101 protein-coding genes and 1 pseudogene (1 of these 102 running past the window's edge) are annotated in these 112,190 nt (G+C 71.1%); 46 read left to right on the top strand and 56 right to left on the bottom strand.

Features of this window, described 5'->3' with window-relative positions:
* On the top strand, positions 1–488 hold the 3' portion of the coding sequence (locus LZ198_RS28255; RefSeq protein WP_253975193.1) for a hypothetical protein. 1 nt of this gene lie to the left of the window's left edge; the window shows 488 of its 489 coding nt (coding positions 2–489); the start codon is cut by the window's left edge — 2 of its three bases fall inside, at positions 1–2; its stop codon occupies positions 486–488.
* Positions 489–563: 75 nt separating this feature from the next.
* On the opposite strand, the gene LZ198_RS28250 is transcribed toward LZ198_RS28255, so the two are convergent.
* Both LZ198_RS28250 and LZ198_RS28245 read right to left on the bottom strand, forming a co-directional pair.
* Positions 564–1,286 (bottom strand): YebC/PmpR family DNA-binding transcriptional regulator, encoded by a 723-nt coding sequence (locus LZ198_RS28250; protein WP_253975192.1) that lies wholly within the window; start codon positions 1,284–1,286, stop codon positions 564–566.
* Positions 1,287–1,501: 215 nt separating this feature from the next.
* The gene (locus LZ198_RS28245; RefSeq protein WP_253975191.1) at positions 1,502–1,909 is read right to left on the bottom strand and encodes a DUF962 domain-containing protein; all 408 of its coding nucleotides are present in this window, start codon (positions 1,907–1,909) and stop codon (positions 1,502–1,504) included.
* A gap of 210 nt (positions 1,910–2,119) precedes the next feature.
* Here LZ198_RS28245 and LZ198_RS28240 point away from each other — a divergent pair, with 210 nt between their 5' ends.
* A complete protein-coding gene (locus tag LZ198_RS28240) occupies positions 2,120–3,226 on the top strand; it encodes a hypothetical protein (protein WP_253975190.1) in 1,107 nt (368 codons plus the stop codon).
* 11 nt (positions 3,227–3,237) lie between these two features.
* Here the strand turns inward: LZ198_RS28240 and LZ198_RS28235 are convergent, their stop codons facing one another.
* Both LZ198_RS28235 and LZ198_RS28230 read right to left on the bottom strand, forming a co-directional pair.
* Positions 3,238–4,008, bottom strand: coding sequence for a class I SAM-dependent methyltransferase (locus tag LZ198_RS28235; RefSeq protein ID WP_253975189.1), 771 nt, complete (start codon positions 4,006–4,008; stop codon positions 3,238–3,240).
* Between the two features lie 31 nt (positions 4,009–4,039).
* Positions 4,040–4,501 carry an acyl-CoA thioesterase gene (locus LZ198_RS28230; protein ID WP_253975188.1) on the bottom strand — a complete coding sequence of 154 codons (462 nt, stop codon included), beginning with the start codon at positions 4,499–4,501 and terminating at the stop codon, positions 4,040–4,042.
* A 509-nt stretch (positions 4,502–5,010) separates the two neighbouring features.
* On the opposite strand from LZ198_RS28230, the gene LZ198_RS43480 reads away from it, so the two are divergent.
* Together LZ198_RS43480 and LZ198_RS28220 are read left to right on the top strand one after the other, a co-directional pair.
* On the top strand, positions 5,011–5,403 hold the full coding sequence (locus LZ198_RS43480) for a cupin domain-containing protein (RefSeq protein ID WP_253975187.1): 393 nt from the start codon (positions 5,011–5,013) through the stop codon (positions 5,401–5,403).
* Between the two features lie 103 nt (positions 5,404–5,506).
* Positions 5,507–7,246, top strand: a complete 1,740-nt coding sequence (locus LZ198_RS28220) for a metallophosphoesterase family protein (RefSeq protein ID WP_253975208.1) — start codon at positions 5,507–5,509, stop codon at positions 7,244–7,246.
* A gap of 35 nt (positions 7,247–7,281) precedes the next feature.
* On the opposite strand, the gene LZ198_RS28215 is transcribed toward LZ198_RS28220, so the two are convergent.
* Positions 7,282–7,662 carry a winged helix-turn-helix transcriptional regulator gene (locus tag LZ198_RS28215; RefSeq protein WP_253975186.1) on the bottom strand — a complete coding sequence of 127 codons (381 nt, stop codon included), beginning with the start codon at positions 7,660–7,662 and terminating at the stop codon, positions 7,282–7,284.
* A 96-nt stretch (positions 7,663–7,758) separates the two neighbouring features.
* Here LZ198_RS28215 and LZ198_RS28210 point away from each other — a divergent pair, with 96 nt between their 5' ends.
* The 3 genes from LZ198_RS28210 (at position 7,759) to LZ198_RS28200 (ending at position 12,232) form a co-directional block, all read left to right on the top strand.
* Complete coding sequence (locus tag LZ198_RS28210; RefSeq protein ID WP_253975185.1) at positions 7,759–8,601, top strand: enoyl-CoA hydratase/isomerase family protein; 843 nt, start codon at positions 7,759–7,761, stop codon at positions 8,599–8,601.
* 190 nt (positions 8,602–8,791) lie between these two features.
* On the top strand, positions 8,792–9,643 hold the full coding sequence (locus LZ198_RS28205) for a hypothetical protein (RefSeq protein WP_253975184.1): 852 nt from the start codon (positions 8,792–8,794) through the stop codon (positions 9,641–9,643).
* A 156-nt stretch (positions 9,644–9,799) separates the two neighbouring features.
* Complete coding sequence (locus LZ198_RS28200; RefSeq protein WP_253975183.1) at positions 9,800–12,232, top strand: ABC transporter permease; 2,433 nt, start codon at positions 9,800–9,802, stop codon at positions 12,230–12,232.
* Positions 12,233–12,287: 55 nt separating this feature from the next.
* On the opposite strand, the gene LZ198_RS28195 is transcribed toward LZ198_RS28200, so the two are convergent.
* A complete protein-coding gene (locus LZ198_RS28195; protein WP_253975182.1) occupies positions 12,288–13,007 on the bottom strand; it encodes a carboxymuconolactone decarboxylase family protein in 720 nt (239 codons plus the stop codon).
* Positions 13,008–13,159: 152 nt separating this feature from the next.
* Complete coding sequence (locus LZ198_RS28190; RefSeq protein ID WP_253975181.1) at positions 13,160–13,855, bottom strand: DUF6445 family protein; 696 nt, start codon at positions 13,853–13,855, stop codon at positions 13,160–13,162.
* Between the two features lie 302 nt (positions 13,856–14,157).
* On the opposite strand from LZ198_RS28190, the gene LZ198_RS28185 reads away from it, so the two are divergent.
* The 3 genes from LZ198_RS28185 to LZ198_RS28175 are packed head-to-tail and all read left to right on the top strand — an operon-like array spanning position 14,158 to position 17,649.
* The gene (locus LZ198_RS28185; protein ID WP_253975180.1) at positions 14,158–14,778 is read left to right on the top strand and encodes a TetR/AcrR family transcriptional regulator; all 621 of its coding nucleotides are present in this window, start codon (positions 14,158–14,160) and stop codon (positions 14,776–14,778) included.
* A 6-nt stretch (positions 14,779–14,784) separates the two neighbouring features.
* Entirely contained in the window at positions 14,785–16,419 is a 1,635-nt protein-coding gene (locus LZ198_RS28180) for a DHA2 family efflux MFS transporter permease subunit (RefSeq protein ID WP_253975179.1), read from the top strand.
* A gap of 3 nt (positions 16,420–16,422) precedes the next feature.
* Positions 16,423–17,649, top strand: a complete 1,227-nt coding sequence (locus tag LZ198_RS28175; protein WP_253975178.1) for an HlyD family secretion protein — start codon at positions 16,423–16,425, stop codon at positions 17,647–17,649.
* A 1-nt stretch (position 17,650) separates the two neighbouring features.
* Here the strand turns inward: LZ198_RS28175 and LZ198_RS28170 are convergent, their stop codons facing one another.
* Positions 17,651–19,087 (bottom strand): aminotransferase-like domain-containing protein, encoded by a 1,437-nt coding sequence (locus LZ198_RS28170; RefSeq protein WP_253975177.1) that lies wholly within the window; start codon positions 19,085–19,087, stop codon positions 17,651–17,653.
* Positions 19,088–19,282: 195 nt separating this feature from the next.
* Here LZ198_RS28170 and LZ198_RS28165 point away from each other — a divergent pair, with 195 nt between their 5' ends.
* A complete protein-coding gene (locus LZ198_RS28165) occupies positions 19,283–19,612 on the top strand; it encodes a DUF2917 domain-containing protein (RefSeq protein WP_253975176.1) in 330 nt (109 codons plus the stop codon).
* Between the two features lie 55 nt (positions 19,613–19,667).
* On the opposite strand, the gene LZ198_RS28160 is transcribed toward LZ198_RS28165, so the two are convergent.
* Genes LZ198_RS28160 through LZ198_RS28150 form a run of 3 tightly spaced genes read right to left on the bottom strand, consistent with a single transcriptional unit; the run spans position 19,668 to position 21,287 of the window.
* Positions 19,668–20,618, bottom strand: a complete 951-nt coding sequence (locus tag LZ198_RS28160; protein ID WP_253975175.1) for a prolipoprotein diacylglyceryl transferase family protein — start codon at positions 20,616–20,618, stop codon at positions 19,668–19,670.
* Between the two features lie 22 nt (positions 20,619–20,640).
* The gene (locus tag LZ198_RS28155; protein WP_253975174.1) at positions 20,641–21,015 is read right to left on the bottom strand and encodes a hypothetical protein; all 375 of its coding nucleotides are present in this window, start codon (positions 21,013–21,015) and stop codon (positions 20,641–20,643) included.
* Between the two features lie 32 nt (positions 21,016–21,047).
* Positions 21,048–21,287, bottom strand: a complete 240-nt coding sequence (locus tag LZ198_RS28150) for a hypothetical protein (protein ID WP_253975173.1) — start codon at positions 21,285–21,287, stop codon at positions 21,048–21,050.
* Between the two features lie 683 nt (positions 21,288–21,970).
* Here LZ198_RS28150 and LZ198_RS28145 point away from each other — a divergent pair.
* Positions 21,971–23,005 carry a zinc-dependent alcohol dehydrogenase family protein gene (locus tag LZ198_RS28145; RefSeq protein WP_253975172.1) on the top strand — a complete coding sequence of 345 codons (1,035 nt, stop codon included), beginning with the start codon at positions 21,971–21,973 and terminating at the stop codon, positions 23,003–23,005.
* On the opposite strand, the gene LZ198_RS28140 is transcribed toward LZ198_RS28145, so the two are convergent.
* Complete coding sequence (locus tag LZ198_RS28140) at positions 23,002–23,262, bottom strand: hypothetical protein (RefSeq protein WP_253975171.1); 261 nt, start codon at positions 23,260–23,262, stop codon at positions 23,002–23,004. The genes LZ198_RS28145 and LZ198_RS28140 overlap by 4 nt on opposite strands.
* A gap of 242 nt (positions 23,263–23,504) precedes the next feature.
* On the opposite strand from LZ198_RS28140, the gene LZ198_RS28135 reads away from it, so the two are divergent.
* Positions 23,505–24,302, top strand: a complete 798-nt coding sequence (locus tag LZ198_RS28135; protein ID WP_253975170.1) for a hypothetical protein — start codon at positions 23,505–23,507, stop codon at positions 24,300–24,302.
* Positions 24,303–24,320: 18 nt separating this feature from the next.
* Here LZ198_RS28135 and LZ198_RS28130 read toward each other — a convergent pair whose 3' ends face one another.
* Positions 24,321–25,589 carry a TIGR02996 domain-containing protein gene (locus LZ198_RS28130; protein ID WP_253975169.1) on the bottom strand — a complete coding sequence of 423 codons (1,269 nt, stop codon included), beginning with the start codon at positions 25,587–25,589 and terminating at the stop codon, positions 24,321–24,323.
* A 207-nt stretch (positions 25,590–25,796) separates the two neighbouring features.
* Here LZ198_RS28130 and LZ198_RS28125 point away from each other — a divergent pair, with 207 nt between their 5' ends.
* The 3 genes from LZ198_RS28125 (at position 25,797) to LZ198_RS28115 (ending at position 29,242) form a co-directional block, all read left to right on the top strand.
* On the top strand, positions 25,797–27,395 hold the full coding sequence (locus LZ198_RS28125; protein ID WP_253975168.1) for a hypothetical protein: 1,599 nt from the start codon (positions 25,797–25,799) through the stop codon (positions 27,393–27,395).
* A 357-nt stretch (positions 27,396–27,752) separates the two neighbouring features.
* Positions 27,753–28,574, top strand: a complete 822-nt coding sequence (locus LZ198_RS28120) for an endonuclease/exonuclease/phosphatase family protein (RefSeq protein ID WP_253975167.1) — start codon at positions 27,753–27,755, stop codon at positions 28,572–28,574.
* Positions 28,571–29,242: a TonB-dependent receptor gene (locus LZ198_RS28115; RefSeq protein WP_253975166.1), complete on the top strand. Its 672-nt coding sequence runs from the start codon at positions 28,571–28,573 to the stop codon at positions 29,240–29,242. Before LZ198_RS28120 ends, LZ198_RS28115 begins: the two co-directional genes overlap by 4 nt.
* A 139-nt stretch (positions 29,243–29,381) precedes the next feature.
* On the opposite strand, the gene map is transcribed toward LZ198_RS28115, so the two are convergent.
* Together map and LZ198_RS28105 are read right to left on the bottom strand one after the other, a co-directional pair.
* Positions 29,382–30,377, bottom strand: a complete 996-nt coding sequence (gene map / locus LZ198_RS28110) for a type I methionyl aminopeptidase (RefSeq protein WP_253975165.1) — start codon at positions 30,375–30,377, stop codon at positions 29,382–29,384.
* Positions 30,374–30,595, bottom strand: a complete 222-nt coding sequence (locus LZ198_RS28105) for a hypothetical protein (protein ID WP_253975164.1) — start codon at positions 30,593–30,595, stop codon at positions 30,374–30,376. Before LZ198_RS28105 ends, map begins: the two co-directional genes overlap by 4 nt.
* A 364-nt stretch (positions 30,596–30,959) precedes the next feature.
* On the opposite strand from LZ198_RS28105, the gene LZ198_RS28100 reads away from it, so the two are divergent.
* Positions 30,960–32,150: a hypothetical protein gene (locus LZ198_RS28100; RefSeq protein ID WP_253975163.1), complete on the top strand. Its 1,191-nt coding sequence runs from the start codon at positions 30,960–30,962 to the stop codon at positions 32,148–32,150.
* Positions 32,151–32,327: 177 nt separating this feature from the next.
* Here LZ198_RS28100 and LZ198_RS28095 read toward each other — a convergent pair whose 3' ends face one another.
* The 5 genes from LZ198_RS28095 to LZ198_RS28075 form a co-directional block, all read right to left on the bottom strand.
* Positions 32,328–33,170, bottom strand: a complete 843-nt coding sequence (locus tag LZ198_RS28095; protein ID WP_253975162.1) for a hypothetical protein — start codon at positions 33,168–33,170, stop codon at positions 32,328–32,330.
* Positions 33,171–33,240: 70 nt separating this feature from the next.
* The gene (locus LZ198_RS28090) at positions 33,241–33,519 is read right to left on the bottom strand and encodes a TraR/DksA family transcriptional regulator (protein WP_253975161.1); all 279 of its coding nucleotides are present in this window, start codon (positions 33,517–33,519) and stop codon (positions 33,241–33,243) included.
* A gap of 210 nt (positions 33,520–33,729) precedes the next feature.
* Positions 33,730–35,142 (bottom strand): aminotransferase class V-fold PLP-dependent enzyme, encoded by a 1,413-nt coding sequence (locus LZ198_RS28085; RefSeq protein ID WP_253975160.1) that lies wholly within the window; start codon positions 35,140–35,142, stop codon positions 33,730–33,732.
* A gap of 115 nt (positions 35,143–35,257) precedes the next feature.
* Positions 35,258–35,500, bottom strand: coding sequence for a hypothetical protein (locus LZ198_RS28080; RefSeq protein ID WP_253975159.1), 243 nt, complete (start codon positions 35,498–35,500; stop codon positions 35,258–35,260).
* 39 nt (positions 35,501–35,539) lie between these two features.
* Positions 35,540–36,172, bottom strand: a complete 633-nt coding sequence (locus tag LZ198_RS28075; protein WP_253975158.1) for a hypothetical protein — start codon at positions 36,170–36,172, stop codon at positions 35,540–35,542.
* A gap of 206 nt (positions 36,173–36,378) precedes the next feature.
* On the opposite strand from LZ198_RS28075, the gene LZ198_RS28070 reads away from it, so the two are divergent.
* Positions 36,379–37,881: an HAD-IG family 5'-nucleotidase gene (locus LZ198_RS28070; RefSeq protein ID WP_253975157.1), complete on the top strand. Its 1,503-nt coding sequence runs from the start codon at positions 36,379–36,381 to the stop codon at positions 37,879–37,881.
* Positions 37,882–38,055: 174 nt separating this feature from the next.
* On the opposite strand, the gene LZ198_RS28065 is transcribed toward LZ198_RS28070, so the two are convergent.
* Complete coding sequence (locus LZ198_RS28065; protein WP_253975156.1) at positions 38,056–38,496, bottom strand: DUF2267 domain-containing protein; 441 nt, start codon at positions 38,494–38,496, stop codon at positions 38,056–38,058.
* Between the two features lie 182 nt (positions 38,497–38,678).
* Here LZ198_RS28065 and LZ198_RS28060 point away from each other — a divergent pair, with 182 nt between their 5' ends.
* Both LZ198_RS28060 and LZ198_RS28055 read left to right on the top strand, forming a co-directional pair.
* Positions 38,679–39,173: a hypothetical protein gene (locus LZ198_RS28060; RefSeq protein ID WP_253975155.1), complete on the top strand. Its 495-nt coding sequence runs from the start codon at positions 38,679–38,681 to the stop codon at positions 39,171–39,173.
* Between the two features lie 198 nt (positions 39,174–39,371).
* Positions 39,372–39,671, top strand: coding sequence for a hypothetical protein (locus LZ198_RS28055; RefSeq protein WP_253975154.1), 300 nt, complete (start codon positions 39,372–39,374; stop codon positions 39,669–39,671).
* A gap of 98 nt (positions 39,672–39,769) precedes the next feature.
* On the opposite strand, the gene LZ198_RS28050 is transcribed toward LZ198_RS28055, so the two are convergent.
* Positions 39,770–40,042 carry an SMI1/KNR4 family protein gene (locus LZ198_RS28050; protein WP_253975153.1) on the bottom strand — a complete coding sequence of 91 codons (273 nt, stop codon included), beginning with the start codon at positions 40,040–40,042 and terminating at the stop codon, positions 39,770–39,772.
* Between the two features lie 106 nt (positions 40,043–40,148).
* Between LZ198_RS28050 and LZ198_RS28045 the strand changes: the two genes are divergently transcribed.
* Complete coding sequence (locus LZ198_RS28045) at positions 40,149–40,829, top strand: hypothetical protein (RefSeq protein WP_253975152.1); 681 nt, start codon at positions 40,149–40,151, stop codon at positions 40,827–40,829.
* 361 nt (positions 40,830–41,190) lie between these two features.
* On the opposite strand, the gene LZ198_RS28040 is transcribed toward LZ198_RS28045, so the two are convergent.
* From LZ198_RS28040 to LZ198_RS27995, 10 genes are all read right to left on the bottom strand, one after another.
* Positions 41,191–42,183: a hypothetical protein gene (locus LZ198_RS28040; RefSeq protein ID WP_253975151.1), complete on the bottom strand. Its 993-nt coding sequence runs from the start codon at positions 42,181–42,183 to the stop codon at positions 41,191–41,193.
* Positions 42,184–42,339: 156 nt separating this feature from the next.
* Positions 42,340–43,935: a caspase family protein gene (locus LZ198_RS28035; protein ID WP_253975150.1), complete on the bottom strand. Its 1,596-nt coding sequence runs from the start codon at positions 43,933–43,935 to the stop codon at positions 42,340–42,342.
* Complete coding sequence (locus LZ198_RS28030; protein WP_253975149.1) at positions 43,932–44,702, bottom strand: hypothetical protein; 771 nt, start codon at positions 44,700–44,702, stop codon at positions 43,932–43,934. The genes LZ198_RS28035 and LZ198_RS28030 overlap by 4 nt, the downstream gene beginning before the upstream one ends.
* Positions 44,699–45,256 (bottom strand): RNA polymerase sigma factor, encoded by a 558-nt coding sequence (locus LZ198_RS28025; RefSeq protein WP_253975148.1) that lies wholly within the window; start codon positions 45,254–45,256, stop codon positions 44,699–44,701. The genes LZ198_RS28030 and LZ198_RS28025 overlap by 4 nt, the downstream gene beginning before the upstream one ends.
* A gap of 476 nt (positions 45,257–45,732) precedes the next feature.
* A complete protein-coding gene (locus LZ198_RS28020) occupies positions 45,733–46,437 on the bottom strand; it encodes a DUF1361 domain-containing protein (protein ID WP_253975147.1) in 705 nt (234 codons plus the stop codon).
* 722 nt (positions 46,438–47,159) lie between these two features.
* Positions 47,160–48,380 (bottom strand): S1 family peptidase, encoded by a 1,221-nt coding sequence (locus LZ198_RS28015; protein WP_253975146.1) that lies wholly within the window; start codon positions 48,378–48,380, stop codon positions 47,160–47,162.
* Entirely contained in the window at positions 48,377–48,934 is a 558-nt protein-coding gene (locus tag LZ198_RS28010; protein WP_253975145.1) for a hypothetical protein, read from the bottom strand. Before LZ198_RS28010 ends, LZ198_RS28015 begins: the two co-directional genes overlap by 4 nt.
* A 55-nt stretch (positions 48,935–48,989) precedes the next feature.
* Complete coding sequence (locus tag LZ198_RS28005) at positions 48,990–49,361, bottom strand: hypothetical protein (RefSeq protein ID WP_253975144.1); 372 nt, start codon at positions 49,359–49,361, stop codon at positions 48,990–48,992.
* Positions 49,362–49,363: 2 nt separating this feature from the next.
* Positions 49,364–50,245, bottom strand: a complete 882-nt coding sequence (locus LZ198_RS28000) for a hypothetical protein (protein WP_253975143.1) — start codon at positions 50,243–50,245, stop codon at positions 49,364–49,366.
* A gap of 164 nt (positions 50,246–50,409) precedes the next feature.
* Positions 50,410–51,222: a CheR family methyltransferase gene (locus LZ198_RS27995; RefSeq protein ID WP_253975142.1), complete on the bottom strand. Its 813-nt coding sequence runs from the start codon at positions 51,220–51,222 to the stop codon at positions 50,410–50,412.
* Positions 51,223–51,372: 150 nt separating this feature from the next.
* On the opposite strand from LZ198_RS27995, the gene LZ198_RS27990 reads away from it, so the two are divergent.
* Positions 51,373–53,451, top strand: a complete 2,079-nt coding sequence (locus LZ198_RS27990; protein ID WP_253975141.1) for a M3 family metallopeptidase — start codon at positions 51,373–51,375, stop codon at positions 53,449–53,451.
* 51 nt (positions 53,452–53,502) lie between these two features.
* On the opposite strand, the gene LZ198_RS27985 is transcribed toward LZ198_RS27990, so the two are convergent.
* On the bottom strand, positions 53,503–55,845 hold the full coding sequence (locus LZ198_RS27985; protein ID WP_253975140.1) for a R3H domain-containing nucleic acid-binding protein: 2,343 nt from the start codon (positions 55,843–55,845) through the stop codon (positions 53,503–53,505).
* Between the two features lie 265 nt (positions 55,846–56,110).
* On the opposite strand from LZ198_RS27985, the gene LZ198_RS27980 reads away from it, so the two are divergent.
* The 5 genes from LZ198_RS27980 (at position 56,111) to LZ198_RS27960 (ending at position 61,320) form a co-directional block, all read left to right on the top strand.
* Entirely contained in the window at positions 56,111–57,799 is a 1,689-nt protein-coding gene (locus LZ198_RS27980; protein ID WP_253975139.1) for a DUF1592 domain-containing protein, read from the top strand.
* A complete protein-coding gene (locus LZ198_RS27975) occupies positions 57,796–59,142 on the top strand; it encodes a DUF1552 domain-containing protein (RefSeq protein ID WP_253975138.1) in 1,347 nt (448 codons plus the stop codon). Before LZ198_RS27980 ends, LZ198_RS27975 begins: the two co-directional genes overlap by 4 nt.
* A 12-nt stretch (positions 59,143–59,154) precedes the next feature.
* Positions 59,155–59,850 (top strand): CAP domain-containing protein, encoded by a 696-nt coding sequence (locus LZ198_RS27970; RefSeq protein ID WP_407667474.1) that lies wholly within the window; start codon positions 59,155–59,157, stop codon positions 59,848–59,850.
* A gap of 86 nt (positions 59,851–59,936) precedes the next feature.
* On the top strand, positions 59,937–60,722 hold the full coding sequence (locus LZ198_RS27965) for a CAP domain-containing protein (protein ID WP_253975136.1): 786 nt from the start codon (positions 59,937–59,939) through the stop codon (positions 60,720–60,722).
* 37 nt (positions 60,723–60,759) lie between these two features.
* Positions 60,760–61,320, top strand: a complete 561-nt coding sequence (locus LZ198_RS27960) for a CAP domain-containing protein (protein ID WP_407667475.1) — start codon at positions 60,760–60,762, stop codon at positions 61,318–61,320.
* Here the strand turns inward: LZ198_RS27960 and LZ198_RS27955 are convergent, their stop codons facing one another.
* From LZ198_RS27955 to LZ198_RS27940, 4 genes are all read right to left on the bottom strand, one after another.
* Positions 61,321–62,658: an alpha/beta fold hydrolase gene (locus LZ198_RS27955; RefSeq protein WP_253975134.1), complete on the bottom strand. Its 1,338-nt coding sequence runs from the start codon at positions 62,656–62,658 to the stop codon at positions 61,321–61,323.
* A gap of 139 nt (positions 62,659–62,797) precedes the next feature.
* Positions 62,798–63,628, bottom strand: a complete 831-nt coding sequence (locus LZ198_RS27950) for a dienelactone hydrolase family protein (RefSeq protein ID WP_253975133.1) — start codon at positions 63,626–63,628, stop codon at positions 62,798–62,800.
* A gap of 103 nt (positions 63,629–63,731) precedes the next feature.
* On the bottom strand, positions 63,732–64,508 hold the full coding sequence (locus tag LZ198_RS27945; protein ID WP_253975132.1) for an FKBP-type peptidyl-prolyl cis-trans isomerase: 777 nt from the start codon (positions 64,506–64,508) through the stop codon (positions 63,732–63,734).
* A gap of 161 nt (positions 64,509–64,669) precedes the next feature.
* On the bottom strand, positions 64,670–65,590 hold the full coding sequence (locus LZ198_RS27940) for a heme-dependent oxidative N-demethylase family protein (RefSeq protein WP_253975131.1): 921 nt from the start codon (positions 65,588–65,590) through the stop codon (positions 64,670–64,672).
* A 215-nt stretch (positions 65,591–65,805) separates the two neighbouring features.
* Between LZ198_RS27940 and LZ198_RS27935 the strand changes: the two genes are divergently transcribed.
* Together LZ198_RS27935 and LZ198_RS27930 are read left to right on the top strand one after the other, a co-directional pair.
* Positions 65,806–67,362, top strand: coding sequence for a parallel beta-helix domain-containing protein (locus LZ198_RS27935; protein ID WP_253975130.1), 1,557 nt, complete (start codon positions 65,806–65,808; stop codon positions 67,360–67,362).
* Between the two features lie 12 nt (positions 67,363–67,374).
* Positions 67,375–68,670 carry an SO2930 family diheme c-type cytochrome gene (locus tag LZ198_RS27930; protein WP_253975129.1) on the top strand — a complete coding sequence of 432 codons (1,296 nt, stop codon included), beginning with the start codon at positions 67,375–67,377 and terminating at the stop codon, positions 68,668–68,670.
* An 82-nt stretch (positions 68,671–68,752) separates the two neighbouring features.
* On the opposite strand, the gene LZ198_RS27925 is transcribed toward LZ198_RS27930, so the two are convergent.
* Positions 68,753–69,247, bottom strand: coding sequence for a MarR family winged helix-turn-helix transcriptional regulator (locus tag LZ198_RS27925; RefSeq protein WP_253975128.1), 495 nt, complete (start codon positions 69,245–69,247; stop codon positions 68,753–68,755).
* Between the two features lie 68 nt (positions 69,248–69,315).
* Here LZ198_RS27925 and LZ198_RS27920 point away from each other — a divergent pair, with 68 nt between their 5' ends.
* From LZ198_RS27920 to LZ198_RS27900, 5 genes are all read left to right on the top strand, one after another.
* Positions 69,316–69,714, top strand: a complete 399-nt coding sequence (locus tag LZ198_RS27920) for a nuclear transport factor 2 family protein (RefSeq protein WP_253975127.1) — start codon at positions 69,316–69,318, stop codon at positions 69,712–69,714.
* Between the two features lie 60 nt (positions 69,715–69,774).
* Positions 69,775–70,821 carry an ABC transporter substrate-binding protein gene (locus LZ198_RS27915; RefSeq protein WP_253975126.1) on the top strand — a complete coding sequence of 349 codons (1,047 nt, stop codon included), beginning with the start codon at positions 69,775–69,777 and terminating at the stop codon, positions 70,819–70,821.
* On the top strand, positions 70,818–72,482 hold the full coding sequence (locus tag LZ198_RS27910) for an ABC transporter permease (protein ID WP_253975125.1): 1,665 nt from the start codon (positions 70,818–70,820) through the stop codon (positions 72,480–72,482). Before LZ198_RS27915 ends, LZ198_RS27910 begins: the two co-directional genes overlap by 4 nt.
* Positions 72,482–73,513 (top strand): ABC transporter ATP-binding protein, encoded by a 1,032-nt coding sequence (locus LZ198_RS27905; RefSeq protein ID WP_253975124.1) that lies wholly within the window; start codon positions 72,482–72,484, stop codon positions 73,511–73,513. The genes LZ198_RS27910 and LZ198_RS27905 overlap by 1 nt, the downstream gene beginning before the upstream one ends.
* Positions 73,514–73,621: 108 nt before the next feature.
* Entirely contained in the window at positions 73,622–74,035 is a 414-nt protein-coding gene (locus tag LZ198_RS27900; RefSeq protein WP_253975123.1) for a hypothetical protein, read from the top strand.
* Positions 74,036–74,051: 16 nt separating this feature from the next.
* Here the strand turns inward: LZ198_RS27900 and LZ198_RS27895 are convergent, their stop codons facing one another.
* Positions 74,052–74,498, bottom strand: a complete 447-nt coding sequence (locus tag LZ198_RS27895; protein WP_253975122.1) for a hypothetical protein — start codon at positions 74,496–74,498, stop codon at positions 74,052–74,054.
* A gap of 317 nt (positions 74,499–74,815) precedes the next feature.
* Here LZ198_RS27895 and LZ198_RS27890 point away from each other — a divergent pair, with 317 nt between their 5' ends.
* Positions 74,816–75,106: a hypothetical protein gene (locus LZ198_RS27890; RefSeq protein ID WP_253975121.1), complete on the top strand. Its 291-nt coding sequence runs from the start codon at positions 74,816–74,818 to the stop codon at positions 75,104–75,106.
* Positions 75,107–75,118: 12 nt separating this feature from the next.
* Here LZ198_RS27890 and LZ198_RS27885 read toward each other — a convergent pair whose 3' ends face one another.
* The 3 genes from LZ198_RS27885 to LZ198_RS27875 all read right to left on the bottom strand — a co-directional run bounded on the left by LZ198_RS27885 (position 75,119) and on the right by LZ198_RS27875 (position 78,689).
* A complete protein-coding gene (locus LZ198_RS27885) occupies positions 75,119–76,438 on the bottom strand; it encodes a metal-dependent hydrolase family protein (protein ID WP_253975120.1) in 1,320 nt (439 codons plus the stop codon).
* A gap of 95 nt (positions 76,439–76,533) precedes the next feature.
* Entirely contained in the window at positions 76,534–77,127 is a 594-nt protein-coding gene (locus tag LZ198_RS27880) for a hypothetical protein (RefSeq protein ID WP_253975119.1), read from the bottom strand.
* 119 nt (positions 77,128–77,246) lie between these two features.
* Positions 77,247–78,689, bottom strand: coding sequence for an MATE family efflux transporter (locus LZ198_RS27875; RefSeq protein ID WP_253975118.1), 1,443 nt, complete (start codon positions 78,687–78,689; stop codon positions 77,247–77,249).
* A 319-nt stretch (positions 78,690–79,008) separates the two neighbouring features.
* Between LZ198_RS27875 and LZ198_RS27870 the strand changes: the two genes are divergently transcribed.
* The gene (locus tag LZ198_RS27870; RefSeq protein WP_253975117.1) at positions 79,009–80,046 is read left to right on the top strand and encodes a UDP-3-O-(3-hydroxymyristoyl) glucosamine N-acyltransferase; all 1,038 of its coding nucleotides are present in this window, start codon (positions 79,009–79,011) and stop codon (positions 80,044–80,046) included.
* Between the two features lie 116 nt (positions 80,047–80,162).
* Here the strand turns inward: LZ198_RS27870 and LZ198_RS27865 are convergent, their stop codons facing one another.
* The 4 genes from LZ198_RS27865 to LZ198_RS27850 form a co-directional block, all read right to left on the bottom strand.
* Entirely contained in the window at positions 80,163–82,394 is a 2,232-nt protein-coding gene (locus tag LZ198_RS27865) for a M4 family metallopeptidase (protein WP_253975116.1), read from the bottom strand.
* Between the two features lie 312 nt (positions 82,395–82,706).
* The gene (locus tag LZ198_RS27860; RefSeq protein ID WP_253975115.1) at positions 82,707–83,111 is read right to left on the bottom strand and encodes an STAS/SEC14 domain-containing protein; all 405 of its coding nucleotides are present in this window, start codon (positions 83,109–83,111) and stop codon (positions 82,707–82,709) included.
* Positions 83,112–83,193: 82 nt separating this feature from the next.
* Positions 83,194–83,682 carry a CinA family protein gene (locus tag LZ198_RS27855; RefSeq protein ID WP_253975114.1) on the bottom strand — a complete coding sequence of 163 codons (489 nt, stop codon included), beginning with the start codon at positions 83,680–83,682 and terminating at the stop codon, positions 83,194–83,196.
* Positions 83,679–84,794 (bottom strand): GRAS family protein, encoded by a 1,116-nt coding sequence (locus tag LZ198_RS27850; protein ID WP_253975113.1) that lies wholly within the window; start codon positions 84,792–84,794, stop codon positions 83,679–83,681. Before LZ198_RS27850 ends, LZ198_RS27855 begins: the two co-directional genes overlap by 4 nt.
* Before the next feature lie 320 nt (positions 84,795–85,114).
* On the opposite strand from LZ198_RS27850, the gene LZ198_RS27845 reads away from it, so the two are divergent.
* The 3 genes from LZ198_RS27845 to LZ198_RS27835 all read left to right on the top strand — a co-directional run bounded on the left by LZ198_RS27845 (position 85,115) and on the right by LZ198_RS27835 (position 89,872).
* The gene (locus LZ198_RS27845) at positions 85,115–87,880 is read left to right on the top strand and encodes a TonB-dependent receptor domain-containing protein (RefSeq protein ID WP_253975112.1); all 2,766 of its coding nucleotides are present in this window, start codon (positions 85,115–85,117) and stop codon (positions 87,878–87,880) included.
* A 1-nt stretch (position 87,881) separates the two neighbouring features.
* A complete protein-coding gene (locus LZ198_RS27840; RefSeq protein WP_253975111.1) occupies positions 87,882–89,180 on the top strand; it encodes a hypothetical protein in 1,299 nt (432 codons plus the stop codon).
* Positions 89,181–89,257: 77 nt separating this feature from the next.
* The gene (locus LZ198_RS27835) at positions 89,258–89,872 is read left to right on the top strand and encodes a hypothetical protein (RefSeq protein WP_253975110.1); all 615 of its coding nucleotides are present in this window, start codon (positions 89,258–89,260) and stop codon (positions 89,870–89,872) included.
* A 107-nt stretch (positions 89,873–89,979) separates the two neighbouring features.
* Here LZ198_RS27835 and LZ198_RS27830 read toward each other — a convergent pair whose 3' ends face one another.
* A complete protein-coding gene (locus tag LZ198_RS27830; protein ID WP_253975109.1) occupies positions 89,980–90,972 on the bottom strand; it encodes a LysR substrate-binding domain-containing protein in 993 nt (330 codons plus the stop codon).
* Positions 90,973–91,026: 54 nt separating this feature from the next.
* On the opposite strand from LZ198_RS27830, the gene LZ198_RS27825 reads away from it, so the two are divergent.
* The gene (locus LZ198_RS27825) at positions 91,027–91,725 is read left to right on the top strand and encodes an NAD(P)-dependent oxidoreductase (RefSeq protein WP_253975108.1); all 699 of its coding nucleotides are present in this window, start codon (positions 91,027–91,029) and stop codon (positions 91,723–91,725) included.
* 20 nt (positions 91,726–91,745) lie between these two features.
* On the opposite strand, the gene LZ198_RS27820 is transcribed toward LZ198_RS27825, so the two are convergent.
* Both LZ198_RS27820 and LZ198_RS27815 read right to left on the bottom strand, forming a co-directional pair.
* The gene (locus tag LZ198_RS27820) at positions 91,746–94,337 is read right to left on the bottom strand and encodes a glycoside hydrolase family 15 protein (protein WP_253975107.1); all 2,592 of its coding nucleotides are present in this window, start codon (positions 94,335–94,337) and stop codon (positions 91,746–91,748) included.
* A 210-nt stretch (positions 94,338–94,547) separates the two neighbouring features.
* Positions 94,548–95,057: a hypothetical protein gene (locus tag LZ198_RS27815; protein ID WP_253975106.1), complete on the bottom strand. Its 510-nt coding sequence runs from the start codon at positions 95,055–95,057 to the stop codon at positions 94,548–94,550.
* 148 nt (positions 95,058–95,205) lie between these two features.
* On the opposite strand from LZ198_RS27815, the gene LZ198_RS27810 reads away from it, so the two are divergent.
* The 6 genes from LZ198_RS27810 to LZ198_RS27785 all read left to right on the top strand — a co-directional run bounded on the left by LZ198_RS27810 (position 95,206) and on the right by LZ198_RS27785 (position 101,073).
* Positions 95,206–95,670 carry a hypothetical protein gene (locus LZ198_RS27810; RefSeq protein ID WP_253975105.1) on the top strand — a complete coding sequence of 155 codons (465 nt, stop codon included), beginning with the start codon at positions 95,206–95,208 and terminating at the stop codon, positions 95,668–95,670.
* Positions 95,671–95,777: 107 nt separating this feature from the next.
* Entirely contained in the window at positions 95,778–98,522 is a 2,745-nt protein-coding gene (locus LZ198_RS27805; RefSeq protein ID WP_253975104.1) for a YncE family protein, read from the top strand.
* Between the two features lie 379 nt (positions 98,523–98,901).
* Positions 98,902–99,435 carry a hypothetical protein gene (locus tag LZ198_RS27800; RefSeq protein WP_253975103.1) on the top strand — a complete coding sequence of 178 codons (534 nt, stop codon included), beginning with the start codon at positions 98,902–98,904 and terminating at the stop codon, positions 99,433–99,435.
* A 216-nt stretch (positions 99,436–99,651) separates the two neighbouring features.
* Positions 99,652–100,164: a hypothetical protein gene (locus LZ198_RS27795; protein ID WP_253975102.1), complete on the top strand. Its 513-nt coding sequence runs from the start codon at positions 99,652–99,654 to the stop codon at positions 100,162–100,164.
* 3 nt (positions 100,165–100,167) lie between these two features.
* The gene (locus tag LZ198_RS27790; RefSeq protein WP_253975101.1) at positions 100,168–100,647 is read left to right on the top strand and encodes an SMI1/KNR4 family protein; all 480 of its coding nucleotides are present in this window, start codon (positions 100,168–100,170) and stop codon (positions 100,645–100,647) included.
* 150 nt (positions 100,648–100,797) lie between these two features.
* Positions 100,798–101,073, top strand: a complete 276-nt coding sequence (locus tag LZ198_RS27785) for a hypothetical protein (RefSeq protein WP_253975100.1) — start codon at positions 100,798–100,800, stop codon at positions 101,071–101,073.
* A 33-nt stretch (positions 101,074–101,106) separates the two neighbouring features.
* Here the strand turns inward: LZ198_RS27785 and LZ198_RS27780 are convergent, their stop codons facing one another.
* From LZ198_RS27780 to LZ198_RS27750, 7 genes and pseudogenes are all read right to left on the bottom strand, one after another.
* Positions 101,107–102,480 carry a sensor histidine kinase gene (locus tag LZ198_RS27780; RefSeq protein WP_253975099.1) on the bottom strand — a complete coding sequence of 458 codons (1,374 nt, stop codon included), beginning with the start codon at positions 102,478–102,480 and terminating at the stop codon, positions 101,107–101,109.
* Entirely contained in the window at positions 102,477–103,925 is a 1,449-nt protein-coding gene (locus tag LZ198_RS27775) for a sigma-54-dependent transcriptional regulator (RefSeq protein WP_253975098.1), read from the bottom strand. Before LZ198_RS27775 ends, LZ198_RS27780 begins: the two co-directional genes overlap by 4 nt.
* A 32-nt stretch (positions 103,926–103,957) precedes the next feature.
* A complete protein-coding gene (locus tag LZ198_RS27770) occupies positions 103,958–106,363 on the bottom strand; it encodes an ABC transporter permease (RefSeq protein WP_253975097.1) in 2,406 nt (801 codons plus the stop codon).
* 21 nt (positions 106,364–106,384) lie between these two features.
* Complete coding sequence (locus tag LZ198_RS27765) at positions 106,385–107,062, bottom strand: ABC transporter ATP-binding protein (RefSeq protein ID WP_253975096.1); 678 nt, start codon at positions 107,060–107,062, stop codon at positions 106,385–106,387.
* 50 nt (positions 107,063–107,112) lie between these two features.
* Positions 107,113–109,521, bottom strand: coding sequence for an ABC transporter permease (locus tag LZ198_RS27760; protein WP_253975095.1), 2,409 nt, complete (start codon positions 109,519–109,521; stop codon positions 107,113–107,115).
* Between the two features lie 11 nt (positions 109,522–109,532).
* Positions 109,533–111,950 (bottom strand): ABC transporter permease, encoded by a 2,418-nt coding sequence (locus tag LZ198_RS27755; RefSeq protein ID WP_253975094.1) that lies wholly within the window; start codon positions 111,948–111,950, stop codon positions 109,533–109,535.
* Between the two features lie 89 nt (positions 111,951–112,039).
* Positions 112,040–112,190: pseudogene (locus LZ198_RS27750) on the bottom strand (ABC transporter ATP-binding protein); the annotation flags it as partial.

The raw sequence follows: 112,190 nt of genomic DNA, 5'->3' as shown, positions 1-112,190 counted from the left end.
TGACGAGTTGCTCGGTCCGCAAGCAGGTCTGGCTGTGGAGCAGTGCCCTCCTCCTGGCGAGCGCGCCCGTCGTCTCGCGCGCAAGCCCCCCGGAGCCCCGCCAGGGGCGCCCCGCGCCGCTGCCCGGCGACCTCATCCCCGACGACCTCGACGTCCAGGCGACGGGCGAGCACACCTACCAGGTACGCCCGAAGGCCAACGCCTACCATCGGCGCCCCTGCACGCCGACGCAGGATGCGCGCATCGTCCCCGCCTTCAAGGAAGGCAAGCCCGTGGGCTTCAAGCTCTTCTCCGTGCGCCCCGACTCCGTCTTCACCAAGCTGGGATTGCAGGAGCGCGACATCATCCAGGCCATCAATGGCATCACGCTCGACTCGCCCGGCAAGGTCATGGAGGTCTACGAGCAGCTCGACACCGCCACCCGCGTGGAGGTGGACCTCGACCGCGGCGGAACCCCCATCCGCAAGACCTACGCCGTGGCGCGGTGAGGAAGACGGACATGGCCCGGAGACGGGGACGCTCGCGACGAGCACCCGCGCCGTCCCCGGGCGCGCACCCGGGCCTCAGCCCAGGTTGTGGAAGACGCGCTGCACGTCGTCGTCCTGCTCCAGCGAGTCCACCAGCTCGAGGACCTCGTTGGCCTTGTCCTCGGGCAGCTCGATGAGGTTCTCCGCGATGTACTCGGAGTCGGCGGAGATGGGCGTCAGGCCCTTGGCCTCGATGGCGGTCTGGAGCTTGCCGAAGTCGGCGAAGTCGCAGCGGATGATGAGCTGCTTCTCACCCTTCTCGCCCGTGCCCTCGCCCATCTCCTGGAGGCCGTGGTCGATGAGCTCCAGCTCCAGCGCCTCCTGGTCGAGGCCCTCCGGGTTGAGCCGGAAGACGCCCATGCGCTTGAACATGAAGGCCACGCTGCCGGTGGTGCCCATGTTCCCGGAGTACTTGTTGAAGTGCATGCGCACGTTGGCCACGGTGCGCACGACGTTGTCCGTCGCCGTCTCCACCAGCAACGCGATGCCGTGGGGGGCATAGCCCTCGTAGAGGACGATGTCGTAGCTGGTGGCGGACTGGCCGCTGGCGCGCTTGATGGCGGCCTCGACCTTGTCCTTCGGCATGTTCGCCGCGCGCGCGTTCTGGAGCACGCGGCGGAGCGTGGAGTTCGAGTCCGGGTTGGGCCCGCCGGCCTTCACCGCGATGGCGATGTCCTTGCTGATGCGCGTGAAGACCTTCGCCATCTTGTTCCAGCGGGCCATCATCGTGGCCTTGCGTGTCTCGAAAATGCGTCCCATGGCTCGGTGCGACTCGGATGTGAGGGGAGGAGCGCCGGAGGCGCCCGGAATGAAGAGGGGTTGCCTGCTCGAAAGGGCTGGGGCCAATGTAGCGCAACTCGGGTGGGGCGCCCGCGCTTGATGTGCGGGGCGTCAGCGCTTCCCGAGGACGGCCCCTGGGGACACGGCGGGAGGAGGCCGCGAGGCCCGCGCGCCTGCCGGTCGCCGCGGGTGGACTAGCGGGCCTGGGCCTGGGGCGCCTGCTGGGCCTGCTGCTCCGCGGGCGACAGGCTGTTGGCGCCGGTGCCCTGCGCGCCGTTGGCGAAGGCGCGCTCCATGTGCGCGTCGAGCTGCCCCACCGCCATCAGCCCCGCCATCCGGAAGTCGGAGATGAACGACCAGAGCGGGTACTTGAAGCTGGCGGGCTTGTTCTTCTCGATGAAGAAGTGGCTGAACCACGCGAAGCCGTAGGCCGCCACCAGGGCCGCGGGGACCAGCGCCGCCCGGCCCGTCACGATGGCGGCGACGCCCGTCGCCAGGCCCAGGCTCGTGCCCACGAAGTGGAACCGGCGCGTGATGGGCAACGAGTGCTCGCGCAGGTAGAACGGCCAGAACTCGGCATAGGTCTGGATGGGCTTGGGCATGGATGGAAGTTGTGTCCAGGCGGGCACTCGGCGTCAACCGGATCCAGGTCGGAGTGTGTAGGTCCAGGCAGGACGCCGTCCCGGGAGACGAGCGGGCGGACGGGCCCTGTCATCCCTCATCCAGCGCCACTCACAATTTCCGACGGCCGGTCGGATCCACACTGCGCGCGACTCCGCGCGGCCCGAGGGTCGTGGGAGACTCGGCGCTGAATGACGGACTGGATTCCGAAGCCCAATCCCCAGGTGAACCTCCGTTCCCTGGTGCTGAGCCCGGAGGAGGGCTTCGTGCTCTCCCGGTTGGATGGCGCCACCGCCGCTCGGAACCTGCCCGCCCTCACCGGGCTCCCCCCCGAGCGGCTCCAGGGCATCCTCACCCGGCTGGTCGCCGAGGGCGCCCTGCTCCCCGCGACCGGCGCCGAGCCGCCGCCACCGAGGCCCCCCGTCCACCCCGGCGACGAGCCCACCGCCCAGACAGGGCACGTGGCCCGGGAGACGCCACCTCCGGAGGAGCCGCTGCCCCCGCTGGAGCTGGAGGGCGACACCGCCAACGCCGAGCCCTCCGACGCGACAGCGGACGACGCGGAGCCCGAGCCCGAGGAGGACGTGCCCGAGGTCGCGCTGGGCAACTTCCGGCAGTTGTTCGAGACGCGGCTGCACCCCCAACCCGAGGACCAGCGCGTGGCGCAGGCGCGCGGCGTGGAGGACCCGGAGCTGTCCGCGTTCTGCTTCGACCCGGTCCCCGCGGTCATCAAGGCGGTGCTGGAGAATCCGCGCACGGGGTTGGCGCACGCGCGGCTCATCGCGCGCAACCACCGCAACCCGGTGGGCCTGGAGGCGCTCTGCGCCCGCGCGGCCTTCGCGGCGGACACGGGGGTGCGGCGCTGGCTGGTGCGCAATCCGCAGCTCCCCGCCGGGCTGTTCCGTCGCCTGTGGAGCGCGCGGCGGCTCATGGAGCTGCACAAGGTGACGAACGACCGCGACGTGCCCGAGTCCACGCGGCGCTCGGCGCGCGAGGTGCTGCGCCAGCGCTTCACCACCGGCCCCTCCGAGGAGAAGGTCGAGCTCATCCTCAACACCGAGGGCCGCGCGCTCAACGCGCTGCTCGGGCTGTCCGTGGACGGGAAGACGACGTCCCTCCTGTGCGGGCGCACGTACCGCTCGCCCCTGCTCATCCAGAACATCGCGAGGTGGAGCGCGGCGCCGCCGGCGCTCATCACGCACCTGTTGAAGCAGGAGGCGGTGCGCCGCCAGCCGCAGCTGCGCATGATGCTCGCGCGCCACCCCAACGCCCCCGCGGACGTGAAGCGCGGCGGCTGAGCGGAAGTCGCTCAGGGCCGGCGCGCGGTGAGCACCGGCTGGAAGAAGCCCGTCTCCTCGGGCGAGTACCACCGCGTGTCCACCAGGCCCGCGCGCGTGAGGGCGCGCTCCACCTCCACGCGCTGGAGGGCGCGATAGACGCCGGTGTGCTCGGTGGTCTTCCAGCCGCCCGCCTCGGGACGGAGGATGAACTGGTGCACCGTGTACGTGCGCGCGTCGGCGGCCCAGTCCCAGAGCTGGAAGAGGATGCGGCGGCCCTCGGGCGTGTCGAGCACGCGCTCCGACGTGAAGCGCGGCTGCTGCGCCATCAACGTGTCGTAGTCGCGCACGCTCAGGGCGAGCAGTCCCCCCGGCACCAGCCGCGAGGCCATGGCGCGCGCGGCGGCGTCCAGGTCCTCGTCGGTGAGCAGGTGCGGCACCGCGTTGTCGAAGGCGAGCACGACGTGGAAGCCGCCCGCCACCTGCTCGTCCAGCGTGCGCATGTCGGCGACGCCGGTGGTGAGGGTGACGCCCAGGACGCGGGCCTCGCGCTCGGCGCGGGCGACGGCCGCGGGGCTCAGGTCGGTGGCGTGCACCACGTAGCCCCGCCCCGCGAGCCCCAGCGCCTGCGTGCCGATGCCACACGCGCAGTCGAGCACGCGCCGGGGTGGCGGCATCTCGCAGCGGCGCAGCAGGGCATCCAGCGCGGCGCCCTGCCGCTCCACCGTCTGCGGCCAGTTGGCGAAGAGCAGGTGGTACTCCTCGGCCAGGCCCTCGTAGAAGTCCAGCACGGCGCCGCTCATGCGCGCGGGCCTCCGGCTCGGCGCCCCGGCCTCATGGAGAGAACGACCGGCCCTCGAGCGCCTCGATGGCGGCGCGGACCTGGGCGGGCACGGGCACCTTCTCGCCCGTGGCGTAGCGCAGGGACACGATGACGGCGTTGCCGCGCGTGTAGAGCACCCCGTCGGCTTCACCCGCCACCGCGTGCTCCAGGGTGATGGACGACGAGCCGATGCGGGTGACCCGGGCGCCCGCGACGAGCCGGGCCGGGAAGACGACGGGCTTGAGGTAGTCCGCCTCCGTGTGGGCGAGGATGGGGCCGACACCGCCCGGCGTCCGGTCCTCCCCCGCCCCCGACGGCCCGGTGAGGCCGATGCGCGCGAGGTAGGCGATGCGGGCGGACTCGAACCAGGTGAAGGTCCGGGCGTTGTTGGCGTGACCGAAGGCGTCCATTTCACTCCAATGCAGGGTGAAGGGGACGACGACGGGAAAGTCCGAGAGCACGGAGTCCGACATGGCTCGCAGGGTGCCCCAGGCCGCGCCTCCTGGGAACGAAGAACACCGCCTGCCTGCCCTCCAGTCAGGGGCCGCCGTCGTGGTAATCCAACAACCCCATGAGTCCACGACTCCTGAAATGCGCGCTCGCGGCGGGCGGGCTCGGCCTGGCCGCACCCGCGCTGGCGCGTGAGGTCGCGTCCTCCGCCGTGCCCCAGGAGTCCGCGGAGGCTCGACCCGAGGGCTCGTCGAAGAGAGCGAGCGAGCCCCTCCGCGCGAGGGCGGCGTCCCCCGCTGGGACGAGCGCCCCGCCCCGCCCCTCTCGCCCGGGTTCGGGCGAGGCAACCGCGTCACGTGCCTCCACCGTCGGACCGGGTGCGACATCGAGCACCTCCGGCGCCACGACCTCGACGCCAGGTTCCGGCGAGGCCGCCGCGCCGGGGCCCTCCCGTGTCGGGCAAGGCGCATCATCGGGGACGTCCCCCTCCGAGCAGGGAGCGCGGGCAACCGCGACCCGTGAGGCATCCCCCGTGCGTCACCGCGTCTCCACTACGGAGTCCCCCAGGCACATCATCGCGGGAGGCAAGGGCCGCGCGACGCTGCTGCTGAATCCCTCGACGGGAGCGACCGCCGCGTCGATGACGCTGCTGGAACTGCAACCCGGCGGCGAGGTGCCCGAGCACACGCACGACACGAGCGCGGAGCTGCTCTACATCGAGGACGGCGCGGCGGACATGGTGGTCGCGGGACAAGCGCTGCGCGTGGGCAAGGGCGACGCGGTCTACATCCCCGCGGGGGCGAAGCACTCGGCGAAGGTGGTGACGCCGGGCGCGACGTTCAAGGCGGTGCAGGTCTACGCGGGCCCCGGGCCCGAGCAACGCTTCACGCAGGGACCGAGGGAGAACACGCCTCATGGCAGGTGAGCGGGACGGGGTCGCGCAGAAGCAGGACACGGACCAGGACACGCGCCCCCAGGGCGAGACGCCCCCGACCGGGCGCGCCTGGGTGGTGGGTTCACGCAACGAGATGGCGCCCATCTCCGACAGCGGCACGGCGACCCATCCCCAGAAGCCCGTGGGCATGGTGCGCTGGCTGCACCCCGCGCAGCTCTTGCGCACGGGGCTCGACGCGCTGGTCGCGGCGGTGTTCGGCGCGCGCGCGGACCACCGGCTCATCGAGGCGGTGGTGCGTCCGCAGGAGCCGTACTTCGACTACTCGAACGAGACGCTGCCCGAGGGCGACTTCTGGCTGGACTACGTGGCGGACACGGGGGACGGCTGGGATTCGACGTACACGGTGGCGCGGCTGCTGGCCCTGCCGGAGCTCCAGTTGCCCGTGCGTGGCCAGCCCCGGGTGGGCACGCACGACACGAAGCGCGGGCGCGTGCTCGTGTTCGGCGGTGACGGCGTGTATCCCGGCGCCAGCCGCGAGGCCTACGAGGAGCGGCTGGTGCAGCCGTACGAGGCCGCGATGCGCCGCTCGAACGCGCCCAGCCCGGACCTGTTCATGATTCCGGGCAACCACGACTGGTACGACGGCCTGTCGGCCTTCATGCGGCTGTTCTGCGCGAACCGGTGGATCGCCGGCAGGCGCACGCGACAGAGCCGCAGCTACTTCGCGCTGAAGCTGCCCAGGCAGTGGTGGCTGGTCGGCACGGACGTGCAGCTCAACAGCGACATCGACGTGCCGCAGGTGGAGTACTTCCGCCAGGTGGCCGAGCACATGGGGCCGGACGACCGGGTCATCCTGTGCAACGCGGAGCCCGCGTGGATTTTCGCGGCCACGCAGCGGCGCAAGGGCAGCTACCTGGAGAACAACCTCGAGTACCTCCAGGAGAAGGTGCTCGGCCGGCGCATCAGCATCTTCCTCGCGGGGGACCTGCACCACTACCGGCGTCACGAGGACGCGGCGGGCCGGCAGAAAATCACGGCGGGCGGCGGCGGCGCGTTCCTGCACCCCACGCACGCGCCCGAGGCGCACGTGCTGCGCGACGGCTACAAGCTGGAGAAGAGCTTCCCGGACGAGCGCACGTCGCGGGCGCTCGCGCGCAAGAACCTGTGGCTCATCCGCTACAGCCCGCTGTTCGGGTTGATGACGGGCGCGCTGTACCTGCTGCTCGCGCTGGCCGCCTACGCGGAGGTGGGCGCGCTGGGCGTGTCGCGCCTGAGCGAGGTGGTGATGGCGGTGGCCAACAGCATGGTGAGCCGCCCGTGGACGATGGTGCTGGGCATGGCCACCATCGGCGGCCTCATCGGGCTGGCGGACTCGGCGTTCGGCAAGTGGCGGTGGCTGGCCGGCACGCTGCACGGGGTGGCGCACATCCTCGCCGCGTTCTTCGTCGCGTGGGGAGGCACCTATCTCGCGGTGAGCGGCATGAACATCTGCCCCGAGCTGACACCGGACGGCCTGGGCTGCACCGGAGGCTGGGCGCACCTGGCCGGGAAGTTCCTGATGTCGTCCGCGCTCACCTTCCTGGGCGGCTTCCTCGTGGGGCCGTTCGTGATGGGCCTCTACCTGTGGCTGAGCGTCAACGTGTTCGGCGCCCACTCCAACGAGGCGTTCATCTCGCTGGCCCTGCCGGACTGGAAGAACTTCCTGCGCCTGCACATCGACGGAGAGGGCCGGCTCACCGTGTATCCGGTGGGCATCGAGCGCGTGCCCCGGAAGTGGAAGCGCGTCCACGCCGGCCCCTACGCGCCCGCCTACGAGCCGGACGACCCGAAGGCCACGCCTCCCTCGCTCATCGAGCCCCCCATCCGCCTCTGACGCGCCTCACCGCTCCGAGCCGAGCGCGCGCGGCGTCACCGTCGTGAACGGGCGGACGCGGCGTCGTATCGTTCCTGCGCGACCTGGATGTCGTCCATGTTCTCGACCGTCCACGCATAGAGCGCGCTGAACGGCCGCTGGAGCGAGAGGCCGAGCGGCGTGAGCGAGTACTCGACGCCCAGCGGAGGCCCGGGCAGGACGCGGCGCGCGACCATGCCGTTGCGCTCCAGGCGGCGCAGGGTCTGGGTCAGCACCCGCTGCGTGACACCATCCAAGCGCCGCTTGATTGCGTTGAAGCGCCGGGGCTCGGCGAGCACGGCGAGCACCAGCACCGACCACTTGTCCGCAATCTGGTCGAGGATGACCCGACTCGGACAGTCGGCGCGGTACACGGGGTCGGAGTCATCAGCGGCCATCGGTATCCTCGAGCATCCTTGGGATGCTTCAGGTGCGTCATTGACACCAAGTATTCATTGCATACCTTGGGGCGCGCAACCCGACCGAGGCCCCCCATGACCCAAGCTCGCTACTCCAAGATTCACGTCTCCATCGACTCCGGCGTCGCCCGCGTCACCCTCGACAACCCTCCGGTCAACGTGCTCGACGTCGCGCTGATGAAGGAGCTCCGCGACTTCCTCGCCGACGTCCGCGACCTCCCCTCGGTGAGGGTCATCGTCTTCGACAGCGCGAACCCCGACTTCTTCATCGCGCACGTCGACATGGCGTTGATCGACTCGCCGCACGCCTTCGACGAGCTGGCCAAGGACACACCCGCCGGCCTCAACGTGTTCCAGGACTTCGCGGAGACCTTGCGTCGGCAGCCCCAGCTCACGCTCGTCCAGTTGGCGGGCATCGCACGGGGCGGCGGTGCTGAGTTCGTGGCGGCGGCCGACCTGTGCTTCGCCGCGCTCGGTCGGGGTCGACTCGCCCAGTGCGAGGCGCTCATGGGAATCGTCCCCGGCGGGGGTGGAACCCAATTGCTCGCGCACCGCCTGGGGCGCGCTCGCGCGCTCGAGGTGATTCTGGGGGCCGACCTCTTCGATGCGGAGACGGCGGAGCGCTACGGTTGGCTCAACCGCGCCCTGCCCGACGACCAGCTCGGGGGCTTCGTCGAGCGACTGGCGCGCAACGTCGCCGCGCTTCCGCCGGGTGTCGTCGCCGCCGCCAAGCAGGCCCTGCCGCCGGCGGACCTCTCCGAGGGGCTCGCGCGGGAGAACGAGGCCTGGGCGGGTTTGTTCGCGCGCCCGGCCGCCGAGCGGCTGATTCGCGGTGGACTCGCGCGCGGCGCACAGACGCGTGACGGCGAACTCCGCCTCGAGGCGCTGCTGCGCGAACTCGGAACCCTGTCGCCGTGACGGGAGAGGCCGCGCAACCTACGCGGAGGACCTCCGGCTCGCGGTCGGAGGCGACCACCCGGCGAGGCTCGTGGCTCGCGCGCTGACCGGGCTTGCGACACCCCCTCTCCGGGTGCGTTCAAGACAGTGCCGCCCCCAGCACCGGAGGCGGGCCATCGACCCCCTCGGAACTCAAGGAACCCAGGCGCCCATGACGACCCCCTCGACGAATCTCGTCTTCATCCAGGACGGCAAGGTGGAGGTCCATCGCCACGAGGACGACGACGGGAAGAAGGTGTTCGCGCTCCTGGTGGCGGGGGTCGAGCACATCGAGGCCCAGCGGAAGAAGGCCCAGGGTTGGCGGTCGGCCACGGCGCTCGATGACGTGGTCGCGGCGGTGTGCGTGGACCGGGACCGGAAGGAGCTCGTGCTCGGAGGGGACTTCGGCTTCATCGAGCGGGAGGACGACTTCCCCGTCTACTGCGACCGGAGCTTCCTCCTGCGCGAACTCAAGCCGTACTGGCCCGGCTGGACCCTGCGCCACGCGATGGCCTATCCGGTGGAGCTCCTCAGCGCCCACGCCAGGGAACATGGGTTGGCGCTCGCCTCGAACAAGGCGCTGGAGCGCGAGCTGCTCGACCCCCTCACCCGAGAGCCCGCCGAGTCGCTCGGGGAGATGGTCATGACGACCCATGGGAGCGACGACGCGGCGCCCCTGGGGCCTCCGACCCACCTCACGGAGCAGCACCGCGAGATGCTGCTCACCCGCATCGAGCAAGTGGGGCTGTCGGTTCGCGCGGAGAAGGAGTGCGAGAACGCCGGGATGGTCTTCCTGGGCGATGTCCTGGGGGCGACCGCCGCCCGACTGGACCACGCCGGGCTGGGCATGAAGACCCGCGCCCAGCTCTTCGAGGCCATCCGGGAGGTCCTTCAGCTGGCCGTGCCCACGACGCTCCCGGAGTTCCTGGACACGGCGCTCCAGGAGGCCCAGGGCTGGACGCTCCCCATCCCCCTCCCCGCCGGGTGGAACACCTGGCGCGAACAGGCGCTCGCGGGCACGTGATGCCGGAGGGGACGTGACGCGTCCCGACGTGTCGCCTCCGGACAGCCGTCGTCCCATTACCGGTCAATCCGGGGGCGCTCCCGAGGGAGCCGGGGCCGTCGTCCCAGGACGTTCGCCTCCTGGCGCGTTGGCACGCGAATGGCTTTGAGGCGCCGCATGGCTTCCTTCCTCCAGGACCTGCGATACGGCCTCCGCTCCCTCCGGCGCAGCCCGGGCTTCACGGTGGCGACCGTGCTGGCGCTGGCGTTCGGCATCGGCGCGAACACGACGCTCTTCAGCGTGGTGAGCGCGCTCCTGCTGCGCCCGCTCCCCCTGCCCGAGGCCGAGCGGCTCGTGTCCGTGTGGGGCCAGGACGCGGCCGAGCCGGACTCGAGCACGGGCCTGTCGCGCCCCGACGCCGAGGACCTGCGCCAGCACGTCAAGTCCTTCTCCGGCTTCGCCGCCTTCGACACCGGCGGCGCCACGCTGTCCGGTCCGGACATGGACCCCGAGCGGGTGGCGGTGGCCTCCGTGGGCGCGGACTTCTTCCGCGTCGCGGGCGTGCAGCCCCTGCTCGGCCGGGTGCCCACCCCGGAGGAGCACGTGCCCAACGGACCGCGCGCGACGGTGCTCTCGTACTCGACGTGGATGAACCGCTTCGGCGGGAACCGGGACGTGCTGGAGCGCACGCTGGAGCTCGACGGCGAGCGCTTCGCGGTGGTGGGGGTCATGCCCCAGGACTTCGACTTCCCCCGCGAGGGCGCGCGCGCGGGCTTCGTGTCGATGTGGGTCCCCCTCGCCACGGACGCCTTCTTCCGCGCGAACTGGGACCGCCGGGGGACGCACCTGTACTCGGCGGTGGCGCGGCTCGCGCCCGGGGCCACCGTGGACCAGGCGCGGAAGGAGGCGCAGGCGCTGATGGCCTCGCTGGCCGAGCAGCACCCGGACACCAACCTCCGCGCCAGCGTCAGCGTCGTCGGCCTGCAGGAGCGGCTGTCGGAGACCACGCGCCGACCGGCCCTGCTGCTCCTGGGCGCGGTGGTGTTGCTGCTGCTCATCGCGTGCGTGAACGTGGCGCAGCTGCTGCTGGCGCGCTCGCTGGTGCGGCAACAGGAGTTCGCGGTGCGCACGGCCCTGGGCGCCGGGAAGGGCGCCCTGGTGACGCAGCTGCTCGCGGAGGGCTCGCTGCTGGCGCTCTCGGGTGGCGCGCTGGGACTGCTGCTGGGGGTCTGGGGGACGGACGCGCTCAACGCGATGCTGCCCCAGTCCGTGCGGCAGGTGCAGGCGGTGCGGGTGGACGGGCTCGCGCTGGCATACACGTTCGGCCTGGCCGTGGCGGTGGCGCTGCTGTGTGGCCTGGCGCCGCTGGGCACGGCGATGAAGGCCAGCCTGGGTGGGCTGCTCCAGAGCACGCGCGGCACGAGCGCGAGCCGGTCGACGCTGCGCTGGCGCGCCGGGCTCGTCTCCACGCAGGTGGCGTTCGCGCTGGTGTTGCTGGTGGGCGCGGGGCTGCTGGTGCGGAGCGCGCAACGGCTGTCGGTGGTGGACCCGGGCTATCGCGCGCGGGGCATCACCGTGCTGAGCATGAGCCTGCCGGGCGCCCGCTACAAGGGCGCGGACATGGCGCCCTTCTACGACCGCCTGCTGGAGCGCGTGCGCGCGCTGCCCGGCGTCCAGGCCGCGGCCTACGTGGCGCCGGGCGTGGTGACGGGCGGTGGCCTCTCGCTGATGCTGGACATCCCGGAGCGGCCGACCCCTCCGGGAGAGAAGCGGGCGATGGGGTTCCGCGCGATGAGCGATGGGGTCTTCTCCACGCTGGGCATCCAGTTGAAGCGGGGGCGTGACTTCACGTCCCGCGACACCGCCGAGGCGCCGCCGGTGGTGGTGGTGAACGAGGCGTTCGCGAAGCGCTTCTTCCCGGGCGAGGAGGTCATCGGCAAGCACGTCATCATCGGCTACGACGCCCCGAGGACGCGCGAGGTGGTGGGCGTGGTGGGCGACATCCGGGCGCGGGCGCTGGACCGGCCCGCGGAGCCGGAGCTGTACTCGCCCATGGCGCAGACGCCCTGGGGGTCCGCCTCCGTCATGGTGCGCAGCGGCCTGCCGGCCGAGGCGGTGGCCACCGCGGTGAAGGCGGAGCTGAAGCAGCTCGACTCGCAGGTGTCGCTGGCGCCCACCGAGACGCTGGAGCAGAGCCTGGAGAAGTCCGTGGCGGACCGGAGCTTCCAGCGGGTGCTGCTGCTGTCCTTCGCGCTGGCGGCGGCGGCGCTGGCCTCGCTGGGCATCTACGGGTTGATGGCGTACAGCGTGGCGCAGCGGCAGCGCGAGCTGGGCATCCGGCTGGCGCTGGGCGCCCTGCCCGGGGACGTGGTGAAGCTGGTGATGCGGCAGGCGCTGCGGATGTGCGCGGTGGGCCTGGGCATCGGCCTGGTGCTGGCGCTGCTGCTGTCGCGGGTGCTGGAGGGCCTGCTGTACGACGTGAGCGCCACCGACCCGATGACGTTCGCGGCGGTCCCCCTGCTCCTGCTCAGCGTGGTGGCGCTGGCGAGCTGGCTGCCCGCGCGCCGCGCGTCGCGGGTGTCCCCAGGCATCGCGCTGTCGTCGGAGTAGCGCGCGACACCCGGGCCTGGGACGTCGCCCCGCGCGCGGTGCGGGGCGACGCGCGTCAGCGGGGGCGCTGCCCGAAGACCTCCTTGAACACCGGCATGGCGGAGAAGACGTTGGGCCACCCCACGTAGAACGCCAGGTGCGTGAGGACCTCGCCGGCCTGCGGCTGGGTCAGCCCGTTCTCCATCGCCCGGTTGAGGTGGTAGGGAATCTGCGCGACCTGGCCGTTGGCGACGAGCGCGCTGACCGTCACCAGGCTCCGGTCCCTCGGCGCGAGCCCGGGGCGCAGCCAGAGGTCCCGGAACAGCACGGCGCCGGTGTACATCACGACACCCGGAGCCACCGCGCCGAAGTTCTCCAGGACCCCCGTGGCGCGCCGGGCCTCGGCGGCCTCGTCCAGGGGGAGCAGCTCTCCGGTCGCGGGCGGGAGCTGCTCGGGCCCGACGCCGCGGCGGGTGAACACCTTCTTCGTGAGCGCGACGGCGGACGTCGCGTTCCCCCAGCCCGCGTAGAAGGCCAGGTGGGTGATGAGCTCGGAGACCTCGCCGGGCTTCACGCCGCTGTCGAGCGAGAGGTCCAGGTAGAAGGGCAGCTCGGCCAGTTGGTTGCGCGCAATCAAGGCGGCCATCGTCACGATGCCGCGGTCCCTCGCCGACAGGTCGGGACGATTCCACACCTCCCCCAGGAGCACGCCCTGGGTGTAGCGCGCGAGCGCCGGTGAAACGGCCCGCACGTCCTCGGGCGCGAGCGCCGCCGCGCGACCTTCATCGTTCCGCATGACATCCGTCCTTTCCGCCCCACCCACCGCCATGGCCCGTCGACGGTCGTATGTATCGAGCGTCCCGGGCCTTCTCCATCCATTCGACCGCCCTGCTCCCTGGTCGGCGCATGGAGGACGTCGTGGGCATGGACCACGGAGAACGTGGGCCCTCAGCGCACGGCCTTCCAGAAGAAGAGGGCGGTGGCGCGCTTGTTCCGCCGGTCGCCCTGGCCGAAGTAGGCCGTGGCGGAGTGGACGAAGTCGGCGCGGTAGACGACGAGCCGGTTGAAGACGTTCTCCACCTCCACGTCCTGTGACCACGCGTTCGCCGGCAGCTTCGTCACGCCGAAGGCCTGGGTGAGGTTGACGCAGCCAGGGGGGCAGACGTTGCCTCCCAGGCCGCCGCCGGGCAGGCGCAGGCGGTAGAACGACGTGCCCACGTGGGCGCGGGGCGGCTTCGGGTGCAGGTAGATGACGGCGGCGAAGTCGCACAGCGCCAGGGAGTCGACGTGGGGCTTGGCGGTGGACTCCATCTCTCCCACCACCTGGACGTGGTTGTGGGACAGCGAGCCCTGTGCGGGGGCCTCCTGCTTGAGCGCGCGCACGCCCGCCTGCTCGCAAATCCAGCGCTCCACGGGCGCCAGCTCCTCGGGGGTGAGGGCATGGGGGGCGCGGATGCCGGGCCAGATTTCGCGGCGCCACGGCGCGCCCTGCGTCCAGTCCTCGCGGGCCAGGTTGCGCTCGTAGACGCCCAGCGGGTCGGGCAGCACGTCGTCCTTCACCCAGAAGTCCCGCCCCCGCTTCGGCTTCCGATACGGAAGCACGTCGCGGACGGCAGACACCGGCTGCCGGAGCTCCATCACCATGGCCAACCGCCTTTCACCCGGACGCCAGCGTCGAGGATCCGGCGCGCGAGCGGGCGCGGAGGCACGGGTCCGGTCGCGTGGCGCGACTCATGACGACGCGGACTCTGCCGCGATGGCCCGCGAGCGGAAGGTGATGAAACACATTGAAATGCACGGGCGGCCTACCCTGAAGCCCGGTGCCAGTGTTTCCCGCACACCGTGTCATGGCGTGGGGCGTTTTGCCCCACGTCCGCCCGCTCGCCCACCTGACCAGCAGGGCAAGTTGACTCCGGCGGGGGTCGGCGTAAATGTTCCTTCAAGAAATGAATCGAGATTCAAAATCTGAGGCACCCGTCAAAAGGCTCCGCTCGCGGCTGAAGGAGGCCACCGCGGACGCCATCCTGACGGCGGCCGCCCAGGTCTTCGTCCGGGACGGCCTGCACGCCGCGAAGATGGAGGCCATCGCCGAGCAGGCGGGCGTGTCCGTGGGGACGCTCTACAACCACTTCACGGACCGGGCCGCGCTCATCGAGGCGCTGGGGGCGAAGCGGCGGCAGGTGCTGCTGGAGCGCATGGACGCCGCCATGGCGCCCACCAAGGGCCAGCCCGCGGCCGCGCAGCTGCGCGCCTTCGTCACCGTCATCTTCGCCCACGTCGCGGAGCGCGACGCGTTCGTGCGCATGCTGATGCAGCTGCCCGAGGACGAGTCGCGCCGCCAGAACAAGAGCCGCGTCATCGCCGAGCTGCGCCGCCGCCTCGACGCCATCTTCGACCAGGGCATCCGCGCCAGACACTTCCGCGCCGAGGGCCGCGACCTCTACCCCACCCTGCTCATGGGCATGGTGCGCGGCGCGCTGGACCGCATCCGCGCCGAGGACCCCACCCCGCCGCAGGCCTGGGGCGAGGAGCTCCTCCGCGTCTTCCTGAAGGGAATCGAGGTGTAGCCCGCCATGGAGTCCACCGACGCATCACCCGGGGCCCTGGTGGCCCCCGCGCCCACCAGGGCCGTGAACAACAAGTGGCTCGTCACCCTGTCGGTGACGTTCGGCACGCTGATGGGCGCCATCGACTCGTCCATCGTCAACGTCGCCCTGCCCCAGATTCGCGGCGCCGTGGGCGCCACCGTCCAGGAAATCACCTGGGCCACCACCGGCTTCGTCATCGCCACCGTCATGGTGATGCCGCTCACCGGCTTCCTCGGACGCCTCTTCGGCCAGAAGCGCGTCTACCTCGCCTGCCTCGTCCTCTTCGTCGTCGGCTCGTTCCTGTGCGGCCTCGCCTGGAACCTGCCCACCCTCATCCTCTTCCGCTTCCTCCAGGGCCTGGGCGCCGGCGCGCTCCAACCCACCGAACAGGCCATCCTGCGGCAGACCTTCACCCGCGAGGAGCAGGGCACCGCCATGGCCATCTTCGCCATGGCCGTCATGGTGGGCCCCGCCATCGGCCCCACGCTCGGCGGCTACATCGTCGACAACTGGCACTGGTCCTGGATCTTCTTCATCAACGTGCCGGTGGGCATCCTCGGCTTCTTCATGGTCGCGCGCTTCGTCCACGAGGACGAGCAGCTGCGCGCCTCCGCCCGCAAGGAGGCCGAGCTCCAGCGCCGCCACATGGACTGGTCCGGCATCGTCCTCTTGTGCATGGGCCTGGCCCTGCTCCAGTACGTCCTCGAGGAGGGCCAGGCGGATGACTGGTTCCAGTCCCCGCTCATCGTCGTCTGCTCCATCGTCGCCGGCACCTGCCTCATCGCCTTCGTCATCCGCGAGCTGACCGCGCCCGTCCCCGCCGTCAACCTGCGCCTGTTCAAGGACCCGGTGTTCGCGTCCGGCACGCTGCTCAACGCGCTCGTGTTCGCGGTGCTCATGGCGAGCATGTTCCTCCTGCCGGTGTTCATGCAGGAGCTGCTCGGCTTCACCGCCACCCAGTCCGGCATGGCGCTGATGCCGCGCACGCTGGTGATGCTGCTGTGCATGCCCTTCGTGGGCCGGCTCTACCGGCGCGTGCCCGCGCGAATCCTGGTCGCCGCGGGCATCGTGTTCGCGGGCTTCGGCGCGTTCGAGATGAGCCACTTCTCCCTGGAGACGGGCTCGCACGACATCATCCGCGCCATCATGCTGCAGGGCGTGGGCTTCAGCCTGATGTTCGTGCCGCTCAGCGCCACCGCGCTCGCCAACATCCCGCGCGAGCGCATGGCGGACGCCACGGGGCTCAACTCCCTGCTGCGCCAGATTGGCGGCTCCATGGGGCTGGCCATCTTCACCACGCTCCTGTCGCGCTACTCCATCCAGGCCAAGGCCTCCATCGCCGCGCACCTCAACCCGGAGCGGCTGGAGGTCGCCAGCCGCATGGGGCTGATGCAGAAGGGGCTGATGCAGCGCGGCCTGGACCAGGCCAGCGCGCACCTGGCCAGCCTCCAGATGATGGTGGGCTCGGTGACGCGCCAGGGGATGGTGCTCGCCTTCGACAAGCTGTTCGTGCTCGCGGCGCTGATGTTCGTGGTGGTGCTGCCGCTCATCTACTTCCTCAAGGCCGCGCCCAGCGGCGGGGGCTCCCAAGAGAAGCCCCACATCGACGTGGAGATCTGACCCATGGCAACGACGGCTCCCCAACTCGTTCCGGAATCCGCGCCCGCGCCCGCCGAGGCGGCCCAGGCGAAGCGCGGCAAGAAGGGCTTCCTCATCCTCGGCGCCGCGGTGGTCGCGCTGGTCGCGCTCATCGGCGGCTTCAAGGTCATCACCGCCGGCCAGGAGACGACCGACGACGCGCAGGTCGAGGCGGACGTGGTGCCGCTCGCCGCGCGCGTCTCCGGCCCCGTCGTCCAGGTGGGCGTGGTGGACAACGCCACCGTGCACAAGGGCGACCTGCTCCTGCAGGTGGACCCGCGCCCCTACGAGGCCCGCGTGAAGCAGGCCGAGGCGGAGCTGGAGTCCTCGCGCGCCCAGGCCGCGGCGGCGGACGCGCAGGCCACCGTGGCGGCGGCGGGCGCCAAGGGCGGGCTGACGTCCGCGAAGGCGCTCGTCTCCACCAGCGCGGCGGCCGTCAGCGGCGCCCAGGCGCAGGTGGCCAGCGCCCGCGCGGCGCTCGCCCGCGCCGAGGCCCAGGCGCGCAAGGCCACGCTGGACCTGGAGCGCACCAAGGGCCTGCGCGAGCAGAGCGTGGTGTCCCAGAGCGCGCTCGACGACGCGCAGACGGCGCACGACACCGCGCAGGCCGCGCTGGAGGGCGCCCGCGCGCAGCTCACCGTGGCGGAGGAGGCCCGGCGCACGGCGGAGAGCAAGGTGGCGGAGGCCCAGGGCCAGCTCGACGTGAGCGCCCCCATCGACGAGAAGATCGCCGCCGCCCAGGCCAGCGCGTCCCTGGCGCACGCCCGGGTGAAGGGCGCGGAGGCGGCGCTGGAGCAGGCGCGGCTCCAGTTGGAGGACACGCGCATCATCGCCCCGGCGGATGGCCAGGTGTCCAAGCTGTCCGTGCACGCGGGCCAGTTGCTCTCCCCGGGCCAGTCCGTGGCGGAGCTGGTGCCGCTCACCACCTACGTGGTGGCGAACTTCAAGGAGACGCAGGTGGGCCACATGCAGCCCGGCCAGCGCGTGCACGTGAAGCTGGACGCGTACTCCGGCGAGGAGCTGGAGGGCACGGTGGAGAGCCTGTCCGGCGGCACCGGCGCGCGCTTCTCGCTGCTGCCCCCGGACAACGCCTCCGGCAACTTCGTGAAGGTGGTGCAGCGCGTGCCCGTGCGCATCGCCTGGAATCACCCGCCCCAGGGCCTGGCCCTGCGCGTGGGCCTGTCCGCCGAGGTCACCGTCCACACGCGGTAGGTCACACCAGGTTGCGCGCGAGGCAGCCCAGCGTGCGCATCGCGGCGTCGATGCGCGGCGCCCAGGGGTGCCCGCAGCTCAGCCGGATGCAGTGGCGGTACGAGTCCGGCCGAGGCGAGAAGATGGGGCCGGGCGCGATGCTGATGCCCGCCTCCAGCGCGCGGGCGTGCAGCACCAGCGAGTCCACCTGGGACGGCAGCTCCACCCACAACAGCGAGCTGCCCGACGGGCGCGCCACGCGCGTGCCCTCCGGGAAGTGCTCCGCCACCGCCTCCGCCATGCGCTCCACCTGGGACGCCAGCGCCCGGCGCAGCGCGCGCAGGTGCCGGTCGTACCCGCCCTCCTCCAGGAACCGCGCGATGGCCAGCGGTGGCAGCGTGGGCGTGGCCACCGTGTGCGAGAACTTGAGCAGCTCCACCCGCTCGCGCCAGCGGCCCGGCGCCGTGTAGCCCACGCGGAAGCCCGGCGCGAGCGTCTTGGAGAACGAGCCGCACAGCAGCACGTTGCCCGTGGTGTCGAAGGACTTGCACGTGCGCGGGCGCTCGGGCTCGAAGTGCAGGTCGCCGTAGATGTCGTCCTCGATGAGGGGGACGCCCCGCGCGTCCAGCATCGCCACCAACTGGCGCCGGCGCGCCTCCGGCATGCAGCTGCCCACCGGGTTGCTGAAGCTGGGCACCACCAGCACCGCCGCCACGCGGCGGCGCTCCAGGGCGGCCTCCAGCGCATCCAGCTCCATGCCGTGGCGCGGGCTGCACGGAATCTCCAGCGCGCGCAGGCCCAGCGACTCGATGGCCTGGAGCGTCCCGTAGTACGCCGGGGACTCGATGGCGATGGTGTCGCCGGGTCGGGCCACCGCGAGCAGGCACAGGTGGATGGCCTCGGACGCGCCCACGGTGACGACGAAGTCGTCCGCGGACATCGCCCCGCCCCAGTCGAGCGAGCGGCGCGCCAGTTGTTGCCGCAGCTCCGCGCAGCCCGGAGGCGGGTCGTAGAGGAGGCCGGCCTCCTGGTTCTCGCGGGTGAGCGCGTTCAGCTCCCGGAACAGCCGCCGCGTGGGCATCAGCTCCGGGGACGGCCACGCGCCACCGAGCTGCACGATGCGCGGGTCGCGCATGGCCTGGTAGATGCGGGAGACCAGCGCGTTGACGGAGACGGGTGTGGACGCGGGCGCCGGCCGGCTCACCTGGGGCTCCGCGAGCCTCAAGCGCTCCCGGCGGCGCACGTAGTGGCCGGACTGGGGCCGCGTCTCGATGAGCCCCATCGACTCCAGGTGCAGGTATGCCTGGAGCACGGTGGAGATGCTCACCCGCTCACGCAGGCTCAACTGGCGCACGGACGGCAGCCTGTCCCCGGCGCGGAGCGTCCCCGCGTCGATGGCGTCCTTCAGCCGGTCGGCCACCTGCTCGTACAGCTTCAGTCGATGTGCCAGCGCGCCCATGTCGGCTCCCCGGAGAAGCTCCGCCGATGACCTGCATCGGTAATGGCCGCCCCGCGCGATTCCCAGATACACCTGCCCTCGCGCTCGACCAGTACAGTTCTCTTGGGCTCAACTGTACTGGTCACAATGGGCATTCGCTGAATCTGTTCCGTTCCGTCCTCCGGGCGCATGGTGCGCGGCAAGGAGGTCGAGGTCATGGCGAGAGCATCCGCCTTCAGGTTCCAGGAGTGGTGGGGGGCGCTGTGGGAGGGCGCCCTCTCGAGAGAGGCCGCGAGCGGGGAGACGGGCACCCTGCGGCTGGAGCGCGGTGAGCTGTGGAGCAGACACCTGCGACCGGGTGAGGCGCTGTGGCTCACCTGTCGCGAGGGCGAGCTGTGGGTGACGCACGAGGGAGACCCTCGGGACTACGTGCTCGAGGCCGGCGCGACGATGCGCCTGGACCGGGGCGGACACACCGTCGTCCAGGCCCTCCAGTCCGCGAGCCTCCGCGTGGCCCACGAGCCCCCGGTCTCGAACAGGGTTTGAGGCGCGAGACGCGGAGGGACGCCGAACCCGTGGCGGTCGGCGTCCTCCCGTGCGCCTACGCGAGCGGCTGGACGCTGGCCACCGCTCGGCGCGCGGCGGACGCGGAGAGGATGAAGGCGGCGCCCACCGCCAGCAGCAGCAGCGACAGCAGCGGGCCGCTCTCGAACTGGGCCGAGAACGGCAGGTTGGGGTCGGGCTCGCGGAACACCTGCCCCAACGCCTGGGCCGCGCCGGTCACCACGAGGAACACCCCGGTCGTCATCCCCGCCGGGCGCATCCACGCGCGTCCCCGCAGCAACATCAGCAGCACGAGCGGCGCCAGCCCCTCCAGCACCACCTCGTAGAGCAGCACGGGGTGGCGCGGCGGAAGGATGCGCTCGAGTTCATCCCCGAAGGAGGGGACCTCTCGCGCCAGCTTCGCCAGCTCATGACCGGGGGCCCCGGCCAGCTCGCCCAGGCCGAGCGCGGGCGCGGCCACCGGCTGGAAGCCCGGCGCGTTCAGTTCGGCCGGGAAGCGCATCGCCCACGGCACCTCCGAGACGCTCCCCACGGGCGCGCCCTCGGCGAACGCCGCCAGACAGCCGAGCAGCAGCCCCAGGGGCGCAACCCTCGCCACCGCGTCCGTCACCTCCAGCCAGGAGCGCTGACGTTCCCGCGCGTGATACGCCGCGTACAGCAGCACGCCCACCACCACGCCCAGCAGGGACGTCCCGCCCTGCTGGAACTGGAGGAGGATGGAGCCGTCGCGAGAGAAGTCGTCCCAGTGGTGCAGCAGCACGTCCCCCGCGCGGCCTCCCAGGATGACGCCGAAGAGGCCCGCGAAGAGGACGAAGCCGGACACCTCCTCCAGGGGAAATGGCCCCTCGCCCCGCGCGGCGCGCCGCCGGAGGAGGACGAACGCGAGCAGCAACCCCACGAGGCACGCCACACCCGTCCAGCGCAGGGTGAGCGACTCGGAGAGCTGGAACGCCTGGGGATTCAGGGAGTGGAGGAGGTGGGTTGGCACGGGGCCTCTCGAGAACCACCGGCTACTTGTAGAAGTCCTCGGCGGCGATGCTCGTCGGATTCGTGCCCGACATCTTCCGGAAGGTGAGGGTGTAGTTGTTGTTGCTGCTGGTGATCACCTGGTAGCGGAAGCCATCCAGCTTGCCGTCCGCGCGCAGCCGCTCCCAGTCCGCGCCGTTGACGCGGATGGTGGGCGCCGACCCGCAGCAGTTGTACTTCACGTCCTTGGTGATGACTCCGGAGCTGAAGGAGATGGTCACGCACGACTGCTCATAGAGTCCCAGGGCGACGGTGGCGGCGCCCTGATTCATCGTCTTGATGCAGTCCTCGGCGCCCTGCGCCGTGCCCTGCGCCAGACACAACCCGACCACACAGATTCCCGCGGCAATCTTCTTCATGGGGTTCTCTCCTCGGACAATCCCAGACAGGGCTACAGCGCGGGGGCCTTCTCCGAAGCGACGGCCTTCGTGTCCGCCTTCTTGTGCTTCGGCTGCTTCTTGGCCTCCTGGTCCTCCTTGTCCTCCTCCAGCGTCAGCGTCTTCGCCTCCTTGGACTTCGTGTCCTTGTCCGTGGAGGCCGGGGGCGCCTTGGTGGGAGTCGGCGTCTTGGAATCCGTGGCGAAGGCCGACGACGCGAGGCACAGAAGGCACAACGTCACCCAACGCTTCATGGGAACGGCTCCTTTGTAGGGATACAGGCCAGGCCCTCGCACGACGCACCTGCACGAACGCGCTGGAGGTGCCCGGAGGGGTACTGTTCCCGTCTCCTCGCAGGCCGACAATCGCCCTATCCGGCAGGCCCGTGTTGATGCGCCAACACCCGCGCGCATCCACGCACGTCCCTTGGAGCACGAACGACACACGGAACCTCCGTTCCCACGGAGGCCCCGCGCCTCACCTCGTCACCCGACTCATGGAGGCGTGGAGAAAGAAGGCCGTGAGGAAGTCCGCGCAGTGGAAGGGCAACTGCCCCTGCGTGGGCAACGGTCGCGACAGGTCGAACGTCGGCGCCCGCGGGGAACCGCAGCCGGGCTCCGCTGGCCAGCACCACCTCGAGCAGCACGGGGCCCACCTGCGCGACGGCCGACACGACTCCGGCCAGGGCCCACCACGACCGTTACCCCGGCAATGCCTCCCGCCACGTCGTTCGCCGGACGGCTACCTTGGCCACCGCCGTGAGGCTGCCTGCATCCACAGACTGAACGAAGGCCGTCATCCCCTGAAGACGAGCAGCACTACCCGATTGGAGAAGAAAAGTCGTCACACATCCGAAAAACATGCGCCACAGACTCCACTGATTCTCCAGTAGACCATGCCTGCACCCTTCCTGAAACACCACGATGGAGGCACGGGAATGGCGAACGAATCCATGAAGGCCTGGCAACTGCCGGCATTCGGGCAGGCGACCCTGGAGATGTCCGAACGGCAGGTGCCAAGACCGGGGCCAGGAGAAATCCTGGTCAAGGTCGCGGCAGTCGCACTGAACTACCGGGACAAACTCATTGTGGATGGCAAACTGCTGGCGGAGCCGCCGCCGAGACCCTTCGTACCCACGTCCGACATGGCGGGCGAGGTCGTCGAATTGGGTCCACATACCCGGCGTTTCCATTTGGGCGACCGGGTGATGGGCAACTTCTGGACGCAATGGCTCGATGGTGAGCCGCCACGCGCCATGCTCAAGCACGGACTGTCGCTGGGTGGGCCGCTACCAGGGATGCTCGCCGAGTATGTCGTCCTTCCGGAGGAGGTGGCCGTGGCGGTGCCCGCCTCCTTGTCCAACAACGAAGCCTCCACTCTGCCAGTTGCCGCGCTGACGGCTTGGTTCGCGCTGGTCGAGATGGGGAGGCTGCGAGCGGGCCAGACAGTGTTGGTTCAAGGAACGGGCGGCGTCTCTTTGTTCGGCCTGCAGTTCGCGGCAGCCCTAGGTGCACGAGTGCTCATCACCTCTCGCAGCGAGGACAAGCTGGCACGTGCCACGGCATTGGGGGCCTGGGCTGCCATCAACTCGTCCAACACCCCCACCTGGGCACAGGCCGTGCTTGATTCAACGTCGGGCGATGGCGTCGATCACATCCTGGAAGTGCTCGGAGGCGACAACTTGTGCCAATCCGCGGAGGCGCTTGCCGGTGGCGGGCGCATCTCGCAGATCGGTTTCATGAGCGACACGGAACTCCGCATACCCGTCCTACCACTGATGCTCCGGCGAGCGACCATTCAAGGCATCTCCGTCGGGCACCGCCGAGCGTTCGAGGACATGAACCAGGCGATTGAGCAGAACGGTATCAAACCCGTGATCGACAGCGTTTTCCCCTTCACGGAAGCACCCGCAGCTTTCCAGCGTCTCGAACAAGGCCCCTTTGGGAAAGTGATTATTCAAGTGCGTGACTAAGAGGACCCAACCAGGGGTTCGAGCGTCTCGCCTCCGCACGCCGGGCAGCGCCAGTCCTCGGCGGGCACCTCGTGGTGGACTTCGCGCTCCACGGCCACGGCGGCCTTGCGTGCCGCGCGCGCTCGTCGCGTCCGGAGGGCGCTCGCGGCCCGGGTCGCCTCGTCCTCCGCGCGGGTGGACGACGGCTTCAACTCCTTGGCCACCGGCCGCAGCTTCTCCGTCTTCGTGCCGAAGAGGCGCCGCTCCAGCGCCGCCATCCTCGGCTTCCTCGCGCCATGGGCAGCAGTGGTCTTGGAGCGGGTCGCGGAACCGCGAGTCGCGGCGCAAGCATCTCAGCGCCAGCATCTCGGAGAAGTGCGCTGGAGCGTTGGAGTGCCTTCAGGGCGCCCGCGACCCGTGGGGTCCGCCAGGAGGGAAACCCCGTTCCGCGTGGACTTGCCGTCCCGTCGACGCCCGCACGACAATGGCGGTCCACGACATCAGGCACCGGGAGCGAGCGATGGACGAGAGCAAGGATGATTGGTCCGACAAAGACGAGGCGGAGACACCGCTCGCCCCGTTCGTCAGCAACCCGGTGCCGAACGCGCATCCCAACGTCGTCAAGGCGCTCGATGCGCTGCGCGACTACTACACCACCACGCCCCTGGCGAACCATCCCGCGACGGCCTCGTCGACCTGGGGGAAGATCGAGCGAGGGGACTGGAACACGGCCATGCGCGGCTGGTTCGACAAGGGCACGGGCGACGCGAAGCGCCGCATCATCCTGCTCGGTGAGACCCACAACGAGATGGAGCACTTCGTCCAACACATGTTCGAGGACAAGGCCACTCGCATCTGGGAGAAGAACCTCTACGTCTACCAGGCCGTCAACAAGCGCAAGAACTTCAAGGCCTGGCACGATCGCTTCACCGACGCGCAGCGGCGCTACTTCGACACCACCCTCGCGGCCCTCCAACGCGACGAAGCGGAGGACCACATCCTGGACCCCGACTCGGATACGGCCACGCAAGCGGTCACCCAGGCGCTCAAGTCCGTCATCAGCGCGGACACCAGTGAGCTCATCGGGCGGCTCATCGCCGCCGACGCGGAGATCTACGACGTGATCTCCAACTGGATTGACTCGGCGGAGCCCACGCAACTGGAGCACCTGGCCCTCAAGCGCCGGCGCTGGCGTTACTGCTCCGTCCTGGTGGGCGCCCAGCACTACAACGGCGTGAAGCACTACATCACCACGCTCGGGGGCTTCCAGGAGGTCATCGCGGGCCCCTCGCTCATCCTGCGAGCCCTGCAGGACTGACGCGAGTCCCGCGCCACCTCAGTCGCGGTAGGCCACCGTCCACCGATGCGGGCTGTCGCGCGGCTCCACCGGCGGGCCGGCGCGCTGGCCCCCCAGGTGGACCGCCTCGCCCAGTCGGTCCAGCACGTCGACGGCGTCCGCATCCAGCAGGTTCTCCGTCACGTCCAGGCGCAGCAGGTGCGCGAAGCGGTCCGCGTGCGCCATGAGCGCGTCCGCCCCTCGCTTCGTCATCATGCCCATGGAGAGGTCCAACTGCTCCAGCCTCCCGAGGACCGGCGCGGCGGGGAGCAGCTCGCAGAGCGCGTCCGTGAACTCCGCGTTGCGCAAGCCCAGGTGCCGGAGCCGGGGCATCCGTGTGCCCTCGAGCAGCGGACGCAGGTCCTCCGGCGTGACGTCGCAGCCCAGGTCCCGGACACCGAAGCGCAGGACCAGCTTCTCCAGGTGGGGCCAGTGCGCGGCGGCGACGGCCTCCACCACCTCGCGCGTCAGCCCCGACGACTCGAGGCTCAGCTCGCGCAGCTCCGGCAGGTTCATCTCCCCGAGGACCATGTTCCCGTTGAGGCTCAGCGCGCGCAGCCTCGGGAATGCCGCGTACAGCGCGGAGGCGTCGCCGAGCTGGAACAGGGAGAGCCCCTGGGAGAACTCCATGGGGTCCATGAAGGCCAGGGACCGCAGCGTCCGGGGCGCGTGCGCGGCGACGAGGCGCAGCGTCTCGCGGTAGTCATTGGACGGCAGGCTGCTGTCGAGGGGCCCGACGGACAACGTCCGCAGGAAGCGGGCCGCCGGGTGACGGAGGAGCCGTTCGAGCACGTGATTCACGTCCAGCACGGACTCGCCGCTGAGGGAGTCTCCGCTCACCGTGATGGAGGCGATGAAGCCCAGATGCCACCTCACCAGGAGGTGGTCGTCCCCCATGCCGCGAAAGGGCCTCAACCGGGTGACGAGGGCGCCCCAGTCGCTCGCGTCGCCCATGAGCTGTCGCTCGTGCTGCTCGGCGAACGCGAGGACCCGTGGCCACAGGGCCTCCCGCTCCGCCCCCTGGGCGAGGTCGACGGCGTGATGGAGGGCCATCAACTGTCCGCGCGGGTCGCCCTGCTCCTGGAGCCAGTCGCCATAGACGAGGTACGCCGCGTCGTCCTCGGGGTCCTGGAGGATGGCGGCCTCCAGCTCCGGATTGCGCGCATCCACGGGAGCGGGCACCGGTGGAGGGGGCGCTGGCGGACGGAAGAAGTCCCCCACGCCTTGAAGGGCCTTGGCCACGAAACCCTTGAGGTCGAAGTCCGCCATGCGCTCCTGCTCACGTCACGCTACCAGGACGGTAACGGACGCGGGGGGCGCCGGTCGCACAGGGCGCGGTGTGTCACGGTTCCGCGTGGAGACCGGCGCCCGCCCCAGCGAGTCGCGAGCAGGGGACGGACGTCCCCCCTCCTTCCGTTGTCACCGCGCGGATCGCCACAATCCCCGGCATCCGCGCGACCTGGACAGGAGACCCTCATGCAGACCCACACGGCCCGGCCCTCCCTCGAGCGCTCGGAGGAGTCCTCCCACGCGAGCCCCCAGGGACACCTGGAGGGCTCCCCGCGCGTCAACCAACTGAGGGCACTCCAGGGAGGACTCGACCGGAGTCCTCGCGTCCAGGGGCTGTCGCGCCTGGGCGCGTCGCTCAATCACGGCGCGCCGTCCGCCGCCCCGCCCATCCAACGCATGGAGTGGCGCAAGCAAGGCCCGGGGGTCCTTCCGGAGGACACCGGCCATGTCGGTCCAGCGCCCGACCCGCTGCTGATTCCTCCGACCCTGGTGGAGCACGACATCTGGGATGACGCGACGAACAACGTCTACGACGGCGCCACGGGGTTCCTCAAATACAACCATCAAGAACCCCAGATGGAGGACCTCCGCGTCCCAGAGGCGCTGCGGCAGGAATTCGATGTACTGAACAAGAGTCCGAACGTCTCGAGCAAGAACGCCATCAAGAGCTATCACCTCAAGCTCAACAAGTTCTCCACACAGCTCACCGAGTGGTTCTCGACGCAGGACCCCGTGAGCAGCGCGAGCGATGGCACGGAGGTGGCGGTCAAGCGGTTGAGGGCGCGCATCGGCGCCATCAAGAGCCGCTCCGTGCTCCACGACCAGGCGCCCATCCCCAAGATAGAGAGCGACAGGGCCCTGCTCGCGCTGGGTGGGGCCTCACGCCGGCTCTATGACCCCGTCACGGCGGCGGCGCTCGGCGGCAGCGGGACGCAGGACATCGAAACCATCGACTCGAGCGTCTCCGACGCACCCACCGGGGTGACGACCGTCGACACCCACGAGATGGCCCCCGTCGGCACCGGCCTGGACTGGTGGGCATCGGCGGCCATGGGGTTGAGAGGCGTGGCGGGCAGCGCGGGACGCGGGCAGTTGCTGCATCTACCGGTCGGCACGGGGCAGGTGCCCATCGGCGTGAAGGAGCCGAGCAAGAGCGTTCCGCAGGGCGAGTTCATCGTCCTGGGGCACAACGCGCCCATCGTCCACGACGCGAACCCGAACCAACAGGGGATGCGGACCCCCAGCAGCGCCGCTCCGGAGCACAAGGTCAGCTATCCCGCCTTCCTGACGCGTCTGACGGACACCCAACGGGTCCACGGCACGGACGACGCGGTACTCGCGCAGGCCATGCTGAAGATGGTGAAGAGCCCCTCCGAGGACCCCGAGGGAGTACCGCCCGCGTTCCTCCCCTTGTTGAGGGAGCTGCTCGTCACCTGGATGGTCGCGGAGCCCGCTCGGGATCGCTCCGTCATCTTCAACAGTGTCCTGAGCCTCCAAGAGATCGCCAACGGGTCCAAGGGCTTCGGGCACATGCTCACGGACGACGGCTTGCACCCGATGACGGGCGGGGGCACCGCGAAGGCCGGACGGACGGCGGAGACGTACGAAGAGAAGCTCCTCTCCGGGAAGCCCGCGGGCAAGGCCTCGAAGGTCGAGGAGAGACAGAAGCAGCAGTTGAAGAGGCTCGCCACCGATGGCGACCTGTCCTCCCCGCTGGAGCAGGTGCTCCAGGACCACGGTATCGGGGGACAGCGCCTGCGCTACGTCCCCGACGACACGGTCTGAGCAGCCGACGCGCCAGGGACGACGTGGAGAATCACCCCCGAGGGATGGGCCTCCGCTCGCCGGGTGAGCGAGTCTCGCTCGCGCGGCTCGAACGATGGGACGCCACGAGCGAGGGATGCGGACATCACCTCGCAGGGGGCGCTCCCCCATCGGGCCAGTCACCATCCGGGGAAGCGGCGCATCCCGTGCCTCCGTGCCGCCCGGAATCTTCACCGTCCCGCGTCGTTCAGTCGCGCGATGAGTTGGTCTTTGGAACCCGATGAGCCATACCCAGCCACGCGGACGTCAGGGAGCGAGCAGGCGCCCCTGACGGGAACACGCGGCGGGCGGCACCGCTCCCTCCTGCGTCTGGACCTCGTGACGCCGTGCGCGCTCCTCGCGGTGCTCACCCTGCTGACCGGGTGCCCCATCGCGGAGAACTACTCCGACGAGACAGGCCCGCGATACACCGGGGACTATCGGGTTCCAGGCACCGGCTCCACGGCGGCCCCCTCCTCGCTCACCGTGGTGACGCTCAACCTCTCCTTCGCCGAGCACGTCACCGAGGCCATCGCCTCGCTCTCGACGGCGCCGCTCTCCGGCGCGGACGTCATCATGATGCAGGAGATGGACGCGCCCGCCGTGGAGCGCATCGCCCAGGAGCTGGGGATGACCTACGTCTACTACCCGGCCTCCGTGGCGGTGGACGGCGATGACTTCGGGAACGCGGTGCTCAGCCGGTGGCCCATCACCGCGGACCGGAAGATCCACCTCCCCCACGACGACCCGTATCACCAGCAACACCGCATCGCCGTCGTCGCGACGGTGGAGGTCGCCGGGACTCCCGTGCAGATGGTCTCCGCGCACACCGCGACGCCCATCGTCGGACTCGGCGGACGGCTCGACCAGGCCGAGACCATCATCGACGGCATCGACGCAACGGGGCCCCTCCAAATCATCGCCGGTGACTTCAACACCTCCGACCCGGGCAGCCAGGGCCAGACGGTGAAGCTGTTCTCGAAGCGGGGCTATCAATGGGCTTCGGAAGGCGTGGGCGACACCGTGGACTCGGTGATTGGCGGCCTGCCGCTCGATTACGTCTTCTCGCGGGGGGTGACTCCGCTGGAGCGCGGCGTGGACCGGCGTGACGCCGGGAGCGACCACCATCCCGTCTGGGTGCGCTTCGCGTGGCCCCCATGACGCCGAGGCAGGCCCTGCGGGCATTGTGGACGGGAGGCACCCTCCTCTTCCTCCCTGGCTGCCTGAGCGGAGCGCGGAACCTGGGCGCGGCGACGACGCCCGTCGGGACGACCGACGTGGGTGTCTCGGTGAATGCGATTGCCTTCGAACGCGGCCGGGAGCGGGCCTACCTGCCCAACCCCGAGCTCACCTTCCGCAAGGGCGCCGGCGAGAACTGGGACTGGGGTGGTCGAATCACGCTCTTCGGCCTGGAGCTCGGCACCCGGCATCGCCTCCTCGAGAGCACGCGGTGGACGTGGTCCGTCGCCCCGAGCGCCGGCGTCTGGTATGTGCCCGTCACCAACAACTCCACCGAGCCCGTGAACCTCCGGCTCGGCGCGCAGACGCTGCTCGATTTCCGGCTCGACCCGAAATGGACGCTCACCGGCGGCGCCTCGCTGATGGGCGCCTTCGCGGGCCCCCTCACCGCGTTCCAGGGCCGCTTCAATGGCTCGCACCTGCTGGCCACACCGGGCGGCTCGCTGGGCGTGGGCTACCGGCTGAAGCCGAACCTCGAGCTGCGCGCGGAAGGCGGCTTCGAGCTTCCCATCGACCTCCATGAAGGTCGACGCCAGATGGGCGGCCATGCGGGACTGACGCTCCGCTGGCGGCGCTCGGACAGCCGCTGAGGGGCGCTCCGGGTCGTGTGGGCGTCGAAGCGAATCGAGCCGCCGCGACGCCCGTCCCCGCCCGCACGGGGACAGGCCGCGCCGCCGGGCCCGGCCGCGAGGCACGAGCCCCACGGCGCGGGTCTCCAGAGCGACGACGTCAGGCCACCGTGAGGATGTCGGCGCCCTGCTCGGTGACGAGCAGCGTGTGCTCGAACTGCGCGCTGCGGCTGCCGTCCGCGGTGACGGCGGTCCAGCCATCATCCCACGTGCGGTGCCCCCAGCCGCCGAGGTTGATCATCGGCTCGACGGTGAAGATCATGCCGGGCTCCATGATGGTGTCGGCGTCCGGCTCGTAATAGTGCGGAATCTGGAGGGACGTGTGGAACGTCTCGCCGATGCCGTGGCCGCAGTACGCGCGCACCACGCTCACGCCGTTCTGGGTCGCGTGGGCCTCGATGGCGCGACCGATGTCGCTGATGGGGCGACCCGGCTTCACCGCGGCGATGCCCACGTCCAGGCACTCACGGGTGACCTTCACGAGCCGCTGGCTCTCCTCGTCCACGTTGCCGACGAAGTACGTCGCCGAGCAGTCCCCGTGTACGCCATCCAGGAAGATGGTGATGTCGAGGTTGACGATGTCGCCATCCTCCAGCGCGCGGTTGTCCGGGATGCCGTGGCAGATGACCTCGTTGACGGAGGTGCACAGCGACTTGGGGAAGCCGTGGTAGTTGAGCGTGCTCGGGTAGCCGCCCCGGCGGATGTATGCCTCGTGGGTGATGGCATCCAGCTCGTCGGTGGTGATGCCCGGACGCACGTGGCTCGCGACCTCCTGGAGCACCTCCGCGGCGGCCTTGCAGGCGCGACGCATGCGCGCGATGACGTCCGGGGAGCGGATCTCCGAATCACTGGAGCGACGCTGCGGCCGGCCGGTCAGCGCGTAGTCGGGCCGGGGGATGTTCATCGGCACGTCGCGGCGAGGGCTGATGACACCCGGCCGGATGCCCTTGCGGGCGACCTCGGGCCCCTTCTTGCGCGCCTCGACGGCGTCGGCGCCCCGGTGACACTTCTTGTACTTGGTGCCGCTGCCGCACCAGCAGGCGTCGTTGGGCCCGGGCAGCACGGCGGGAGCGGAGCGGGGGACGGCGGTGGTCATCGCTCACCTCCGACCAGGACGGCGGTGGGCTTGCGGGCGAGCAGCCAGCGCAGCACCTGGGGGCGCAGCCACAAGCGCGGCCGCCCGGTCCCCAGGTCCAGCACGGGACGGGGCATGTCCGGGTAGCGGCGCAGGTAGGTGCTGACGCTGTTCGCGTGACGGAGCTGGAGCAGCCCGGCCACGCCCTGGGCGTCGATGAGGTCTTCGGTCTTCACCATGGGACACATAGGTCGTTGTCTATACCCGTAGACATGCCCCCGTGCACGGGTTCTTTCCAGGCCGCACGCCTGGCGGACAGATGGGCCCTCGGGAGGCGGCACGTCGAACGATGCGTCACACCGCGACGCGATGACGCCCGCGCCGGGCACCGCGCTGGAAGCTGGAAACAGGAGCCCGACGCCTGGCGCAGCGCCACGGGAGCGCGGACCTGGGCGAAGGATTCGCGGCGGCGGTTCGTCCTGCCGGGACGCGCGTGCGTTCCCAGGCGACGCTTCGGGCCGAAGGCGCGGGCTGACTCCACACGGGAGCATGCCGGGCATGCCCCTTGCTCAAGCACCGCGCCACACAGAAACGAGGCCGCGCATGCGTTTCCCCACGGGGCTCCAGGTCATCGTCGATCCCTCCTCTCGCACGCCCTGGTACGGCGAGATCGTCGGACACATCGACTCGACGACCTACGACGTCCTGATGGGAGGGAGCTACTCCGCGAAGCGCCAGGTCGCGGCGAATCGCCTCGCCTTGCGACCGGACCTGGATACCTTCCTCGACAAGAAGGTGAAGGTCATCGAGGCCAAGGGCGAGAAGAACGGCTTCGTTTGGCAGGATCTGCTGGGAGTCGAGCAGGTCGCCCAGGAGGTCATCCGCAACTACGCCCCCGCGAAGCACGTCTTCCTCTGCCTGGGAAACTCCCCGTACCCGCTCTGCTACTACCTGGAGATCTTCAAGGACTGTCGCGTCATCTACATGCCCTTGAGCAACGTGGAGTGTCTGGGGGTCGAGACCACCAACGACTTCAACAAGAAGATCAACCAGCTGTCGGAGGAAGCCGCGGAGGGCAAGGGAGACCGGTTCAATCTCCGCGTCAAGACCCTCTTCGACGACCTGGTCATCGAAGCGGGAGGCGCGGAGAAACTGAAGGAGTGGGAACTCAGCGAGATGCGGTCCGAAGCGGATCTGCTGGCCAAGAAGGAGGAGGCAGCGGAGGACGAGGCGCGGATGGAGAAGGTCTTCGAGCTGCGGCGGAGCAGCTTCCAGGAGATCTTCAAGGTCGAGAAGTATCTCTCGAACTTCACGGAGTACGTCAGCCGCTACGTCCCCTTCGACGAGCTCGACGACAAGAACCTGTCCGTGGTCGTGGTGGACTTCGTCACCTCGGGCAACGCCATCCTCGGCGTCAGTGAGGGCATCAAGGCCATCTTCGCCAGACGGAGCCAGTCGCGGGCGCGCTGCAAGCTCTTCGGCCTGCGCGCGGCCCCGACCCTGTTCAAGGGAATCGACGCGGGCGTCTTCATCCAGGACGACAGTCGGAAGCTGCGCTTCACCAACGAGTTCCTGAGGAAGGTCATCAAGGAGACCTACAAGAAGCTCGAGCTGCTCCTGTGCAAGACGGGTTCAGTGAACTTCATCGACGTGCTGGAGAGTGGGAAGTATTCGCTCACGGCGCGGCGGAGCAGCGTCGTCCTCTTCAAGCTCCTGATGCGCGCCAGGCACACCCTCCTGAATCCCCCGAACAGGACCGTCGAGTTAGCGCGGAAGGACGTCTTCGGTTCCTGAAGGCGCCTCGATAGCCAGGGGCCCATCAATCCAGCACGCCCCAGAAGCTCGATGACCTGAGACCCCATCACGGGAGGGCGCCATTTCCAGGCGCATCCATGCGAAGCCCTCCGCCGCTCTTGCGCACAGAGCCCTCCAGCCCTCCCAGGGCGGAGACCGAGGCCCCCGTGAGGTCCATCAGGGCGTCGGGCACGGCGCATAGGCGCGCGGGTCTTCGGGCGCCTCGCGGCGATAGCACAGGCGATACGTGCGTTCCTTCGTCCGGGAGCCCGGCTCGTAGGCGCGGCCACCTCGAGAGGACTTCGCGAAGCGGGCGGATTCGCGGATCGACTCCCGGACCTCGAGTTCGCGAGGGAACCCCGAGCCCACGGTGGAGACCTTCGCCGTCATCTCACGCCGGTCATCTCCGCCGAAGAAGCCCCACGTGACGGAGAAGATGGAGCGCAGCGCGCCCGCCTCTCCCTCCCAATACGCCCATTCATGGACGGCGCGCCGGACCGTCACGACGCGGAGGACCTGTCGCACCGGGTCGGTGAGGTTCTCGACGATGACCCCGGTGGAGGAGTGCCCCGGCTCGACCAGCCCCGGGAGGAACGGCATCGGGACGACACAGAAGGAATCCGCGGCCCCCGTCGGATGCAGCACGACGCCATCCAGCAGCTTCTCCTCACCGCACACCGTCCCCTCGGCCAGGAGCACGAAGTCCTCCACCTCCGCCGACAGGAGGCGCGCACGGGAGACCGCGAGCCGAGCGGAGGCCACCGCCTCCCCCTGCCCACACGCCAACGCCACGCCCATCCCCACGGATTGGAGCAGCTCGCGCACCTCGCGGGTCGACTTCGCCGCCTCCACCCGCCGCGCCAGCTCCTGGGGCTTCGCCGTCACGCGCCGCGAGGATGGACACTCCCCGGTGGCACTCATCGCGGGGACACCGCCCTGGCGCGGAGACTCCGCGAGGACCTCCGGCGCGCCCCCCAGGAGGACCAGGAGCGCGATGCGACGACTGGGATGGGCATGCACGTGGCGAGGCCTCTCTCCCTGTCGAACGGGGCCTCCGTCCACCTGTCGCACGCGCGGGACGCCGCGTCGTTCAACGGTCCAGCGCCGCGCACGTGATGCAGTGCCGGGCCTCCGGCACCGCGCGCAGCCGGTGACGCCCGATGGCGCCACCACACCGCTCGCACCGTCCGAACGCGCCCCGGTCGATGCGCGCGAGCGCCGCCTCGATGTCCCGCAGCTCGCGACGGTCCGCCTCCGCCAGCTCCGGGTCCACGACCTCCAGCCCCTTCATCGCCGGGCGAGCCCCCGCTCGGAGCCGGTCGCCTCGCAGCATCAGGGCCTCACGGGCCTCACGCGCCAGACTGTCCATGTTCATCTCCCGCGACCGACCCCGGGCGCATGCGTCGCGGACATCGCGACACTCCTCTCTGGGAGTGAACCGGCGGTTTCAGGAAGCATGCCATGGGTCGACCCGGCCTCCTGGAGCGCCGGGCGCGCAAGCCTTGCGGACCCGCGTCATCGACCCGCAGTGCTTGCGGCCCCGCAGCCCCTGGACCGCTGCGTCAAACCCTGGCAGCCGTCACGCGCGCCTGCCCTCGTACCAGGCATTCATCCCGTCGACGGCGCGGTCCACATCCGCCATCGTGTTGTAGATGTGCGGGCACAGGCGGAACGTCTTGTCGTCCCCCGAGCCGGCGATGCGGTAGCGCGGGTCTTCATACAGCCAGTCGTACAGCGTCTTCTCCCGCTGCTCCTTCGGCGCCTCGACGCGCACCACGCCCCAGCTTCGCGCCGGGTCGCTCGGCGTGACGAGCTTCCACCGCCCGCCGGACGCCTGGAGTCGGGACATGAGGTGCTGGCCGAGCCGTGCGACGCGCTCGTAGGGCCCACGCGGCTGCAGGAGCGTCCACATCCGCTGGGTGAGGTCCAGCGCGATGATGTTCACGTCGTCGCGCTGCCCGATGAGCTCGAAGCGCAGCGCGTTCTCCGGCAGCTCCCGGTACGGCTGGATGACGATGCGGTAGTCGTAGCCGTAGATGCTCGGCATGAAGTTCCGGGCCTTCTCCTTGCGCATGAAGAGGATGCCCGTCTCCTTGGGCCCCAGGAACCACTTGTGCGCGCTGGACACCAGGCTGTGGCAGTACGCGTTCGCCAGGTCGAGCGGTCGCGCGCCCCACGCCATGGTCCCGTCGATGTGGACGTGGCAGTCCGGGCGGTTCGTCCGCACGTGCTCCCAGATGGCCTTCATCACCGACTCCGGCATGCGGAAGCCGTTGCTGTTGGCCGTCTCCGTGTACGTCACGAAGCGCGTGCGAGGGGTGATTCTGCGGATGAACGCCTCCGCGATGCCCGCCTCCGACGCGCTCGTCGGGAAGCTCACCTCCTCCACCGTGAAGGGCGTGGGCCGGCCGGGCCACTCCGCGCGCATCCTCCACGCCTCGCGGTTGGTGGGATGGTTCTCCGCCCACATCACCACCGTGTCGTTCCCGTCCGCGCTCCAGCCCCGGAAGCCGCAGTTGATGGCGTTGTTGGCCTCCGTGGCGTTGCGGACGATGGCGAGGTCGGTCGGGTCGGTCAGCCCCAGGCCCAGCGCCAGACTCCTGCGCGTCTGCTCCAACTGACGCACGCGCTCGCCCTGGGCGGTGCGCATCTGCTGCGACACATTGAGGTTGTATTCGAGGCGCAGCTCGTTGAGCGACTCGATGAGCGCCGCGGGCTCCGGACAGAGGTTGGCCGCGTTCATCGGGGTGACGCGCTCGGCGGGGGCGACGGTCGCGAAGCCGAACTGCTGCTGGAACTCCGTCCAATAGGCCTCATCCGTCTTCTTGGAGGGAGCGCGGACGGCCTCGAAGAACCGGTTCAGCCGGTCCGTCAGCGCGCGACCGCGCGCCGGGGAGAGCAGCCCCGCGTCGGACAGCGGCGCGAGGAGGGTGCGGCAGTCGAGGGACTCCGCGGTACTGGCGACCACGTCGGGACGAGGGGCGTTGAACATGGGGCGCTCCGGCTGCGGGTGGGTCGGCCACCGTGCACCCGAGACCGCCCCCGGGACATGCCCCCGGAGGGCACCCTCGGGTTGACGAGCCGACATCCGGCCCCGCGCCCCGCCCTCAATCCGGTGCGTCGTAGGCCCGCCCGTCGAACGACGGCCGGGCCATGACCTCCTTCGCGAGCCGGTCGGAGAAGACCTGGCCCTCGCGGGCGTAGGCCTCCGCCTCTTCCGAGGTGAGCCGCACGCGCACCGCGCTCATCGCGATGCCGCCCACGACGACCTCGAGGACCAGCGCTCCGTCCGCCTCGCGCAGCACGCGGTAGAGCAGCGGGCTGACATACAGGACCTGCTCGCCACCCATGCGACCTGCCTCCCGCGCGAGGCGGAGGGGAACCACCGACTACGGAATCTCCGCCACCGCCGCCTGGGGCACCGGCGCGTTGATGACCATGATCTCCGGCACGCCGCCGGAGGTGTAGCCGCCGAACTTGAAGCAGTCCGTGTCCTGCTCGCTCTGACACTTCCAGACGCCCGGGTCGTTGTCCACGGGCAGGCGCGCGCACGCGCCCGCGGCGCTCAGGTCCAGGGTCATCATCCGCAGCGGCCCCTCGAAGTTCTTCGCCGGCAGCCCCAGCGCCTGGCCCAGCACCGCCGGGTCGTGCGTGGCGCCCGTCGTCGCCTTCTTCACCGCGTCGTGGATGACGCCCGAGGGCGCGGCGAACAGATAGCAGGCGCTGTCGTTGCAACGGCCGAAGTTCTTCGCCCCCGCCTGCACCACGTACTGCTGGTACTGCGCCTCCTTCATCAGCCACGACACCTTCCCGTCCGGGAAGTTCTTCGTCAGGTGCTGCGCGATGCTCCACGGGGTGGCGCGCTGGTCGGCCTCCTTGGAGATGGCCTCCTGCGCCGCGTCGCACGTCAGCGCGACCGGCGTCGTCGGCTCCTGGCCGGTGGGGGTGGGAGACGCATGCCTGCAACCCACCACGAAGAGCGCGCCGACCAGCAGACCACGGACCATCCAGGACATCGTCATGTTTGGAACCTCGTTTTCCAGGTTGATGGGGTGCGCACCCTAGTCCAGAAGAGCAGGACTTCGGACAATCGGTGTCGTGGAGGTGTCACCAGGCCACAGTCGGGTGGCACCGCGGGGCCCGGGTCTGGAGACACCGCGCGCAACGGGTGACGTGCCCGCACAGGGGCATCGACTTTTGGCGCGGGACGGGGCAAGCCAGGGGCCCTATGCGTCCGCCATTCTCCGGTCCCCCGCCCGAGCGGGGCCTGTTCTGCAACCGCACCCTCAACCTGCGGGCCATCAAGGCCGTGGGTTACGACATGGACTACACGCTCATCCACTACCGCGTGGAGGCGTGGGAGCGTCGCGCGTACGAGCACATCCGTGACCGGCTGGTGGAGCAGGGCTGGCCCGTGGGAGAGCTCCAGTTCGACCCGGCGCTCGCCATCCGGGGCCTCATCATCGACACGGAGAAGGGCAACCTGCTCAAGGCCAACCGCTTCGGCTTCGTGAAGAAGGCGCTGCACGGCACGCGCCCCATGGAGTTCGAGGCGCAGCGCGACGAGTACGCCCACACCGTCATCGACCTGCACGAGCGTCGCTGGGTGTTCCTCAACACGCTCTTCTCGTTGTCGGAGGCGTGCATCTACGCGCAGTTGGTGGACCGGCTCGACGCGGGCGTGCTGCCCGGCCCCATGGGCTACGCGGACCTCTACGAGCACGTGCGCAAGAACCTGGACGCCACGCACATGCAGGGCCGGCTCAAGGCGGAGATCATCGCCGACCCGGAGCGCTACGTGCTGGACGACCCGGAGACGCCGCTGGCGCTGCTCGACCAGCGCAACGCGGGCAAGAAGCTGCTGCTCATCACCAACAGCGAGTGGGCCTACACCGAGCCCATGATGCACTTCGCCTTCGACCGGCACCTGCCGGACGGCATGACGTGGCGGCAGTTGTTCGACGTGGTCATCGTGTCCGCGCGCAAGCCGGAGTTCTTCACCTCGCGCTCGGCGCTGTTCGAGGTGGTGGAGACCAACGGCGAGGCGCTCCTGCGTCCGCACTCCGGCCCGTTCAAGGCGGGCACGCCGTACTTCGGCGGCAGCGCGGTGGAGCTGGAGCGGCACCTGGGCGTCAGCGGCGACGAGGTGCTCTACGTCGGCGACCACATGTTCGGCGACGTGCACGTGTCGAAGAGCGCGCTGCGCTGGCGCACGGCGCTCATCCTCCGCGAGCTGGAGGACGAGGTGCGCGCCATCGCCGCCTTCCGCCCCACGGAGGCCCGGCTCGCCGAGCGCATGGTGCTCAAGGAGCGCATGGAGTGGGAGAGCTGCCAACTGCGGTTGGAGTTGCAGCGGCGGCGCGCCAACTACGGGCCTCGCCTGGACACGCCTCCGGAGGCGGAGCTGGTGACCCGCCTGGCGGAGCTGCGTGAGTCATTGGAGGGGCTCGACGCGGAGCTGGGCCCCATGGCCCGCGCCGCCACGGAGCTGTCCAACCCCATCTGGGGGCTGCTCACCCGCGCCGGCAACGACAAGAGCCACCTGGCCCGACAGGTGGAGCGCTACGCGGACATCTACACGTCGCGCGTCTCCAACTTCCTGTTCGCCACGCCGTTCGTCTATCTGCGCAGCCCGCGCGGCAGCCTGCCGCACGACCCGAGCCTGCCCGGCGGCACGCCCGTCTTCCCCGCCGCGGACAGCGGGGGCGGCATGGCGGACGACGCCGAGTAGCGCCCCGCGTCCGCGCGGCGAGGGCCCGCCACGGCGCGGGGCGAGGCCCCACCGTCGCGCCGCCTGAACGCCCCGGGTGGGCGGCCTGGTGGCAAGGCGCGCCGGGCCCGACGTCGCGGTGTGGTGGCCGCCTCCGGGGTGGCGCCCGTCGCGCCAGGGCGACTGGGTGAGCCGTCAGAGCGCCTGGCGGTCCGGGGGCAGGTGGGTGGCGACGTCGTCCGCCCCTCCCTCGGAGATGAGGTCGCGCATCGCGTGGAACACCGCGCGCACGACCGGCTCCGCGCGCTCCAGCGGGAGCGACAGGCCCTCCGCCACCGCCTCGAGGAGCGCCTCGCGGCCGAAGCGCCGGGGGCGATGCGCGCGCTGCTCGGGCGGGGGCAGGAACTCCACCAGCTTGCGCGGCAACCGCGCCTCCAGGTCCTTCGCCTCGGACGGATGGATGCGCCGCGCCAGGGCGCACGGCACGGCCACCGCCGCGCACTCGGCCAACGCCGGCTCCAGCCGCCCCACCTCGCTCAGGTGGCGGATGAAGGACGCGTAGCTGGCGCCCGTGCGCGAGGCGTGTCGCTGGGCACGGTGCTCCGCCTGCTCGCGCTCGGTGATGGGACGGGACATGGGGCCTCCTCTCCAGCGGAGGACTCCATGGCTGCGCGCCCCACCTCCCCTTCAGCGGCGGCCGACCGGACGGGGGCTCGCGTGCCCACCCCGCAGGGTCCCCGCGCAGATCCGCGAAAACACTGGCTTTTCGTTCAGTACCCCTCCTCGGAGGGCGAGCGGGCCTGGTGGGGGACGCGGCCATGTCAGACCCCCTCTGTAGAAGTTGTCTCGTGAGCCGATCGACCGTGAACAGCTCTTCCTCGCGTGTACTCGAGCAGCGCAACCTGCTCGGGGGGATGGACGTCATGCCCGTGCTCGGTCGCGGAGCGCGCAAGCGCGCCCGCGCGTTCCATGTCGCCGCACCGGGCCGCATCGGGTTCGCCACCGCCCTGGCGCTGGTGGTCGAGCACGGCCGACAGAAGGCCAAGGAGATTGGCGTCACGTCGCTGAGCCGCTGCCCGCGCTGCAACCACGTGGGCCCCACGGACCAGGACTTCGGCTACCGGCAGATGACCAGTGGTCGCCGGCCGCAGTCGTGGTGCCGGAGCTGCCGGGGGCAGCACCTGGAGTCGAGCGAGTCCTCGCGGCCGGCCAGCACGACGACGGCGTCGGCGAGCGAGGAGGGCTGGCTCTTCCCGCCCGAGACGACGACGAGCACCCGGCCGCCCCGGCGGGGCAAGGGCTCCTCGACGTAGGCGGTGGATGGGCTTCCCTTCGAGGGGGGAGCGGGGCCTCGAACCCCCGGGTTGGACCCGTGGACGAGCCCTCCCCCTCGGGGGAAGACGGAGCGGGCGAGCGAGGCGCGAGCGCGACTCGAAGCCCCCGTCCTCCTCCCTGGAGGGGGTTGGAAAAGCCGTGGCGCCGTCCTTACCTCACCGAGGAAGGAGGGCATCATGGCGGTGCGGACCAGAATGGCGGGTGTGAAGAACAAGCGGCGGGTGGCGACGGCGGACGAGGCCCAGCCGAACGTGCAGGCCTCCAAGGGACGCAAGACGCTGCCCCGGGACGAGGCCGCGGCGCTGCGGCGCCGGCAGGCGTTGAAGCGGGTGACGCTCGGCCCCGCGGCGGAGTTGCACGAGCCCAAGAGCAACCGACGAGGCACCTCGCTCAACGGCCGGAAGAAGGCGCCCAGCGAGATGGCCATCAAGCACCGGGGTGGGCCGCGCAAGCGGCTGCGCATCCACGGCGGCTGAGGAGCACCTCGCGTCTCACGTGCACACCGCTTGCGTCCGGAGCGACCGCGGGCGCGGGCGGTGTCGTCGTCTCGGCGGGGCTCCGCGTGTGGCAGACGTCAGGGCTGTAGCCAGAACCAGCGCCCTTTCGAGCGCAGTGCCCCCGACAGGAACTCCGCGAAGGAAGCGGCGATCCGCGGGCAATGGTCCGGGGCGGGAAACATCTCGCGGTAGCCGTCGCGAATGGGATGGCGGCCGTTCTCCTGGTGGCTCACATCGAGCAGGATGTAGTTGCTCTCCCGGACCTCGCAGATCGCGTACCAATCCCGTGGCCCTGCCTTGTCGGTGTCGTCCGCGAGGATGAGGACGCGCCCCCGACGAATCTCCTTCAACGGACCGGGCCAGCGCGGCACTACGAACCGAAGCGCATTTCCTGCCGCTCCTCAATGCAGCCCTGGTTTAAGATGCCCACTTCTCGAGGTGAGTTGGACAGAAACCATGGTCGCACAAACGCCGGACCCGCTGCCGCCACAGACCTTTGCAGTTGAAGCCGGGCATTTTCGTGCGTTGGCGCATCGACGGATCGTGCTCGCCTTGGTCTCCTTGCCGCTTCTTCTCGGGTCCGGCGCCCTGACGGTGTCGATCGCTCCGTCACTGGCGCTGCTCACCGTGGTGAGCCTGTTCTTCGCCTTTGCATGCATCACCATTGTCTCCCGCCAGCGGCAAGTGGCAATGGAAGCCTCCCAGCAAGAACTCGTCCTCGAAGGGGATCGCGTAACCTTCGCCTCCGAGGGACCACGTCGCGTCCTCCGCGCCATCGACCGCCCTGGCTACCTTCGCCTCCTCAGCACCGAGAACTTCGCGGCTGCATTCTGGTTTGACGCACGGAGGGATCCGACCGCCTTCTTCGACGTTCCTCTTCCGAAATCGGAACGCGTTGTCCTGACCGAGGCATTGAAAGCCGCTGGCATTCCCATCCGACAGGAAGGGTCCATCGCACGGGTGCTGTCGCTGGTCGGAGTGTTGGCACTCAGTCTTGGCGCGCTCACTGTCGCGCGAGTCGCACTCAAATCAGCAGCCACAGTTCTCGCCGCGGCCCTGTCATTGGGAGGGCTCTTGGCTGCAACATTGGTGACCACGCTCATCGCGGCCATCTGGTGGGCCACGCGTGACACCTGACGACGTCACTTCGAAGCGCGGCCCCAATACGTGCGAAGTTCCTTCTCACCTCAGCGAAAGCGGTTCGTCGCAGTCTCTAGAGAAGCTGAGAACGAGTTCGCGCAGGGCGTCATTCGGGGGGGGCGCTCGGTCATGATTGCGTAGGCATCCCGGCTCTCGTGCGCGTCGAGTTCCTCGCCCTCGAGTAGACGGAGCACGGCTTCCTTCTTCCGCTTCGCCGAGAACCGACCGCGCTCCGCTGTCCTGTCCTGCTTCTTCACATCCACCTCCCGAGGGGAAGCCATCCCCAGAGAGGTGTCTCAAGAAGTCCTGGGGCGGAGGAGGGGCAGCGCATCTGACCGCCCCCCCTGCGGTCGTCACCTCAGGGCGCGGTCACTGGGCAGGGCCACCAGGAGGGCGGCGAGCCCCGGTCATCCCAAGCGCCGTCCCAGTAGTCGCGCAACGTATACGCCACCGTGTTCGCGGTAGAGCAGAAGCGCTCCGGATGGGGGTTCACATACAGCACCTCCTCGAAGCGCGACACGGAATGGATGTACATGCCGCAGTGCTGGGTGCTCCCGGGGGGAGGCGGCCCTTGGGTCGAGGCGCGCACCGTATCCATGAGGGCCGGGAAGTTGGGCTGCGCACACGCGAGCTCCCGGAGGAAGTCTCGCGACTCCAGGATGATGTTCAGGTCCACCTTGCGCGTCGTCAGGAAGCACTCCTCGGAAGTTGACGTGTAACGCACCGTCAGCACGGAGTACCCCTGGGGCACCTCCGGGCAGTTCGGGAACATCGTGTTGAAGATCGGGTGGAGCGCGCCCTCGCGATACACGATGCTGGAGTTCTCCGTCGCGTCTTCGCTGTAGCCCTCCTGAAACCCGACGACGATGTCCGTGCTGGAAGTGGCCTCGTTCGAGACCCGGTCGAACTTCCTGTTGCCGTTGCCGTCCACGTAGGCCAGCACCTGGGCGACGCCCAGCCAGGAGCCTTCCTCCCCCATCAGGGCCCCAGGCGCAGGCAGGCGACGGAGGGGCATGCTGAAGGTGTTGGGGAAGCGGCCGTTCACCTCGACCTCCACCCCGGGGTGGTGGAACGACGACTTGGGGCTCAGCCGCTGGCAGTTGGCGAGGCTTCCCGGAGGCGTTCCCTCGACGATGCAGTCCACGACGACCTTGGGCCAGGTGGTCCAGAGGAGCGCGGCTCGCAGCCGGTCGGCGTTGCCCAGCTCGGATGAAGATGCGGTGGGTTGGAGCGTGCCCTCGAGCGTGAGCATGGGCTCGTCCTCGGCTTCGTCCCCCAGGACACCTCCACAACCCGCAAGCGCCAGCGTGAGCAGTCCCCACTTCCAGAAACCGCGTCCCATCGTCGTCATGTTGGCTCTCCTCTCGGTCCACGGGAGCAATCCCATGTCACGTGACAGGCATCAGCCGGGAGACACGCGCGCCTTGCTTCGGGAGCGCGCGGGCCACCGGGTCGATGCGAGCAAGGAGACGCGCGAGCAGATTGCCGTGGGACATGACTCCGGACTTCACAGCCCCCAGGTGCAACCGAGCATCAGGAGTGGCGCGGATTGCGTCCTGAGCTTTTCGTCCTCGCGCATCAACGCGACATGGCCGCCCAGCCGGGCGAAGAGGCCCGTGCTCGCGCTCACCGGCACCTCGGCGGTGAGCGTGGCGAAGATAGCGACTCCCGCGCCCGTACGAGTCCGCCCCGCGGGCAAACCCAGCTCGCGGCGCCGCTCCGCATCCGGGCTCGTCGCGCGCTGGGCCAGCCCCAGCACGCCGACGCCCGCGTGGCCTCCCACCCAGACGCGCCCCACCGAGCCTGCCAGGCCCAGGCCACTCCACAGCCCCAACTCCACTTGCTGGAGCTTCTGCGCCGGCGTGGAGCCCCGGGAGGCCCCTAGCGTGAGGCCCCCGAGGAAGGACAACCCCAGTCCTCCGGTGCCCTCGCGCGCGAGCAGCACGCCCACCTGCGGCCCCCAGCCCCCCAGTTGCGTCGAAGAGCGCGCCGCGCCCAGCGCCGCTTGAAGGCGCCAGGTGCTGGCCTCCAGGAGCGCGCCCTTTCGCTGATGCAGGGCCAACGTGCGCACCTCCAAGGACTCGGGCTTCAAGCGCTGCGTCTCGCCCCAGGGCAGGTACACCTTGCCATAGAGCACCTGGGGGCCGCGCCGCACCTGCACGCGGTAGCGGCCCGAGGGGAGCGCGACGCTCACCGGGTCCTCGGCTCGGGGCGCCACCTCCGCCATCACCTGCAGCGTGCGCTCGTCCACGAGCACGACGCTGTCCCCCACCCCGGCGGGGAGCTCGAGCCTCGCATGGGACCGTGAGAGCGTGGTGAGGAACAAGTCCCCTTCTCCCGCGAGCTGACTGGACAGCTCCGGGTGCTGCACCGCCGCCGTGGAGGCATGCGAGCCCGCGAGCGTGCGGTGGTAGACGTAGGCATACGCTTCCGTGAGCGAGACGCGGCCATCGCCGTCCACGTCCGCCGCGCCCCGCAGGCCCGAAATCAGGTGGTGCGTGAAGAACGAGCCCCGGAGGCTGTCCGACTCCTGCGCCACCTCGTGCGCCCCGGCGGAGGCGATGAACACGCGGCCCGCCGGCCCCACCTGCCGGAGGAAGGAGATATCGAAGGCGGGCGCGGACTTGAACCCCTTGGACCGGCCGCGCACGAGCGCGCCACTGTGACAGGCGTCCAGCATGGCGACGGTGACGGTGGCCTGGACCTCGGCCAGCAGCCGCTGCAACTCCGCGAGCGGGAGCGCCTCGCCGCCCACGCGCAGCGAGGCCTCGTCTCCGTGCCCCGAGAAGTAGAAGAACAGCAACGTGCGCTCTCCGGCGCGCCGAGCCTCCTCCATGCGGCCTCGCATCCGCGCCAGCCCCAACCGGAGATTCGAAACCGACTCACCACGCAGGAGCAGGCGGCGGTCCTCGGGCACGCCGCCAAGCTGGCCGAAGACCGCGTCCATGCGCTCGGCGTCCTGCTGGGCCCAGCGCAGGGGCTCATCCGAGTCCAGGCCCAGGTCGTGTCCGACACTGATGGAGAAGCGGCTCTCCGCGCTCGCGACCGAAACGGAGAGCAGGACGAGCAGCGCGCCGAGCACGCGCGCGCCTCGGGCGCTCACGGCAGTTCCTTGGGCAGCGCTCGCAAGACATGGCGGGTGCCGGGCAGCGGCGTGAGGGTCGGTGGGAAGTCCCCCTCTCGCACCGCCTGCTCCAGCCAGCGTTGGACGTCCGCGGGCGAAGGGGCATCCCCGTTGTCGGCCGCGAGCACCACCACCAGCGCCTCCTGCTCGGGGGCATCGTCCAGTTCCAGACTCCCGGGCAACACCCACCGCCCCGGCCCCAGGGTCAGCGCCCCGCCCGTGGTCGGAAAACCCTGAAGTGGCGTGACGCGACCGCGCTCACTCAGCGCCAGCACATAGAGCGCGCCGCCCTTCGCGTCCTCCACCTCCACACGGACGCGATCACCGGAGCGCAGCACCACCCCGGGTCCCTGCTCGAAGACGACCTCGCCTCGCTTGACGAGCACCCGCGCGGTGAGGCCACCGCGCACGCGCACCCTCTCCAACTCCTCGAACGTGCCGAGGCCTGGCAGCACCACCGCGAGCACCACGCCCAGCATCAGCACGGGCAGGCTCCAACGCCAGAGCCCGCGCCAGCGGCTCGGACGAGGTGCCTCCAACCGACCCCTGATGGGCCCGAAGGGACGCACGAGGGCGAATGCGGCCTTTTCGGCCCGTCGCGCGCGAAGGTGCGCCGCAAGCGCGGGCGAAACGCGCGCCGCCTCCTCCACGTGCCGGGCCTCTTCTTTGGAGAGTTCGTCACACAGGTAGCGCTCCAGCAGGAGGTCCGGCACACCCGGGAAGCGAGGAATGGAGGAGGGACTCATGCGGGGGCCGTTCCCTTTCGCGGCGCAGGACGCGGGACGACGTCCAGGAGCCGCCGCGCGGTGTCGAAGAAGGTCTGCAACTTGCGCTGCACCGTCTTGCGCGAGACGTCGAGCAGCGCGGCGATCTGCTCCTGCTCCAGCTCATCGATGAAGCGGTGGGCCACGACACGCTGGACGTCCTCCGGACAGTGGGAGAGGACGCGCCTCACCAGGTCCGCATCCACCAGCAGCCGCTCCAGCGCGGCCTCAGGGGAAGCGCTGACCTCCGGAAGCGGCGCCAGTCGCGTCAGCGCGAGAGTGGCCTCGGTGCGCCGGCGGCGCAGCACCGAGAAGCACTGTCGGTCCGCCACGGTGAGCAGCCATGACAACGGAGAGCCCGCGGCGAGAAGCGGCTTCAGATTCGCGTGGATGCGGAGGAACACTTCCTGCGTCGAGTCCCAGGCCAGCGCCTCGTCGCCGAGCAGTCGCAGACAACGCCGATGCACGGCTTCACCGTAGCGACGGTAGTAGCCCTCGGTCTGCTCGACCTCGCTCACCGGCTTGCGCACGAACATCACCCCTGGGCCGATACCCGCCCTGCCATCAGTCTCGCCCGGTACGGGCGGCGGGGGGCTCGCCCCCCCCGAAGCGAGACGCATGACCCTCATTCCGTGGGACATTTCCCAGCCGCTTTGCTCACGGCTTGACGGGAGGCCGTCGACTCGTTCCCCGGCGGGCGGGCCCTGTCGGAGTAGCCCAACTCCGTAGACCCCCACGATGGGATGGAAAGAGCACAAGATGTCCGCGAACGAGCTGAAGCAGAAGAAGCCCAGGAGGCCGCGCCGAGAGTTCTCGACGGCGTTCAAGGAAGGGGCCGTGAGACTGGGGTCGAGTCCCGAATCGGGTGTCGTTGGTTCGGAGCGGAGCACCGGCCCCTCCGCGCAGGCGGAGAGGAGCAGCAGTGCCGCCAGGCCAACGAGGCCACGACAAGCGTGCCTACCTGAATCGAAGCGCCTGAAGACAGTCTACTGCCAGGGATGTCGAACGGGGCTCAGGTCACGACGCGGCGGCAGCGCAGGCGCGACATCAGGGCCTCGAAGGCCACGTAGGACAGCGGCAGCAGCAAGGTGAAGCAGAGGGTGAGTCCGGTCAGATAGGGGAACGCCAGCGGCTCACGCAGATGGGCGCCGATGGCGGAGAACAGCTCCCCCGGCTCCGTCAGCACATGCCAGCTGTTCCACCGCTCCACGCGGCCCAGGTAGATGCCATAGCCACACAGCAGCGAGCAGACGCCGACGAAGGCCCACGCCCGGCCACGTCCCCAACGCTCCTCGAGCCACTGCTTCCAGACCTCCAGCGACAAGAGCCCCAGCAGCCACCCGGTGGCGGCGAACAGCGCCAGCAGGCCCGCGTCGAACCACAGCGGGACACCCGGTCGCTCGTGCAGGTGGATGAAGTCCGTGACGATGTAGGGGGCATTGGGGAACAACGCGAGCCAACCCAGGGCCAGGGGCGCGAGCACCCACGCCCGGCCCCGGCCCCGCACCATCTCCAGTCGCGCCGCCAGGGCGAAGGCATAGGGCACCCACGCCAGGAACAGGTTCCACGCCAGGAACGCGAAGCTGGCCCGCTGGCTCACATCGAGTCGGTAGCACAGCAGCGCCATCGCGAGGACGCTGCAGCCGAGCACGGGCCACAGCCCGTGACGACGCGTCACGGACAACACGGAGGGACGGGAAGAAGAGGACAGGGACATGGGCGCGCGGGCTCGAGGCCACACACCGTGGCCGTCCAGCCACGATGGGAGGGGAAAGCGGGTCAATGCTGCCACGAACCTCCCACGTGGAGGCCCGTGGAAGCGGTGTTGAGCAACCCGCGGGCCAATGCCGCGGCCCCGTGCCCCACGTGGACGCGTGTGGCGCCCTGCGGCTGCATCCCTCCGAGGACCCGCGGTGGCCTCGTCCGTCCAAAATCAGCGCCGGTGTCAGCCTCGCGTGCGAGGCGGCGTCATTTCCCGCAAGAGCACGCCTGGCCGAAGGGGCCTCACAAGCGATCTCCTTCACACGGATGATCAGTGCCCTCTCAAGGCATCTGAACGCAAATCAGATTCGGCCCCTTCACTCGGGCGTCCTCGTTATCTTTCCCAAGCAGGTTCCGCGCACCCGACGGTCTCCACCGTCCCCGCGTCGAGCCCCTCCCCCATTCGAGCCCACCTGGCCGGACGAGTCCCACAAGCCCTGACGGTTCAACTCCGTCCGCCCTCTTTCGACGAGGGCGCCGCCGACGGTTCGGCACCTGACTCGTAATCAGCCCCGACTCCTCCACTCGGGTGCGCTCGTATCTCCCTACGCGGAGGCCCCACTCCATGGTGTCGCCGATATACAGCCCCGGCCGACGCCGGATGGCCTGACGCAATTCCTCACCTGTGGGATTCACCTCCAAACCATACACCAGACAACGCCCAGACTCCTCTACGAATCACCTCGAGAACGCCGACGAAATCGCCCCGCGCGCGCGGCAAGAACGAGTGCGTTCCAACAACACCTTGACGAGCGCCAGAACGCCCCAGAGGGCCATTCCCGAAGCGCTCGAGCAGCCCCCTCCGCCCTCGCCGGGCACCTCGCTCCCGGGCTCTGGCGGCGGCGGTGTGCAGGGCGTGAAACAGCGACACGCATCGGCCCCAGCGACCTCCAACCGCGCGCAGATCCCCCCCGCGCCACACGCCGCGTCGGCCGTACACGTCTCGCCGTAATGCCCCTCCCGCAGCGAGGGAAGCAGACACCGCCCCGGAGCCCCCTCCCCCGTCACGCAAACCAGCCCCGCCGGACACTGTGCGTCCCGCGTACACGACTCCTGGCACAGGGCCTCCAACGCCAACGGGGGCACGGAAGGCTCGGGAGGCCGCGCGAGGAACGGCAGGATGAAGTCCTCCATCCGCGTGTCCACGCGCAGGTTGTCGGCCCGCTCGCGGCACGCCACGTCGCCGCTCACCGTCACCCCCACCAGCACCTCGCGTCCCGCCTCGGCGCGCGCGAGCACGGGCCCTCCGCTGTCTCCCACACAGCTCATCCCCGGCGACGGCCCCGCCTGGAACGCCTCGGCCCCCACCGTGGTCACGACCATCGACCCCGAGCGCCTGCGCCCCGAGGGCGCCGAGCCCTCCTCCTCATGCGTGTCCCCGAAGCCCACCGCCCTCACCGTGGCACCTGACACCAGGGCCTCCCCCTGGAACTCCGGCAGACGCAGCGGCGCCACCTCCGTGGGCTCCGTCAATCGCAGCAGCGCCACATCGAAGTCATGGGAGCCGCGCCTGTAACCCGGGTGCGGGACGGCCTTCCGGACCCGGATGAAGCGCCCCGAGGACTCGGGCGCAGGCAGGAGCACCCCACCGAGGAACACCTCGTAGGTCCCCTCCGCGCCGAAGAGGTCCAGGCAGTGCGCGGCGGTGAGCACGACGTCCGGCGCGATGAGCGCCCCCGAACACAGCAGCAGCGGCTCCTCTCCCTGACACCGCGTCCGGCGGGAGAGCAGCGCCACCGTGGCGACATCCGCGGGAGCGTCTTCTCCGAGCACGATGGGCCGCGCGCGCGCCTCGACCGGGACCTCGCTCGACGCCACGGGGGCACACGCCCCCACCGCGAGCATCAGCAGACACGCCATCGCGCCCCGGGAACACACGTGGGTCTCGCGCCTCTTCACTGGGCAGCGGACTCCTTCGCGGCCTCCTCGGTGAGCACGCGAATCTCCTCCCGGAGCCCGACGAGCCGGCCCCGCTGTCGCTGGATGAGCGTGTCGAGCTGACGGACGCGCGCATCGTCCCCACGGGTATCCGCCGTCTCGCGCTCCCGCTCCAGCCGCTCCACGTCACGCCCCAGGAGCCCGGTGATGTGCGTGGTCTTCTCCAGCTTCCACTGCGCCGTCTGCGGCAGCTCCGGCGCGATGGGCTCGTTCTCCTGCGGCGGAGGGTTCTCCACCTCCGGCTCCGGCGGTACGTCCCCCGGCCCGAGCGCCACCACCGTGGCCCCGCGAGGCTCCTCCGAGGGACGCTCCGCCCCGGCCGCCACGTCCTTCGGCGCGACGGCAGGCCGAGCCCGAGGCGCCTCGGAGGCGGGGACCTCCGGCGCGCTCGCCTCCTCCAACGCCGCGACGTCCGCCACGCCCTCGCCCTCCGCCGGGCGCCACCACAACCCCAGCCCCACGACCAGGACGAGCGCGCCCGCCACCACCCACATCCAATGCTTGCGATTCATCATGGCTCGCCTGCTCCCACCCCGTCTTCGCGGACGGGGCGGGAGCCTACTCCGGTTCTCAGAAGCGCACGCGCCAGGTCCCCGCCCGCCGCTCCACGCGCAGCAGCCAGGGCTCCTTGCCGACCTCACCACCTCGGGCGATGCGGGCCCGCACCAACACCGCGTCCGGGTCCCGCCCGTCCAGCTTCGACTCGACGATGTCCACCAGGCTCAGCCCGTGCTCGCGCATCTCCTCCACCGACTCCTCGCAGGGGCGCATCCCCTCCCCCGTCGCCAGCAGCGGCCCGAGCACCGCGCAATCACCCGAGGGCAACGCCTCGAAGAGGCGCCGCACCGTCGCCTCGGCCGCCTCCGTCTTCGAGGACGTGGACGAGCACGCCAGCAGCAACGCGCCCCACGTCATCCACGCTCCGAGTCGACGCACGGACATCCTCAGTAGCAGTTGGGGGCGAAGAGCTCGTCGTCCATCGCGGAGACGAACTGGTCGTCGCAGTACGCGCTCGCCAGCATGTGGCCGTTGCGCACGCAGCCGTCGTGGTTCGTCGCGTCCAGCGTGTACTGGGTATCCCCACCGCAGCTACCACCGCAGCGACCGAAGCAGATGCCCATCACCTTCGGGCGGGACCAGTGGTCCGGCTCGCCACACACCCAGGTGCTGCCGCTCATGTAGAACTCGTCGCCGCTGCACGTCGTGTGGTCACCGAGCTGGGCGATCTGCTGGTTGCCCGCCCAGTCGAAGCCGCCCTTGTTGCAGTCGTGCTTCGCGTACGAGTACCAGTTGTACACGCCGCCGCAGCTCCCCGTGAACTTGCCGTTACACTTCGCGTAGCTGCACAGCATCGTATAGCCGCGACCCTGCTCACCCATCACCGTGCGCTGCAGCTCCACCGTCGAGGAGTGCTGCGCCCACAGGCCCGCCGCGCGCCGCAGGTACATGGACTCCGGCGTCGCCGCGTCACCCGTGGGCAGCTCGGTGTTCAGCGACCGGTAGAAGGCATCCATCAGGTCGCGGTCCGCGCCCGTGAGCTGCGTGTCCGCCCCGCTCGAGTCCGCGAAGCCATCCAACGTCGATACACCGCTGGCCGGGTCCAGCAGGCCCGTGAGCGCCAGGCCTCGCAGCCGGACCTCGAGCCGATACACACCGGGCTCCACCTCGAGGGAGGAGAACGACACCTCCTCGCCGCCCCGCACGAAGGTGCCGTGCGTGTCTCCCGACTCCGTGGAGATCGACATCCCATCCTGCTTCGCCTGCGGGGTCTCACCACCACACGCCCACAGCATCAACGTCGCGACAGCACAGAGCGCCTTGCGCATACCGTTGCATCCCTCCGGCCAGGGGGTTGGCCATGAAAAAGCAGCCGGTGCTATCGAGCGCGCGCGTCCCGCTCAAGTCAGGCTGCGTCACGACTCCGCGACACACACCCTGCTCGAAAACATCCAGAAACATGCGCGGGTGACATGAGACCCGGTTTCATGTTTCACCCAGGTGCGACACGGAAGATGGGCAGCGCCCCCGCGACGCGCTCCAGGGCGGGGCCCTCCACCGGGAGTGATTCCTCCGCGCCGATGACGAGGAATCCTCCCGGCGCCAGCCGCCGCACGAGCCGCCCCAACACCACGTGTTGCAGGGGCGGCGCGAAGTAGGTGAAGGCGACGTTGCGACACAGCACCAGGTCGAAGGGCCCTTCCGGCATGTCGGCCCGCAGGTCCTGCTGACGAAACACGAGCCCCTGGCGGAACGGCTCCGCCAGACATGGCTCCAGAGCCTCGTCCGGGAAGGCCTTGCGGGACCATGCCTCGGGCAGCTCGCGCAGGGAGCCACGCGGGTAGCAGCCCCGCCGGGCGCGCTCGAGCAGCGCGGCGTCGGCGTCCGTGGCCAGCAGCTCCAGCCGCGTCCACGGGAAGCGGGGCTGGAGGCCGAGCCGGAAGAGGACGCTCACCGTGTAGGGCTCCTCGCCGGAGGCGCAGCCCGCGCTCCAGACGCGCAGCACCCCGGGGCGCCCGGCGAGGAGCGCGGGGAGCAGGTCGTCCCGCAGCACGTCGAAGACGCTCGCGTCGCGGTAGAAGCGGGAGACGGTGACGCGGCAGAGGGCGTCGAGCACGGCCCATTCGCCGTCGTCGGCCACCAGCCTCGCGCGGTAGGCAGCGAGGTCCGCCAACCCCAGGGCCCGGAGGCGCCGGCCCAGCCGCTTGCACACCTGCCCCCGCACCCGCCGGAATCCCTCCGGTCGAAGGCGCAGCCGGGGAGCGGCCCACCGCAGCAGCTCCTCGCAGTCCTGGTCCGTCGGCATCAGGCGGCACTCCGAGTCACGGGGTCGGGTGAATCATGGCATCGGGACGCGCACCGCGAGTGTCGGATGCCTGGCCCGCGGGCGAGCCAAGCGGGGCGGGATGTGGCATGACGCCGAGACGTTTCCGTTGGAACCCGGAGGAATCTGCCCTTGAAGAAACTGACTGCGTTCACCCTGACGGCGGCCCTCGCGGCGACCGGCTGTACCCATGGCACCGCGGCCACCGAGACGGCGACCGCCGCCGCGCCCCAGCCGACCGCCGCGCCCGAGCAGGCGCCCACCGCGAAGCCCCTGCCGCCCCCGAATGGGTCGGCGCTCCTGTCCGGCACGGTGGAGACCTTCACCGCCGCGTGCACGGCGGACATCGAGAAGGCCCGCGCGCAGACGACGTCGCTGAAGGGGCTGGACGCGCGCAAGGACGGCGCGGCGGTGCTCGCGGCGTTCGACGAGGCCATGGGCGCCATCTACTCGGCGGCCAGCCGCGCCAGCCTGGCGCGCGAGGTCCACCCGGACGCGGCCTTCCGCGACGCGGCCCGCGAGTGCGAGCAGCGCGTGGACGCCACCAACGTGGAGATGTCGCTGGACCGCGGCATCTACGACGCGCTCGCCACGGTGGACCTGTCCCAGGCGGACGCGCCGACGCGCTACTGGATGGAGCGCACGCTGCTCGACTTCCGCCGGGCTGGCGTGGACCGCGACGACGCCACGCGCGCGAAGGTGAAGGCGCTGAACGAGCAGCTGCTCAAGCTGGGGCAGACGTTCGGCAAGAACATCGCCGAGGGCGTGCGCCAGGCCTCCTTCACGCCGAAGGAGCTGGACGGGCTGCCGGAGGACTACAAGGCGGCGCACAAGCCGGGCGCGGACGGCAAGGTGGTCATCACGACCAACTACCCGGACTACTTCCCGTTCATGACGTACGCGAAGGACACGAAGGCGCGCGAGAAGATGTGGCGCACCTACCGTCAGCGCGCGTTCCCGGCGAACCAGGAGGTGCTGTCGCAGCTCATCACCCAGCGCCACGAGCTGGCGGCGCTGCTGGGCTACCCGTCCTGGGCGGCGTACACCACCGAGAACAAGATGACGCGCACGCAGCAGGCGGCGGCGGAGTTCATCGACAAGCTGGCGGTGGCCTCCGAGTCGCGGGCGAAGCAGGAGTTCGCGGAGCTGCTGGCGCGCAAGCAGAAGGACGTGAAGGGCGCGAAGACGCTCGAGCCGTGGGACCAGGACTACTACGAGGACCGGCTGCGCGCGGAGCGCTTCGGGTTCGACTCGCAGCAGGTGCGGCCCTACTTCGAGTACGGCCGGGTGAAGGCGGGGGTGATGGACATCACCGCGCGCATCTGGGGCATCACCTACCGCCGCGCCGAGGACGCCAAGGTCTGGCATCCGGACGTCGAGGCGTACGACGTGCTCGACGGGGACACGCTGCTGGGTCGCATCTACCTGGACATGCATCCGCGTGACGACAAGTACAAGCACGCGGCGCAGTTCGACCTGACGCCGGGACAGGCCGACAAGCGGCTCCCGGAGGGCGCGCTGGTGTGCAACTTCGCGCGGCCGGGCGAGCTGATGACCCACGACGAGGTGGAGACGTTCTTCCACGAGTTCGGCCACCTGCTGCACACGGTGTTCTCCGGCAAGCAGCAGTGGAGCGGCATCAGCGGCATCCGCACGGAGTGGGACTTCGTGGAGACGCCCTCCATGCTGCTGCAGCAGTGGGCGGGGAGCCCGGAGGTGCTGAAGGAGTTCGCGAAGCACTACCAGACGGGCGCGGCGATTCCGACGGAGCTGGTGGAGAAGCTCAAGGCGTCGAAGGAGTTCGGCAAGGGCCTGTGGGTGCGGCGGCAGCTGTTCCTGGCGGCGCTGAGCCTGGACTACTACTCGCGCAAGCCGGGCTTCGACACGACGGCGGTGCTGGTGGAGCACCAGAAGAAGCTCAGCCCGTTCAAGCACGAGCACCGCGACGGCACGCACTTCGAGCTCGCGTTCACCCACCTGGATGGGTACTCGGCGGCGTACTACACGTACCTGTGGTCCTCCGTCATCGCCAAGGACCTGGAGACCGAGTTCCAGAAGCACGGGTACCTGGACCGTGAGACGGCCATGAAGTACCGCCACACGGTGCTCGAGCCCGGTGGCGCCAAGCCCGCCGCCCAGCTCGTGAAGGACTTCCTCGGCCGCGACTACAACTTCGACGCGTATCGCGCGTACGTGGACGCGGCGAAGTAGGCCGCACCCAGCCGCCAGGGGGAGCGAGGGATGGCTCCTCCTGGCGCGGTGTCAGGCATTCCCCTCCGTCTCCTCCGCGAGCGCGGCGTCCACCTCCGCGCCGATGGGATAGATGACCAGGTGTCGGTGAGGCTCCTTGCCGTGACTCACGGCCTCCAGGTGGTAGCGGCTCGCCAGCCGGTGTTGCAGCTTGCGGACGCGCGGTGAGCGCGGCGCCAGCTCCACCGACACGCTGTCACGCAGCACCGTCTCCACCGCGCGCTCCACCTCGTCCACCGCCTCGCGGACCTCGTCCTCGTCCACCCCTTCGAGGATGTTGAAGTGCGCCCTCAGCGCCCGCCGCAGCTCCGCCGAGCTGTTGCGCTTCACGGCCTCCACGCGAGCGCCCGTCTTCGCCACCACCCGCCGCATCCGAGGGTCGTTCGCCCGCGAGCGCAGCGTCACCACCAGGTCCGCGGACTCCATGCGGCTCACGATGCGCACCTCCACGGGCAGCTCCCGCAACACCCGCTGCACCACGTCCCGGCTCACCGCGTGCGCGTAGATGCGCGTCGGTCCTCGCGACTCCAGGGGCGGCGCGTCCTCCACCTCGGGCGCGTGCGTCCGCGGCGCGAACCGCGTCGAGCGCGCGGGGCGTGCCTCGACCACCGTCACCGCGATTCGCTCACGCACGGGTGGCGACACATGCCCCCCGGTCGCACCGTCGGCCTCCACGGAGGGCGCGAATCGGGACGCCCCTTCATCCGCCACTCCGCGCGCGCCCGACCACGTGCCCCGCCCTCGCACACCGGCCGAGTCCTCGGCAGCCGAAGCGCCCCTCTCCAGGCGGCCCGGCTCGACCGGAATCTCGCGGGGTACACTCGAGACAAACGCCTCCGCGTGAGCAGCCTCGTCCCGGCCCCCGTGCGCCTGACGCGCCCCACTCACACCGGATGATTCCGCGTGAGCCTCCGAACCTCGACCCACGCGCGCCTGACTCGCCCCACTCACGTCAGATGATTCCGTGCGAGCCGCCTCGTCCCGGCCCACGTGCCTCTGACTCGCCCCATCCACACCAGATGATTCCGTGCGAGCCGCCTCGTCCCGGCCCACGTGCCTCTGACTCGCCCCATCCACACCAGGTGATTCCGCGTGAGCCGCCTCGTCCCGGCCCGCGTGCCTCTGACTCGCCCCATCCACACCAGGTGATTCCGCGTGAGCCGCCTGGTCCCGGCCCGCGTGCGACTGACGCGCCCCACTCACACCGGATGATTCCGTGCGAGCCGCCCCACCCCATCCCGCGTGCGCCGGACCGACCTCACCTGCCTCCGCGCGAGCCGACGTCCCCCTCGTGCCCACGGATGCCGGCTCGGTGCTCGCGTCCCGCCTCGGCGAAACCGCTGACGCCGCCACCGGCTCCACCTCCATCCGTCCCGACACCGAGTCCTGCCGGCGCCGCTCGCCCCCCACCGCCTTGCCGGCCAGCAGCCGGTCCACCGCCTCCGCCGTGGCGCCATGCACCAGCACCTCGTCGCGGCCCACCATCTCCACCACGATGTCGAACGTCGGCGGCGCCTTGCGCTCGCTCACCGTCTTCTGCGTGCGCCGCCTTCGCGCCTCGTCATCGCTCAGCGTCACCGTCTGCACCCCGCCCACCAGGTCCGACAGCGTGGGGTTCAGCACCAGGTTCTCCAGCGTGTTGCCGTGCGCCGTCGCCACCAACTGCACGCCCCGCTCCGCGATGGTCCGCGCCGCCGCCGCCTCCGCCGCCGTCCCTATCTCGTCGACGATGATGACCTCCGGCATGTGGTTCTCCACCGCTTCGATCATCACGTCGTGCTGCCGGTCCGGCCGCGACACCTGCATCCGCCGCGCACCCCCGATGCCCGGATGCGGCACGTCGCCATCCCCGCCAATCTCGTTCGACGTGTCCACCACCATGACCCGCCGGCCCAGGTCATCCGCGAGCACCCGCGCCACCTCGCGCAGCTTCGTCGTCTTCCCCACGCCGGGCCGCCCCAGCAACAGCACGTTGCGTCCCGTGCCGATGAGGTCCCTCACCATGTCGATGGTGCCGAACACCGCGCGCCCCACCCGCAACGTCAGCCCCACCACCCGCCCCTGACGGTTCCGGATGGCCGACACCCGGTGCAGCGTCCGCTCGATGCCCGCCCGGTTGTCCTCCCCCGGCGACCCCACCTGCGCCAGCACGTGCTCCAGGTCCACCGACTCGACCAGCGCCTCGCGCAGCCGCACCACCCGGTCCACCAACCGGGCCTCCGGAGGCCGCCCCAGGTCCATCACCACCTCCAGCACCTCCGAGGAGGACAGCGCCCCCACGGCGGCGCGCAGCCCCTCCGGCAGCACGCCCACCAGCAGCAAGAAGTCATCGGACCCGACACGCGGCGAAGTCATCACCCCTCTCCTCTAGCGGAGCCCCGAGGCCGCTTCCATGCTCTCCACATCGCCCCACCCACGTCCCCGCGGTTCCCACCCCGACCCGGTCGGGCCACCTCGTCACACCCGCGCGACCGTGACGTGACGTCGCGCGTCCGACACCGCTCGCCCCCATGGCAGTCCCCCGCGTCCACTAGCGGGCGCCTCTCCGTTGGAGAGCGTCTTGCTTCGTCCCGCGCACGGACCGAGCGCCACACGGGTCCGGACAAAGGGGGCAGGCGACGTGACCTCCAGGTCGAAAACTCCAGATATCGGACGCCGGCTCGCGACGGCCGGCTGCGTCCTCCTGCTCTCCGCATGCAAGGGGGACGCTCCCCCCCAGGCCCGGGTCCGCACGGACGTGCCGGAGCCGGAGCCCACCAGTACGTCGTGCTGGAACACCTCGGGAGACCCCGGCACCGTCGTCCTGCACCGGCTCAACCGCGCCGAATACGACGCCACCGTCCGCGACCTGCTGGGTGACACCAGCCATCCCGCGCGTGACTTCCCCACGGATGACCACGGCTACGGCTTCGACAACATCGCCGACGTGCTCAGCCTGTCGCCCCTGCTGATGGAGAAGTACGCCGCCGCCGCCGAGAAATTGGTGGAGGCCGCCTGGGTCCGCCCCGGCGCCGCGCTGCGCACCTGTGCGGTCGACGCCGCGAACCCCGAGCCCTGCGCCCGCGAAATCCTCGGGCGCTTCGCGCGCCGCGCCTGGCGCCGCCCCGTCACCACGGAGGAGGTGGACCGGCTCCTGCGGCCCCTCGCGGTGGTGAAGCAACTCGGAGACCCACCCGAGGTCGGCGTGAAGCTCGCCTTGCGCGCGGTGCTCATCTCCCCGCACTTCCTCTTCCGCGTGGAGAAGGACGCCCAGCCGGCCTCCACCACGCCCCACCGGCTCGATCCGCACGAGCTGGCCACCCGCCTCTCGTACTTCCTGTGGAGCAGCATGCCGGACGAGGCCCTCTTCCAGGCCGCCGAGCGGGACAAGCTGGGCACCCCCCAGGAGGTGGAGGCCCAGGTCCGTCGCATGCTCGCGGACCCGAAGGCCCAGGCCCTGGTGTCCAACTTCGCCGGCCAGTGGCTCTTCACCCGCGCGCTCGACACCGCCGAGCCCGACCACACGCTCTACGGCGCCTTCAACGAGCCCCTGCGCCACGCCATGCGCCAGGAGACGGAGCTCGTCTTCCAGGAGTTCATCACCGGCGACCACAAGCTCCGGGACCTGCTCGACGCCTCCTTCACGTACCTGAACGACCCGCTCGCCGCGCACTACGGCCTGCCGCGCCCGGGCAGCGGCGACGCCTTCCAACGCGTGGACCTCACCGCGTATCCGGAGCGCCGGGGGGTGCTCGGCCATGGCTCGCTGCTCACCGTCACGTCCAACCCCGACCGCACCTCGCCGGTGCAGCGCGGCGTCTGGGTGCTGGAGCAATTGCTCTGCTCGGGACCACCGCCCCCACCACCCAACGTGGAGAACCTGCCGCCGGCGGTGAGCCCCGACATGACGATGAAGGAGCGCATGGCGCTGCACCGCACCCAGCCCCAGTGCAAGGGCTGCCACATGCTCATGGACCCGCTGGGCCTGGCGATGGAGAACTACGACCCCATCGGCCGCTGGCGCCTGCGGGAGGTCAGCGGCGCGCCCGTGGACTCCAACGGGGACCTGCCCGACGGCACCGTGCTCGCGGGCGTCGAGGCGATGCGACGCTTCGTCAAGGACGACCCGAAGCTGCCCACCTGCCTCGCCGAGCACCTCATGACCTACGCGCTCGGACGCGGCCTGTCCGAGGAGGAGCAGTGCGCGGTCAGCGAGGTCGCCGCCGCCGCCGAGGCCAGCGGAGGCCGGCTCAGCGACTACCTCGTCAGCATCGCCCTCAGCGACTCCTTCACCTCGCGCCGCGGCGGCAAGGAGGCCCAGACGCCATGAAGTTCAAGCACCCCATCTCTCGAAGGACCCTGCTCCGGGGCGCGGGAGCGCTGATGGCGCTGCCCCTGCTGGAGCGCATGCTGCCGGCTGCCGTCCGCGCCGCGGAGGCCGCGCCGTCCGCCCGGCGGCTGGCCGTCTTCTACGCGCCCAATGGCATCCACATGCAGAAGTTCCTCCCCACCGTCACGGGGCCGAACTGGGAGCTGACCCCCACGCTCCAGTCGCTGGCGCCGGTGAAGCAGGACGTGCTCGTCATCAGCGGGCTCGCCAACGAGCCGGGCAGGCCGGACGGCGACGGCCACCACGCCGCGGGCACCGCCGCCTTCCTCTCCTGCACGAAGGCCTACAAGACGGAGGGCACCAACTTCCACGCCGGCATCTCCATGGACCAGGTCCTGGCCAACCACCTGTCCCAGCAGCGGGCCACGCGCTTCGCCTCCCTGGAGCTGGGCAACGACGCGGGGCGCGGCATCGGCAACTGCGACTCCGGCTATGCCTGCCCCTACGCCAACAACATCTCGTGGGCCGGCCCCACCTCGCCCATGGCCAAGGAGACGAAGCCCCGAGCCGTGTTCGACCGCCTCTTCTCCGGGCCCCCGGGAGGACTCAGCCAGGCGGAGGCCGCCAGGCGGCGCGCCTACGGCCAGAGCCTCATCGACTCCGTGCGCGACGACGCCACCCGGCTCCAGCACCAACTGGGCGCGGCGGACCGCCGCAAGCTGGACGAGTACTTCACCAGCGTGCGGGACCTGGAGAAGCAGGTGGAGGCGTTGGGCGACGCCGGCCCCGCCTGTGGCCTCCAGACGGCTCCCACCGACGACGAGGACCCGCGCGCGCGCACGAAGGCGATGATGGACCTCATCGTCCTCGCCTTCCAATGCGACCTGTCCCGCGTCGCGACCTTCATGCTCGCCAACGCGCGCGCCAACAAGGTCTACAACTTCCTCGGCTTGAGCGGCGGGCACCACGCGTACTCGCACCACCAGTTCGTCCAGTCCAACTACGACGCCCTCGCCATCATCGACCGGTGGGAGGTGGAGCAATACGCCTACCTCGTGCGGCGACTGAAGGACACGCGGGAGGGCACCGGGGCACCGCTGCTCGACAACGCCCTCGTCCTCTTCTCCTCCGAGGTCGCCGACGGCAACGCGCACCACCACAAGAACCTGCCCGTCCTGCTCTCCGGTCGATGCGGGGGCGCCGTCGCGCCCGGGCGGCACCTGAGCGTGCCCGGGATGCCCATCGCCAACCTCTACGTCTCCATGCTCCGGGCGCTGGGCGTTCCCGGCGTCAACAGCTTCGGTACGGACAGCACGGGTGAGCTGCCGGGGCTCGGGGGGTAGCTCCGGACCTCGATGCACGGGGGGACGTTGTGGCGCATCATCGCGGGCATGGGTCTGTTCCGCGGCACGCTCCACCGGCTCCCCCTCGTCCTGCTCGCACTCCTGCTCGCCTGCATCCCGGCGAAGAAGACGAGCGCGCGCAGGACGACGCCGGCCCCGCAGCCCGCGCGAACCAAGGCGCCGGTCGTGGCGCGCGAGAAGCCGCAGGCCCGGACCGCGCAGCAGGAGTCGCGCCCCCCGCAGTCCGCTGGCCGCGACTTCGCGCACGACATGGTGGACGCGCACAACGAGGCCCGCGCCCGGGCCCAGCCCGCGCCCAAGCCCGCGCTGCCGGTGATGGGCTGGTCCGCCGACGCCGCCCGCAAGGCCGCCTCCTGGGCGAAGGAGTGCCAGTTCGAGCACAACCCCAACCGCGGTGACTTCGGCGAGAACCTGGCCGCCGCCACGCCGGACATGTGGAGCACCGCGCAGGTGGTGAAGAGCTGGGCGGACGAGTCCGCCGACTACGACTTCGCGCGCAACACCTGCAAGAAGGGCAAGGTGTGCGGGCACTACACGCAGGTCGTCTGGCGCAACACCACGGCCGTCGGCTGCGCCGCCGTGACGTGCAAGAAGAACTCACCGTTCGGCGACGAGTTCCCCGTCTGGCAATTCTGGGTCTGCAACTACACACCGCCCGGAAATTTCGTCGGACAGCGGCCGTACTGAGCCGGAAGACGCGCCAAGGCCCCGCGCGGGGCGCGGCGCGCGTGCGTGCCACTTCCAGGAGGGACGCGCGGCGGCATAATCGCGCCATGTCCCGCCCTTCCATCCGACACCTGCTCGCCATCGGTCTCCTCGTCCCCTGGCTCGCCACCAGCTGCGGCTCGGATGACGACGACAACCCGCCCGATGGCGGCGCTCCCGACGCGTCCGACTCGGGCACGTCCGACTCGGGGACCCCGGACGCGGGCGGGTCCGACTCGGGCACCGGGACTCCGGATTCGGGCAGTGGGACCCCGGACTCGGGCTCGGGCTCGACGGACTCGGGCACGCCGGATTCGGGCAGCGGGACGTCGGACTCGGGCACGCCGGATTCGGGCAGCGGGACGTCGGACTCGGGCACGCCGGACTCGGGCACGCTGTCGCAGTTCGCCCTGGACATGCTCGCGGGGCACAACGCCACGCGCGCGAGCGCGAAGCCCACGCCCAGCCCGGCGTTGGAGCCCCTCACCTGGGACACCTCCGCGGAGGCCGTGGCCCAGGCCCACGCGGCGAAGTGCGTCTTCGAGCACAACGGCAACCGGGGCAACCTCGGCGAGAACATCTACGCGGCGACGCCGGGCGCCGCCGACACGCGCGGCGTCGTGCAGGGCTGGAGCGACGAGGTGGCGGACTACGACTACGCCGCCAACACGTGCGCCAAGGACAAGCAGTGCGGCCACTACACGCAGGTGGTGTGGCGCAACACGAAGCGGCTGGGCTGCGCGACGCAGACGTGCACCGTCAACTCGCCCTTCGGCTCGCGCTTCCCCACCTGGCAGTTCTGGGTCTGCAACTACGCACCCCCGGGCAACTACGTGGGCCAGAAGCCCTACTGAACGAGCAACGATGCACTCCCGCGCCATGACGTCCGCCCTGCCCCGCCCCTCCCTCCGTTCCCTGGTCGCGCTCGGGCTGCTCGCCCCGTTGTCCGTCGTCGCCGGCTGTGGCTCCGACGACGAGACGAACGAAGACACGCCGCCCGAGTTCATCCAGGACATGCTCGAGGCCCACAACGCCACGCGCGCGAGCGCGACGCCCACCCCCAGCCCCGCGCTGGAGCCGCTCACCTGGGACACGAAGGCGGCGGCGGTGGCGAGGGCCCACGCGGCGAAGTGCGTCTTCGAGCACAACTCCGACCGGGGCAACCACGGCGAGAACATCACCGCCGCCACCCCGGACAGCCTCACCACCCAGGGCGTGGTGCAGGGTTGGAGCAGCGAGGCGAAGGACTACGACTACGCCACCAACCGCTGCGCGGACGGCGAGCAGTGCGGCCACTACACGCAGGTGGTGTGGCGCGACACGAAGCGCGTGGGCTGCGCGACCCAGACGTGCACCACCCACTCGCCCTTCGGCGCGCGCTTCCCCACCTGGCAGTTCTGGGTCTGCAACTACGCGCCCCCGGGCAACTACGTGGGCCAGAAGCCCTACTAGCTAGCGCTCCAGCGCGTGCAGCCACGCGGACAGGGTGGTGAGCGCGTCCGCCGCCACCGTCTCCACGCCGGAGCGCGCCGGGGTGGACGGCTCCGCCAGGTAGTGGTCCGCGCCGGCAATCACCTTCACCAGCGCCCGCCCGGGCGCGTCGGGGCGCAGGCGCAGGCCCTGGTTGAGCGCCCGGGCCACCTGATGCGCCGGCGTCACCTCGTCGCGCTCGCCCAGCAGCGCCAGCACCGGCCCCCGCACGCGGCCCAGGTCCTCCGCGGTGTCGTAGGCCAGCACGTTGCGCCACACCTGCCGGTGGACCTCCAGGAAGCGCTCCACGGGCAGGCCCTTGAACGGCGGCAGCGCCGTCACCGCGTACCAGCGCTTGCGCTTGGCCCGCTGGAGCTGGAACGACAGCGCCTTCAACGCGCGCGCCTCCCCCTCCGGCGCGTACAGGCGCGCGTCGTAGAGCCCGTCGAGGAAGTCCGTCAGGTCCACCAGCTCCGGCCCGGTGAGCCCCCGGCGGCGGCCCTCGTTGCGCATGCGGTGCTGCTCCTGCTTCCACACCGGTCCGCCGCCGCCGCCCACCAGCACGAGGAAGCCCACGTCCCCGGGCGCGCGCGCCGCCGCGTTCACCGCCACCCACGCGCCCTGACCGAAGCCCATCAACCCCACGCCGCCACCGGGCGTCAGCCGCGCGCGCAGCAGCTTCACCGCCGCGAGCGCGTCGTCCGCCAGCTCGCGCACGCCCGACACCCACGGCCGTCCATCCCCGGTGGAGCGCCCGGTGCCGCGCGCGTCGAACGTCAGCACCGCGAGCCCCTGGTGGACGAGGAACGCCGGGTACGGCTCCAGCGCCTCGCGCGCGCCCAGCCCCGCCTCGTGCAGCAGCACCACCGCGTTGCGCGGCGGCGCCCCCGGCGGCAGCCAGAGCGTGCCGGAGAGGGTGACGTCCCCTTGTCGGAAGGTGACGTCCTCGGTGCGCGCCGGGTGGGACGCCAGCTCGAGCGGCGCGGCGCCCAGCCCCGTGAGCACGGGCCGCGACGGTGCGCCGGGCGCCGGACTCCAGCGCACGAAAGCCGGGGGGCGGCTGCCGTCCAGCCCCCAGAGCCCGTCACCGCGCGACTCCAGGCTCCAGCGCCGGCGCGAGGCGAAGTCCATGAGGAAGGCGCCCGACCCGTCCCGTCCCACGCGAACGAGGCCACCGTCCGGCCGCAGCCACGTCCCGGAGAAGGGCGGCGCGTCGTCCATGACGGCCACGTCCCCCGCGTCCGGCTCCGCCGCGCCGCTCACGCTCCCCACGCACCACAGCCCCAACCCCAGGGCGACGCACGCACCAAGCCTGGACACCAGACCTCCCGAAGATGTGCTGTCTCTTCAAGCCGACCCCGGCCCCGAGGGCAATGCCGTCGCCCACGGGCGCGGGCCGGTGTGGACCGCGAGACATCCCGAGCGTGGGTCGACGACACTTCCCGGCGCAAGCCCCCGCTCAGCGCCGCAGGTGGTGCTCCAGGAACAGCGCCGTCTCCGCCCAGGCCATGGCCGCCGCGCCCGCGTCGTAGCGCTCGCCGGAGGGGTTGGCGAAGGCGTGCTCCGCGTCCAGCTCGACGATGCGGTGGCGCACGCCCGCGTCGTCGAGCGCCTGGCGGAACGCGCGCACCGTCTCCGGCGGAATCGACGCGTCGCGCGTGCCGAAGATGGCGAGCACCGGCGCGCGGATGGACGCCAGCGCCTCCGGGTCCGTCACCGGGTTGCCGTAGTACATGACCACCGCGTCCAGCTCCGGAATCGCCATGCCGGCGCGCAGCGACCAGCCCCCGCCGAAGCACCACCCCAGGCTCGCGGTGCGCGGCGCCTTCACGCGCGCGTCCTCCCGCAGGAAGGCGTTCGCGGCCTTCAGCACCTGGGTGGCGCGCTCCGGGTCCACGCGCTTCAGCAGCGCGAGCGCCTCGTCCCGCGTGGTGGCCACCTTGCCGCCGTACAGGTCCACCGCCAGGGCCGCGTAGCCGTTGGCCGCGAGCCGGTCCGCCCAGTGGCGGATGTGCGCGTTGAGGCCCCACCACTCGTGGATGACGATGACCGCGGGCAGGGGCGCCCTCGCGTCCTCCGGCAGGCTCAGGTAGGCCTTCGTCCCGGCGACCTCCACCTCCTCGCCTCGCGCGGGCGGCGGGGCCTGGGGGTTGAGGGTGTGCAGCGCCTTGAACTCGTCCTCGGAGACGGCGCCCGTGACGGACGGCGCGCGAGACACCTCGCGGGGCCGGCCCCGGGTGCAGCCTCCCACGAGCAACAACAGCCCCACGAGCAGCAGGTGACGGTGCATGGACCTTGCCTTCCGGACGCCGTGAAAAACGACGAGGGCTGGGAGGGGATTCCCCTCGCCAGCCCTCGGGTGCCCCGCTCCATCCAGGAGCCGGGAGGAGCGACTACTTCTTCTGCGCCGCGGAGGGCTGCGCCGCGGGAGGCGTCGCCGCGGGAGGAGCCTCGGGCGGCTTGACGATCTCCAGCAGCTCCACCTCGAACACCAGCGCCGAGCCACCCGGGATGTTCGGGGGCGCGCCACGGTCGCCGTAGGCGATGTCGGACGGGCACACCAGCTTGGCCTTGCCGCCGACCTTCATCTTCTGGACGCCCTCGGTCCAGCACTTGATGACGCCCTGGAGCGGGAACTGCGTGGGCTCGCCGCGCTTGTAGGAGCTGTCGAACTCCGTGCCGTTGGGCAGCGTGCCCTTGTAGTGAACCTTCACGATGTCCGTGGCCTTGGGGGAGTCACCGGTACCGGGGGTGATGTCCTTGTAGACCAGGCCGGACTCGGTCTTCACCGCGCCGGGCTCCTTGGCGGCCTCCTCGAGGAACTTCTTGGACTTCTCCTTCTCCGCCTCCGCGCGGCGGGTGCTGCGCGTGCGCGCCAGCTCCTGCAGCTTCGGCCCGTACGTCTCCAGCTCCACCGCGGGCTTCTCGCCCTTGACCTGCGCGGTGAGGCCCGCCTTCACGTACTCGAGCTCCTCCGGCGTCATGTCGAACACGCTCACGCTCTTGCCGATGGACAGGCCGAGCGCGTACAGCGTCTTCTGGTCCTCGGTCTGGGGATTCGCGGCGGCGGCGGACGTCGTCGCCGTGGTGCTCGTGCCCGCGCCTTCCTTCTGCCCCTGGGGCTGGCATCCCGCCAGCGCCAGCATCGCAATCAGACAAAGCTTCCGCATGTGTTTGACCTTCCTTGGCTTGCGGCGGCGGCCTACCGCTCCCGCCGCCTGACAGTCGGTACCGGTGGGCGACTTACTACAGAAATCGCCGGCCAGCCTCTCGGGCCGCGCCACACCTGGCGCTGACTGGCATTGGACTTCCAGTGAGGTAGGAGATTTCTCTACCCCTCCCGCTCCAGCCAGGCGAGGAGGGGTTCACGCAGCGGCCCCAGGCGTTTGTAGTCGCTCATGTCCTCCGGGACGGTGCGCAGCACGCGGGCGAGGCGCTGGCGGTGTCCGGGGGTGGGGACCTCCCCCGCGACGGGGGCGACATAGGTGTGGATGGTGAACAGGACGGCGCCCGTCTCCGGGAAGCGGCTGAGCGTCTGGCGCTCCAGGCGCAGGAGGCAGCGCGCTCCGGCGTCGTCGGGGGTGATGCCCTCGAAGAGGTGGCGCCACTCGGCGCGGTAGCGGGGCTCCATGCACAGCCGCGGGGTGACGGTGATGGCCCAGTTGCAGCGGGTGACGGGGCGCCCCGGCTTGAGGCCGTCCAACAGCTTCAGCGTGGAGGCCCCCACCTGTTCCGCGAAGCGGGGCACGGGCGCGTGGACGGCGAGCAGCGGCCGCCCCATCTTGTCGTCCAGGCACCAGCCGGAGGGGAAGCACAGCTGGCCCGCGACCAGTGGAAACCCCTCACGTGTGCCATCCAGGACCAGCAGGTCCTCCTGCACCTGTCGCCCCACCCAATCCAGCGGCGCCAGGGGCAGGCTGTCCGCGTCGCCTGGCGTCAGCACCCCACGTACACCAGTCAACCGGTTGCCGAAGCACCAGCGCGCGCCGTCCTCCTCCAGGGAGAAGTGCGCGGGGGACTCCGCGGCCATGCGGCGCAGCAGCGCGCGCGCCACCTCCCACTGGAGCGGTTCGGAGCCGGGCAGCGCCTGGAAGCGCGCGCGGGGGTCCTCGCGCAGGAGCGCGTCCTTCTGCGCCAGCTCGTCCAGGTAATGCGGCACATCGACCTCGATGAGTGTTTCACCGGGACGCAGCGCGCGCACTCCGAGTGCCATCGCATAGGAGTCCTGCTCGAAGGGGAAGTAGGGCAGCACGTCGACGGACTCCTGACGGGAGGGTGCGTGTATTTTCTTCCGTGAGACAGCACACCGCAGCGCGTCACGGCGCGTGGGCGTGGCGAATTCCTCACCATACGCTTGAGGTCGGGGCGTCCGGGAACGAGGATTCGCGCATCCGTCGCAGCGTCTCGAAGCCACCCGTCCTCGTCCGTGAGCCGAAGAGGCGCCGCCCTTTCGCAGGAGGCACCCTGATGAACCGTCTGCCGCTTTCGCGCATGTCACGCGCCATGCTCATCACCCTGGTGGGACTCTTGGCCCTCCCCGCGTGCTCGGACGACGACGAGGAGACGCCCAACATCCCGGACGCCGGTCCGCGCCCGGACGCGGGGACGGACGGTGGCTCCGACGCGGGACCGGACGGCGGTGAGCCGGAGCCGGACGGCGGCAGCGACGCAGGCACCTGGGTCACGGAGTTCTCCTGCGAGGGCAAGCCGCAGGCGACGCTGACCTTCAGCCCGGGCCAGGAGCAGGACCTGCAGAACGCGGTCAACGACCTGGCCCCCTGCACGAGCATCAAGCTGGGCGCGGGGACGTTCCACTTCGACAACGCGGTGACCATCCGCCAGGACGGCATCACCATCTCCGGCGCGGGCCGCGGCGCGCAGGGCGAGGCCACGGGTGGCAGCGCCAGCACGGTGCTCGACTTCTCCAACGCCACGGCCAACACCAACGGCCTGGACGTGGTGGGCAAGCTGTTCACGGTGCGCGACGTGGCGCTGTGGAACGCGCAGAAGGACGCGCTGCGCGTGGAGAACTCCGCCAACGTCTACATCCAGCGCATCCGCACGGAGTGGGCGCTGGAGAACACCGAGAGCAACGGCAAGTACGGCATCTACCCGGTGAAGTCGCGCTACGTCGTCATCGAGGACTCGGAGGCGTACAACGCCGCGGACGCCGGCATCTACGTGGGCCAGACGCGCTACGCCATCGTGCGGCGCAACATCGCCAAGAAGAACGTGGCGGGCATCGAAATCGAGAACACGAAGTACGCCTACGTGGAGGGCAACACGGCGACGGACAACACCACGGGCCTGGTGGTGTTCGACCTGCCGGGCAATCCCATCAAGGGCACGGACATCCTCATCGTCGACAACATCATCACCGGCAACAACCGGCCGAACTTCGCGTCGGTGACGGCGAGCAGCAGCACCGTGTCGCAGGTGCCGGCGGGCACGGGCACGTTCATCCTGGCGTCGCGCCGCGTGGAGTTCACGGGCAACACGTGGGGCAAGAACAACACGGTGGACATCGCGGTGCTCAGCGGCCTGGCCATCGAGGACGACGTGGCGCTGTGGTCCGCGGGCTTCTTCAACTTCGCCTCGGCGGACGTGTACATCCACGGCAACACCTTCCAGGGTGAGAGCGGCATCGCGGTGGACAACGGCAACACGGACCCGCAGCGCCGCCCGCTGGGCGCGCTGGTGGGCGGCGTCTACCAGTACGCCCGCGTGGCCGCCGAAATCGAGCACGTGGAGCACGTGCTGTGGGACGGCATGGACCCGCTGCCGCCCGCCGCCGCGGAGACCACGTCGCACAACAAGCTGAACCTGTGCTTCACCGGCAACACGCTCCCGGAGCCGAACGTGGCGGCGGTGGTGGACTTCGACCTGGCCAACGTGGCCACCCACCTCCAGGCGGGGCCGCAGAACGTGGCGGCGGCCTTCGGGGAGACGCGCCGCTTCAAGCAGGGCGAGGCGCCGTTCAACTGCGCGGGCTTCACCCCGGCGCTGTCGCTGCCGCAGCCCTGAGGCGACGTGTCGATGAAGCGCACGCCGTACATGAAACACCTGGGCCTCGCCGCGGTGGTGCTCGCCGCGGTGATGGCCGCCTGTTCCGGTGACGACGAGGACCCGCCCGGGGCCAACGTGCCGGACGCGGGTGACGCCGCGACGGACGCGGGTCCGGACGCGGGGCGCCCGGACGGAGGCGATGCCGGCGACGCGGGTGACGCCGGCGACGCGGGAGATGCCGGTGACGCAGGTGACGGTGGCCCGCAGGTTCCGGACGGCGGGGAGAGCACGGGGCCTGACTCCGGCACGCCGGATGCTTCCACCGCCCTGCCCAACAAGCTGTCGGACCTGAAGCTGTTCACGGGCAGCCCCGCCGAGGGCAACTTCCAGCCGGTGGAGGGCAACCTCCCCTACGAGCTGACCACGCCGTTGTTCTCCGACTACGCGCTCAAGTCGCGCACGCTGGCGATTCCGGCGGGCAAGACGGCGGCGTACGCGGAGACCGACGTGCTGGACCTGCCCGTGGGCACGTACATCACCAAGACGTTCTCCTTCCCCCCGGACCTGCGGGAGCCGGACAAGGACGTGCGCCCCATCGAGACGCGCGTGCTGCTGCGGCGGGAGGAGGGCTGGGAGGCCGTCTCCTACCTGTGGAACGAGTCGCTGACGGACGCGGACAAGGTGGCCGGTGGCAAGGTCTTCAAGAACTACCAGGTCATCAACGCGCAGGGTGAGACGGAGACGTTCGACTACCTGGTGCCCAGCCGGAACCAGTGCCAGAAGTGCCACCACGTGGTGGACGCGAACGAGAACCAGCACCTGCTGCCCATCGGCGTGAAGGCCCGGTACCTCAACCGGGAGCACGCCTACGGCGGGCAGGCGAAGAACCAGCTCCAGCACCTGGCGGACCTGGGGAAGCTGACGGGCCTGCCCGCGGCGGACCTGATTCCCCACGCGCCGAACGCCTTCGATTCGAGCGCGGCGAGCCTGGACCAGCGGGCGCGCACGTACCTGGACATCAACTGCGCGCATTGCCACAACCCGAAGGCGCAGCCGGGCATCACCAGCCGGTTGTTCCTGGACATCAAGACGACGGACGAGTTCTCCAACGGCGTGTGCAAGCGCCCGGGCTCGGCCGGCAGCGGCGTGGGAGGCGAGTTCGACATCGTCCCCGGCGACCACGCCACGTCCATCCTCTGGTACCGGCTGAACACCGAGGAGTCGGGGAAGATGATGCCGGAGATTGGCCGCGCCCTGCGCCATGACGAGGGCTCGCAGCTCATCTCCGATTGGATCGACGCCATGCCGCCGCGCGCCTGCAAGTAGGGCGGCCCGGCGAGAGGTCTTCCAGATGCCCCCGTGTGCCAGCGACCGGCACACGGGGGCGTCGTCTTTTCCGGGGTGGACCTCAGCGGGGCGCGCGCACGCGCCGGCGCGTCACCGCCTCCGCCCCGCCGAGCGACGTCAGCACCCGCGCCAGCAGCCGCCGGGTGGACTCCACCGCCTGGGCCCCGTGCTGGCGCTCGAAGCGCTTGTGGAGCGCGGTCCGCAGCGCGCGGGACTTCTCCACGCACGCGCGGCCCCGCGGGGACAGCGCCACGTGCCGCACGCGCGCGTCCCCGGACTCCGTCTTCTCCACGTAGCCCAGCGCCTCCAGCTCCGCGACGCTCTTCGACGCCGCCTGCTGCGTCACCTCCAGGAGCCCCGCCAGCTCGCTGATGGAGCGCGGGCCCTCCAGGAGGTGCTGGAACACGTACCCGTGGGACTGCCGCAGCCCCGCGAAGCCCGCGGCGTGCAGCGCCTCCAGGACCTGCTCGTTCAGCCGCTGTCCGACGAACAGGGCCAGGTGCCCCAGGTCCAGGGACTCCAGCCGCACCGCCCCGTCTTCCACCCGACGCGCCATTCCCCCTGTCTTGCATCCACAACCCTGGTTGTGCAACATGGGTTGTGGATTCGACCGGGAGACACCGCATGTCCACGATGAACCTCGAGACGGCGCTGCGCTACCTCCAGGCCCTGGAGGCGGGGAGGACGGGCGCGGAGCTGGCGCCCTTCTTCCATCCGGACGTGGTGCAGCGCGAGCACCCCAACGCGCTGTACCGGGAGGGACAGACGCGGGGGCTGGCGCAGATGCTGGTGGACTCGGAGCGGGGCAAGGCGCTGCTCGCCGCCCAGCGCTACGAGGTCCGCGGCAGCCTCGCCCAGGGGGACGACGTGGCGCTGGAGGTGGAGTGGACGGGCACGCTGGCCCTCCCGGTCCGGACGCTGCCGGCCGGGGCGACGATGCGCGCGGCCATCGGGATGTTCCTCACGTTCCGGGACGGGCGCATCGTGTCGCAGCGCAACCACGACTGCTACGCGCCGTTCTGAGCCGCCGCCCGCGTGCGTGGACGGAGACTTTCCCCGCGCATGCCGCATAATCCGGGGCGCATGCCCTTCCCTGCCCTGGTCCGGGGTGCCGGCCTCGCCCTCGCGCTCGTCGTGCTCGCCTCGTGCCGCATCGAGTCCGCGGCGCCGTCCTCGGACGTGGTCGCCACGCACGAGGGCACGCCATCCGGCGAGGTCTGGGTCTACACGTCCATGTACCAGCACGTGCTGGACGCGCTGGAGCCGTTGCTGAAGCAGCGGCTGCCGGGCGTGACGGTGCGCTGGTATCAGGCGGGGAGCGAGAAGGTGGCCAGCCGCCTGGACGCGGAGCGCGCCGCGGGCGCCGTGCGCGCGGACCTCCTCGCCGCGTCCGACCCGTTCTTCATCGAGCGGCTCGCCCGCGCGGGGGACTTCCTGCCCTACGCGTCACCACACGTGCTGCGCGTGCCACGCTCGCTGCTGGACCTGGACGCGCGCTACGCGGCCATCCGCGTGTCGACCATGGTGCTCGTGCACCGCGAGGACTCGCCGCCGCCGCCCACGTCCTTCGCGGCGCTGGTGGATGGGAGCTGGAAGGGGCGGGTGGCCATCGGGGACCCGCTCACCTCGGGCACGGCCTTCACCTGGGCGGTGTTCTGCCAGGCGCGCTACGGCGACGCCTACTTCACCGGCCTGCGCGAGCGGGGCGCCATCGTGGCGGGGGGCAACGCGGCGGTGCTCCAGAAGGTGGAGAGCGGCGAGGCGGACGCGGGGGTGCTGCTCCTGGAGAACGCGCTCACCGCGCGCGCGAAGGGCAGCCATCTCCAGGTCGTCTGGCCCACGGACGGCGCCGTCACCATCCCCGGACCGGTGGCCCTCTTCAAGTCGACCCCCAACCCCGTCGCGGCGAAGGCGGTGGTGGACGTGCTGCTGTCCCCCGAGGGCCAGCGCCTCATCGTCGAGAAGGGCGACATGCACGCGGTGGACCCCCGGCTCGCGGGGCCCCGCGACGAGCCCGGCGTGGAGACGCTGCTCCAGCGCGCGCAGCCGTGGACCCCCGCGCTGGTGGAGCAGGGCCTGGCGCGAGGCGGCGCGCTCAAGGAAGCCTTCAGCCGGGCGTTCTCGAGATGAGCGCCCCCGCGACACCGCTGCGCTGGGTGGGGCTGGCCGCGTGGCTCGCGCCGCTCGTCGTCTTCGCGGTGGGCCCCGTCGTCTTCCTGCTGGCCCGGGGCCTGGGCGCGGCCGGGGCGCTGGAGGGGCTCGCGGCGGAGACGGGCGCGCTCGTCAACACGCTCGCCATCTCCACCGGCGCGGCGGCGCTGGCGCTCGTGTTGGGCGCGCCCCTGGCGCTGCTGCTGTTCCGCACGGACCTGCCGCTGCGCGGCGCGTACGCGGTGCTCTTCACCCTGCCGTCGGCCATCCCCGCCTTCATCTGGGGGATGGGCTGGCTGTCGTTGGCGAGCCCCCGCGCGGGCTACCTCAACCGGCTGCTGGGCGAGGGGACGCTCGACATCCACGGCCCGGTGGGCATCGCCTTCGTGGAGGGCGTGTCCGGACTGCCGCTGGTGCTGCTGGCGGGAGGCGCGGCGATGCGGCGCGTGGACCCGGCGTTGGAGGAGGCCGCGCGCGTGTGTGGCGCCTCGCCGGCGCGGGCGCTGCTGACGACGACGCTGCCGCTGGCGCTGCCCTCCCTGTCGTCCGGCGCGGTGATGGTGTTCCTGATGGCGGCGTCCTCGTTCGGCGTGCCCTACCTGCTGGGCGTGTCCGCGTCGCCGCCCACGCGGGTGCTGACCACGCGCATCTACGAGCTGGTGCTGCGCGCCGACGAGGGGCTGGGGCGCGCGTCCGCGTTGGCGCTCGGGCTCCTCCTGCTCACGCCGGTGGCGCTGCTGGCGACATGGGCCCTGGGGCGCTCCGGGCGGGTGCGGTTGAGCGCGGGCAAGGGCCTGGCCTCGCGCCCGTTCGCGCTGGGTCGAGGGCGCGCGGTCGCGGGCGCGGCCGTGGCCCTGGGCTGCGCGGTGTTGGTGCTGCTGCCCCTGGGGGCGCTGGTGCTCACGTCGCTCCAGCGCGGCTTCGGCGCGCGGCTGGCGTGGGGGGAACTGACGCTGGCGCACTGGTCCGGGGTGCTGTGGGCGCCGCGCACGCTGCGGGCCACGGGCCTGAGCCTGCTCCTGGCGACGGGGGCCGGGGCGCTGGTGTGCGCGCTGGGGCTCGGGGCGGCGCTGCTCCAGCGGGCCTTCCGCCGCCTGGGCGCGGGCGTGGAGGCGCTGGCGGTGTGGCCCTACGCGGTGCCGGGCACGGTGCTGGCCCTGGCGCTGCTCGTGGCCTTCTCCCGCGACTGGCGCTTCATCCTCCTGGAGCGGGTGGCGTTCGTGCTCGCGCTGGCGCATACGCCGTGGCTGCTGCTCGTGGCGTACGCGGGGAAGTACCTGGCGCTGGGCACGCGCAACGGCGCGGAGGCGCTGGCGCAGCTCGACCCGTCGTTGGCGGAGGCGGCGCGGGTGAGCGGCGCGGGGCCCACGCGGGCCTTCCGGGACGCGACGCTGCCCCTCTTGCGGCCCGCGCTGCTGGCGGCCTTCGTGCTGACCTTCCTGGCGTGCGCGACGGAGATCACCATGTCCGTCCTGCTGGTCCCGGCGGGCTCGGAGGTGCTGGGCAAGCTGCTCTTCGACCTCCAGAGCTACGCGGACCCGGCGGCGGCGGCGGTGCTGGCGTGCGCGTTCGTCGCGCTCGTGGCGGTGGGACAGGGGGTGCTCGCGCTGCTGGGGCGGCGCGCGGCGGAGGCGCGGTGATGGCGGCAATCTCCCTGGAGGGGCTGTTCAAGTCCTACGGCGCCACGCAGGTGGTGCGCGGGCTGAGCCTGGACGTGCGCGAGGGCGAGCTCGTCTCGCTGCTGGGCCCCTCCGGCTGCGGCAAGACGACGACGCTGCGCATGCTCGCGGGCCTGGAGCACCCGGACGCGGGCGTCATCCGCATCGGCGGGGAGACGGTGGCCGGGCCGGGCGTGCGCGTGCCGCCCGAGAAGCGCGGCCTGGGCATGGTGTTCCAGAGCTACGCCGTGTGGCCGCACCGCACGGTGGAGCAGAACGTCGCGTACCCGCTGACGCTGCGCCGCCTGCCGAAGGCGGAGGTGGCCACGCGCGTGCGCGAGGCGCTGCGGTGGGTGCGGCTGGAGGGGCTGGCGAGTCGCAGGCCCCACGAGCTGTCCGGAGGCCAGCTCCAGCGCGTGGCGCTGGCGCGCGCGCTGGTGGCCGGGCCGCGCGTGCTGCTGCTCGACGAGCCCCTGTCCAACCTGGACGCGGCGCTGCGCGAGGAGCTGCGCGCCGAAATCGCGGCGCTGCGCGCCCGGCTGGGCACCACCATGGTCTTCGTCACCCACGACCAGGGCGAGGCGCTCGCGCTGTCGGACCGCATCGCCGTGCTCAACCGGGGCGTCATCGAGCAGGTGGACACGCCCGAGGTGCTGTACCACGAGCCCGCCACGCCCTTCGTCGCGGGCTTCGTCGGCGGAGCGAACGTGTTGGAGGGCGAGGTGCGCGACGGCGCCTTCCTGACGCCCGGGGGCACCCGCTTCCCCCTGCCCCCGGAGTGCCGCGCCAGCGACGGGCCCTCCACCCTGGTGGTGCGCCCCGAGGACCTCGACCTGGGCGAGCACGGCACCCCGCTGCCCCTCTCCGCGCGCCTGTTCCTCGGCCACGCCGCCGAGTACCGCTTCCCCGTCGACGGCACCCTGCTGCGCGTGGTGGGCCCACCGCGCGAGGCCCGCGCCAGCCAGATACTCCACGTCCAGCTCAGGAAGGCACGCCTGTTTCACCGGGGTTGATTGTCTTTCTCGCTATCAGAGCATCCGCGGCCCTGGATTGCTTTCGACTCATTGCGGGGGGAGCCTGACTCGGGAAACGATTCCGGTCCCCCCGACTCCGGAGTCCCCGTGGCCCGCTTCGCCTCATTGCTCGTGTTGCTCGTGTTGCCATGGGCTCTGTCGGCCTGCAGCGAGGACGATGTCTGCGCCCAGGCGTCCACCTGCTCGGCGTGCGCGAGCGAGTACGTCGCCAACGCCTGCAAGTGGTGCCCGACGGACAGCTCGTGCTCCGCCTACGGAGAGCAGAGCACGTGCTCGTATTCGGAGCTGGCGGACAGCGTGAAGCAATGCGGCGGGAGCTCGGGCGCGTGCAACACGCCCTACTCCGGGCCGACGGCGGACCCGCAGTCCTCCAGCTTCTGCCAGGCGGCCTACACCTATGGCTGCCAGGGCCAGCCGGCGAAGCGCGACGACAACTGCCGCGTCTACGCCCAGTTCGAGTCGGACAACCCGGGCATGCCTTCCTGCCCCTATTGCCCCTGAGCCCTCTCGCGAGGCCCTACCGCTCGCGACAGAGGAGCGGGAGGTTGAGACAGCCGTTGGTCCAGGCCGTCGTCACCGTGTTGTTCTGGTCCAGCCGCCAATACTTGTGGCGCCACGTGCCCACGCCGCAGGTGTCGTCATCCGAGGCCGTGGTCGCCGTGTAGAAGATGGCGCCGCCCCACCGCATCACCCCCTGCGGATTGTCCGACTCCACCACGATGGGCAGCTTGTTGTAGATGCGGAACCCGTAGTTCCACGTCGTGCACACCACCGGGAGCGGCTCCGCGCTGTTGTACTGGATGGCGTACTCGAAATGCGTGACGGGGTACCGGTCGAGCTGGCAGTTCTTCGTGAGGTTCAGGTCGGAGAAGCTACCGCAGGGGAACCACGGTCCTGCGGCGGCGGGGGTGGCCAACAGCAGGCCGGGAGCCCACAACATGAGTCGGATGGGGGTGAGGTCCACGTGCGTCCCTCTCGTGCAATGCCCTGATGAGCGGCGCGACATGCGCGTGCTCCCCATAGCGCCACGCCCTCCGGCGGAACCGGCGCGGCACCTGGCGTCGTCCGCTACGTGAAGGTCACACGCCCGCACGCGGTGGGCACCCGACACCGCGCCACCCTCCAGGCAGGGGCGAGGCCCCGGCGCGCCTCACCCCTCCGCGCCAACCATCCAACCGGCGCGACGGGCCTTCCAGCCGCGCTGGACAGGACCTGTCAGACCACGACGTTACCGTTGCGTCCATGGGCCGCTCCCCACTGGGAGGCCCTGGGAGTACGGAAATGCGTGCGGTCCTCTGGATGCCATGTCTGCTGCTCATCGCCACGGGTTGCGCGACGACCTCGTCCGCGACCCCGTCCGCGGAGCGTTCGTTCGACGAGTCCTCGTCCGACTCGGCATCCCTGCCCACCCCCGTCGCGGGTCCTGAAGAGGCCGAGCAGCGCTACCGCCGCCGCGACGTCCGCTCCGGCGCGCCCAAGACGGATGGCACGGCCGTGCGCCGCACCACGCACAGCGGTGGCCACGCGGGCACGGCGCCCGCGCGGCGGATGTCGCTCGACGCCCTCGAGTAGTCCGCGAGGTCCTCAGCGCGCCACGGTGGGCGTGGCGCCCGCGTCGTGGCGGTGGATGACGCCCTCCTTCATCACGAAGAAGACGGCCTCCGTCTTGCGGATGTCCTGGAGCGGGTCCCCCGGCACGGCCACCACGTCCGCCACCTTCCCGGGCTCCAGCGTGCCCAGGGTGGCGGACACACCGAGCAGCTCCGCCGTGTTCACCGTCGCCGCCCGCAGGGCCTCCACCGGCGACAGGCCCGCCTCCACCAGGAGCGCGAACTCCCCCGCGTTGCGACCATGCGCGAAGACCCCCGCGTCCGTGCCGAAGGCGATGCGCACGCCGCGCGCCAGGGCCTTGCGCAGGGCCTGACGGCGCGCCTCCTCCACCGCGCGCACCTTGCGGATGTTGTCCTCGGGCAACTGGCCCTTGTCCGCGCGCTCCTTCACGCCCTGGAACGCCATGCACGTGGGCACGAACCAGGTGCCCTTGCGCTTCATCAGGTCGAGCGCCTCGTCGTCCAGGAACGAGCCGTGCTCGATGGAGTCCACCCCCGCGCGGATGGCCCGCTTCGCCCCCTCCGCGCCGTGCGCGTGGGCGGCCACCTTGCGCTTGCGCGCGTGCGCCTCGTCGACGATGGCGTCCAGCTCCGCCTGGGTCAGTTGGGGTGAGTCCACGTCCGCGTTCATGCTGAGCACGCCGCCGGTGGCGCAGACCTTGATGAGGTCCGCGCCGTACTTCACGCTCTCACGCACCTTGGCCCGCAGCGCCTCCGGGCCATCCGCCACGCCCGCGCCCGTCTCGTCCGCCAGGAGCCCCTTGCGCCAGGAGTTGCCCGCGTCGCAGTGCCCACCCGTGCTCCCCAGCCCCGCGGTGGCGGTGATGATGCGCGGCCCCACCGCCAGCCCGCGACGGATGGCGTTGCGCAGCCCCACGTCGATGAAGTCCTCCGCCCCCAGGTTGCGCACCGTGGTGAAGCCCGCCATCAGCGTCACCCGCGCGCGCGGCAGCGCCTCCAACGTCTGCTCCGGGATGGTGTGCTGGAACGAATCGATGAGGTCCTGGCGCCAGTCGTCCCCCGCCTCGCCCGTCAGGTGCGTGTGCGCGTCCATGAAGCCAGGCAGGAGCGTGGCGTCCCCCAGCTCCACCACGCGCGCGCCCTCCGGCGCCTTCGCCCCCGCGCCCACCGCCGCCACCTTGCCGCCCGTCACCACCACCACGCCCGGGCTGACGAGCCGCCCCGCCTTCGCGTCGAACAGGCGCGCGGCCTTGAGGACATAGGACTCCGCTGGCGCCGCCGCCGATGCGGACAGGCCCACGAGGAGGGAGCAGCCGAGGACGAGGTTTCGCATGACGCGCATTGCCGCGCGCCCGCCGAGCGCGAGTCAAGCCACCCACCCCGGCAGAGGGACTCCCCGCGCACGCGCGGAGCGACCCGGACCGGGCCTCACGGCCGGGCGGACGTGTCCGGCCCCAGGTCTCGCAGCGTGAAGCGATACGTCCCCACGGCCCCCGCGCCGGTGACCTCGATGAACCAGACGCCCGGACGGTCCGGCCTGAAGAGCCACATGCCCTCCCGGCCGTACTGCATCAGGTCCGTCACCGGGCGCCCCGTCGAGGCGAGCAGCCGCACGTCGCAGAAGGGCAGCGTCAGGCCCTCGCAGTGGAAGGAATAGGCGTGTCCCGGCCGGGCGTCGTCGAAGCGGAACAGGTCGAAGTCCTCGGTGCCCTGCGGCTCGGAGTTGATGCGCGCGTCCTGGAAGGGCGCGTCGAGCGCCAGCGGCGTGGCCAGCGCCGGCGAGCCGCCGTGGTCGTCCGCCACCGTGTAGCGCGCCACCTTGCAGGACACGCCCGCCGCGGCCTCCCACGGTCCGCAGCGGCACATGGGCTGCCCCGCGTTGGAGAAGCAGGTGCCGGCGCTGCACGAGAAGCCCTCGCAGACGGCCGCCTCGTCCGGCATCCCCAGCGAGGAGCCGCAGCCGACGAGGAGCAAGCACGCGGGCAGCCACCTGGCGCCCGACGCGGATGACGTGCGGAGCATGCGAACCCTCCCGATGCCAGGGAGGAGTAGGAACGCCCCGCGGCCCCGCCAACCCGGGGCCCGCGCACGCCACGTGCCATGTCGCCTGGCGCACAGGGGCGCCAGGGCGACCGGGCGCGCTACACCTGCCGCAGCTTCCAGGCCCCGCGGCGGAAGAGGACCATCGAGATGAGGGTCAGCACGGAGAACGACACCGTCAGGGAGAGGAACACGCCCGAGGGGCCCAGGCCCAGCGGCCCCGACAGCGCCCACGCCAGCGGCATCTCCAGCACCCAGGCGCAGAAGACGTTGATGAGCGTGGGCGTGGTGGTGTCCCCCGCGCCGTTGAAGGACTGCGTCAGCACCATGCCGTAGGCGTAGAAGAGGAAGCTGACGCTGATGATGCGCAGGGCGTGCGCCGCGTGGTCCACCACCACCGCGTCGTCGGAGAACGCGCCCACCAGCGGCGAGGGGAAGAGGAAGAACAACACCCCCACGGTCCCCAGGAAGACGGCGTTGATGTGCCCCGCGGTCCACACCGCGCGCTCGCCCCGCTCCGGCTGCTTCGCCCCCAGGCTCTGCCCCACCATGGTGGCCGCCGCGCTCGCCAGCCCCCAGGACGGCAGGAGCGCGAAGAGCACGATGCGCATGGCGATGGTGTAGCCCGCCACCGCCGTGCTGCCGAAGGTGGCGACGATGCGCGACAGCACCACCCAGCTCGTCGTGCTCACCAGCGACTGGAGGGTGCCCGCGCCGGACAGGCGGAGCATCGCCAGCATCGTCCCGGGCTCCAGGCGCAGGTGCTCGCGCCGCACGCGCAGCCGGCCCTTGCCCCGCGACAGCAGGTAGAGCTGGTACAGCACCCCCAAGCCCCGGCAGGTGGTCGTGGCCACCGCGGCGCCCATGACGCCCAGCTCCGGGAACGGCCCCACGCCGAAGATGAGCAGCGGGGCCAGGATGATGTTCAGGGCGTTGGCCAGCCACAACACCCGCATGGCGATGGCCGCGTCGCCCGCGCCCCGGAAGATGGCGTTGATGAGGAACAGCAGCACCACGCTGCCCACGCCCCCGAGCATCACCTGCGTGTAGCCGATGCCGTGCTCCAGCACCCACGGCGAGGCGCCCATCATCGACATCAGCGGCCGGGCGAGGAACACGCCGCCCAACCCCAGGGGCACCGCGACCAACATGCCCAGGCCGATGGCCTGGACCGCCGTGCGCGCCGCGCGCTCCGGGTCCTTCTCCCCGACGCGACGCGCCACCAGCGCGGTGGCGCCGATGCTCAGCCCCGCCGCGCCCGCGTAGATGATGGTGAGCAGCGATTCGGTGAGGCCCACCGTCGCCACCGCGTCCGCGCCGAGCCGGCCGACGAAGAAGACGTCCACCACGGCGAAGATGGACTCCATCACCATCTCCAGCACCATGGGGACGGCGAGCAGGAAGATGGCCCGCCGCACCGGCAGTCCCGTCAGGTCCCGCTCCGTGCCGTGGAGCGCCTCCTTCAGCGACGCCCAGAACCCCTCCGACGACACGCCCTCTCCACTCGACGGGGGCTGCGTCCCCGCCATGGATGAGTCCGACATTGCGAGCCTCCCAGCCGCCCTACACCCGGGCCCTTCTGGCAGGAAGGCGCGGCGGCGTCCAGGGACGCTCCGCCTCCGGACCTCCTGACCTCGCGGGTGGCGCCGCCCGCTCGGCGGCAAGGCGGGCGGGCCCTGCGGACGGCGCTCGCCCCGCGTGGCAGTCCAGTCACGACTTACGGACGTCCCGCCGCACCGCGGACGCAGCCCCCGGGGGTGGCCCGTCCTGACGAGAACAGCGGGCGGCGCCGCCGGGCCGTCCTGACGCCGGAGCATCCGGTATAGGTTGCGCGTCCGCATGGTGATGAGTCCTTCCCGTGCGGTGAGCCGGCTGACCCCGAACCCGGACACCGCGCATTTCCGTCTGGCCAGCAGCGCGCGTGTGCTGGGCCAGTTGTTCCTGGGTCCCGGCGTCTCCATCAGTCAGGGGGCCGTCGTCTGCGGCCTCCAGGGCGCCGTCCGCCTGGGTGCGGGCTCGGCCGTCCGCGAGAACGCCACCCTCATGGGCTCTCCACACCAGCCCGTCATGGTGGGTGAGAAGGCCGCGTTCGGCGCACGGAGCCTGGTGCTCGGCGCGGAGGTGGGCAACCTGTGCGAGGTGGGCTCGGGCGCCATCCTCATGCCGGGCGTGCGCCTGGGCGAGCGCTGCCTCGTCGCGGAGGGCACGCTCGTGCCCGCCGGCATGGTGGTGCTCGCCGACTCCATCCTCGCGGGCCGGCCCGCTCGCGTCATCCGTCGCGTGGACACCGGGGACCTGGAGCGGCTGCGCTCCTCGCGCTCCGGCACCCTCTCGCTGCCGGAGCAACCCCTCACCTCCTTCTCCGCCAGAGACCGCGCCGAGGATGCCCCCATGGGACAGCTCTACTCCTTCCGAGACCGCCACCCGCTCGTCCACCCGTCCGCGACGCTGTTCTCGTCGTGCGAGGTGACGGGTGACGTGGTCATCGGCCCCCAGTGCATCATCGGCCCGGGGGTGAAGATCGTCGGCGAGTCGCACCTGCCGCTGCGCATCGGCACGGGGGTGCGCATCCACGCCAACACGGTGCTGCACCTGTCGCCCGGCGGCACGCTGACGCTGGAGGACGGCGTCATCATCGGGCCGGGGTGCATGGTGGGCGGCTGCGTCATCGGCGCGGGCACGGTGGTGGAGCCGGGCGCCACGCTCTGCGACGGCAGCCGCGTGGGCCGGGGCTGCGTCATCGGCGCCGGCAGCCTGGTGAAGCAGGGCGCCAGCTTCCCGGACGGCGCGCAGATCGACGGCTTCCCGGCGGTGCAGACCGGCTCGCTCGCCCAGCTTCCCGCGGCGCCCCGCTGGGCGCTGCGCGCCGAGGACCTGCTCGAGCTGCGGCGCGTGAGCTGACCCGCGCCTGGACGCAGGGCCGCTCCCGCCCTGGTCCCTGCCCCGGAAAAGACAGCACCCGGGCGGCCACGAAGGCCCCCGGGTGCTGGTTCAACCCTTCGGTGTGACGGACGGGGCTAGTACGTACCCGTCAGCGACACGCCGGAGAAGGTCGAGTAGGCGCGCACCATGACGTAGTACTTGCCGGCCGTGGTCTTGGCCGCGATGGTGCACGACTCCGCGTTGCCGGACAGGTACGGGCGGCAGTCGTACGTGGTGGTCGTGGGGGCGGCGTTGTAGCGGACGTACAGGTCCGCGTCGCCCGTGCCACCGGCGATCTTGAACGTCACCGCCTTGCTGGCCGGAACGTCCATCGTGTAGTTCACCGCCGCGCCCGTGGCCGCGCCCAGGCCCGTCACCGGGACACCGTTCTGCAGCACGGTCGAGGTGGTGGTGCCGTACACGCCGAGCAGCGTCACGCCGGAGTAGGTGGCGTAGGCGCTGAGCAGCACGTGGTACGTGCCCGCCTGGATGTTGGTGATGGTGCAGGTCTCCGCCGTGGAGCTGCCCTCGGACTTGCAGTCGTAGGTCGAGCTGCTGGGCTGCGTGCCGAAGGAGACGTACATGTCCACGTCACCGGAGCCGCCGGTGGTGGTGAACTTCAGGCTGGTGGCGCCGGCCGGGACGACCAGGCTGTAGAACTTCTGGTTGCCCGTGCTGCCGCCGATGCCCGTCACCGCGACGTTGTTGGTCAGCGGGGTGGACGGCTGCGGCGGCGTGGTGACGCCCACGCCCACGGCCTCCCACGCGGCCTTCACGGCGTCCTGCGTGGCCTGGTCGTAGCCCAGCTGCTGCGCGGCCTGGATGGTCCACGTCTTCGCCTGGGCGAAGGTGGTGCCGGCCGTGTAGAGGTCCGTGTTGGCGAGGTACCAGATCTGCGCGGCCTTCTCGACGCCGATGGCCGGCACCGTGATGGTGGAGCGGGCGCGCGGGTGCGTGCCACCCTTGGAGAGCAGCGCGAAGGCCAGGTTGGGGATGCCGGAGCTGTAGTGCACGTCCGTGCTCGACGTGTAGTCGGAGGCGTAGTCCAGCGAGGCGCCGTCCTTCTTCGGGTCATCCATGTAGCGCAGGGCGTCGCCCGCGGTGCCCGGGGTCCAGATGTCCTCGCCGATCTTCCAGACGTCCGCGGCGGTGCTCCAGGTGCCGGAGGCCCAGCTCTCGCAGATGGCGGAGAAGGTGTCCGACATGGCCTCGTTCAGGCCGCCGGACTGGCCGGAGTAGGTGAGGTTGGACTCGTTCTCCGTCACTGCGTGGGTCAGCTCGTGGACGGTGACGTCCGCGTCCTTGCCCAGCTCGATGGAGTTCACGCCGTCGCCGTCGCCGTACACCATCTGGGTGCCGTCCCAGTAGGCGTTCACGTACTTGGTGCTGTAGTGAACCGTGCTGATGAGCGTGGCGCCCGCGTTGTTGATGGAGTCGCGGTTGAACAGCGTCTTGTAGCAGTTGTACGTGAACCCGAGCTGGTCGTAGTTCATGTCCACGTGGGCGTCGCCGATGGCGGCCTGGCCCTCGGAGCGCTTGAGCGTGCCCGGGGTGGTGGTGCCGTTGTTGGCGGAGTACACCTTGCGGTTGAGGGCGCTGTGGATGAGCGGGTGGCGGGCCACGACGGCGGACTTGCCGCGCGCGTCCACGTACACCTTGTCGAGCAGCGGCATGGTGTCGAGGTTCTCGCCCTTCACGCGCACTTCCCAGGCGAGGAACAGCGTGCCCGCGTCGTCGCGGACGTAGACCAGGCGGGGCTCGCCGTCGGCGACGACGCCCGTGCCCTGGGTGCCACGCACCGCCAGGGCGGAGGCGGCGGCCGCGCCGAGCAGCGGCGTGGCGGGCAGGTTCACGCCGTCACGCGCGGAGCCGTTGACGGCGAACACGTTGCCGTCCTTGCCCACGTGCACGACCAGCTGCTGGCCCACGACCTCCAGGCCGTTCTTGGTCTGGTTGTAGCGCAGGTGCTGGATGCCACGGACATCCGTGCGCGCGCTGTCGAGGAACATGTCGTCCGCGCTCAGGCGGAAGATGGGCGCGATGTTCTGCAGGGCCGGCGCCGCCGCGAAGGCCGCGTGGGCCACCGACTGCGCGGAGAGCATGCGCTCCACCTTGCCCAGCTCACCCACGACGGTGTCGGGGATGCCGTCGGCGTGGACGCTCGCGACGCCCGCGGCCGGCAGCTTGCCGAGGGAGGTCTGGATGTCTCCACCCGACTTCGCATCAGGAGCCTTCGTCTCCTCGCCAGCGGACTCCACGGTGCCACACGCAGTGAGCGCAACACCCAACCAAGCCGCGCCAATCGACTTCAGGACTCGATGAGCCAAACGCAGTACCTCCGGTAAAAGGCCAGGTATTCGTGACACACTAGGAATTACGATTTCAATTTTTAATTCGTTTATTCATGTTTCGATATATTTCGAGGGAAAACACGTAAACATCCTTTACGTGCTGCTCCCTCGTGGAGCGAGAATGGTCCAGGTTCGCGCCTGGGCAGTCGCGCCGGACCGCACCCTCGCGGGCAATCTCGCGTCACACTGAAACAATTCGCGAGACTGTGTTGAATTCAAACGTGTTTGAAAGTGATTGCGAGATGCCGCACCCGGCCATGAAACACGGGGTGTCCGGTGGGCGGGAGGTCAGCGCGACACGGCCGGGTCGTCGCCGTCCTCCGGTTCGCCGGTGAGGAGCCACTGACGCGCGGAGGGCTCCTCCCAGAAGCGGCGGAGGATGCGGTTGGTGCGGCTGCCCGCGGCGACGCGGTTGAGCTGGTGCGCGACGATTTGGCTCTCCACCAGCTCCGCCACGCGCACCACGCCCGAGCGCAGGCCGTACTCCTGCACGCGGCGAATCATGTCCGCGGCCTCCGGCGAGGCCGGGCGGAAGGTGCGCAGGTCCGCGAGAATCTTGATGTCGCGCCCCGTCAGCGAGTCCGTGGCGCGCTCCAGCTCCGCCACGAACGACTCCATCTCCTGTACCCGGATGTAGCCGTCCAGCACGAACCCGAGGACGGACTGCTCGCGGTCGACTTCGATTCGGAACACCAGGCACTCCTTCGCCGCCCGAAAGGTAGGTGCCGGGACGCGTGCTTCCCAGACACCCGGCGGGGAGGGCGCGGAGTCCAGTTCAGGATTCGACGTTCAACCGCTCGAGCAAGAGCCCGAGTGCCCGCTCCGCCACGGCCCGGCGCACCTGGCTCCGGTCTCCCGTGAACAGGTGCCGCTCCACGGTGGCGCGTGCGCCCCGCCGCGCCACGGCGATGAAGGCCAGTCCCACCGGCTTCTGGGGCGTACCGCCTCCCGGCCCGGCGATGCCCGTCTCCGCCACGCTCCAGTCCGCGCGGGAGCGCTCCAGCGCCGCGAGCGCCAGGGCCTCCGCGGCCTCCGCGCTCACCGAGCCATGCGCCTGGAGCAGCTCGAGCGGGACGCCCAACTGCTCGACCTTGGACTCGTGCGAGTACGGCACGAAGCCGCGCTCCACCACCGCGGACGCGCCGGGCACGTCCGTCAGCCGCGCGCACAGCCCGCCGCCCGTGCACGCCTCCACCAGCACCAGCCGCACCCCCAGCCGCCCGCAGCGCTCCAGCACCCGCGCCGCCAACACGTCGTCCGTCACGGGCGCGCCTCCACCGCCGGGCGCGCGCCCAGCACCGCCACGAGCAGCTCGTCCCGCCAGCACAGGCCCACCATCCCCGGCTCCCGCCGCGTGGTGAGCGCCGGGTGCACCGGGACGGACACCCGCGCCAGCGCCTCCAGCGGCGCGAAGCCCGCGCGGCGCAGCCGGTCTCCCCAGGTCCGCGCCAGCTCGTGGCGCTCGCAGCGCGCCGACTCGTCCACCGTGCCCACCACGTCATCCACCTCCCGGCCGTAGAACCGCTTGATGGCCACGCGGGCCTCGCGCGGCACCGGCAGCGTATCCAGCAACTGGAAGACGTGCGTGAAATGGTTCCAGGCGTGGGCGAAGCGCTCCAGCGGCGGCGCGAGGAAGTGGTCCACGTTGGGCTCGCACAGCACCAGCCCGGAGGGCTCGAGCGCGCGCAGGTGGCGCAGGACGGCGTCGCGCGCCGCGCCCTCGCTCCCGGGCGCCTCCGCCACGTGGTGCAGCGAGAAGGCCGCGTTGACCACCAGCGGGCGGGGCAGCCCGCCCAGCCGCGCCCACCGCGCCCCGGACACCCGCTCCACGGGCGCGACCCAGGCCTCGAACACCACCTCCGCGCCCACCTCGCGCGCCACGTCGGCCACGGTCACCTCCGCCTGCGCGAGGCTGTCGCCGCTGGGGTCCACGCCCACCAGGGTGAGCCGCCGGGGCAGCGCGCCCCGCTCCGCCAGGCGCCGCAGCAGCCGCGCCTCCTGGCGGCCCTGCCCCATGCCCACGTCCACCAGCGTCGCCTCGTCGTGTCCCCCGAGCAGCTCCACCAGCGTCGCGTTCGCGAGCGCGTCCGCCGTGGCCGCCAGCGGCATGTGCGCCATCAACAGCCGGAACAGGTCGATCTGCCGTCCGCCCGCGTCGGGGGGCGGGTGCAGGTAGGGGTTGCGCGGTCCCGGGCGCGTGTCGTCCAGCCGCCTGGCGATGGCCGAGGCGAAGAGCTGGTAGTCCAGGTCCTGGGGTTCGGCCTCCACGTCCAGCAGGCCCGTCAGGGAGGCCAGGGCCGCCCGGGCCTCGTCGGGCCGCCCCGCCAGTGCCCGCTCCATCCCCCGGAAGAGCAGCTCATCCTTCGCCGTGTGCATGGGTCCTCCCGCTCCATCCCCACCCGAGACGTCACGCCGCGCGCGCGCCCGCGCCAGCCACGCTCGGGGCCCGGGCCCCTCCTCCGTGAGGTGCCACACACGAGGGCGTCTGGAGGTCCAACCGAAGGGTCCACGGCCCCACGCTGGCGCCCCACCTCGACGCCATGCGTCGCCGCGACGCGGCGCTCCATCCACCGTTCCTCCAGCGAGAACGATTGTTGGACTCGGATGGGCATCCGAGGAGAGGCTGCGCTCCCGCGCGCACGGGGTCGCTGGCCGGAAGTGACAGTTCCACGCGTCCGGGGTGTTCGTGGGGGTCCATGCTGCCGCGCCGTTGTCTCGTCGTGTCCCTGCTCCTGTGGGCCGTCGCCGCCCCCCGTGTCGTCGCGGCCCAGGGGCTGCCCTCCCCCGCCAGCGAGCCTCGCCCGGTCGAAGTCGAGCTGAAGACGGGTGACGGCGGCGCGAGCGTGTCCGCCGAGGACGCCGCGCGCCTGGGGCTCTCGCCGGACGGACGCGAGGTGAAGCTCGTGCCGCCCGCCCTGGCGCAGGACGCCCCCGCCCCGTGGCCGGAGGGCCTGGAGGGGACGGCGGGCGAGGTGACGCTGGAGCTGCTCGTGGACGCCCTGGGCGCGGTCACGGAGGTGAAGCTGGTGACCCCCGCGGGCGAACCCCGGCTCACCGAGGCCGCGCTGAAGGCCGCGCCGGGCCTGCGCTTCACCCCCGCAACGCTGGCGGGCACCGCCGTCGCCGTGCGGCTGCCCTTCGTGTACCGGTTCGAGCCCCCCGCGGCGCCCATGCCCCGGGCCACCGCGCGCCTGACCGGCGAGGTCCGCGCGCGGGGCACGCGCCGCCCGCTCGCGGACGCCACCCTCTTCCTCGACGGGAGCGCGGAGCCCGCGGGCGGCGTGGACGCCCAGGGGCGCTTCCAAGTGGAGGTCGCGCCCGGCAAGCACCGCGTGGAGGTGCGCGCCCCCGGTCACCCGCCCGGCGTGTTCGAGGAGACGCTGTCCCCGGGCCAGTCGCTCCAGGTGGTCTACCGGCTCCAGCCGGGGCGCGTGAACCCCTACGAGACGGTGGTGCGCGACGAGCGCCCCCGCACGGAGGTGACGCGCATCACCTTGCACGAGCAGGAGCTGCGGGAGGTGCCCGGCACGCAGGGCGACCCGTTCCGCGTGGTGATGTTGATGCCGGGCGTGGGCAGCCTCGCGTCGGGCATCAGCTATCCCGTCGTGCGGGGCAGTCAGCCGGCGGCCACGGGCTTCTACCTCGACGGCGTGCGCATCCCCATGCTGTACCACCTGCTGCTCGGCCCCGCCGTCATCCACCCGGACTTCATCGACACCATCGACTTCTACCCGGGCACGCCGCCGGTGCAGTACGGCCGCAACCTGGGGGGCGCGGTGGAGGGCCGGCTGAGCCGTCCGCGCGAGGACCGGCTGCACTTCACCGCCTACGCGGACCTCCTCAACAGCGGAGGCTTCGTCGAGTACCCGTTCGAGAGCACCGGCACCTCCGTCAGCGTCGCGGGGCGCGTCAGCTACTCCGCGCTGCTGGTGACGCTGGGCGCGGCGCTGTTGAGCAACAAGGAGGCGGAGCGCGTCCACGCCAACTTCTGGGACTACCAGGCGCGCGTCGAGCAGAAGGTGGGCCAGGGCCGGGTGCGGTTGTTCGCGCTGGGCAGCTCCGACGACGTGGGCGCGGCGCCGGCGACGGAGTTCGTGGGGAACACGGGGGCGCGCGTCGTCTCGCGCTTCCACCGCGTGGACCTGCGGGGCACACACCCGGTGGCGGGCGGCGAGCTGGAGGTCGGTCTCACCGCGGGAGCCGACAGCGTGGGCCTCACCGGGGAGGAGTCCGTCCTCCGCTCGAGCGGCGCCATCGAGGTGGACGCCGTCGGCGAGTACGGGCTGGAGCAGACGACGTACGCGGCGCGCGCGGGCTGGAAGCGGCGCGTGGGCGACACGGTGGAGGTCGCGGTGGGCGGCGACGTGGAGCACCGGCGGGCGGCCACGCGCATCACCGGCACGGCCATCCCTCCGGGGTACGACCCGACGGAGGGACCGGACCCGGTGAAGAGCCCGTCCTCGCTGGCGACGTTCGCGGGCGCGTACGCCCAGGTGACGTGGGTGCCCGTGGAGCGCTGGCTGTTCCAGCCCGGCGTGCGCGTGGACAACTACCACCTGTCTCCCGGCATCGACCACACGGTGGCGGAGCCGCGCCTCACCGTGCGCCACCAGCTCACGGACACGCTCGCGCTCAAGGGAGGCGCGGGGCTGTTCCACCAGTCGCCCACGGTGCTCATCCACCTGCCCGCGGTGGACACCTCGAGCCTGCGCTACGGGCTCCAGGAGGGCCTGCAGTTCACCGTGGGCGCGGAGTGGAAGGCCCTCGAGGGCCTGGAGGTGAGCGCGGACGCCTTCTACAACCCGCTGTCACGCACGGTGGAGCTGAACCTCCAGGACGTGGTGGAGAACCGGCGACGCCGCGGGCTGGACGTCCCCGACCCGTCCGCGAGCGGCTACGCCTACGGCCTCGAGCTGATGGCGCGTCACCCGCTGGGGCGGGACTGGTTCGGCTGGGTCTCCTACAGCTTCCTCCAGAGCAAGCGCCGCGTGTGGTTCGACCGCTACAGCGACACCGACCACGTGGTGGAGACGGTGGAGGGCACCCTGCCGTTCGCCTTCGAGCAGGCGCACGTCGTCAACGCGGCGCTCAGCTACAAGCTCGGCAACAACTGGACGGTGGGGACGGTGGTCCACTTCAACACCGGCCGCCCGGAGTCGGGGGAAATCACCACGCTGACCCAGCGCCTCGTCGCCGACGAGCAGGGCCGACAGCACTGGGTGCGGCAGGGACGGGACCAGGCCGAGCGGCTCGACGCGTTCTTCCGCGTGGACCTGCGCGTGGCGAAGTCGTGGGCCATGGACGACTTCACGCTCGACGCGTCCCTGGACATCCTCAACGTCTCCGCCCAGCAGGAGGTGTTCGCGTATGACTATGGCTTCGACATGCAAGGCCAGCCCGAGCGCAAGCCCGCGAGCCTCCCCATCATCCTCCCCATGCTCGGCGTGAAGGGGACCTACTGACATGCGCCACCTGTTCCTCGCCCTGCCCTCCCTCGCGCTGCTCGTCTCGGGCTGCGACCGCAAGCCGGAGGACCCCGTCTTCGTCTACGGGAAGCTGATGCACGCGGACGGCTCGCCCCGCGCGGACACGCCGCTGCCGCTGGAGCGGAAGATCCACATCCGCAGTGGCCGCCCTCCCACGGAGGCGGAGAACCCCTTCGTGCTCTACGCGGAGCAGCGCAGCGAGCGCTCCGGGCACTTCACGATGGAGGTCCTCAAGGGGGATGCCCAGGACACGCAGTTCAACGAGTTCGTCGACTACCGCTTCCGGGTGAGCGCGCCGCTGGAGGAGGGGCACGGCGTCTACGCGAGCTTCACGTTCGACGACGACGTGGAGCTGCCGCCCATGCGGACCTGGGAGCCCCACCTCGTGGTGAGGCAGGAAGCGGAGGGGCCCGCGCTGTCCTTCGACGCCGCGCCACCGCCGCCGGAGCTGCCACCCTCGGGTCGGCTCATGGAGCTGTATCGCGAAGGGGCCGACCCGGTCCCCCTCGCGCCGACGACGCCCGTGCCGGTGCTCCAGTTGCGGGGTGAAGGGGGGCTCGTCTGGGAGGCCCACGACCCGGGCTCGCCGTGGCGGCCCTCGCCGTACGTGCTGGAGGACTTCGAGGGCGTCGAGGCGCAGGTGCGCGCGGTGACGCTGGGGACGTGGACCTTCGAGCCCCTGGGCGCTGGCAACAGCGGCGTGGCCTTCCGCGTGGAGTGGCGGGGGCCCCGGGTCCCCGTGGCGCCGGGGCAACTGCGGCCCGTCAGCCGGGGCGTCGCCTGCACGCCCTCGTGGGGGGAAGGGGCGTGCCCCTACACGGATGGCTCGCTCGCGCGGGTGAAGCTGAATCCAGCACCGGACGACGCCAATCCGGGGGCGCGGGAGCTGGTCCTGTACTGGGAAACCCCCGTGAAGCCCCGCCGCATCGTCCTGCGCGACCTGGAGGTCCTCACCCTCGGCGATGAGCCGAGGATGCTCGTGGTGCTGGAGGGCAGCCTGGATGGCTACAGCTGGACGCCGCTCGCGGACGTCCTCTACGAGAACCACGACGAGCGCGACCCGAGCTGGGACATCCTCCGGATGACGGTCGACCAGACGGAGAAGGACTCTCCTTATGGGGACGAGCGACTGGACCTGGTGAGGAAGGCGCGCTTCCTGGACGTTCCCCTGTCGGGGACGGTCAGCGTGCGCCACGTGCGGCTGACCCTCTTCGAGGAGGACCGGCGGTACTTCGGCCTCCTCTACTCACTGTCGGAATTCTCCGTCTTCGAATAGCCCTCCAGCGCAGGTTGCCTCGGACTGGGGACATGCGGACGTTGCGAGGAAGTCCACGGTCGTCGAAGGAGGACACCTTGCGCACGAGTCCACCGAAGAAGCTGTCCCTGATGTCCGAACGCGAGGCCCAGCTCGTGCTGTCCAGCGCACCGGGCCACCTGTCGAGCCTGACGCGGCGCGAGCTGCGGGGCCGCGTCCTCCGGGCGCGGAAGCTCGTGGACAAGTACGAGGACCTGGCCCTGCGCCAGCGCCGCGAGGCCCTGCGCAAGCAGGCGCCCCGTCGCACGCGCCCCGCCGAGGGCAACAAGAACACGTTGCGCAAGGCGGCCTACTTCCGGCAGGCGCTGGAGCGCTTCGAGAAGCGGCTGGAGGTGGTGGACCGCCAGGGCACGGCCCGCGCGGCGGTGGTGGCGAAGCGTCCGTCGAGGGCGCAGCGTCGCGCGGCGGGTTCGCGGCGGGGCCGCGCGGCGACCGCGCGACGGACGACGACGGCCCGAGGCGTCACGGGGAAGAAGCCCGTGCGCCGCACGCGCGCCGCGGGGCGCACCGCGACGGTCTCGGTGCGCGCGACCCGGGCACAGCGCAAGAAGGGCGGCGCGCGCAAGCAGCAGCGCTTCGGCTCGGTCCGGCGCACCTCGCACGGCGTCGCGCGCAACCGGCGCACGCAGGCACGGCGCGACAGCCGGCGCTGAGACACCGCGCGCGACTGGCCGGCGCGCATGCGCGCGTGGTCACCCGTCGCCTCGTGGGCGAGGCCCAGCACCTGGGCTTCGTCCCCGCGGGGGGCGAGTCAGGCCCCTCACCGCCCCGTCGGACGGCTCACACGCTTGCGCGTCGCCAGCCGTCGGTGGCGTGGCAGGGGCCCCGGCGCGCGTGTCCGAGCCTCCTCATCCAGCGCGCCTCGCAGCTGCTCTCGGAACCATCGCAGCGCCGGCTCCTGGTCCGTCCTCGCGTGCCAGACCATCGACACGGGGAGCACCGGCAGCGAGACCGGTGGAGGGGACGACATCAACCCGTGTGCCTTCGCCAGCGTGGCCGCCGCGAGGTCGGGCAAGGTCGCGATGAGCGGCCGTCCCTTCAGCAACGCGCCCATCGTCGCGAAGCCAGGCACGGCCGCCACCAGTCGTCGTGCCTTGCCTTGAGTCCGCAGCGCCTCGTCCACCATCCCCACCAGGTCACCGCTGGCGCTCACCATGACGTGCGCCGCCTCCAGGAAGCGCTTCATCGACAGGGGCGGCCGAATCCACCCCGCGTCGAAGAGTGAGACAAACCGCTGATGGAACAGCGGCTCCGCGCGCATCGTGGCCCCTGGCTCCGGCAACACGCCGAGCACGACCTCCACCTCGCCCCGCTCCACGAGGCCGAGCCCGGTGTACCAGTCACTGCGATGCACCACGAGGGAGAGGTCCGGCGCCTTCCGGCCCAGCAGGTCCAACAACCGGGGCAGGAGCCACAGCTCGAGGTCGTCGGGCAGCCCCAGGCGGACGATGCGCCGGGTCGTCGCCGGGTCGAACACCGGCGCGTCGAAGAGCGCGCCATGGACGTGCTCCAGCGCCTGCCGCACCTGGGGCTCGATGGCGATGGCCTTCGCCGTGGGCGCAACGCCCCCGGCCACCTTGATGAACAGCTCGTCCTGGAACAAGTCCCGCAAGCGCCCCAGCGCCATGCTGACCGCCGACTGTCCGACGAGCAGGTGGCGCGCCGCGCGCTTCACGCTCCGGTCCCGGAACACCGTGGCGAACACCACGAGCAGGTTGAGGTCCACTTGCCTGAGCTCAACGACATTGAACATGGTGTTCAGGGTTATCAACGGCGCACGCCACGGGCCATGCATTACGTCAGCGCCATGCACATCGGAATCATCGGAGCCACGGGCAACATCGGGCAGCGCATCGTGGCCGAGGCGCTCGGTCGCAACCATCACGTGACGGCCCTGACCCGTCACCCCTCACGCATCCCCCCACGGCCCGGTCCCCTCGCCTGGCGGGTCGCGGACATCCACGACGTCGGGAGCCTCGTCCCCGCGCTCGGTGGCCTGGACGTGCTCGTCAGCGCCTACGGACCAGGAAACGCCTCCCTGGACCCGCGAGACACCGTGGAGCGCTCCGTCCAAGCCCCGGAAGCCTATGTGGCGGCGGCGAAGGCCCTGCTGGAGGCCCTGCGGCACCACCCGCCGCTCCGGCTCTTGGTCGTCGGTGGCGCCGGCAGCCTGGAGGTGCGTCCCGGTGTCCAGCTCGTCGACACCGAGGACTTCGAGGAGCGGCTGAAGAAGCTGGGGCTACCGGCGGAGTACAAGCGGGCGGTCCTGGCCCACCGCGACGCCTTGAATCTCTATCGGACCTCGAACCGGCACTGGACCTACTTCAGCCCCGCCGGCTGGATTGGCCCGGGTGAACGCACCGGGCGTTTCCGGCTGGGTGAGGACCAGCTCGTGGTGGACGCCAACGGCGACAGTCGTATCTCCTACGAGGACTACGCGCTCGCGCTCGTGGATGAACTCGAGCGGCCTCGCTTCCACGAGCGGCGCTTCACCATCGGCTATTGAAGCGCCGCCCTGGGAGGCACTCAGGCCCGTCGACGACGGGCGACCACGACCAGCAGCCCGGCGAGCGCGAGCACCCACCACACCACGCCCGTCCCCGCCGCGCTGCAGCCACCGCCGCTGACCGCGACGTCCGGGTGGGTGCCCGAGTCCGGGGGCGTCCACGGTCCGGCGTCCGGCGTCCCCGGCCCCGCGTCCGGCGTCCCCGGCCCCGCGTCCGGCGTCTTCGACAGCGTGCTCTCGTCGAAGTAGGCGCCGCACGCCGGGTCCTCCGCGCCGTCCGCGCGGTGCGCCAGGGCGAGCGCGTACGCCCCCGCGCCGAAGCCGGCCATGGGGATGTTGAACTTGTGCGTGCCGTTCAGCTCGTCATACGTCTCCGCCACCGCGAGGTAGTTCTTCGCGGACTGGTCCGTCACCCACTTCAGCACCCGGTCCGCGCGCTCCGTGTCGCCCGACATGCGCTTCACCATCGCGCCGCGCAGGCTGACGATGACCCACTCCGCGCTGTCGTACTCGCTGCCCCACGGGCTCATGTCCGCGAAGCCCGTGTGGTCGTAGCGGTCGTCGTTGCGCGACCACCCCGCGCCCGCCGGAGACGACAGGCGCAGGTCCAGCCCGCGCACGGTGGCCTTGGCGATCTTCCCGTTCGGGTCGAACAGGCCGAAGGCGAACGCGTCGAACACCGCCGCGTCCCAGTACCCGCGCCCCGCCCTCAGCTCCTCCAGGTTCGACGCCAGCACGTAGTTGCCGTCCGTCAGCTTCTCCGCCATCGCCTCGCGAATGGACTCCCCCGCCTCGCGGTAGCGCGTGGCGCGCGCGGTGTCCCCCACGCGCTCGGCCAGCGCCGCCGCGTCGCACAGGCCGCGCGCCGCCGTGAGGCTGGTGTACGCCCACGAGCGCTGACGCCCGTTCCAGTGCGTCTCCCAGATGGACGAGTCCGCCCGGATGAGGCCCGTCTCCGGGTCGATGAGCGCCACCAGCGCGTCACCCACCTTCGTGGACACCGTCGGCCACGTCTGGTCCACCAGCGAGAGGTCCCCCGTCGTGCGCTCGTAGTGCCGCAGCGCCCAGAGGAACAGGCCGAAGCCGTCGAACTCGATGTTCGGCCCCGCCTCGTTGAAGTCCGTCTCCTCGACGCCGAAGCCGTGGTAGCGCGTCAGGGTGATGAGGTACGGCGGCATGGAGTACGGCTGGAGCTCGCGCCAGCTCTGGAACCGGCCGCTGTCCGCGTTCAGGTAGTAGCTCAGCGCGTCCCGCGCGTCCGCGCGCATGCCCAGCGTGGCCATGGCCGCCGCCGCGTACGCGCCGTCGCGAATCCACGCGTACGTCCACTGTCCCGGCGGGAGGCTCGCCAGCACCGCCCCCTTGCCCGCGTGGCGCACCATGCCCGGCAGCGTGGCCGGGGAGCCGTCCGGCGCCTTGAAGCGCGTGCGGCGCGGCTCACCGTCGCGGCTGAGCGTGTCGCGCAGGAACGCCTCGCTCTCCCGCACCTGCGCCATGTGCAGCACCACCGCCGACTGGCGCACCAGCGTCTCCTCCTGCGCCGCGACGCCCGAGGGCACCTTCACCGTGTCCGTCTGGAAGGCCGCCCACCGCGCCACCTCCGCGTCCACCAGCGTCTTCGCGTCCGCCGTGCCCACGTAGTCCGCCAGCCACTGCCGCGCCGTGGCGACGCCGTCCGGGTTGCCCGTGTGCACGAAGGCCACGCCCGCCCACTTCTCCGCGCCCGCGGCGAGGTCGCCCAGGTTGAACTGGTATGCCGTCGCCCAGCCATTCGCCGCCGAGGGCGCCGCCGAGAAGTCCTGGAGGTCCTGCGCCCCGCCGTTGTTCACCACCGTGTACGCGTTGCCGGAGCCCGTCGCGCTCGACACCCAGGCCGCCTTGCGCGCCACCGCGCCCAGGGGCCGCGCCACCACCGCGCCCGCGTAGCCCTTCTCCGAGAAGTCGTTGCCGGCGAGCTCCACCGTCTCGCCGTTCTCGTCGATGTCCGACATGACGCCCGGCCGACCGAAGCCCAGGTGGAAGTTGTGCAGCGAGAAGACGCTCACCCCCGTGGACACCGCCGTGCCCGTGTTGCGCACGCGCAGCGCCATCACGAAGGACGTATGCGGCACCGACTGCGGCGCGAACACATACGTCGTCACCTCCAGCGTGCCCACCTTCTGCACCAGCGTCGCCAGGCCCGTGCCCGCCGTCCTGCCGGGCGCCCACGCGGCGTAGCCGCTCGCCTCCAGGTCCGCGTCCTGCGTGCTGAGCCAGCGCTGCGTCCCCCCGGAGCGCAGGCCGAAGAACGCGTCGAAGAGCACGTCCCGCGAATGCACCACCTGCGGCTGGCCCCGGACGTACACGTCCGCCCCCGTCGCGTCGATGATGGGCTCCTCGGTGGCGAAGAGGTGCTCGCGGAAGTGCGTCACCTTCTTCTGCTCCAGGTCCAGCATCACCGCGCCGTGCCCGTTGGACGACGGCAGCTCGAGGAAGGTGCGCCGGACGGGGACCTCGGCGCGGGCGTCCGTCGCCAGGAGACACAGCAGGGTGCAGAGCGAGAGGGCCGCGGCGCTCGGGGCGCGCGACGGCGCTCGGCCAGGGCCACGGGGGACAAGGGGGGAACGCTTCATCCCGCCGATTCTGGAGTGCTTCCGCCTCCGGGCCAACGGGGAGTTCCTCCCCGGTCGCGTCCGGGTCCCCTCCGACACGCCGGCGACACGCGCGTCGAACCCCGGTCGGGCCCCCGCCGGAGGCCCGCTGAACATCCATTCACCCGCGAGGCCTCGCGCCACGCGGAGACACCCGCCCCGCGGGCGGGCGTCCCCGTCACCCGCGCGTCTTCAATCCTTGACGACGGTGGTGATGATGAGCGGCGTCGGCGTGCCGATGAAGGTCCCCGCCGTGTTGGTGCACGGCATGGGCACCTGCGAGAAGTTCGCGGCGTAGTACCCGTACGTGGAGCCATTGCCCTTCTCGTAGAACTCGTGGCCGTCCGGGAGGACCACCTTCCAGACGTAGTTGATGCTCGTGTACTCCGTGGAGGTCCGGGCCCGGATGATGCTCGTCACGGTGGTGCCCCAGTGGTACGGCGCCACCGCCGGCACCTCGACGGTCTGCGGCGCGGGCGCCCAGTCGAACGTGCTGCCGCCCCAGCCGTAGATGAGGAACACGCTCGTCCCCCACGGCAGGTCGTCGTTGCGGTACGTGAGGGTGACCTCCGCCTGCGCGGTGCTGAAGTAGCCACACGTGTTGAGCACCGTCCGCGCCTGCACCCACTGCGAACCCGCGAACGCGGAGGTGGATGCGAACATCAGGGCGAGCACGAGCGCACGACTGGCAAACCGGGACATGCCGAGACTCCAGGGTGTGAGAGGAAAGCCCCGCCCCTCTAGCAGAGCGGGGTGACACCCTGGAACCCGGCGCGGTTCCTCCCGCGACGACGCCGTGTTCGAATGCCTGTCCGCCCCGAGCGCCTCCGCGCGTCGAGCACGCCCACGCATGCCTCGCGAGCCGCCCATCGTCCTGCCCGTGCTGCTGCCGCTGCTGCGGCACGCGAACCCGTGGGCGCTGCTCCTCGCACGGGAGGAGGGCCATCCGCTCTCCACCGCCGCGCTCCTCTCCGAACGCTATGCGCTCAAGAGCGACGAGAAGCCCTTCGTGCGCGAGCTGCTCGAGCGCAAGCGCAACCTGTGGGTCTTCCGCTGCGACCAGCGCCGCTTCGCGGGGGACTTCGTCGTCGTGGACATGTCCGAGCCCCGCCCCGCGCGGCGACGGGTGGTGGTGCTCGACCTGAAGATGGGCGCGCCCCTCGTCCTCGGTGGAGGGGGCGCCGGCATCCAGCTCACCCACGCCCAGGACGCAGTGGAAGGCGTCGCGGCGCGCGCGGGCCTCATCGCCCCGGGCACGCCCTACGAGCTCGCCACCGGCGACAAGGACGTCATGCTCGCGTGGCTGCGCGAGTGACACGACACCGCGACCCAGGCCGGCGCCCCGTGTTCGAGATGTCACCAAGGGCTGCTAGCCTGAATTAGCAGATTTAGCTGAAATACCAAATCCCCCTGGAGGTCTCCATGTCGGTCGTCCGAAGGGCGCTGGCCGTGCTCTTGCCATGCCTCGTGTTGTGCGCGGGCGTGTCCTCCGCGCAGGGCACGGGCGCGTTCGTGAACTGGGAGCATCCACACGTCCATCCGTTGGACCTGACGCCGGACGGGACGCGGTTGCTCGCCGTCAACACGGCGGACAACCGGCTGATGGTGTTCAACGTGACGAGCGGCCTGCCCGTGCTGGCGGCGGCCATCCCCGTGGGGCTGGACCCGGTGTCGGTGCGCGCGCGGAGCAACACGGAGGCGTGGGTGGTGAACCACGTCTCCGACAGCGTCAGCATCGTGGACCTCACCACGCTCAACGTGAGGACGACGGTGTCCACGGACGACGAGCCCGCGGACGTCATCTTCGCGGGCTCGCCCCAGCGCGCGTTCATCTCCTGCTCGCAGGTCAACCGCGTGCTGGTGGTGGACGCGGCCAACCCGTCGTCCACGCCCACGCGGCTGTCCTTGCAGGGCGAGGAGCCCCGGGCCCTGGCCACGAACGCGGCGGGCACGCAGGTGTACGTGGCCTTCTTCGAGTCCGGCAATCGCAGCACGATGCTCGGCGGGGGCAACGCCATGGGCGGTGGAGGCTTCCCGCCCAACGTGGTGAGCAACACCGCGGGCCCCTATGGCGGCGTCAACCCGCCTCCCAACTCGGGCAGCCTCTTCAATCCGCCGAAGAAGACCACGAATCCCACGCCGCCTCCGGTGGGCCTCATCGTGAAGAAGAACGCCGCCGGGCGGTGGGTGGACGACAACACGCGCGACTGGACGGCCTTCGTGTCCGGCGCCAGCGCGGCCTCGTCCGGGCGCAGGCCGGGATGGGATTTGCCCGACCGGGACGTGGCCATCATCGACGCGTCGTCGCTGGCGGTCACCTACGCCAGCGGGTTGATGAACCTGAACATGGCGCTGTCGGTCCACCCGAACGGCACCCTGGTCATGGTGGGCACGGACGCGCTGAACGAGGTCCGCTTCGAGCCGAACCTCCGGGGCCGCTTCCTGCGCGTGGTGGCCGCCGCGGTGCACCCGGCCACGCCGACGGCCGTGACCCTCTTCGACCTCAACCCCCACCTGACGTACACCACGGGCACCGTGCCGCAGGCGACGCGGGACCTGGCGCTGGGAGACCCGCGCGGCATGGCGTGGAACACGGCGGGCACGCGCGTCTACATCACGGGCATGGGCTCCAACAACGTCGCGGTGATGGACGACGCGGGCCACCGCATGGCGCAGGTCGACGTGGGCGAGGGCCCCACCGGCGTCGTGTTCGCCGGGACGCGCGTGTACGTGCTCAACAAGTTCGCGGCCAGCGTGTCCGTGCTGGACCCGGCGACGAACACGGAGCTGGCGCGCGTCCCCTTCTTCGACCCGTCCCCAGGCGCCATCAAGGTGGGACGCCAGCACCTCTACGACACGCACAAGGGCTCCGGCCTGGGACACATCTCCTGCGCGTCGTGCCACATCGACGGGCGCATGGACCGGCTGGCGTGGGACCTGGGCGACCCGGCCGGCGACATGAAGGCCGTCACCGGCCAGAACCTGGGCATGGGCATCCCGGGCATGACGAGCGGCTTCCAGCCCTGGCACGCGATGAAGGGCCCCATGACGACGCAGACGCTGCAGGACATCATCGGCAAGGAGCCGCTGCACTGGCGCGGCGACCGCGCGGGCCTCGAGGAGTTCAACCCGGCCTTCGTGGGGCTCCAGGGTGACGACGTCCAGCTCACGGTGGTGGAGATGCAGCAGTTCGAGGACTTCCTCGCCACGCTCACCTTCCCGCCCAACCCGTTCCGCAACCTCGACAACACGCTGCCCACCAACCTGCCCCTGCCCGGCCACTTCACCACCGGCCGCTTCGGCGCGGCGGGACAGCCCCTGCCCAACGGCAACGCGGTGAACGGCCTGCGCATCTACCGGCCCCCGCGTCTGCTCGACGGCGGGACGTTCGCGTGCGCCACGTGTCACACGCTGCCCACCGGCATGGGCGGCGACGTGCGGTGGAACGGCAGCCAGTTCGTCCCCTTCACCACGGGCACCAGCGGCGAGCACCACACGGGCCTCGTCTCCATCGACGGCTTCAGCAACGTGACGATGAAGATTTCACAGCTCCGCAACCTCTACGAGAAGGTCGGCATGGAGTTCACGCAGACGTCGAACCTGGCCGGCTTCGGATTCTCGCACGACGGCGGCGTGGACTCGCTCGCGCGCTTCCTGAGCGAGCCCGTCTTCACGTTCCAGAGCGACCAGGAGCTCGCCGACATGGTGGCGTTCATGTTGTCCTTCGCCGGCTCGGACCTGCCCAAGGGCTCCGCCACCACCGTCGCGGAGCCGCCGGGTCCGGACGGCAAGGACACGCACGCCGCCGTGGGCCAGCAGGTGACGCTCACCACGGCGAGCCCCACGCCCGCGCAGGCGAGCACGCTCGCCACGTTCCTCGCGCTGGCCGACAGCGGCAAGGTGGGCCTGGTGGTGAAGGGCAACCAGGGCGGCATCGCGCGCGGCGCGACGTACATGGGCGCGGGGGTGTTCCAGGCGGACCGCGCCACGGAGACGGTGACGGCCGCCGTGCTCCAGACGCTGGCGGGCGCCGGCAACGAGCTGACGTACACCGTGGTGCCCAAGGGCTCGGAGGTGCGCATCGGCATCGACCGCGACCTGGACGGCGCGCTCGACCGCGACGAGCTGGACCGTGGCACGCGGCCGGACGACCCGACGAGCCGGTAGGCCGGGCGCCCCCTGGTGACGACGGACCCAGGCCTTCCGGGCGGTCCGTCGTCACCCGTTCGACAGGGGGCGTCGTGTCTCGCGGACCACGCTGTCGCGCCGGGTCGGACATGTGGACCGTCGATGGAGGACACCCGGGCCCACGGGGCGTGTGAACCGGTTCACAGGCGCCTCGAGTGCACCTAACCCCCGTGTCCTGCTCGGGTTTCTCCCGCTGGACACCCGGGACGGCTGAAACCACGTTCAGCGAGAACCTGACAGCGTGTCGTCCGGAAGCAAGCGGTTGTCGTGCGACCTTGTCTCAAGACATGCGACTTGTTGCGTTCTGTCGGTTGGGGGCCCTTCAACAGAACAAGCCGGGCCACCACACGGGGGATGCATGATTTCGCTTGGCCGGTCCACGCAGTCGCCCTGGAAGAACCTGGCCTGCTTCCTGCGGGTGCTGATGACGCAGGTCCTCTACGTGGTGCCGCTCTTCTGGTTCATGGAGCTGGCGCAGAACGTGGCCTGGCGGTGGATGAACGGGGAATGGGGCTGGCACTACCCGGAGTCGCCGTACCACTGGTTCTCCTTCGGCAGCATGATCCTGTGGGCCGGGTGCGTGAGCATGCTGTGGGCCATGCACTTCTTCTGGTTCTACCCGCGCCGGGTGAAGGTGTGGATGCGCGTGGCGATGGGCTCCGTGGCCTGCTTCGTCGGCGAGTGGTTCGGGGGCTACATGGCGGACAAGGTCTTCGACCATCCGCTGCAGGTGTGGCCCGGCTCGTTCCTCGTCTACGTCCACATCGCCGCTCTCTTCTTCTGGGTGAGCAACGTCATCGTGTACCACCTGCTCACCGTCAACGTGGTGGACCTCACGCCCACGTACGACGCGCCGCCGGAGCCGGGCGCGCAGGCGGCCCGCGCGGCCTGAGTCGTTTCCCTCGGCCTCGTCCCTGCACCGCGAGGCGGGGAGTGTGCAGTCTTCGAGGAAGGCCTCTGCAGTAGAGTGCCTTCCATGTGCACCAGGAATAGCGCTCGTTCCGTGCGCCGCCTCGCGCTTCTGGCGACGATGCTGTTTCTGGGTGCCTGCGCGGAGGGGCCGGGCCTTCGCCCAGACGCCCCCGTCCGCAAATGGGTTGGACCGCTCGTGAGCGTGCCCGGTGGAGGGCAGTTCCGAACCGTCATCTATTACGGGCCCTGGCAGTGCAGTCAGCAGCTCATGAACTACTGCCGCTCCAAGTGCTCCGGGAGCGGTCATGCACTGCAGGGCTGCATGTGGCTCGCGGACGTGAAGATGGACTACCAGGGGACGGTGCTTCAAACGGGCAGCCGCTTCGGGATGACGCACTGCTGCTGCAACTACGCCACGCTCAGCATCAGCGCGAACGAGTCCGCCCGCGCCCAATGGAACAATGCACGGGATGGGTTCCGCGAACAGTGGGCCGGGCGCTTCGGTGCGTGGCCGACAGATTCGACGGGACTCGCGTATCCCGGGCACCATGTCCGAGACCTCAAGCACGGAGGCAATCCGACAGACTGGGAGAACATCCTGCCGTTCCCCAAGGACATCCATGAAACGCTGAACGGGCTCTACAACCAGTGCTATGCGAACAACCCGCCGTGGACCACGGTCGGGGTGGACTATCCCTACGGAGAGTAGCCCATGGAGATGGACAGACTGCTTGCGGAGGTGTCGCGCCTCCACCATCCCAATCCTCCCGCCACGCCCGAGCAGATCGAGGCGTTCGAACGAAGCGTGGGGTGGCGGCTGGACCCGGACCTGCGTGCCTTCTATCTGCACTGCGACGGCGCCGACCTCTTCGACCCGAGGACCCCCACCTTCAGGGACCCCGCTTTCTCGTTCCTCCCGCTCACGAAGATTCGACGTGCGCGGGTGGTCATGCTCCAGGACGACACCGACAAGTCCGGCCCCGCCTCCTGGTATGCCGTGTGCGAGGTACGAGACAGCAACTACATCCTCCTCGACGTGAGCCATCAAGAAGCCGGGCGCTACCCGATTCGCGATGGCTATCGCGAGGGCTTCCCAGACGCGGACTATTGCCGGCAGATCGCCGCATCCTTCGGGGAGTTCCTCGAGGGAGCGTTGCGCTCCGAAGGCCGGTGGTTCTGGCTCCGTCCCTGACGGATACAGGGAGAGACGACGCAGCGCCTCGGCCCCACGACGCGCCCACCCTTTCCTGGAAGCCCCTTCTCCGTATTGAAATGCGCGCGCGTCGCTCGTCATCACGACGGGACGATGCACGCGCATTTCCACATCCAGGAGGGAGCAACGATGCTGAACAAGCTGATTGTGTCCGCCGTGGTGGTGCTGTCGGGTGTCGCGGGAATCTCGGTCGCCGCCGAGCAGGGAGCGCCGTCCGTCTCGGAGTCCGTCGAAGTCGTGTGTCTCGCGCCCACCGCGTCCGTGGAGCTGACGCCTCCCGCGCCCATCTCCGCCTGTCCGTCGTACTGTGCTCCGGACCGCGTCGCGTGTTTGTACGACTGCGGCAGCAATGCGGCGTGCCGGGAAATCTGCGTCGACGCATACATCACCTGCTGCGGCTTCTAGCGGACCGGGGTGCGTCGCACGCGGCCCGGACGCTCACGCCTGGAGCGCCACCGCGCTGCTCCCGGGCGTGCCCAACGGGAGCTTCAACCGCGCCCGACACCCGCGCCCCTCCGGACGGTTCTCCAACCGGAGGGTGCCGCCGTGCGCCTCGGCGATCTGCCGGCACAGCGCCAGGCCGATGCCGCTGCCCTGGGGCTTGGTGGTGAAGAACGGCACGAAGAGGTTGCCCGAGTCCACCAGCCCCGGCCCCTCGTCCTCCACCCACACCTCCACCGCCCCCGGCGTCAGCACCGCCCAGGACACCCAGACGTCGCCGCTGCCCGGCTCCGCCAGCACCGCGTCCACCGCGTTGCGCACCAGGTTGATGAGCAGCTGCTCCAACTGGTCGGAGTCCGCGCGCACCACCAGCGCCGGCCCCGCACGCACCGACACCGGCCGGCGCTTCTCCAGCGCCGCCACGCGTCGCACCCACCCGTCCACCTCCACCCCCGCGAGCACCGGCGGCGGCAACCGCGCCAGCCGCGCATACGCCGACATGAAGCGCCCCAGCGCCTCCGAGCGCCGCGCGATGATGCCCAACCCACCCTTCGCGTCGTCCTCCCAGTCCGACGGACGCGGCGCCATCAACAGCGTGTCCCGCAGCGCCTCCGCGATGGACTGGATGGGCGCCAGCGAGTTGTTGATTTCATGGCTCAACACCCGCACCAGCCGGCGCCACGCCTCGCGCTCCTGCTCGCGCAACGCCAGCCGCACGTCCGCGAGCACCACCAGGTGGTGCGGCAGCCCGCCCTGACGGAACTCCCCGCGCCGCAGCTCGTACGGGCCGCCCTCCTCCGCGAACGTGCGCGTCAACCGCCGGGGCGCCGGCCCCTCCAACAGGTCCGACAACCCCAGCGAGCCCGCGCCCTTGCCCACCAGCTGTGAGCGCGACTGCCCCAGGAGCTTCTCGCCCGCCCGGTTCACCAGCCGCAGCGTGCCCGCCACGTCGAAGGCCAGCACCCCGACGTCGATCTCCTCCATCACCTGCTCCAGCAGCGCCCCCGCCTCCAACGCCCCCAGCCGCTGCTCGCGCAAGGTGTCGCCGAGCGCGTTCACCTCCAGGAGCACCTCGCCCAACGCGTCGCCCACGCGCGCGCCGCGCCCGCGCGTGGAGTAGTCCCCCTCGCGCAGCGCCGCCAGCAGGTTGGCCAGCGCGTGCAGGGGCCGCATCACCCGCTCCCGCACCAGCAGCCCCACGCCCAGGAACATGCCCAGCACCAGCGAGCTGAGCGTCCACCGCACCTTCGAGGAGAAGTCCCCCGTCCACACCAGCGCGAGCGAGGCCACCGCGCCCGGCAGGCCCGCCAGCCACGCCAGGGCCAGCACCTGCACGTCATGGGGCCAGCGTCGCTCCCGCCGTGGATTCACCGCGCTCCCTTGATGCCGTAGTACTGGAGCCGCCGGTAGAGCGCGCTCCGCGAAAGGCCCAGCCCCTTCGCCGCCTCGCTCACATTACCCTCATGCCGCGCCAGCGCGCGCTCGATGAGGTAGCGCTCCACCTCCTCCAGCGTCATCTCCTCCAGCCGGGACAGGCCCTCGCGCCCGGCGCGGCGCAGGAGCAGGTCCTCCGCCGTCACCTCGTCCCCCGCCGCCATCAGCATCGAGCGCTCCACCGCGTGCTCCAGCTCGCGCACGTTGCCCGGCCAGGGGTACGCCAGCAGCGCCTCCAGCGCCCCGGCCGACAGCCGCGACGCCGCGCGCCCGTAGCGCTTGCCGTGCTCCGCCAGGAAGTGCGCCGCCAGCAGCGGGATGTCCTCGCGCCGCTCGCGCAGCGGCGGCAGCGGCACCTCCACCGTGTTGAGCCGGTACAGCAGGTCCTCGCGGAAGCGCCCCTCCGTCACCGCCTTGGCCAGGTCCACGTTGGTGGCGCTCACCACGCGCACGTCCACCCGCCGCGTCTTCGACGAGCCCACCGGGTGCAGCTCCCCCGTCTGGAGCACGCGCAACAGCTTCGCCTGCTGCGACAGCGGCATGTTGCCGATCTCATCCAGGAACAGCGTGCCGCCGTCCGCCAGCTCGAAGCAGCCGATGCGGTCCGTCTTCGCGTCCGTGAAGGCCCCCTTCACGTGGCCGAACAGCTCGCTCTCGAAGACCCCCTCGGACAGGCCGCCGGAGTTCACCGCCACGAACGCCCGGTCCGCGCGCGTCGAGGCCGCGTGCAGCAGCCGCGCCACCACCTCCTTGCCCGTGCCGTGCTCGCCCGTCACCAGCACGTTGGCGTTGGAGGGCGCCACGCGTTCGATCATGCGCCGCACCGGCTGCATCACGCGGGACTCCGACACCAGCGCGGGCAGGCCGCCCTTGCCGCGCCGCAGGTGCTCGTTCTCCTCCTCGAGGCGCCGGCTGCGCTTGAGGGCGCGCCCCAGCTCCAGCTGCGTGCGCAGCGTGGCCAGCAGGCGCGTGTTGTCCCACGGCTTCTGCACGTAGTCGCGGGCACCGCCGCGCATGGCCTCCACCGCGCCCTCCACGCTGCTCCACGCCGTCATCACCACCACCGGCAGCGACGCGTCCTGCGCGCGGATGCGCCCGAGCAGGTCCATGCCCTCCTTGCCGGAGGTCGTGTCGCGCGCGTAGTTCAGGTCCATGAGGACCAGGTCCACGTCCTCGGCGTCCAGCGTGGCGAGCGCCCCCGCGGGCGACTGCGCGGTGACGACCGTGTACCCGTCGCGCTTCAGCAACAGGCGCAAGGCCTCCAGCACGTCCGCCTGGTCGTCGGCGACGAGGATGCGCGCGGGCTTCGCGGCGGGTACGGGGGCCGGAGCGGGAGCAGCGGGAGCGATGGAGGGAAGGGGTTCGGACACGGGGACATCCATGAGAGGAAGAAAGGTGCCAGGAAAGAAGCGGCTCAACCGCGACGAAGGACGGATGCGGGGTCCACGCTGGCGGCCCTGCGAGCCGGTAGCCAGCTCGCCAGCCAGGCGGTGCCCCATAGCAGGAGGGAGACGGAGGCCAACACCGAAACATCCAGCGCCCCCATCCCGTAGAGCAGCCCCTCCATGATGCGGTGGGCCGCCAGCGCGCCCAGCAGGCCCAGCGCCAGGCCCAGCCCCACGCGCCGCAGCGCCTGGCCCACCACGAGCCTCAGGATGTCCGCGCTCCGCGCCCCCAGGGCCATGCGCACGCCCATCTCGTGGGAGCGCTGGGTCACCGCGTAGGACATGACGCCGTAGATGCCCACCGCGGCCAGGACCAGCGCCAGCACGCCGAAGGCGCCCAGCAGCACCGCGCGGAAGCGGGGCTGGCCCAGGTCCCTGCCCAGCCGCTCCTCCAGCGTGGACACCTGGGAGAGCGCCACCATCGGGTCCACGGCGCGCAGCTCCTCGCGCACCACCGCCTCCAACGACTGGGGCGACACCCCTCCCGCGGCCCGCACCGCCAGTTGTCCTCCGGAGGACGGGTCCTGCGCCATGGGCACGTACACGGTGGGCTCGTGCCCCTGCTCCACGCCCGCGTACGCGACGTCCCCCACCACGCCCACCACCGTCACCCACAGCGGGTTGCCCTGCGCGTCGTCACCGCCGAAGGACACGCGGCGGCCCACCGCGTCCTGCCCGGGGAAGACCGCGCGCGCGAAGCGCTCGCTCACCACCATGACCCGGGGCGCGTTCGCGCCGTCCGAGGCCTGGAGCCGACGCCCCGCGAGCAGCGGCACGCGCAGCGCTTCGAGGAAGCCGGGCGTGGAGGTGTTGACCAGCGCGTTGGGGCGCACCGGTGGGTCGTCGGAGCCCTCCGGGAAGTAGCCCGAGCGCTGGATGGAGCCCCCCGCCGGGAGGCTCTCTCCCACGCCCACGGCGGCGACCTCGCGCCGCGCGGCGAGCCGCTCCGTCAGCTCGCGGTGGAAGTTCGCCGCCCGCACCGGGTCCCCGTAGCGGTCCACCGGCAGGGACAGCCGGGCCACGAAGACCCCCTCGGGCTCCAGGCCCGGGTCCGCCTGAGACATCCGCCAGAAGCTCTTGAGCATCAGCCCCGCGCCGGTGACGAGCAGCAGCGCCAGCGCCACCTCCGCCACCACGAGCACCGCGTGCGCGCGGCCCCGGGAGGACTCCGCCGCGCCCCGCCCCAGCACCGCGCCCGGAGACATCCGGCTGCGCTGCAGCGCCGGCACCAACCCCACGCCCACGCCCGTCGTCAGCGTCACGGCCAGCGCGAAGAAGAGGACGCGGCCGTGCACCACCACCTCGCCCGAGCGGGGCAGGCGGTTGGCGCCCAGGTACAGCACCAAGTCCGTGGCCCACAGCGCGAGCAGCACGCCGCCCACGCCTCCCATCAGCGCCAGCAGCACGCTCTCCGTGAGCAACTGCCGCACCAGCCGGCCGCGCCCGGCCCCCAGCGCCACGCGGATGCCCAGCTCCCGCTGCCGCGCGGCGGCCCGCGCCAGTTGCAGGTGCGCCACGTTGGCCGCGGCCAGCATCAACACGAGGGACACCGCGCCCAGCAGCACCCACAGCAGCAGGCGCACGTCCCGGGTGAGGACGTCGCCGTAGCGGTTCAGCCCCACCACGAGCGCGGCGTCCTTCTCGGCGATGATGCGCCCGCCCACGGCCTTCAGCTCCTCCCGCGCGGACTCGAGCGTCGCCCCGGGCGCCAGCCGGCCCAGCACGGAGAACGAGCGGTGCCCCCGCTCCTCGCGCGGCTCGCGCGTCACCGAGGCGGGCTGGCTGTCGAAGGGAATCCAGAGGTCCGAGTTGCGCTGAGGCACGTCGAAGGACGGCGGCATCACCCCCACCACCGTGTAGGGCTGCCCGTCGAGCGTCAGCGTCCGACCGAGCACCTCCGGGACGCCGCCCTCCTGCAACCACAGCGCGTGGGAGAGCACCACCACCCGCGCGTGGCGCTCGTCGACGGAGAAGGCGCGGCCGAGCAGGGGCGGCGTCCCGAGCGCGCCGAAGAAGTCGCCCACCACCGCCGCGCCCCACAGTTGTCTCGCGTCCCCTTCGCCCGTGAGGTTGAAGGCGTCACTCGCGTAGGCGCTCAGCGAGCGCAGTTGGGTGACGTCGCGCGCGAGGTCCTCGTAGTTGGGCAGGCTGTAGCGCGCCTGTCGCGACCCGGGCCCCTCGGACGCCATCACCACCAGCCGCTCCGGCTCCGGGAAGGGCAGCGGGCGCAGGAGGACCGCGTCCACCACGCTGAACAAGGCCGTCGTCACGCCGATGCCCAGCGCCAGCACCAGCACCGCCGCCGCCGTGAACACGGGCGACTGGCGCATCGTGCGCAGCGCGTACCTCACGTCCATCGACACGTCGTTCCACATGGCGGCGCCCCCCTTTCCGACTCAGGCCTTCTGCAGCCACCCGTCCGCGAGTTGGATGATGCGGTGGCCGTACGCCGCGTTGGCGTCCGAGTGCGTCACCTGGATGATGGTGGTGCCCTCCTGGTTGAGCTTCTGGAAGACCTCCATGATGTGCCTGGCCTGCTGCGAGTGGAGGTTGCCGGTGGGCTCGTCCGCCAGCAGCATCTTCGGGTTGGCGATGAGCGCGCGGGCGATGCCCACGAGCTGCTGCTGACCACCCGACAGCTGCGAGGGGAACAGGTCCTTCTTCCCCACGAGCTGGAAGCGGTCCAGCATGTCCCCCACCAGCGCGTCGCGCTCGCCCTTCTTCAGGTTGCGGTAGGACAGGGGAACCTCCAGGTTCTCCGCCACCGTGAGGTTGTCCAGCAGGTGGTACTGCTGGAAGACGAAGCCGATGGTGCGCCGCGACAGCTCCGCGCGCTCCTTGGGCTTCATCTTGTGGACCGCCTGCCCGTCCAGGACGTACTCGCCCTGCCACTCCGCGTCGAGCATGCCGAGGATGGACAGGAGCGTGGACTTGCCCGCGCCCGAGGGGCCCATCAGCGTGACGAACTCACCGGGCTGGATGTCCAGGTCGATGTTGCGCAGCACCCAGGTGCGCCCGCCCGCCAGGGGATAGGACTTCTCGATTTGCCGCAGGGAGATGAGGGGAGGGGACATGGGGTTCTCGGGAGTGCGCCGCGGCGCACGGAATGAGGGAAGCAGGCGGGTTATTCCGAACGAAGCGCGATGATGGGGTCCACCCGCGTGGCCCGCCGCGCCGGCAGCCACGTCGCCACGCCCGCCACCGCGGACAGCAGCGCCGCCACCCCGGCGAACGTCCACGGGTCATACGCCGTCACCCCGTACAACAGCGCGCCCAGGAAGCGGGCCAGCGCCAGCGACAACGCCAGCCCCAGGGCCACGCCCAGCCCCGCCAGGCCCATCCCCTGGCGCAGCACCAGCGCCAGCACGTCGCCCCGCGCCGCCCCCAGCGCCATGCGGATGCCCATCTCCCGCGTGCGCTGCGCCACCGAGTAGCCGATGACGCCGGTGATGCCCAGCGCCGACAGCAGCAGCGCGGTCCCCGCGAACAACCCCATCAGCAGCGCGGACAGCCGGCGCGAGCCGATGGACTCGTCCACGAGCCGGGACAGCGGTGCCACGCCGAACAACGGCACGTCCCGGTCCACCTCCCGGAGCGCCGCCTCGATGGCCGGACGCAGCGCCTCCGCGGGGCCCGACTTCGCGCGCACCACCAGGCCCATGAAGGGGCTGGGGTCCGAGTTGAGCGCCCAGTAGGCGGCGGGTCGCGAGACGTCCTCCAGGCCCTCCTCGCGCAGGTCGTCGACGATGCCCACCACCGTCGACCAGTGCGTCATCGGCTCGAGCGACAGGCGCTGGCCCAGCGCGTTGCCCTGGGGCCAGTAGGTGTCCGCGAAGCGCTTGTTGATGACGACCTCCGCGGGCTGGCCCACTTCGCCGAGCCCCTGGTGCAGCCGCCCCTGGAGCAGCTTCACGCGCAACGCGCGCAGGTAGTCCGGGCTCGCCAGTCGGAAGCTCACCTCGGGCAGCAGCTCTCCCGGCGTCCGGGGCCGGCTCTCGAACACGATGCCCCGGAAGGTGAGCCCGCCCAGCGGCAGCATGTTGGTGAGCCCCACGGACTCCACGCCGGGCACCGCCTGGAGCTTCTCCAACAGCTCACGCTGGAAGGCCAGCTTCCGGGAGTCGTCCGCGTAGCCCACGTCCGGCAGGGTGAGTCGTCCCGTGAGCACGCCTTCGGGGTCGAAGCCGGGGTCCACCGCGAGCAGCGCCACCAGGCTCTTGCCGAACAGCCCCGCGCCCACCAGCAGCACCAGCGCCAGCGCCACCTGCCCCACCACCAGCCCCGCGCGCAGCTTCCCGGAGCGCCTCCCGCCCGTGCCTCGTGAGCCCTCGCGCATCGCCGCGTTCAGGTCCGCGCGGCTCGCCTGGAGCGCCGGCACCAGCCCGAACAGCACGCCCGACACCAGGCTCACGCCCATCGTGAACCCCAGCGAGCGCCAGTCCAGCCGCACCTCTCCCGCCCTCGGCAGGCCCTCGCCCACCACCGCCAGCAGCACGTCCGTTCCCCACAGCGCCAGCAGCAACCCCAGCCCGCCCCCCACCACCGCCAGCACCAGGCTCTCCGACAGGAACTGGACCATCAACCGCCAGCGCCCGGCCCCCAGCGCCGCGCGAATCGAGACCTCCCGCTCCCGCGCCGCCGCCCGCGCCAGCAGCAGGTTCGCCACGCTGCTGCACGCCACCAACAGCACGAACCCCACCGCGCCCAGCAGCAGCCACAGCGTGCCCTTCACGTTCCCCACCATCCGGTCCTCCAGGGGCGTGAGGTGGACGGACCAGCCGAGGCCCTGGTAGCGGGGCTCCGCCTCCTGCATCTCGCGGGCGACCCGGTCCATGTCGGCGCGGGCCTGCCCGAGCGACACCCCGTCGCGCAGCCGCGCCACCAGCGCCAGGAAGCGCGTGGTCCGCGACGTGGCCTGCTCCTCCGTCGGGACGAAGGGCACGTAGAGGTCGGTCCGCTCCGGGTACGCCGCGCGCGAGGGCAGCACGCCCACCACCGTGTACGACTCACCGTTCAACTGGAGGGACTTGCCCAGCACGTCCGGGTCCTGCGCGAAGTGCGCGCGCCACGCCTTGTGCGTGAGCACGACCACCTTGTCGTGTCCCGGCGAGCTCTCCTCCTCCGTGAAGTTCCGCCCGAGCATCGGCCGGACGCCGAGCGTGGGCAGGAACGAGGCCGAGACCCTCGCCACGCCGAAGCGCTGCGCGGCCCCTCCGTCCGTGAGCGTCATGTCCTTCCAGGTGTACACCCCCGCGGCGCTGAAGACGTGGGAGCGCTCGCGGAAGTCCTGGTACTCCATGACGGAGACGGAGATCTCCTTCAGGCCCGCGATGTCGATGTCGCTGGTGAGGTGGACCAGCCGGCCCGGCTCCTCGATGGCCGGCGGCCGGAGGAGCACGCCGTTCACCACGCTGAACACGGCGCTGTTCGCGCCGATGCCCAGCGCGAGCGCCAGCACCGCCACCAGCGTGAAGCCGGGGCTCTTGCGCAGGGAGCGCAGCGCGAAGCGGAAGTTCTGCAGCAAGGTATCCATGTCGTCTCCGCCTACTCCGCTCGAAGGGCGATGATGGGGTCCACCCGCGTGGCCCGCCGCGCCGGCAGCCACGTCGCCACGCCCGCCACCGCGGACAACAGCGCCGCCACCCCGGCGAACGTCCACGGGTCATACGCCGTCACGCCATACAGCAAGGCTCGCAGCAGGTGCGCCAGCGCCAGCGACAGCACCAGCCCCAGGGCCACGCCCAGCCCCGCCAGGCCCATCCCCTGGCGCAGCACCAGCGCCAGCACGTCGCCCCGCGCCGCGCCCAGCGCCATGCGGATGCCCATCTCCCGCGTGCGCTGCGCCACCGAATAGCCGATGACGCCGGTGATGCCCAACGCCGCCAGCAGCAACGCGGTGCCCGCGAACAACCCCATCAACAGCGCGGACAGCCGTCGCGCGCCGATGGAGTCGTCCGCCAGCCGCGCCAGGGGCGCCACGCCGAACAACGGCACGTTGCCATCCACCTCCCGCAGCGCGCCCTCCACCGCCGAGCGGAGGGACTCGGGGTCCCCCGACTTCGCCCTCGCGGCGAGCGCCAGGTTCGTCCCGCCCAGCTGCGCGAGCGAGTAGTACGCGATGGGCACCATCGGCTTGTCCAGCGCCCACTCGCGCGCGTCGTCCACGATGCCCACCACCGTGGCCCACTGCGCGTCGGGCCGGTTCAACTTCAGCCGCTGGCCCAGCGCGTTGCCCTGGGGCCAGTACAGCTCCGCGAAGCGCTGGTTGATGACCACCGCCCACGCGGCGCCCGAGCCATCCATCGACTCCAGCATCCGCCCCTCGCGCAGCCGCACCCGCAGCGCGCGCAGGTAGTCCGGGCTGACGGTGCGCATCTGCACCGCGGGCCACACCTCGTCCGGGCCCTTCGTCCGCCCCTCGATGGAGAAGCCGAACGTCATCGAGCGCCCCAGCGGCAGCAGGTTGGTGAGCCCCACGGCCTCCACGCCGGGCGACGTCTGGAGCTTCTCCAGCAACGCCTGCTGGAAGGCGGCCTGCCGCTCGGGCGTGCCGTGGGTCGTCGCCGGGAGGGAGAGCTGCGCGGTGAGCACACCCTCGGGCTCGAAGCCCGGGTCCATCGTCATCAGCGCCACCAGGCTCTTGCCGAACAGCCCCGCGCCCACCAGCAGCACCAGCGCCAGCGCCACCTGCCCCACCACCAGCCCCGCGCGCAGCCTCCCCGCGCGACCGCCGCCCGTGCCTCGCGAGCCCTCGCGCATCGCCGCGTTCAGGTCCGCGCGGCTCGCCTGGAGCGCCGGCACCAGCCCGAACAACACGCCCGACACCAGGCTCACGCCCGTCGTGAACACCAGCGAGCGCCAGTCGAGCCGGACCTCGGCCGCCCTCGGCAGGGCCTCGCCCACCACCGCCAGCAGCGCGTCCGTCCCCCACAGCGCCAGCAGCAACCCCAGCCCGCCGCCCACCACCGCCAGCACCAGGCTCTCCGTGAGGAACTGCGCCACCAGCCGCCCCCGCCCCGCCCCCAGCGCCGCGCGAATCGACACCTCGCGCTCCCGCGCCGCCGCGCGGGCCAGCAGCAGGTTCGCCACGCTGCTGCACGCCACCAGCAGCACGAACCCCACCGCGCCCAGCAGCAGCCACAGCGTGCCCTTCACGTCTCCCACCACCTCGTCCTCCAGGGACTTCAGGCCGATGGTGCGCTGCGAGGAGCCGTACTTCGGGTGGGCCACGGCCAGCTCCGAGGAGACCCGCGCCAGGTCGCGCCGGGCGGCCTCCAACGTCACGCCCGGCTTCATCCGGGCCATCACGTCCAGGAAGCGCGTCTCCCGCTTCTCCTCGCCCGCCAGGTCCGGCGAGGGCGCGAAGGGTTTGTAGAGGTCCGTGCCCGCCGGGTACACCACGCCGCGCGGCAGCACGCCCACCACCGTGTAGGGCTCGCCATCCAACTGGAGCGTGCGCCCGAGCACGCTCGGGTCCTGGGAGAAGTGGGTCCGCCACGTCTGGTGCGTGAGCAGCACCACGCGATCCCTCCCCGGCGTCTCCTCGTCCTCTGTGAAGTTGCGCCCCAGCGACGGCGCCACGCCCAGCGTGGGCAGGAAGGACGCGGTGGCCTCCAGCACGCGCAGGTGCTGCGGCGTGTCCACGCCCGTCAGCGTGACGTCGTCATCCGAGAAGGCCGCCACCGAGGCGAAGACATGCGTCAGGTCGCGGTACTCCCGGTACTCCACCACCGACGAGGACAGCCCGGCGCGCTTCGCCTTCGCGAAGTCGTTGGACACGTCCACCAGCTGCTCCGGCTCCGCGAAGGGCGGCGGCCGGAGGAGCACCCCGTTGACGACGCTGAAGACGGCCGTGTTCGCGCCGATGCCCAGCGCCAGCGCCAGCACCGCGACCAGCGCGAAGCCCGGGCTCTTGAGCAGCGAGCGAGAGGCGTGACGGACATCGAGGAGGAAGGTTTCCATGCGCGTGGCGCCCCGGGCGGAGAGAAGGCAGACGACTCCCGTTCCCGCGCGCGGAAGGCGCGGGCCCGGGACAATCCCTGCGGAGAGGATCAGCGGCGCTGCTCGTCCTGCACGATGCGGCCGTCGAAGAGGCTGACGGTGCGGGTGGCGACGCGCGCGTGCGCCGGGTCGTGCGTCACCATGCAGATGGTGGCGCCGGCCTTGTGCAGCTCCGACAGCAACTGCATCACCGCCTCGCCG

The sequence above is a fragment of the Myxococcus dinghuensis genome (assembly GCF_024198235.1).
GTDB lineage: Bacteria > Myxococcota > Myxococcia > Myxococcales > Myxococcaceae > Myxococcus > Myxococcus dinghuensis.
Note: the sequence above shows the minus strand (reverse complement) of the source record. Positions and strands in the feature narration are given on the sequence as shown.

Coding starts and splice junctions, on each gene's coding strand:
- LZ198_RS28085 (WP_253975160.1), bottom strand. CDS start 35,142: ATGTTCAACGCCCCTCGTCCCGACGTGGTCGCCAGTACCGCGGAGTCC.
- LZ198_RS28175 (WP_253975178.1), top strand. CDS start 16,423: ATGGCAACGACGGCTCCCCAACTCGTTCCGGAATCCGCGCCCGCGCCC.
- LZ198_RS28060 (WP_253975155.1), top strand. CDS start 38,679: ATGTCAGACCCCCTCTGTAGAAGTTGTCTCGTGAGCCGATCGACCGTG.
- LZ198_RS27965 (WP_253975136.1), top strand. CDS start 59,937: ATGTCCCGCCCTTCCATCCGACACCTGCTCGCCATCGGTCTCCTCGTC.
- LZ198_RS28155 (WP_253975174.1), bottom strand. CDS start 21,015: ATGAAGAAGATTGCCGCGGGAATCTGTGTGGTCGGGTTGTGTCTGGCG.
- LZ198_RS27810 (WP_253975105.1), top strand. CDS start 95,206: ATGCCTCGCGAGCCGCCCATCGTCCTGCCCGTGCTGCTGCCGCTGCTG.
- LZ198_RS28145 (WP_253975172.1), top strand. CDS start 21,971: ATGGCGAACGAATCCATGAAGGCCTGGCAACTGCCGGCATTCGGGCAG.
- LZ198_RS27905 (WP_253975124.1), top strand. CDS start 72,482: ATGGCGGCAATCTCCCTGGAGGGGCTGTTCAAGTCCTACGGCGCCACG.
- LZ198_RS28040 (WP_253975151.1), bottom strand. CDS start 42,183: ATGACGACGATGGGACGCGGTTTCTGGAAGTGGGGACTGCTCACGCTG.
- LZ198_RS28220 (WP_253975208.1), top strand. CDS start 5,507: ATGGCGCCCATCTCCGACAGCGGCACGGCGACCCATCCCCAGAAGCCC.
- LZ198_RS27880 (WP_253975119.1), bottom strand. CDS start 77,127: ATGCTCCGCACGTCATCCGCGTCGGGCGCCAGGTGGCTGCCCGCGTGC.
- LZ198_RS27930 (WP_253975129.1), top strand. CDS start 67,375: ATGAAGCGCACGCCGTACATGAAACACCTGGGCCTCGCCGCGGTGGTG.
- LZ198_RS28000 (WP_253975143.1), bottom strand. CDS start 50,245: ATGCGCAAGGCGCTCTGTGCTGTCGCGACGTTGATGCTGTGGGCGTGT.
- LZ198_RS28240 (WP_253975190.1), top strand. CDS start 2,120: ATGACGGACTGGATTCCGAAGCCCAATCCCCAGGTGAACCTCCGTTCC.
- LZ198_RS27850 (WP_253975113.1), bottom strand. CDS start 84,794: ATGCACACGGCGAAGGATGAGCTGCTCTTCCGGGGGATGGAGCGGGCA.
- LZ198_RS27800 (WP_253975103.1), top strand. CDS start 98,902: ATGATTTCGCTTGGCCGGTCCACGCAGTCGCCCTGGAAGAACCTGGCC.
- LZ198_RS28195 (WP_253975182.1), bottom strand. CDS start 13,007: ATGCGGAACGATGAAGGTCGCGCGGCGGCGCTCGCGCCCGAGGACGTG.
- LZ198_RS28045 (WP_253975152.1), top strand. CDS start 40,149: ATGGTCGCACAAACGCCGGACCCGCTGCCGCCACAGACCTTTGCAGTT.
- LZ198_RS27770 (WP_253975097.1), bottom strand. CDS start 106,363: ATGTGGAACGACGTGTCGATGGACGTGAGGTACGCGCTGCGCACGATG.
- LZ198_RS27950 (WP_253975133.1), bottom strand. CDS start 63,628: ATGCACCGTCACCTGCTGCTCGTGGGGCTGTTGTTGCTCGTGGGAGGC.
- LZ198_RS28055 (WP_253975154.1), top strand. CDS start 39,372: ATGGCGGTGCGGACCAGAATGGCGGGTGTGAAGAACAAGCGGCGGGTG.
- LZ198_RS28030 (WP_253975149.1), bottom strand. CDS start 44,702: ATGAGTCCCTCCTCCATTCCTCGCTTCCCGGGTGTGCCGGACCTCCTG.
- LZ198_RS28180 (WP_253975179.1), top strand. CDS start 14,785: ATGGAGTCCACCGACGCATCACCCGGGGCCCTGGTGGCCCCCGCGCCC.
- LZ198_RS27935 (WP_253975130.1), top strand. CDS start 65,806: ATGAACCGTCTGCCGCTTTCGCGCATGTCACGCGCCATGCTCATCACC.
- LZ198_RS28105 (WP_253975164.1), bottom strand. CDS start 30,595: ATGGTGAAGACCGAAGACCTCATCGACGCCCAGGGCGTGGCCGGGCTG.
- LZ198_RS27775 (WP_253975098.1), bottom strand. CDS start 103,925: ATGGATGTCCCCGTGTCCGAACCCCTTCCCTCCATCGCTCCCGCTGCT.
- LZ198_RS27910 (WP_253975125.1), top strand. CDS start 70,818: ATGAGCGCCCCCGCGACACCGCTGCGCTGGGTGGGGCTGGCCGCGTGG.
- LZ198_RS28235 (WP_253975189.1), bottom strand. CDS start 4,008: ATGAGCGGCGCCGTGCTGGACTTCTACGAGGGCCTGGCCGAGGAGTAC.
- LZ198_RS28025 (WP_253975148.1), bottom strand. CDS start 45,256: ATGTTCGTGCGCAAGCCGGTGAGCGAGGTCGAGCAGACCGAGGGCTAC.
- LZ198_RS28190 (WP_253975181.1), bottom strand. CDS start 13,855: ATGGTGATGGAGCTCCGGCAGCCGGTGTCTGCCGTCCGCGACGTGCTT.
- LZ198_RS27820 (WP_253975107.1), bottom strand. CDS start 94,337: ATGAAGCGTTCCCCCCTTGTCCCCCGTGGCCCTGGCCGAGCGCCGTCG.
- LZ198_RS27765 (WP_253975096.1), bottom strand. CDS start 107,062: ATGTCCCCTCCCCTCATCTCCCTGCGGCAAATCGAGAAGTCCTATCCC.
- LZ198_RS28230 (WP_253975188.1), bottom strand. CDS start 4,501: ATGTCGGACTCCGTGCTCTCGGACTTTCCCGTCGTCGTCCCCTTCACC.
- LZ198_RS28245 (WP_253975191.1), bottom strand. CDS start 1,909: ATGCCCAAGCCCATCCAGACCTATGCCGAGTTCTGGCCGTTCTACCTG.
- LZ198_RS27760 (WP_253975095.1), bottom strand. CDS start 109,521: ATGGATACCTTGCTGCAGAACTTCCGCTTCGCGCTGCGCTCCCTGCGC.
- LZ198_RS28205 (WP_253975184.1), top strand. CDS start 8,792: ATGACGACCCCCTCGACGAATCTCGTCTTCATCCAGGACGGCAAGGTG.
- LZ198_RS27790 (WP_253975101.1), top strand. CDS start 100,168: ATGGAGATGGACAGACTGCTTGCGGAGGTGTCGCGCCTCCACCATCCC.
- LZ198_RS27945 (WP_253975132.1), bottom strand. CDS start 64,508: ATGCGGAAGCTTTGTCTGATTGCGATGCTGGCGCTGGCGGGATGCCAG.
- LZ198_RS27985 (WP_253975140.1), bottom strand. CDS start 55,845: ATGACTTCGCCGCGTGTCGGGTCCGATGACTTCTTGCTGCTGGTGGGC.
- LZ198_RS27975 (WP_253975138.1), top strand. CDS start 57,796: ATGAAGTTCAAGCACCCCATCTCTCGAAGGACCCTGCTCCGGGGCGCG.
- LZ198_RS27785 (WP_253975100.1), top strand. CDS start 100,798: ATGCTGAACAAGCTGATTGTGTCCGCCGTGGTGGTGCTGTCGGGTGTC.
- LZ198_RS28170 (WP_253975177.1), bottom strand. CDS start 19,087: ATGGGCGCGCTGGCACATCGACTGAAGCTGTACGAGCAGGTGGCCGAC.
- LZ198_RS27755 (WP_253975094.1), bottom strand. CDS start 111,950: ATGGAAACCTTCCTCCTCGATGTCCGTCACGCCTCTCGCTCGCTGCTC.
- LZ198_RS28010 (WP_253975145.1), bottom strand. CDS start 48,934: ATGATGAATCGCAAGCATTGGATGTGGGTGGTGGCGGGCGCGCTCGTC.
- map (WP_253975165.1), bottom strand. CDS start 30,377: ATGACCACCGCCGTCCCCCGCTCCGCTCCCGCCGTGCTGCCCGGGCCC.
- LZ198_RS28125 (WP_253975168.1), top strand. CDS start 25,797: ATGCAGACCCACACGGCCCGGCCCTCCCTCGAGCGCTCGGAGGAGTCC.
- LZ198_RS28065 (WP_253975156.1), bottom strand. CDS start 38,496: ATGTCCCGTCCCATCACCGAGCGCGAGCAGGCGGAGCACCGTGCCCAG.
- LZ198_RS28090 (WP_253975161.1), bottom strand. CDS start 33,519: ATGGACAGTCTGGCGCGTGAGGCCCGTGAGGCCCTGATGCTGCGAGGC.
- LZ198_RS28150 (WP_253975173.1), bottom strand. CDS start 21,287: ATGAAGCGTTGGGTGACGTTGTGCCTTCTGTGCCTCGCGTCGTCGGCC.
- LZ198_RS28165 (WP_253975176.1), top strand. CDS start 19,283: ATGGCGAGAGCATCCGCCTTCAGGTTCCAGGAGTGGTGGGGGGCGCTG.
- LZ198_RS28075 (WP_253975158.1), bottom strand. CDS start 36,172: ATGACGATGTCCTGGATGGTCCGTGGTCTGCTGGTCGGCGCGCTCTTC.
- LZ198_RS28100 (WP_253975163.1), top strand. CDS start 30,960: ATGCGTTTCCCCACGGGGCTCCAGGTCATCGTCGATCCCTCCTCTCGC.
- LZ198_RS27840 (WP_253975111.1), top strand. CDS start 87,882: ATGCGCCACCTGTTCCTCGCCCTGCCCTCCCTCGCGCTGCTCGTCTCG.
- LZ198_RS28070 (WP_253975157.1), top strand. CDS start 36,379: ATGCGTCCGCCATTCTCCGGTCCCCCGCCCGAGCGGGGCCTGTTCTGC.
- LZ198_RS28115 (WP_253975166.1), top strand. CDS start 28,571: ATGACGCCGAGGCAGGCCCTGCGGGCATTGTGGACGGGAGGCACCCTC.
- LZ198_RS27805 (WP_253975104.1), top strand. CDS start 95,778: ATGTCGGTCGTCCGAAGGGCGCTGGCCGTGCTCTTGCCATGCCTCGTG.
- LZ198_RS27875 (WP_253975118.1), bottom strand. CDS start 78,689: ATGTCGGACTCATCCATGGCGGGGACGCAGCCCCCGTCGAGTGGAGAG.
- LZ198_RS27970 (WP_407667474.1), top strand. CDS start 59,155: ATGCACGGGGGGACGTTGTGGCGCATCATCGCGGGCATGGGTCTGTTC.
- LZ198_RS28005 (WP_253975144.1), bottom strand. CDS start 49,361: ATGTCCGTGCGTCGACTCGGAGCGTGGATGACGTGGGGCGCGTTGCTG.
- LZ198_RS28130 (WP_253975169.1), bottom strand. CDS start 25,589: ATGGCGGACTTCGACCTCAAGGGTTTCGTGGCCAAGGCCCTTCAAGGC.
- LZ198_RS28250 (WP_253975192.1), bottom strand. CDS start 1,286: ATGGGACGCATTTTCGAGACACGCAAGGCCACGATGATGGCCCGCTGG.
- LZ198_RS28140 (WP_253975171.1), bottom strand. CDS start 23,262: ATGGCGGCGCTGGAGCGGCGCCTCTTCGGCACGAAGACGGAGAAGCTG.
- LZ198_RS28080 (WP_253975159.1), bottom strand. CDS start 35,500: ATGGGTGGCGAGCAGGTCCTGTATGTCAGCCCGCTGCTCTACCGCGTG.
- LZ198_RS27830 (WP_253975109.1), bottom strand. CDS start 90,972: ATGTTCAATGTCGTTGAGCTCAGGCAAGTGGACCTCAACCTGCTCGTG.
- LZ198_RS28210 (WP_253975185.1), top strand. CDS start 7,759: ATGACCCAAGCTCGCTACTCCAAGATTCACGTCTCCATCGACTCCGGC.
- LZ198_RS27925 (WP_253975128.1), bottom strand. CDS start 69,247: ATGGCGCGTCGGGTGGAAGACGGGGCGGTGCGGCTGGAGTCCCTGGAC.
- LZ198_RS27825 (WP_253975108.1), top strand. CDS start 91,027: ATGCACATCGGAATCATCGGAGCCACGGGCAACATCGGGCAGCGCATC.
- LZ198_RS28200 (WP_253975183.1), top strand. CDS start 9,800: ATGGCTTCCTTCCTCCAGGACCTGCGATACGGCCTCCGCTCCCTCCGG.
- LZ198_RS28185 (WP_253975180.1), top strand. CDS start 14,158: ATGAATCGAGATTCAAAATCTGAGGCACCCGTCAAAAGGCTCCGCTCG.
- LZ198_RS27815 (WP_253975106.1), bottom strand. CDS start 95,057: ATGTCCCGGTTTGCCAGTCGTGCGCTCGTGCTCGCCCTGATGTTCGCA.
- LZ198_RS28020 (WP_253975147.1), bottom strand. CDS start 46,437: ATGTCCCTGTCCTCTTCTTCCCGTCCCTCCGTGTTGTCCGTGACGCGT.
- LZ198_RS28135 (WP_253975170.1), top strand. CDS start 23,505: ATGGACGAGAGCAAGGATGATTGGTCCGACAAAGACGAGGCGGAGACA.
- LZ198_RS27920 (WP_253975127.1), top strand. CDS start 69,316: ATGTCCACGATGAACCTCGAGACGGCGCTGCGCTACCTCCAGGCCCTG.
- LZ198_RS27890 (WP_253975121.1), top strand. CDS start 74,816: ATGCGTGCGGTCCTCTGGATGCCATGTCTGCTGCTCATCGCCACGGGT.
- LZ198_RS27845 (WP_253975112.1), top strand. CDS start 85,115: ATGCTGCCGCGCCGTTGTCTCGTCGTGTCCCTGCTCCTGTGGGCCGTC.
- LZ198_RS27995 (WP_253975142.1), bottom strand. CDS start 51,222: ATGCCGACGGACCAGGACTGCGAGGAGCTGCTGCGGTGGGCCGCTCCC.
- LZ198_RS28215 (WP_253975186.1), bottom strand. CDS start 7,662: ATGGCCGCTGATGACTCCGACCCCGTGTACCGCGCCGACTGTCCGAGT.
- LZ198_RS27885 (WP_253975120.1), bottom strand. CDS start 76,438: ATGCGAAACCTCGTCCTCGGCTGCTCCCTCCTCGTGGGCCTGTCCGCA.
- LZ198_RS27915 (WP_253975126.1), top strand. CDS start 69,775: ATGCCCTTCCCTGCCCTGGTCCGGGGTGCCGGCCTCGCCCTCGCGCTC.